Source organism: Rossellomorea sp. NRS-1567 (assembly GCF_050467885.1).
Lineage (GTDB): Bacteria > Bacillota > Bacilli > Bacillales > Bacillaceae_B > Rossellomorea > Rossellomorea aquimaris_C.
In genome coordinates, this window is record NZ_JBITPL010000017.1 from 1 (window position 1) to 112,472 (window position 112,472).

Sequence of the window (112,472 nt, forward strand, 5' to 3'; positions counted from 1 at the left end):
ACAATTATATGGACTTAATCTCATTTATTAATTTTCCGGTCTTTTGCGTACGATTGACAGGAAAAATAAGGATAGTATAGGGCTCTAAACTGATTTATGATCCGTTTTACGTTACTTATGATCCTCTTTGGGAATTTATGATCCACTTTTCCATAGTTATGATCCGTTTGTCGAAAACCGACAAATTGACAGCCTGCCACTAAATGATATCTCTGCCAATCTTTTTCTTCCCCTTAAAATTACCCGGAAACGAACAGAGTTCAATGCTCCAGAGGGATACCAGTTCTCAATCTTCCATTATGTAATGTATTGCTAAAAACTTCCCATCCTGTACATACATTGTTAATAGTTTCGTAATATTTATCCTCTAACATGAAATTAACAGCAAAGTTCAACCGAGTAAAATCAATAGAGGAGGATGCGAAATGCTAGAACATAATCAAAATGAAGAAATGAAGCATATAGAATCAGACAATACGGAAGCCGTGAAGAAAGAGGAGATGCAACGAAGCCCGAAGCCGAAGAAGCCTTTTAAAGGACGGGGGTTTCTAAACACTGTAGGTGCCGGGATCATCGGTTCGGTCTTGACTCTGACGGTATTGCCCCAAACCGACTACTATCAGAACCTGGCTCAGCCGGGCATCGAACAATCGGCAGGTGACAACGGGCAGGTAGAGTCTTCGGGTGATTCGGGAATCAATCCCACAACGGTTTCAACAGGTAGTGGCGATGTAGCAAACATTGTGGAAGATGCCTCTGAATCGATTGTCGGAATCGTCAATTATCAGCAGCAGAATGGCATGGGTACTTCACAAGCTGCTCAAGCAGGGACAGGTTCAGGTGTTCTCTTCAAAAAAGACGGGGACAGTGCTTATATCATCACCAACAACCATGTCATTGAAGGGGCTTCAAAGATTGAGGTTTCCCTCCATGACGGTGAAAAAACCAACGCGGAGCTGGTCGGGGCCGATCCACTGACAGACCTTGCCGTATTGAAGATCGATGAGAAATATGCGGACAATCTGTTGGAAGTAGGGGATTCAAGTGCATTGCGCGCCGGTGAGCAGGTCATTGCAATCGGGAACCCCCTTGGACTCGATCTATCAAGAACGGTGACACAAGGAATTGTCAGTGCCGTCGACCGGACCATTCCGGTGCAGACATCTAAAGGTGAATCTGAATTGAATGTCATCCAAACAGACGCGGCAATCAATCCGGGTAACAGCGGAGGGGCGCTTCTGAATTCAAAGGGTGAGCTGATTGGGATCAACAGCGCGAAGATCTCGAACTCCGGTGTAGAAGGACTTGGCTTTGCCATTCCAAGTAAGGATTTCCAGCCGATCGTCAAGGAAATCATCGAAACGGGTAAGGTGGAGCGTCCGTATATCGGAATCGGAATGACGAATCTAACGGATGTTCCCCACCAATACTTGAAAGATTTGCCGAGTGAAGTAGAAGCAGGTGTGATTGTCGCCAATATTGATAAAACATCCGCGGCAGCAGAAGCCGGAATCAAAGAGGGCGATGTCATCACGGAGCTTAATGGCCAATCAGTAGCGGATGTGGCCGACTTGAGAAGGCAGTTGTACGCTGACCTGAAAGTGGGGGATCAGATTGACTTGACCATTTTCCGGGGTGGAGAAGAAACGACGATCAGTTTGACTTTGACTAGTAATGCGATGGTTAACTAATTGATTTGGTCTTGGGTGCCTGGTACGGATTGGGTGTTTGGTACCAGGCACAGATCGAGTGATTTGTACCAGGCACAAACCAAGCAAATGGTTCCTGGTACCAAGAAGTAGAATCGGAAATGAAAGACAAAGGAGAGCGGGTAAGTGGATAATAAAAAGCGTTCGATCACGTTATGGAGTGTTATAGGAGGCATTGTCGTCGTCGGCACGTTGCTTGCGATGTTTGGTTTTTCGAAGGATGAAGTGGTGGCGAAGGTGGGAAGCAAGTCGATCAGTAAAGAGGACTTGTATACGACGCTTGTGGATCAGTATGGGGAAGCAGCCCTTGATACACTGATTGCCGAGAAGATTGTGGAGCTTGAGGGTGACAAAGAAGACATCAGTGTCAAGGACAGTGAGATTGATGAGGAACTGGAATCAATGAAAGATTCCTATGGAGGCGAAGAGGCATTCAATGAGGCATTGGCCTCGAGCGGAGCGAGTCTTGATAGTGTCAAAGAGAATATTCGATCCTTTTTGATGACGGAGAAATTATTGAAGGACAGAATCTCCATTTCGGATGATCAGATAAAAGAATACTTTGAAGCAAATAAAGATTCGTTTGCTCAGGAAGAACAGGTAGAGGCGAGTCATATTCTGGTGGACGATGAAAAATCGGCACAGGAAGTGAAGAAAAAGCTTGATGACGGAGGGAATTTTGCCGAGCTTGCGAAGGAATACTCCACTGATACGTCCAATGCCGAGTCAGGCGGGGAGCTGGGCTTTTTTGCAAAAGGTGAGATGGTGACCGAATTCGATGAGAAGGCGTTTGCCATGAAGAAGGGTGAAATCAGTGAGCCGGTTAAGACGGAATTTGGCTACCATATCATCAAGGTGACGGATAAGAAAGACGCGAAAGAAGCGGTTCTTGCCGATCATAAAGAAGAAATCAAGGACATCCTGTTTGATCAGGCCCTTCAAACAGAGTATGGAACGTGGCTCCAGGAAAAGAAAGAGGATTACAAAATCGAAAATCTTTTGAAAGATTCATAAACCGACCATGATTTGTTAAAGATTTGGTCATATCTTCTGGAAATAATGATAGTGCAGCTCAACCTATAAAAGGAGGAAAAGGAATGAACAATAAGAGAACACTCGCGTTGGCAGGTATATTAGCGATCGGGATCGCGGGAGCTCTTCCCGCCTTTGCGGCTGAGGAGGACGCTGCGAAGACGAACGACTCGGCGGTTGTTAAGCAGGCATTTGGCGGACATCGCGGCGGTGGACATGGGAAGTTCCGCATGGATGAGGAACAGTTGAAGAAAAAAGCAGAAGAGCTTGGAATCGACAGGACCGATAAGGATTCACGGGAACTGGCCAAAGAGATCATGGATGCCGAACTCGAAAAAAGAGCGAAAGAATTGGGTATTGAAACAGAAGGAAAAGATCACCGTGCCGTCATGGATGAAATCCGCCAGGCGGAAATGAATGAAAAAGCGAAAGATCTGGGGATAGCAACGGAAGGCAAAAACCAGAAGGAGCTAGCTCAAGAAATAAGGGAAGCACTGTTGAAACAGAAGGCGAAAGAACTTGGAGTGGAAACCGAGGGCAAGGAACTGGATGAACTTGCAGAGGAAGTCAGGGAAGCAGCCCTTGCGAAACAGGCAAAGGATCTTGGCATCGAGACAGAAGGAAAAGAGCATCATGAATTAAAAGAAGAGATATTCGAGGCTTCGATTCTTAAAGCTGCCAAAGAACTGGGCGTTGAAACAGAAGGCAAAACGTCTAAAGAACTGATGGAAGAAATCATGACCGATCATGCCGATGAAGCGAAGGAACTGGATTTCTTCCCATTCAATAAGGAAGAGGGATTCTTTTTCCACAAGGGCGGTAAGGGTCTTCACGGTGGTCCGGGCCATGGAAAAGGACCTCATGGAGGAGCACCTGAGGCAGGACAAAGTGAGTCACCAGCTGCCGAGTCCGAAAGTGACACATTATAAGGATTGAAATCCCCGCCAAATGTGCGGGGGTTTTTCATTAGGAGGTAACAATAGAATGAATCAGTCAAAACGACTATACTTTAGATAGGGAGCCATGGGGACAGTCGGGAAAGGAGCGATGTTGATGAATGTATTGGTAGTAGAAGACAATAAGAGTGTCACAAGCATGCTTGAGATGTTTTTTATAAAAGAAGGGATTCAAGGTGAGTTTGTCCACGACGGGGCTGAAGGGTACCGGCATTATAAAGACGGTGATTGGGATCTCGTCATCCTGGACTGGATGCTACCGGGGATGGACGGGGTCACCATTTGCCGGAAGATCAGGGAGGAAGGATCACAGATCCCGGTCATCATGCTGACGGCGAAGGATAGTGAATCCGATCAAGTGCTTGGCCTCGAGCTCGGTGCCGACGATTATGTGACCAAGCCCTTCTCACCCCTTGCCCTGATGGCTAGGATAAAGGCTGTCTCGCGGCGGTATCAAGGGGAGAAAAGCAGTGGGTCAGGAAGTCACGATGTCTCGACGGCAGACTTCCAGATCAGTAAGGAAACTCGTGAAGTCGTGCTGAAAGGTGTTCCCCTTACCAATCTGACACCGAAGGAATTTGAATTGCTTTATTATCTTTCACGTCATCCGCGGCAGGTGTTCTCGAGGGAGCAGCTTCTCGAACGGGTATGGGGATATGATTTCTACGGGGATGAACGGACGGTCGATGTCCATATCAAGCGGCTTCGCAACAAAATCGGCAGCAAGGAAAAGCCGTACCTGCATACGGTCTGGGGAGTAGGGTATAAATTCGATGAGGCGGCGGCCGGGGATGAAAATTAGATATCTTTATCAGCTGCTTCTCAGCCATACAAGCGTACTCATCATTGCCTTCTTGATCCTGGGCACCCTGTTTTCCCACTATGTCGAGAATCTTGTTTATGAAAATAAGGTCACGGAACTCAGGACGTACGGGGATAAAATTTTATCAGACCTGGAAAGGCCAGGTCCGAGACGACCTCTTTATCTGGAGGAATACAGCAACTTGCTTCATGCCCGGAACATCGATGTGATCACGTTCAACCGCCAAGGGGAGGTATCATTCTCCAGGGGAGGGGTGTACCCGAGGATCGAGCTCTCAAAGGAAGAGTGGCAAAAAATCGAGGGCGGTGAAACCGTCCCGCTGAAGAAAGATTTCGGACGTTTTGACCAGGCTGTATCCCTCGTCATCATGCCCCGGATTGTGAATGATCAGCTGACGGGCGGACTGATCCTGATTTCCCCGATCAGCGGCTCAAGGGAAATGCTGAGTGAAATCAATCGATATCTCCTGTATATCGTGCTCCTGTCCCTGGCGATTGCCCTCTTGATCAGCTTGTTCTTGTCAAAACTCCATGTAAAAAGAATTCAGCGGATCCGGGACGCCACTTCCCGTGTGTCATCCGGTCATTACGATGTTCAAGTCCCAAGCTCGAACTTCGATGAAATCGGCGATCTTGCCGAAGACTTTAATGAAATGGTCACGAAACTCCGGGCATCCAAAGAGGAAATCGATACCCTGGAGAACCGGAGAAGGCAGTTTATGGCTGATGTGTCACACGAACTGAGAACACCGCTGACCACGATTCGCGGTGTCATCGAAGGAATCAGGAACGACATGATTCCGGAAGAACAGAAAGAGAAGAGCTTCGGTCTCGTAAGCGAGGAAACGAAGCGCCTGATCAGACTGGTGAACGAAAACCTGGACTACGAAAAAATCCGCTCCAACCAGGTAGCCATCACGAAAGTAACCTTACCTTTACTGGATATCTTTGAAGTCATCAAGGAACAGCTCGACTTGCAGGCTGAAGAAAAAGGAAACGAGATCAGGGTGGTTGCAGATTCCGGTGCCACGGTATATGCGGACTATGATAGGCTCATACAAATTCTGATCAACATCACGAAAAACAGCATTCAATTCACCTCTGGAGGAACGATCACGTTAAGGGGCTCGTCTACCGGTACAGAATCCGCCATCGAAATCGAAGACACCGGAATCGGTATGGACCCCGAAGAAATCAAATCGATTTGGCGCAGGTTTTACAAAGCGGACCTGTCCCGGACGAATAATCCATACGGTGAATTCGGCATCGGACTCTCCATCGTGAAACAATTGGTGCTCATGCATGAGGGGACAATCGAGGTTTTCAGTGAGAAAGGAAAGGGTACGAAGTTTGTGATTCGGTTGCCGTTGTAGGAAGTGGTAGTTGTTTCAACTAACGCTTTAAATAAGCCTGCCCCCAGGTAATGGAGGGCAGGCTAAATTATTATAAAATATATTACAGATACATAATATCCATAATTGACTCAAAAAAATATCAATCTACGGTGTTTTGTGACCTTTCTACTGAAAACAGCCATAAAATACTCCTCCTTGAGTTTAGAAAGTCTCTTCAAATAAAGCTGCATTGACTCCTATTGCTGTTTTGCTGCCTGCAGCGGCTGCGATAATTAATTGAGAGGGGGCAATGATGGAGGTGTCGCCACATGCAAACAACCCTTCCACATTAGTGCGGCCGGTTGCATCCGTGATGATTGCGCCTTGGTCAGTGAATTCACACCCCAGTTCTTCCCCAATGGTAGATGCTTGCCCCATTTCCGGTACAACGAACCCTCCTTCTCGCCGGACTGTGTTTCCATCCTCAAACGAGATCTTTTTCAAATGACCATTCTCACCAATAAGGGAAGAAATCTTCTGTTCGTACACGCTTATCCCTTTGTTTTCAAGAATGGTCTTGTCATTTATGGATAGGACCTTGTTTCCATTTGTACACACAATCAGGTCGCTGGACCAGTTGTAAACAACCTTTGCCATATGAAAAGCCCTCGTATTTTCTGCAATGACAGCCAGCGGACGGTCCCTCAGCTCCCATCCATCACAAAAAGGACAGCTAAAAACTGAAGTTCCATAATACTGCTTGAGGCTGTATATTTCCGGGAACGTCTCCTTAAGTCCAGTAGCTAAGATTACTTTCTTGGCATGATAAACATCCCCGGCCTCTGTTTCAATTGTGAATCGTTGGTGTTCCTTCGTGACCTTTTCTACTCGCCGTTTTATGATTGTAACGTCCGGATAGTTTCCGAGTTCTACTCGGGCAATTCGTCTTAACTCTGATGGATTTATTCCATCCCTGGTGATAAAGCCATGTGACTCCTTAGTAACAGAGTTCCTTGGTTTGTCATCATCAAATAAAATTGTTTTTCGCCGGGATCTGCCAAGGACCAGGGAAGCGTTCAGCCCGGCTGGACCTCCCCCGATTACAGCACAATCTAACATGATCTCATCAGCTCCTTAAATTGAGTTTTCTTTCCTGGATTTTTCATCGATCTCATTGGCGATATCGATGAGAAACCTGTTCGCCAGATCGTCTTTCATGTTTTGCTCAGCCTCGATCATCACATTCTCGATCAGGCAGCCCTCACGATGATCCATGGAGCAATAAAATAAATTAGACTCTCCTTCAATAGTCTTTATGACATCGAGGAACGAAATCTCGTCATTCTTCTTTGACACCTTATATCCTCCATTAACCCCCGGTGTCGATTCAACCAAACCGCCTTTTGCAAGTTTGGTCAATATTTTCGAAAGGTAGGTCGGTGAAAGATCTTGCATCTCTGCCAAACTTTGAACCCCGATCGTACTTCCTTTCGGTACCGATAGTAAATGCACCATTGTGTGTAATGCGTAATTTGTGGCTTTTGAGTATTTCATGATTTCTTCCTTTCTGAGTTATTGGAGATATTAAAGACTCTTTTTATCTATAATTAAATAAAGGATATCTCACTGTTGTGGATATGTCAATGTGGGAGATTGTGAAGGTTGTATTGAGGCGGTTTATTAAGTGATGTGAAGAAGAACAGGTAGATGATCTGGAAGATTAGTGGAAATGGTTGTTTGAGAATTCCAGCGTGTTAAAAGGATAAGTGCAACAAGGGGGAATTAAAAACCCGCATGGACTCCAACAATCCATGCGGGTTTCATATATTGTAAGATCAGTTCAACTCTTCAAGAAAAGCTTTTTTAAACACATCCAGAAGATATTCCAGTGTAATTGGATCACTATAGGTGATCGCTTTTGTATCTAATTCTATGACTCTATTGTTCTTAACGGCAGGGATGTTCTTCCATGTCTGTGTTTCCAGGAATGAACCGTCACCGTCCTGGTTTTTACTGAGAACGATATAATCTCCCGCAAACTCTGGAAGAACTTCAGTGCTTAGGGCAAAGTAGCCTGGTTCTAATGCGTTTTCTTTCACTTTTTCAGGCATTTCCAGTTTCATTGTTTGATATAATAATTCGGTGCCCCGTGCCCAGTTGTTCCCAAATACATAGGCAGACTTCGTATCATATTCAAAGACCGATACAGTGGCATCCTCACCGATTTTACCTTTAATCTCTTCCCCTGCTTCTTCCGCACGGGTAGTGAAATCTTCAACCCAATCTTTTGCTTCCTGCTCTTTATTGAGGAGCTTACCGATTTCGACTTGCTGTTCCAAGTAATCCAATTTCCCCCACGTGTAGGCAACCGTAGGAGCGATTTCACTCATCTTATCAATGTTTTTCGAGTGGGATCCCACGATGATGAGGTCTGGCTCGAGCTCAACGATTTTCTCGATGTTGTCTTCGGATACGACTTCAATTCCCTCCAGCTTCTCTTTAAAGAGGGGATTCATATTCGTCCATTCATCGACCCCGACAATTTTACCCTTCAAGGCAAGTACGTTTGGAGCGTTCGAAAGCGCCACAATGCGGGTAGGATTCGCAGGGACTTCAACAGGACCGGTTTCTGATTGATATGTAATGGTTTCTGATGCGGTTTTCTGGTTCGCATTCTTTTCCTTTTGTTCAGTCTTTGCGGTCTCGGTGCTGCCACAAGCCTGAAGAATGAAGATGGCCAAGAGCAGGAAGGGGATGAGTATTTTTTTCAATTTGTTTTCCTTCTTTCTAATTAATAGTGATAATCATTCTCATTATAAATTTAAATATACAGAGAATGATTCTCATTGTCAATAAAATTTGGCATTGGTTCTAAAGTTTGGATAGGATATTTTTATTTTGGGTGCTTTAAAGAATTGGTTCTTTATTAGAGGCGGTTCTGATTTATAGTATCAAGCGTATATCATGAAAAGTTAGGGTATTGAAACTAGTAATATTGATCAAAGGTGAATTATTGGGAATTTCCCCCGTGTCCGGACATTACTCTAACAAACGGCGGGCGGGTGCTATACTAAGGGACGAGGGGGCCCTCGTGGCTCTTTTTTGGTCGCAAGATTATGAAACAAAATCCGTCCATTTCCGTTATAATGAAAAAAGAGTGATTTTTGTAAATTTTTTAAAAAATAACTGAAAGTAGGGAAGCAATGGCGATGAATCATTCTGATTTGCTGACTGGTTTACTGTTGAATCTCCTTGTCATTTTGATCATGATTTTACTTATAAGCTTTCATTATCTTTCCCGAAATAAAGTACATAAGCTCCACATTAAACCACTGTCGATCTATCTGGCCTGTTCGCTTCTCCTGTTGCTTAGTCTTGCTTTGTCTGTTCGCTTGGAAGATGGATTTGTGTATGATTTGCGGTTCATCCCTTTTCTACTCGGGGGGATATATGGTGGGAACAGGGTCTTACCTTGGCTTGCTGTCACAATGATTGCGGTCCGTGTGCCGATGCTTGGTCCGGGGTTAGTGGTGACGATAATCATGGCGATTCTGTTCACGTTTGTGATTATGTATATGCGTCCGAGATTGGGGAACAAAGATTGGAAAGCGAGGGTATATTGGTATACGTTGATGGCGTTCGGTTACTCGGTTCTTTCGTTGTTGATTCCGTCTCTGGTATTTGATTTCGATTATACGAGCTCGTTCCTGGTTTATTCTGCTGTCTTGAGCGGGTCTACGTTCTTTGTCTTTTACTTATGTGAAATCATCCGAACCATCTACACCCTTCAGTTGGAAGCGATTAAATATGAGAAAATGCAGGTGGTCAGTCACTTGGCTGCCAGCATGAGTCATGAGGTGAGGAATCCTTTGACAACGGTGAAGGGATTTCTTCAGCTGATTCAGGAAGACCCTTCCAACGTAAGCACCAATAGTGAGCTTTCAAAGGTGGCCGTCAGTGAAATCGACCGCGCCACAGAAGTGATCAACCAATACTTGAACTTTGCAAGGCCCCACCCGGAGCTTGAGGTGGAAATGGAGATCCGGGATGAAATCAACCAATCGACGGAGATCATCATGCCCCTGGCGGTCAAAAATGGAATCGTCCTGAAGGCAAACATCCTCCATCACCATTCCATTAAAGGGGATCCCAATAAGCTGCAGCAGGTTCTCATCAATGTGATGAAAAACGGGCTGGAAGCAATGGAAACAGGCGGTACGCTTCGAATCTTCAGCTACCAGGAAGGAGACAGGGTGTTCATCGTCATCAACGATACGGGAACCGGGATGACCAAGGAACAACTCATGCGCCTCGGGGAACCCTACTTCTCCATGAAAGGCAAGAATGGGACGGGACTCGGAATGATGACCGCCTTCCAACTAGTAGAAGGCATGAAAGGCACCATCAAAGTCCTAAGCAAACCGGGCAAAGGAACCTCCGTCTTCCTCTCCTTCCCCATCTATAAAGGAAAGGAAAACGTAAATAGCGTAAAACAAACAACAGAGGTCCGTCCCTCACTGCGTTAAAGGAGTGAGGGACGGACCTTGGTTTTAGTAGAGAAAGGGACGGACCTCTGGTTTTGGGAGTATAATTGACAGAATTTTCAATTCTGGTATATTGGTAATGGTTAGCAGTTGATACAAATGGGGGCACAAGATGAACAAACTCAAACAATCCGGCCTTGAAGCCGTTCTTATAATCATCGGCATTATCTTAGTGAGTGCGACATCGGGTATCTTCAAACATCAGGCGTTTTCCCTCGTTACATATGCTCAGGAATTAGTCACGTTATGCAAGGAGTTAACAGAACCCCATAAGCTGGTCTATTCAAACCCAATCTCGGATGTGGAACGTCCGTTATTCCCGATCATCATCAAGGCCTTCGTGAGCAGTGCAAGAATCTTTTTCTTAGCTCTGGCACTGGCGCTTACGAGTTCGATCCTCCTGATGGTCCTCTATTTTTCAGTAGGGAACGTGATCCGGAAGGTGATCCAAGGAGTCTCTTTTTATCTCGCGTCGCTGCCTGATATTTTTGTGATTGGGATCCTCCAGATGCTGGTCATCTGGTTTTTTAAACAAACCGGCATTTTAGTGATTGATATTGCTTCCTTGGGGGAAAATCAGGTCATCCTGTTCCCGGCGATCACGCTTTCCATTCTCCCGACGTTCTTTTTTCTGGGATCGATGGTGTCTTTTTTGCAGGAGGAAGAGGGGCTTCCTTATGTGGAGCTTGCGAAGGGGAAGGGGCTCGGCAAATTCCGGATCATGTTCATCCATATGATGAGGAATGTGCTCGTCAGTTTAACGTATCATGGCAAGCAGATCATCTGGATGATGCTATCGAATCTATTGATCTTGGAATATCTATTCAATGTGTTCGGAATCACATCCTTCTTATTTTCCTATAACACACCGGCCATCTTTGCCATCACCTCGATTATGTTATTTGTGCCGTTATACGTTCTATTAAAAGCTATGCAGCTTGTGATTTCGAGAAAAATAGGCAGGGGGATGAGTCTATGAGAATATGGAATCGCCATACTTTCACCATTGGCTTCTGTTTAGTGTTCCTCGTCGTGCTGGTCGGCTGGAGTATGATCTTCAATGTGACGGATGGGGAGATACCAAATACGTTCGTCCTTTATGACGATGAGGGCAGGATCATAGGGGATGCGCCGTTCCAGCCTTCAGGGGACTTTCCGTTCGGGACGGATCGTGAGGGGGATGACCTGTTTTACAAAGTGCTGGAGGGAGCGCAGTATACAATTGGCGCTGCCATCCTCATTTCCACCCTCAGCTTCATGCTTTCCTTTGTCATAGGGGTGGCAGGAGGATTTACGAAATCGAGGGGGAAGAAGTGGACGCAGTCCATCTTCACATCCTTCTATTTCATCCCGCAATCGATCATCGCCTACAATATGTTATACCCCCTCTTATGGGAGCCTCAACAGGGGTTTGAAACAAGTTTTACAGAACGGGTCGTTTGGCAGGCGGTCACCCTGGCTGTCATCACAGCCCCGACAACGGCGATTCTATTATCCAATGAAACCCGCCAGATTCTCGATAAAGAGTTCGTGACCAGCGCACGGGTACTCGGTGGAAGCCGGTTCTTCCTGTTCCGGAAGCATGTCCTTCCACACTTGAAGATGCGACTCTTCATCATTTTTCCAAAGATTACGATTCAGGTGCTCCTCATCATCGCCCATCTCGGGTTCTTCGACTTGTATTTCGGAGGCACCGATGTATGCTACGGGCCGGCCTGTGATCCGCCCCAACCGTTCGTCCAGGAGTGGGCGAGTATCATGTCCATGAGCTTTGTGGAATTAACCAATGCCTGGTGGATCTTTATCATCCCAATGGCCTTCTTTGCCTTGACAATCCTTGCACTGACGGGGATTGCGAGGGGACTTGAGGGATTGATGGAAGAGGATGAGGTAAAGGCAGGTTCGGTTGAAAGTGAGGGGGGAGAACGGAGAGAGAATGGTTCATTGGTAGAGAGTGATTTTTATTTGGTAGACCGGGAGTTTGACAGAGGAATCTGATGAACCGTGCTGGAATGGTCGTGTTTTTTAGAAAAGAGGGTCCTGCCCTTTCACTTCGTACGATTGATTGAAGGTCGATTGGATGGGCCAATCCTTCTCCTTGGTCACGCGGCCATTAGGGGTGAGGGACGGACCTTTCTTTTAGGTGGGACAGGCAACTTGTCCCTATAAACCGGCGCCGCTCTGATGTTAGTGAATAGATTAAGGTCCGTCCCTCCTCACTGTGACGATTACTTCTCGCCAATGACTGCCACAGTTTGAAATTGTCTTGAATCTGGTCCTTTCACTAGTTTTACGTTGTTAAAGCCGACCTTTTTCATTAAGGGAAGTAATTGGGTGTTCAACATGTGATGGACTCCACTCCAGGTCTCCCCATTCTTGCCGGTGCAGAGTGTGATCGTTACGGAACCATTGTTCTTCAGAACCCTGTGGATCTCAGAAATGGTTTCGAACGTCAGGTCCCAAAAATAGATTGAGTGGATACTATAGATCTTGGTAAACATGTCATTGTCTAAAGGGATCTTACATACATTGCCTTGTATGAACGCAGCCCGCCCCTCTTTAATGGCTCGTCTATTCCTGGACTTTGCTGACCGGAGGATGGAATCCGACAGGTCGAGTCCGGCTGCATACTCGACATCGGGTAATTTAAGCAGTTGTTTGATGGCGTATCCTGCTCCACATCCAATCTCCAATACTCTCTCTTCCTTCGTTACATTTAGTAAGTTCAGTGTCCAGCGTGTTTCTGTCCGATGTTGCAAGACCATCTTTTCCCCAAAATATCGCCCCAGTATTCCTTTTGGTAATTGATATTGCAGATCAGCATATTCCTTTAATTTGCTTCGTATCATCTGGTTCTGATCCTCCCCATATACGGAATCTTAAGAAAAGTATAGTATAATCAACATATTAAACAAGGTGATAATCCTTATAGTTAGTATTAACTTTTTTAATAGAAGAGGGGGATCTATTTGGATATGAATCAATTAGAAGCTTTCGATCATGTCGTACGGTTCGGCAGTTTTAGTAAAGCTGCCAGGCATCTGAATCTTTCTCAACCTACGATTAGTGTCAGGATACAGGGTTTAGAGAAAGAGGTTGGAAGGGGTCTATTTCACAGAGTCGGAAAGAGGGTAGAATTAACAGATGCAGGGAAGGGGTTCCTGCCGTATGCGAGACAAGCCATTGAAATAGTCACGAACGGGATGGAAAAAGCGCGTCTCATACAAGAAGGGAAAGCGGGCCATGTTACGATCGGGACGCTTCCCACATTTACTTCCGGGGTATTCAGTTCAGCGATGGCTCATCTCAATACGTGGTCTCCCGAGATTCACGTCGAAATACACACGGGGCATAATCAGGAAATCCTAGAAATGCTGTATGACGGATTTATTAAGATGGGGTTAGTGACAAATCCCTACTATAATACAGACGTGAAAACCATCCTTACTCTAAAGGAACCGCTCATTTTAGTGGCACACCCTTCTCATCCACTTGCTTCAGCATCTGATGAAAATCGAAAATCCGCTGAAATCATAGAGAACAGTGATCCCTATATCATGGTGGATTGGAGTACTGAAAGTAAACATTGGCAGAAATCAATGACAAATCCAAGCATGAACTTCATAGAATTACCCCCACCCACTGCTTTGGATTTGGTTCTTTCAAACAAGGGAGTGGCCATGGTCACAGAATCAATGGTAAAGAACGGCTTGGAAACCAATCAGTTAGTCAGAATACAACCAGCAGACTTCCCATTACTGTATCGGGAAATCGCTCTGGTAAGTCTGGATTCTGAAAAGAGTTTATCCCCTGCTGCCAAGACGGTTGTTGAGGTCTTTAGATCTCGGACCGCGGTGGGACAGGCACCTTGTCCCGGGATGTCGGCGCCGTTCGGGAATAAGTAAGGAGATGAAGAGATTCCAACTTTCATTCCCATTCCCATGATTTTCACCGGCTATGTATCTTATATAAACAACACGGCTATTCCAATTAAAAGGAAGATCATCAGGATCGATAATATGATTATTCTTCTATTCATGTTAGCAGCCTCCTAAGGTGATGAAGTTCCCCTCATCTTAACATAGATTCTATGGGTCTTGATTCGCGTTCCAAGACAACGTGACAAAAGGCGGGGCAGGGAAGGTGTCATTTGACGGGGCCGGTAAGTGTTGAAAATGGTAAAAGGAAGGTGCCATCTTGCAGGATATAAAAAGCTACAGCACATTTAGAAAAATTGAACCGATCAACAAGGGTTGGTCCAGCGACAAGAAATATTATATTGAAACCGATACGGGCGAGAAGCTCTTGCTCCGCACGGCTGATCGTTCAGCCTATGGGATGAAAAAAAGCGAGTTTGAAATGATGAAACAGCTGGCCGGAAGGGGACTCCCCATATCGCAGCCGATTGATTTTGGCATTTGTGACAATGGCGATTCTGTCTATTCGCTTTTTACTTGGTGCGAGGGAGAAGACGCCCAGATCGTGTTGCCCAAGTTGACCGATACAGAGCAATATGAACTCGGGCTTGAATCGGGGCGGACCCTTAGGGAGATCCACTCGATTCCAGCGCCGGGTGACCAAGAAGATTGGGAAACGAAATTCAATCGTAAAGCGGATGACAAGATCAAGCAGTACAACGACTGCCCCATCAAAATAGAAGGCGGCGACCGAATCATTACATATATCGAGTCGAACAGGCATCTCCTTCGGGGGAGGCCGCAATCGTTTCATCACGGAGATTATCACGTGGGGAATATGGTCATTTCGCCGGAAAGGGAACTCTCCGTCATAGATTTCAACCGTCATGACTTCGGCGATCCGTGGGAAGAGTTCAACCGCATTGTGTGGAGCGCTTCGGTCAGTCCGCATTTTGCCACCGGCCAGCTCAACGGTTTTTTTAACGGAAGGCCGCCGGAGGAGTTCTTCAAGCTCATGGCTTTTTACATAAGCAGCAATATGCTGTCGTCCATTCCCTGGGCCATCGCTTTCGGTGAGGAAGAGGTGAACGTCATGAAGGCTCAGGCCAAGGAAGTGATGGGCTGGTTTGACGGTATGAATAAGCCGGTGCCGACCTGGTATTTGGAGGACTTCTATATTCAGTACATCCATCAGATCCCATACAAATTAAAGTCTCCTTTCGACCTTTCGTTCATCGAGCAATATGGTGAGGTTTTCAAGGTGTATGATGATCAGGATTCGGGCAATATCTGCTTCGGGGTGAAGGACGGGAATGAGAGGTATTTCATCAAATTCGCCGGTGCACCGACTGAGAGATATGCCGGCAAACCTGAAGATGCCGTCGCTGGTCTTACAGCTGCCGTTCAGGTGTATCGAGATTTGGCGCATCCTCATTTGATCCGGTTGATCCGTACGGAGGAAGTGGGAGGAGGATTTGCCGCCATATTTGAATGGACAGATGGTGAGTGCATGGGAAAAATATATCCACTGTCCAGGGAGAAATTCTTGCAGATGCCGGACAGTACCAGGCTTGAGGTATTCAACGACATCCTGGACTTTCATATTCACGTGATCAAGCAGGGATATGTGGCCATCGACTTTTATGACGGCAGCATCATGTATGATTTTAACAAGGAAAAGACCCTCATCTGTGATATTGATCTCTATTCCAACATACCCTATATCAACACGATGGGCAGGATGTGGGGATCATCACGCTTTATGTCCCCTGAGGAATTCACACGTGGTGCAGTGATTGATGAAATCACGAATGTGTATGGCATGGGGGCTACTGCTTTTGCTTTATTTGGCAGGGAAAAAGACCGGTCAATGGAAAAGTGGCGGTTGAGTAAGGAGTTATATGAAGTGGCGTTGAAGGCGGTGAGTGATGAGAGGGAGAAGCGTCAGCAGTCGCTAGCGGAGTTTAAAGATGAGTGGGATAGGGCGAGGTTTGTTAGACGTAAGGATAGTTTGTAATATGGCTTTGTAAATAGTAAAGAAACCAACAAGAATGCGCTTCTGTTGGTTTTTTATGTTTTATTAGGGAACTCCCAGTTTATGCCTACTAAAAGTAATAAACTACAGATGTAAAGAGTATGTTTATTAGCATTCGAATCGATTTCCAACACTAGTTATCGCCCACTAATCGTCACATTTAACAAAAATCCCCTAAACAAGTAACCGGACCTTCCTGTTATAGTTATAGTACAATGAAAGTTGAAATAAAGTAGATAAAGAATGTCTATTAATCTAGCGATGGTAGGGGAAATCAATCATGACACTGAAAAAGATAAAGAGCATCCTGTTTATGCTGCTTGGCTCGATATCCCTGGTGTTCGGGATTGCCGGCACTGTGCTTCCGGTTCTGCCGGGCGGCCCGTTTTACTTATTTGCCGCGTTTTGCTTTGCGAAAAGCTCCAAGCGGATCGATCGTTGGTTTAAGAGCACAGTCATATATGATAAATATGTTCTCGCCCTCCTTCAAAAGAAGGGGATGACCCGGAAAGAGAAAATCAGGATCAACGTGACGGCTGATTTCTTTATTCTGCTCTCAGTAGTGTTCGTGGATATCCTGTTTGTTCGGATCATTTTAATCGGGCTCGCTTTATATAAGCATTATTATTTTATAAAAAAAATCGAAACGATATATCCGGAATCGTATCAGGTGGAAAAGAGCCAGTGATCTATGGGATTACGGGCTTGTATTGAACCAAGGAGTTATTGGAGACAATGCTGAAAAGATATCAATTAAAAAGCGATTTCAGAGGGTTCAAAAAGGGGTCCCACTTCTACTTGATTGCTGAATCTGAGTATATTGGCATCAAGGAGTATGTTTTACGGACGAGAGACTTATCCAGGAGAATGATGATCTCTGAAAGGGAAATGGAGAAATATTTTATTCGTATGAAATAGAAGACCCGTCGATGAGACGAGTCTTTTTTTAATGACAAGATAAAGAACATTCGAACCTGGCATGATTATGACCTGTCCCTTTGGCTCCTATCCATTCACCTGCCTATCCAAAAATGCTCTAATTTCCTTATAAGCCCGTATCTCATTCCGCTTCTTCGAAAAGCCATGACCCTCATCCTCAAAAAGAAGATAATTCACATCGATCCCCTTTTCCTTCAGGTGGCTCACGATACGCTCGGATTCCTCCGTTTTCACTCGGGGATCGTTCTGTCCATGAATGATGAACATGGGTGTATTCATTTGGTCTATATACGTAATCGGCGAATCTCTTACAAGTTTCTCGTAATCATTATCCGGATTTCCCACCAACTGATTCATGAGTGGCTTCCAGCTCGCCGGAACGTTCTGTAAGAAGGTGAGTAGATTGGATATGCCAAAGATGTCTACGATACCACAGAAATACTCCTGATGTCTCCCGGCAAGGAGGAGGCTCATGTATCCGCCGTAGCTTCCACCCATGGCAAAGATCCTGCCCTTTTCCGCGATTCCTTCCTTTAGCAACCAACCCATTCCTGCTACACAATCGAGCCTCGGGCCGTCTCCCCAATTCTGTTCCACCATCTTTTCGAAGGAGGCCCCGTATCCCTTGCTGCCCCTGAAGTTCGGGGCGAAGAGGGTGTATCCGCTTTGGACCAGGTACTGAAATAATGGGCGGTACTTCATTCGCTCTACCTTCTGGGGACCCCCGTGTGGGCATAAAATCGTATATCCGTTCGCATGTCGGGGTCTGAACAGCAACGCTTCGATACTGAGTCCGTCATAGCTTTCATAGTGGATGACGTCCGGCTTGATCAAACTTCCTTCCTGTACGCCAAGCACTTTGGTATTGGTCACCTGGGTCCATTCACCGTCTGTATCCTTTTTGAAAATCGTATCGGTCCTGTCAGCTGACATGCCCAAAACAAAAAGCGATCCTTGTCCCGTGATGATCATTTTCTTGATGACATCACAGGGGGTGTCGATGGGCTCAGGTCTACCATCAGTAACATCATATTCGTATAGCCGATCTCTCACACCCTTTTCCGTGGAAACCACTAAGCGGCCCGCACTGAACTGGATAGAAGTGACTTCTTCCTTTTCCAAAGTGAAGACGGGTTGAAATTCATAGGTTGAGAGATTAAAAGAAGCGAGATAAGAAAATTCCTTTTCATAGTTGGTCGTAAAATACACGGTACCGTCGGCGAACAGAACATCACGGATCGTATGGGGGATGCCAGGATCCGGGACAAGTGGGATTCTCCCGTCAGTAGACTGATAGAATGCTGCTACATGGGTGTTGGAGTAGGTCTCCGTGAACACATAGGTCCCATCGGAAGACATGGCTGCAACCACGATCGGAGCTTTTTCCCCTTTTTGGATCAGGGTGGTTTGATTGGTTTGCAAATCCGTTTTGTAGATATTCAATAATGGGTTTTCGTGATTGGTAGAGTAGGCCATTTCATGATTCGTTGTAAAGCAGGCATGATAACAGGTCGCACTGGATTCCCCTTCATTGAAAGGCAGGGGAGTTCCTCCTGATAGGGGCAAATAATGCAGCTGATAGTTTTCATCTCCATCCTTCTCAAAGGTAGCGACGATGTAATCAGAACCGATATGGATGAGGCTGCTTTTCTGGTTTATCGTCGTCAGCGGATAAGGAAATGAATGGGGCAAATCCATGGCCCACAGGTTATATTCCCCGTTCAGATTGGTGCTGAAGACCAGCTTCTCCCCGTTTTCATTTACACTAAATGTGTTGATATCAATGGTTTGAAAGTATTGTTCAACTTCAGGCGATGGCAGACGGATAGGACATTCCTCCAGATGGATAAGGTATAGGTATATTATTCCATTTGTTGGTGGGGGATTCAATCATTAAAAGGTATTGCCCAACACCAAAATATTTGAAATAATTGACATTAACCGAACATAAAGAGTAAGGAGGGGGAAACGAAATGATGTATTTTTTTATTTTCGCCGGAATCCTGGTCGTATACTTTGCTATTAGGATTTGGATCGGTTCCAGGAAGATGGAGTTTTATGGAGATAGCATAAAGAATACGTCCCGAAGCCCAAGGGATGAAGCCTATGAAAAGTCCGCCCGGCATTCCCAACAAGCCATGAATCAGAATCACCATTCAGGTGGCGGTCCCAATGGTTAAGGGGAAGTTTGATTTGAAAAGAATGATAATGCTCCTTGTAAGCTTGATCACAGTCCTTTCTTTGTTAGGTTGTGCCGATGATGGAACGGAAATCATTAAAAGTGAGAAAGCTGAAGCCATTGCCACGGAACAATTTGAAAAAGATGTACAGGAACATAATGATTCAAGCTTTAAAAAAATCAGTATGGATGACGTGGAACTCCTTTCAAAAGAAACCCATTTCAGTAGTGATTCAAAGGCTTGGGAAATCACGTTTAATTATAAGGATGGGCTTACCAGGGAAGGTTCAGTAACCAACTCGATTGCTCATTACAGTGTAGGTCCAGGGGGAGATATCATAAGGAAGTCAACTTCATTCAAATGAAAGACGCAAGGCCCACGCACCTTTTGAGTGGTTCTTGCGTTCATTTTTTTATGAGGAAGGCGGCGGCAACAAGAAAATTCGACAAGGGGGATTAAATAAGTGAAAAAAAGCTTAATGAATTAACTTCCGGCACGATTAATCTGAACCCGGCATGATTATTTCAAATCAGGGACGATTATATCCCAAACCGGCATGATTATAGGTCTTCCTGTAAAAGAGAAGCTGGTTCACATACTAGAATAAGATTCAACTCTGCCCAAAGAAGGAATCGCATCCCAAAAACAAGTATATATATGTCAAAGGACTAAAAAAATCGCAAATCTAGGATGTGAAGGATGTTGAATAAATCGATGCTCCCCACTCTGATCGGAATCATGGCCGTCCTCTACATATTCATCATTCCCCAAGAGCCATTAGCATTGAAAATCGTTTTCAAGCTGATCCCGATGCTACTCATCATTCTCTACGCCTTCCGTCAGCTGCCCGCCAGACCGGCACCGGCCATGCGGCTTGTCATCATCGGCTTATTCTTCTGCATGCTTGGCGACGGGTTTATCGCGGTGTCATTTGTAGCGGGTCTCGGAGCTTTCCTTGTCGGACATGTCTTCTATTTAACAGGGTTTATCAAAATGTCACGTACGAACATGACGCGCCTAGCCTCCATTTTCCCGATTGGATTGTATTCCTTCATCATCGGACGCCAGCTGATTACCTCGCTCCAAACCGAAGGAAATGATGGACTGGTGATTCCGGTTATTGCCTATATGCTGGTCATTTCCCTGATGGCCCTAACCGCCATCCTGACCGATAACCTATGGGCAACTGCCGGAAGCATCCTGTTTGTCATCTCGGACTCCATCCTGTCATGGAATATGTTCGTGTCAGCGATCCCTTATTCGGATGTCCTGATCATGACAACCTACTACTCGGCGCAGTTCCTGATTGCGGTAAGCCTCGCAAGCCTAGGAAACTCGGTCAGTCATGAAGAGGGAAAAAGGTTGAACATGTAATCAGCGTTTGCGCCTGTCGAGGGGTCTCGCCAGGCGTGTTTTTTGAAAAATATTAAAAAAATCCAAACTTTATCTATATAAGAAACGTCTTATTTAGTGAAGATACATACAAAGCAGGTGAGTGTTTGAAATCCGGAACTATTTCTAAATCCGAGAAAGATCGACTACTAGAGAAAGCCATGACGGAATACGGAAATGATGTGTATTACATCGTCTATTCCTATGTGAAGGAACATAGCCTGTCGGAAGATCTGACACAAGAAATCTTCATCAAGTTTTATCAAAAGATGGATACCTTTCGCGAGGATTCCTCCCTTAAAACATGGATCATCAGCGTGGCTGTCAATCACTGCAAGGATTATTTAAGACGATGGGATACGCGTATGGTCAGTATATCGAATAAAATCAATGACATGGTCAAAGGGAAAATGGGCGCGCCGGAACAAACCGTGATCGAGAAGGAAAAGAATTCTGAGCTCATCCAGAGCGTTTTGTCTCTGCCAATCAAGTATCGGGAGATCATTTTTCTATATTATTTTGAAGAAATGAAGCTATCTGAAATCGGAGCCTGTATGGATTTGAACACCAATACCGTGAAGACCAGACTAACAAGAGGAAAAGCGCTGCTCGGTTCAACGATTAAACGGAATGAGGTGTATAAAAATGGATGAGCTTAAACGTTTGCGTGGTCTGATGAAAGAAGAAACCTTCAAAGGGCATGGTTTTACCAATAAAATGAGGGAGGACATCCTGAATGAGATTCATTCGAAACCTTCATCCAACGCTTTTTCATTCAATAAAAAACCGATATTCGCTCCGTTGATGTCCTTTTTATTCGTTGCGGCATGCCTCTCTTTATTCGTTTATTTCGGTGGAACCCAACTGGGACTCTTTGACGGAAATAACGCCAGTGCCCCTTTCTATCAATACGAGGCCAAAGATCGTCCTGAATCCCTTGGCGCAGAATTCAAGTTTCTCACAAAGGCTCCATTTGAAGTAGAGAAGGTCACAGCGGAAACAAGTGAGGATCCTTCAGGGAAAATAGAATTGGTGACCTTGACAGGCAAGGAAAGACAAACAATCAAACTGACGTTTCAATCCATTGAACCAGAAACCAATCTGACACTATACCAGGACGAAGTGAAAGTCGGCCAGTCCAAAGGAAGCTATTACGAGTCAGAAGGTCCGGCAAAGGTCAGTCACCTGATATGGATTGAAGGGGATGACATTAAATATGAAATGGAATATATGCCAGGAGGATCTGACGTCACTTTGTCTAAAAAAGATATGATTAAAATGGCAGAGTCGTTTCGTTAATCAAAGGAAAGGATGATGGATACGGATCCATCATCCTTTCCCTTTAATATGTTCCATACAAAACCTTAACGATATATCCATATTGGTTATAGGTCACTTCTTTCCACTGATTCCCGCCGTTTGCACTTCGATACATGATGATGGAATAACTGCCTGAAGCTCTCCGATAACTCTCCATCCAAGTGACTCCCCCTTGGCCGCCGCCATCTTCTACGACCTTTGTGTCATCATTCTCCGCTGCTGATGTATGCGTTACCCCTAAGGCAGCACCAGCAGATAGGACCATTGAACACGCAACCACATACCTTACTGAACATTGAAGGAAACCTATCACGATTGCCATCCCCTTTTGTTAATAAATGTATCTATTTAGTCGATCATACTATAAAATATCTTTCTTAGGACTAGGAGGTATTCTCTATTATTCGGGGGTGAGGAGCTCTGAATAGGACGATATCTTTATAATTCTTGTTGGGGTATTAATATGTTAATAATTCAAATTCACAATTATAGGTATCGCCTTTACATTTTCAATCGCCTTAGATGCAGAAAAACACGATTAAATACATAAAATCCCTATTATAGGAGAACGTTACAATTATCTAAACGATTAATGGGGGACGTAGCGTGTCTAGCAAGAATTCAAACATATTATCAGTATGTACTTTGGTTATTCCATGGTTCACAGCACCATTTTTAGGAAAGAAAGTATTTATCCGTTATACATCCGTAGCATTATTTACGAATGTCATCTGGAGTATCCTCAGCGTATTCGCCAATAAAAAGCGGTGGTGGAAAGCAGATCCATTTATCTTGAAAAATGTTCCCATCGATCTTCCATTTGTGGCGGGAATGTTCTTCATTACGACACTATGGGTGTTTAAGCTGACCTTTGGAAACTTTAAAAAGTATTTCGCTTTAAATGCCGTGATCGATTTCCTGCTGGCCTTTCCTGTTGTGAAGTTTTACGATCGAGTGGGTGCCTTTAAACTAAGAAAGTTGAGCTCCACCCTCTTTTACATGATTGTTCTGTCATTGGCTGTCATCATTTATGTCTATCAATGCACCATGGAAAGAGTAATGAAACGTATGACGGGAAAGCTGGGAGATTCGTGAACAAGTGACGGATGATCCACTATTGCTTCTGAAGCAAGAAAGCCTAAATTATATAACTTTTTTTGCAGTGACCATCAAAAGTTGTTGCTAGTCGTATAAAAAAGAAGTTTTGTCATCAAAGGTGTCTGTCCCTCTCAAATCTACTAGAAATGCATATAAATAGTAGTAGAGGGGAGGGATAGTTATGTTAAAAAACAATGTCGTGTATTATGATTCAGATGGCAAAATGGTAGATAAACTGGATATCCAGCAGGAAAGCTGCGACCGCACCATAGAGTATTGTGCAACCGCTATTGTTCCGGATGGATTTACTTTCAGATTCACTACGTTCGATAGCTTCACGGCCTGTTCTGATTTGAGTGCGCTTGTATGTATGCTAGAAGAGCAGGAGGCGGAAGGGACTGTTGAGAACCCATGCGGTGGCACTTTGACATGTCCTGTGGCGATCGATGCCGTTCGTCTGGTAGGTACCGCCAGATTTAATATTAACGTGGGAGACTTGACACCGATTGAAGGGGGACTTCAAATTGGTGATATTCCATGTACCCTTGCAAGCGATGTTTCCGTGCCGGTCAATCAAGTGATCCAAACGATCTGCAAAACGGAAAATTGTCAGGGGACCTGTTTTGATACGGTCGGCGCATTTGCCTTTGCTCCACAAGTAATCACCGATGCTTGCGGGCGCCAGATTGTGACCGTACGTGGAGGATTGTTCCTGCGTTTTCTTGGATGCTAATCAGAAAAACGGATTCGGTATTTATTTGTTGAAATTTAATAAAGTTGAATAATTTATAAGAAAGTTTGAGAGAAACCCTGTATTGATATAGGGTTTTTCTTATGGTCTTGAACTTGTGTTGTATTGTACAGTTAGAGGATCTGTTTAATGGAAGATGGCATTGATTAAAGTCTGGCCATTTGAAATAATTGGTAGTGTCAAATTTAACTTTAAATCATTGCTAAAAAATAGAACAAAATTGATAGGAGAATTTATGAATAATATATCACTTGTAGAAATGACGGAAAACGAGTTTGAACAGTACTTTTTAGATAAAATCCAACGGTATGCAGTAGCTTTATCCCAAAATGCTCCAGAGGATAATCAAGAATTTGAAATTAAAGCAAAAATACAACTTGGAAATTTGTTACCGGATGGAATAGGGACACTAGGTCACTATCTTTTTAATATTTATTGTGAAAAAAATAATGTAGGTTATATATGGGTTAAAGAAGACGTAGAAAAGAAAAGTGCCTTTCTTTATGAAATATATATTTTTGATGAGTTTCGAAATAAAGGATATGGATCGAGGGCCATGAAAAAAATTGAAGAGTGGATGAAGAATCATAATCTTTTGTTCTTAAAACTTCACGTTTTTGGAAGTAATATAGAAGCACGAAAATTGTATGAGAGAATTGGATTTGAAATTGCAGGAGTTAATATGATGAAAAAGGTTGAGTGAAGTGGAGAAAAGCCTAGAATTAGCTAGATAAACTCTAGTTTGTCTTGAAGGGTGCGAAAAGCGCCTTTTGCGCTACCTGGGAAGCATCAGAACCATCACAACACTTCCATAGTTGAACAAAAAGACGACAAAACGATACGATTCAGATTATTTACCAAAGAAGCGAGGAGAATTTTTTTGTGATTGAATTAAAATTTTTCGAGACATCGGATTTTCAGCAACTTACTAAATGGATAGAAACTCCGGAGTTTTTACTTCAATGGGGAGGTCCTAATTTTAGTTTCCCTTTAAATGAAGAGCAATTAGAGAATTACATGAAAAATGCTAATAAGACTAACTCTGATGTTTTAGTTTATAGCGTTATAAATAAAGAAAATGGTAATGTAATTGGGCATATATCGTTAGGCAGTATTGATCGAATTAATAAATCAGCAAGAGTAGGAAAAGTCATGGTGGGTGATAAAACAGTAAGAGGTAAGGGAATTGGTCAACAAATGATGACCGAAATTCTTAAAGTTGCATTTGATGAACTTAAATTACATCGGGTTAGTCTTGGGGTGTTTGACTTTAACTCTTCAGCAATTTCTTGTTATGAAAAAGTAGGATTTATAAAAGAAGGCATACTTAGAGATGCGAGGAAAATTGGTGACGAGTACTGGAGTTTGTGGGAAATGAGCATTTTAGAAAATGAATGGATGGAAAGAAATAAAGGTTAGTCTTATTGTGCTAACGGTTAAGATAGCTGAAAATCAGGCAAAGGGACTCCCGAAAACTTTTTCAGTATTCCATAGTGTAGTATGAAAATTATTTATTGAGGTGAAAAATGTCGATAAAAGGGCTTAATCATTTCCTGTTTTCAGTTACAGATTTAGAAACGTCCATTGAGTTTTATCACAAAATATTCGATGCAAAATTATTAGTAAAGGGTAGAAAAACGGCTTACTTGGATGTACAGGGAATGTGGTTTGCTCTTAATGTAGAGAATGACATCCTCCGCAATGAAATACACCAATCCTACACCCATATTGCCTTTTCCATTGAAGAAAAGGATTTTGATAGTATGTACGACAAACTAAAGAAATTCAATGTAAATATCTTGTCAGGTCGCCCGAGAGATGAAAGAGATAAAAAGTCCATCTATTTTACAGACCCGGATGGCCATAAATTTGAATTTCATACAGGTACATTACAAGACAGATTGGATTACTATAGAGAAGAGAAGACACATATGAAGTTCTTTGATTAAAACGGTGACCACGATAGGAGGACGATTAATACATAACCGAACAAAATGAATATTGAAGGGAAGTATATGATCTTGATTCTTAATAACAAAAACAATCCATCTTTCTTACCCGTATTAGACCACGTAAACAGTACGTTTCATAAAGTAATCTGTTCAGGGGCATCCACTCTTATCATTCATAAGGATTCAATTGTGTTGGAACAGTACATCGGGAAACAGTCGACTGCTAATGAGGCTAGAATCGTTCAGGCGGATACTCAGTTTCATGTAGCTTCAGTGAGGAAGAGTTATATCGGCTTTGCGGTTTCTTATGCGTTGTTTTATGGTTACATAAACAGCATAGATGATCTGGTTTTATCCTATTTGCCTGAACTTGAAGAGACTATCTGGAAAGATACAACAATAAGACATGTACTTAACCATACTCATGGATTAAAACAAGAGGGGAATAGAACCGTACGAGAATTTGCTCCTGGCACAAACTGGTCTTATAAACAAATTGGCATCGAGGCACTAACTCAGATTGTAAAACGCACAACAAATAAATCAGTTGCAGATATAATTCATGAAAACGTCTTTATCCCATTGGGTTTTAACGAATCCAATTGGTATTCAAAGAAACACGAGCAGCTAGTTGATGTGATGTTACGCTATGAAGGCGATGAAGACTGGAAGACAAGTGAAAGCACTGAAGGCGACAAAATGAATATGTATGTATCCACCAGGGAGTTAGCTTACTGGGGGTATCTCCATCTTAAAAAAGGGAAAATAAATGGAAAGCAAATGGTTCCCGCAGAAATCATAGAAATGGCCACTTCTCTTCAAAGTCCATCCACCCTTCCTAAAGAATTGCCTCAAAATGGTTTCTTATGGTTTGTAAAAGATTTACCTGCCCAAAAAACAGAGATAGGTCACCATGTCCCTAAAGGTTCCTATCAAATACTTGGATTCACAAATTGTACCTTATTAGTTATTCCTGAAGAAGAGATTGTTGCTGTTCGCATGTTTAATAGTTTTGGCTCCCCTGAAGGCTATGATTACTTATCTGATGTAAGATCGTTTGGCGACACGATTATGAAGTGTGTAACTAATGAATCTAAAGTAAGTTTATAGTGGATATCTGGAATCCGAGTCTTCCATTATTGGAGGTTAATGGAGGAAGACCCAGAGTTATTATTATTTATAACCCTTTGCTTATTTGTCCGGTTATTGACCTTCTTCAACTATTCGACATGTGAAATAAGATGTTGTTCTTGTTAAATTGAACCTGAAATGATTAGGGAGGCTAGAAAAAAATGAAAAAAACAGCCGTTCTATTATATCCTCAGTATAGTGAATATGAATTAAGTGTTGCATTATCCATTTTAATGCAGGGAGGAAAACCAGTAGTTACTGTAGGGGGAAATATGCAGCCGATCAGAGGGGAATCAGGATTAACTTGCTTGCCCGATACCACAGTTGATGAGATAAACATTGATGAGATTGATAGTCTTTTATTAACAGGTTGTATGGATGTTTTTGCATTGGAAAATGAAAAAACTTTAATAGAATTTATAGGTGACATCGAAAGTAAGGTAACTATAATTGGAAGTATTTCAAGTTCGCCTTACCTACTTGCAAAAGCTGGGGTTTTAAAAGGGAAAAGATATACTATTGGGATGACGGAAGAAGATAGGGGGAAATCTGTCATTTTAGAAAAAGAAAATTACTCGGAAGAACTAGTTGTTCAAGATGGGAAATTGATTACTGCACGGGGAAGAGGATTTATAAGATTTGGAGTGTGCTTCGGAAAAGCATTAAATCTTGAATTTGATGAGAGTTGGTATAGAGAATAATATTTTGGTTGTTCAGTGATTGCTCGAATGCTCACCATTTTTTCATAGATAAACGTGCGGTTAAACGAAATAAGTTAGTGAAGGAGTTCATAAATTGAATAATTTCGCACTGATGTGTATCTTGCTTCTACTAGGTGTAATCGTTGAATTTATCGGAACGACATTCACTACATATGCTAAGAAAAGAAGAACTTTTTCATTTATAGTGTGGGGTGTTCTATTAATCACCTTCATTGTACTATGGTTTCTGGAAAATTCTTAATTCTACCCTGGATTAATAAGTAAACAGTTCTTATTAGAGAAGATGAAAATAAATGTTAGGTAAAATTAAAGCACTACCTGAAAAAGTGGCATTTACAATAGGTTTATCTCTAATATTATTTAGTCCATTTTGTATATTTTTGATGTCATTTCTATTCCCATTAGGTAATGGGAAAAAGATGATTATAGGAAGTGTTGCTTATTTTTTTGCTATTTTATTGATACTAAGTGCGGCTGATAAAAGACATTCTAGAATTGGTAAGTAAATGCGAGAAAGGCCGTGAAGTTATTTGACAGGTTATAAAGCAATCCTATTCGATCTGGATGATACCTTACTCAACAGGGATCAGGCAGTGGATCAAGATTGATACCATATGTCGAGATCGATTCTTTTGCTAGATTAATAAGTTATATTACAAGATGCCAACACGCCAGAGGTGAAAAAAGATGATTTTTGTATTCGATTTAGATGGGACGATTTGTTTTAAAGGAAAACCCTTGAGCCAGGAGATATGTGATGCATTAAATGTTTGTAAGCAACAGGGACACGAAGTTGTTTTTGCTTCAGCCAGGCCGATTCGTGATTTATTACCCGTTCTTCCTCAAGAATTCCGGCATTTTCGGATGGTTGGTGGGAATGGTGCCTTTACGTATGCAGATCAGGAGATTAAGACCCGTACTTTCGCAGCAGAAACAATAAATCATATAAAACAGATCATAGAAACCAACCAGCTGACTTATCTGATAGACAGTGATTGGGATTACAGCTACACAGGAGATCGTCTTCATCCAATATTCCGTAATCTTGATCCTGAAGAGCGTGCTGTAAATCAGCCATTGGCTCAACTATCAAAGATCACGAAAATCGTATTATTTACAAGAGATCAAGCTATCAAACAACAACTGCAGAAGCTATCTGTACAAGTATACGAACACGGGGATGAAGAGCTCATGGATATATGCCCGTCAGGAATTCATAAGGTGGATGGCCTGAGACAACTAGGCATACTTCCAGGTGAGTTTATTGCATTCGGAAATGACCAAAATGACTTAGAACTGTTTCAACACGCAAAGTACAGTGTTTGTGTGGGGCAGCATCCTATAAAAGAATTTGCATCCACTTCCATAGGGATTGAGGATGTTCCAATCAAATAAAAGAAATCAGTGAATTATATCAGCAAAGAGGACTGATGCTGGAAAGTTGATGTGTATTCTGCTAGAGCATCGTAATCTAACTTTAGTGGAGGTAAATACATGATGAGTACGTTTGTTTATATGGTGAGACACGGTGAGTCACCAAAGGGTGGAAATGAAAGAACAAGAGGGCTAACTCCAAAAGGTCATTTGGTTGCTAAGCGGGTAACGGACATTTTAAAAGATGAAAAGATTGACGCAGTTGTTTCAAGCCCCTATATACGTTCCATCTTAACGGTCGAAAAGTTAGCTGCACAACTAGGGCAAGAGGTTTTAGTATATGAAGATTTAAAAGAGAGAATCTTTTCTTCTGAAGATAAACGAGTTTCTGATAAGGAATTGGTTCCACTGTTGGAGAAGTCGTTCGGGGAACCAAATTTCGCTTTAGAAGGAGCAGAATCAAATGCTGACTGTCAAAAAAGGGCTATTAACGTTTTTAAAGAACTACTAGAAACTTTTAGAGATAAACATATCGTAATAGGATCTCACGGGGCTGTAATGACCTTGATGATGGGATATTTTGATAGTAAGTATGACTTGGATTTTTTACATAGCACGTCCAAACCTGATATTTATAGGATGGAATTTAAAGAAAAGGAATTGGTGGATGTTCGAAGGATGTGGGGGATGAAATAAGGCGTAAATTATTATTAATTATTCTTGTTATTGAACAAGGGAATAGCTGAAAATCGGGAAGTGAATCTCCTGCTATATTGTCTGTTCCGTTAAAGGGAGGTTAGTGGAATAAGAAACAACTAAATCAGTATGACAAAATGGGATTATTAGGTAATTAATTTCAAGGGGGAGCGGGATGCTAAAAAGGAAATTCGGGGACCGTTCAGAATGGAAACGAGTAATAAAAAAGAAATATTCGCAATCATATCTAGATACAAAAAAATTTAAAGGTTATATAACTTTATTAAATACAATAAAAGTAACTGAACCTCTATCAGTTAGGTATGGTGAGGAAAATGTTTGTATTGTGAATGATGGTTATATGTGGTTGCAACAATTTCCATTGGAGAAAAATCATTCGGTAACAACGATGTTTAATGCCAATGGTGATATAGTCCAATGGTATATCGACATATGTCTTCGTAACGGATTTGAGAATGAGATTCCTTGGATGGATGACTTATTTTTAGACATAGTTTTACTACCATCTGGAGAAGTTATTGAAAAGGATGTAGATGAAATTGACGATGCTTTAACAAAAGGGATTATTGATAGAACTCTTTATGACTTTGCATGGAATGAAATGAAAAACATTAAGAGTTTAATAAGCACAAACAGTTTCGATTTAATAAAGCTTTCAAACAACCACAAGGAAATCTTATCTAAAATATTACAATAACTACTTTTCAAGTAACAGGAGCTTATCCGCCATAAGGTAAGCTTCTTTTTTATGGAATTTAGTTATTGAGTTTCTATCTGCTATTTGAAATAATTGGTAGTAACGAATAGATTGGCAACCATTAAAGTCCCTATACTGAAGGTGAGAAAATGAAAGAAACGATCAATGATACTGATTTTTTCAGGTTGTATGCCTTATGTGACGGAGTCTATGCAGCGATTGCGAAGCCTGGCCAAGGTGCCTGGAGTAATTCTGGCATCGTTGACTTGGGTGAGGAATTGCTGGTTTTCGACTCATTTGCCACTCCTTCCGCCGGTTATGAATTAAGGAAGCAAGCTGAAGAGATGACTGGGAAAAAAGTGAAGTACCTGATCAACAGTCATTATCACGGAGATCATGTATTTGGAAATCAAGCATTTGCTGATACAACGATTATTTCCACTTCCCTCACAAGTAAATGGTTTGATGAAAAAAATAAGATAGTAGATTTAGAGACAGAAATAGAAGAAACGGAAGACTATCTGAAGAAGCTAAAAGATCAAATCGAGTTTACTGCAGATAGAGTCATGAAAGCCAGTCTCACCAATCAATATAAGGAAATGGCAGCCATTTTAAAAGACTTACCTATTATGAAAATGGTTATCCCAAACGTCCTTTTTGAAGAAAGAATGGTGATTGAAGGCACTAAAAGAAAGGTTGAATTGCACTGCTTTGGAGGAGGGCATACTCCCAGTGACACATTTCTGTACTTACCAGAAGAGAAGATTGGATTTATGGGTGATCTGGTAACCGTTGATTTACATGTACCCATTTATGATCCTGAACAATTCAGTGCCATTCTAGAAAACGTGAAGCTACTGGATATTGAGACTGTCGTACCTGGTCACGGATATCCAGGGGGGAAAGAATTGGTGTTTACTCTGGAAAAGTATTTAGCCTTTTTGATTGAAAATACGAAAGAAGCAGTGAAAAATGGTGTGCCATTCAAAGTCTTGGTTTCTAACTTAGAAATACCTGACGAATATGTCGAATGGATAGGTGTTAATGGGATTAGAGGCAATCTATCTAAAGTGTATGCGTTTTATGCTGGGTAATTATCCTGGTTACTGGTTATCCAGGAAGTGGCGGTGCGGATGTCTCCCAAGCAACTTTTTTCATCACCTTGGAAGCCTCAGAACCTTCACTGGACATACAGTAAATAGAAAGGAAGTATTTAAATGAATGACATTAAACTACTTATTACTTTCAAAGGTCACCTTAACAATTATTCATTAGAACAGCTAAGGCATATATCAGAAGAAGGGGTATGGTCAATTGGACAGATGTATGACCATTTAATTGTTGTTGCCCATGAGTATCTTGATAGTATGGAAGAATGTGCTGCATTGAATGAGGAACAACCCCTTGGGAAAACAAAATTTGGTGAGCAATTATTTGAGAACGGAGGGTTTCCACCTATTAAAATAAGGTTACCAGATGAACTAAATGCTCCACCAAATAATTCAGACAGCAAGGAAGAACTCATTAGCAGGATGGAACAATTAATTCAACGAGTGATTCATTGGGAAACAAAAGTGGATAATATTAACCCACATAATAAAGTTGAACATGGAGGATTCGGCTGGCTGAATGCAAAGGAATGGTATGATTTGGTCGGAATGCATTTTCGTCATCATGTTCGTCAAAAAGATGAGCTGGAAAGTTACTTAGTATAGGTGGAAATTACATAGCGCTGCTGAAGATCGGACAGCTTATTTACCTTTTCGTCATTCTACAAACGGGGCAGGTTAGAGGGAGAAGGTTAGAAGGAATATCCTTTGAATTTATAGAATATTTAAAAGGATAGATCTTAAAGGTACCGGTTCGTTCTATTGATAAATAGTCGCCTCTATAAAAGAAGGAGGAAATATTCATGCTGTTTATGATGATTGTCAAAGGCTCGAAGAATTCGGAAGCCGGAAATCTTCCGAGCCCTGAGCTCATGGAAGCCATGACAAAGTACAATGAGGAATTAGTGAAGGCAGGCGTGCGGGTTATGGCTAAAGGACTTCATCCAAGTTCAAATGGGATTCGCCTTTCGTATCCGGAACCAGGGGGAAAGCCGGTTGTTACGGAAGGCCCATTTACGGAATCAAACGATCTAGTTGCAGGTTTTTTTCTCGTTGATGTGAAGTCGAGGGAAGAAGCCATCGAGTGGGCCATGCGGATGCCGGATCCACAAGGACATGGCGAAGGTCAGATTGAATTGCGTCAAGTATTTGAGGCGTAGGAGCAAACGAACAAACAGTAGTGAATGTATTTTAATCAAATGAGCAATGTCATTTTTTAACTAACAGAGGCTTATCCGCAATAAGGTAAGCTTCTTTTTTATGGAAATTAGCTATTGAGTTTCTATCATTGATTTGAAATAATTGGAATTAAGTGGTTGGACTGGTTAATTCAATAATCGGAAGGAAAAAGGTAGATAGAAGAAACTATTTGATCTACCAAATGAAATAAAGGAGAAAAGAGTATGAATAAATCATTTATTGAACAAGTACATTATATTAGAATTCCAGTAAAAGATTTAGATCTGTCTGCCCAATGGTATAGAGATGTATTAGGGCTCCAGTTATTAAACATTACTGAGGAATTTGCGGTTATAAAAGTAAATGAAGGACCTTTTTTACTCATCTTAGTTCCTACTGAAGATGAAACATTTGCACATTTTACAATTAATAATGAACAAGAATTTAGCATTGGCTTTACAAGTCCGGAATTATCTAAATTTCATCAACACTTAATGGATAATCAGGTTAAGGTCGAGGCTATAAAAGAAGATAATGGTCATGCCTTTTTCCACTTTTATGACCCAAATGGTAATAAGCTTCAAGCACACTGGTGATATTAGACCAGCTTCATTAGTTGGGCCAATTGTGGAGAATACTCATGAGCAACAACTGCAAAGTGGAGTGACGTTTGAATCGATTGATGAAAAAATAAAGGGAGAATAAATTCTATCGAATCAGATGAGTCACTCTATTCTTTTATTATCTCTATGGTTAATAGAGTCCTTCATAGACAACAAGATACCAATATCTGTAGGGGACCCTATTTTCGGAAGCAGATTATGGGCAAAAGGAAGCGTGAGACACATCCATTTCCTTTTTTAATAAAATCAAGTAAAAGGAGTAAAAAAAATGAATTTAGGACCTCCTATTGCCATCGGAAATACAGCAAAAGTGTATCACTATGAAAACAAGGTATTCAAAGTTTTTAATGACTCATTACCTGATAAGGAATCCACTAATGAAGCTTATAAGCAGAAGTATGCTTATTCGTGTGGACTCTCTGTCCCGGAAATAGTTGATGTAACCAAAATCGATGGTAAACAGGTAATCGTCATGGAACACATAAAGGGGAGGACTATAGGAGATCTTCTAACCGATAACATGGAAAAAGCGGAATATTATATGAACATTTCTGTTGATATACAAATGAAAATACATAAAATCAAAGCTGATTCTATTGAACCGATGTCTGAAAAATTAAGTAGACAAATAGAAAATGCACCAGGGTTGGATATTAAACTTAGATCTACCTTAATTAAAAAACTAGATTCGATGACCTTCCACGAAAAACTCTGTCATGGGGATTTTCATTTATTCAACTTAATTATGTCAGATCATAACGTCACCATTATCGACTGGGTTGATTCCAGTGCAGGGGATATACGTGCTGACGTATATCGAACGTATCTCTTGTATTCCCAGTTTTCAGTAGAATTGGCTGAAATGTATATGCTTCTTTATTGTGAGAAAAGCGGTTTGTCTAAAGATGAGATTTTTCAATGGGCTCCAATTATAGCTGCGGCAAGATTGTCTGAGTGTGTTTCATCAGAAAAACCAGAGCGTCTTTTGGAGATTGTTAATCAGTATTGTCCTATTTGACAAACTTTGTATTATCTTTGAGAGCAAATTTGAATATGTTAGGACTGCTAATGGAATCAATCAAAATATATATTCCTGTGCAAGTAGATCGCTGTATTTTGAACAAATGGGTATTAGGATCATTCTTATTTGGGGGATTGTTTTATGTTCGTTGTAAATGTAGAAGGTGCTATTCACCGCGATGGTAAGTGGCTTCTAATCCTGAGAAGCGAGAAGGAGGCGCATGCGGGTGGCTCTCTTTCACTCGTCGGCGGCAAGTGTGAAATAGAAGGAGTATCATCCGATATATTAGAAAGGACTTTACAAAGAGAAATATTTGAAGAGGTGGGAAGCGAGGTCACAGGTATTCAATATGTGAACAGCTCTTCCTTTGTTACTGATTCGGGTATCAATGTAGTTGATATCGTTTTTCTGTGTCATCATAAATTGGGCGAACCTTTCGCAAAAAGTACTGAAGAAGTTGATGATGTATTTTGGATGACTACTTCAGAGATTCTTGCCCATCCGGAACTACCTGATTATTTAAAGAAAAACATAAAATTGGCAGAGGAAAAGATATAAGATAGTTATGCATATTCTTCAGAAGTAAGAAACCCACGACGAATCGCTTGCTTCTTTTTCGTTACAGAACCGTACAGACGTTTCTGAAAAAATAAATACATAAGGATTGAATACTATGATTCAACAATCACTAATTTTATCTGGAAAGCAAAAATTAGAGTGGAGACGAAATGAAATAAGGGAATTGGAATCCGATGAAGTATTAATCCGGACCATTGCTGGAGCAATCAGTATCGGGGCTGAATTGCCACAATATAACGAATCAGATGTTACTGATCCCCATCCTAAATACCCAAGAGAAACTGGCTATGAAAGCTATGGGCAAGTTATAAAAGCAGGGGATGATGTTACGAATATTAACATAGGAGATCATGTACTCGCATTCTATGGTCATAAGGATGTAGGCATAGTAAAAACAAATAAAGTAGTCAAGGTACCGGATTCTGTTGAATATAGGTATGCTCTGCTTAATACGTTATCTTGTGATGCCGGAAAAGGAGTATTGAAGCTCAAACCTGAATTGAAAGATAAGGTTCTTATCACGGGTGCAGGAACAATGGGGCTATTGACCATTCACTTCTTGAAAAACTATATGAAAATAAAACATATTGATGTGTTAGAACCAGATGAATCGAGAAGAGAACTTGCACATACTTTGGGTGCATCTAATACCTATTCTTCTAAAGAACAAGTGCCTTCAGACTTTTATGATTTCGGCCTGGAATGTTCTGCGAGTAAAGATGCGTTTCATACCCAGTTGAAATCATTGAAGCACCAGAAAGAACTTTGTATATTATCAGATGGTAATAAAGATCTATTTTACCTAAATGAAGACTTTTACGAAAAAGAATTGAAAATTGTTGGTTCAAGTGATGGATGGGATTATCAGCAACACTCGATTTGGTTCTTTAATGAGAGTGTAAAAACCCCGCATTTATCAAAGATATTTAACTATGAGATTCATTCAGACCAGTTGATAGATTGTTTTGAGGAGCTCAGTAACCAAAAGAAAAGACCAATAAAGGTATTAGTGAAATATCTTTAAGCACGAAGCTATTAGCTTTAACATTATCGGACGGGATAGTGGGTAAAAGGGGTGTAACTTACCTTATAGTAAATCTTAAGTTCCAAGGAGTAATACATTGAAAAACAGGGTGAATGTATTCATTACAATAAGTTTAATAGTACTATCTTTACTCTTACTCTTTTTAAAAAAGCCGACTAACACTGCTTTTGATGGATGGTTGGCCAGCGAATTCGATATTGAATGTAAAGTTCAAACGTGTGTACTAAACTCTCAAGAGTTTACGATAGTGAACAGGGAACATACAGACTACATATTTTTCAATCAGAAAAGCATTCAATTAGAAAGAAATGACGGTACATTTATGTTTGTTGAAAGTGTGGGTATATTAGATAATTTTATTCTCCATACATTTAAACCTCTTTATTAAGTTCATGGGGCTTATCCGCAATAAGATAAGCTTCTTTTTTATGGAATATAGTTATTGTGTTTATATCACCAATTTGAAATAATTGGTATAAAGGTAAATGCAGGGATTGTAATTAAGTATGTTTTTACAAGGAGAAGGGTCATGAAACATAAACCATCAAATGGATTATTCAGAATCGATTGCTCAGATATCTATCTACAAGAGTTCTCCATAGAAAATGCAGAAGATATATACAGAATATCAAATCAGCCAGAAATAGCTCAATATCTGCCAGACTGGAAATCTACAAAACAACAAAGGATGGACTGGGTTACAAATTACGAAATACCAGGAAATAAAGCATTTCTAGAGGCCGCTGCCAAAACAACCAACATTGAAGGTCATACGTTAAAACTAGGGGTATTTAGTAAAGAGACGGATGAATTGATTGGTTGGTGCTGTACGGGTATTAAGAATGAGCTTCCTGCGCCGAATAGAGAGGTTATGTATGCCATATCAACTGAATATGAAGGGAAGGGCTACGCGACTTTAGCATCTATAGGGTTGATTAACTACTTATTTACGAATACCAATGTAGAAATCTTGAACGCAGTCGCTTTGATTGACAACGTTCCATCCAATAAAGTGATTGAGAAGTGTGGTTTAACCTACCAGGGACAACAGAGAATTGGAAATGAACTTTATCATCATTATAAATTGAGTAAGTCAGAGTGGAAGAGAAACATGAAGTAAAGTGCGACGATTGTCCGTCAACGTACATATGTGTATGAAAGTTTAAGGTGGTGCAAGAACGATGAGTGATAAATGGTTAGAATGGGCAAAAAGGATCCAAGCATTATCTCAATCGGGGCTAAGCTTTTCAAAGGATGTTTACGATATTGAGAGATATGAAGAATTACGAACGATCAGTGCGGAGATAATGGAGGAATACACGGACCTAGAAATGATGAAAATAAGGGACTTATTTACGAACGAAACAGGTTATCAGACACCGAAAGTAGATGTGCGTGGTGTCGTTTTCAAGGATAACAAAATTCTAATGGTAAGAGAGAAAGTTGAGGATAAATGGTCCCTTCCAGGTGGATTTTGTGATGTAGGTCTGTCTCCAAGTGAAAACATTGTCAAAGAAATAAGGGAAGAATCCGGATATGATGTAACCCCTGTAAAATTACTAGCACTGCTCGATATGAACAAGCATCCACATCCCTCGCAACCGTACCATTACTATAAAATATTTATTCAGTGCGCGGTGACTGGTGGAAAGGAAAGAAGTGGAATCGAAACAAAAGGAGTTCATTTTTTTGAAGAAGAGAAACTACCGGAGCTATCGGTTGGAAGAAATACGGAATCTCAGATCAACCTGCTGTTTGAATTCTTAAGGGATCCTTATAAGGAAACCGTATATGACTAATGGTCATCGAGGGACAGTTAATTATGGTGGCAATAGGCAAACAAAATACTTACTTATAATATTGATGATATTTCTATTAATTGTAGGGTGTGGGAGTGATTCTGACTTTAAAGGAGCAATTCTTGAAGTGAAGGAAAGTAGTATTATTGTAGGGGAAGACGATACTGACCCTGAAGCACAATATCAGTCATATGAAATTATTATTGATGATAAGACGAAATTTAGTGGTGAAGTTGAAAGTTTTAAGGATTTAGAGAAATGGGTAAGCCGAACAGAACGTCCGATTGTGCATTTATGGTTAATGAATGAAGGAGAAAATACCAAAATTGACAAAGGAGTAGCGAGTGAAGTTATTGTAAAAAAGAATTGACCAGACTGAAAGATTCTTCAGCTAACGGGGGTCTGTCCGCAACCCAATCCTCATGTTCCATATAAGAGGGCATTAGCTGAGGAGTCCTTTTAGGGAAAGGGTGATGAATATGACTGTTATTTTAACTGTACTTGGAGATATATTCGCTGCTATTGCAGGTTCACTTCTGAAGAAAAAGGAAGAGAAAATTAAGAAATGAATTATAGGGTTGTTCCTTAAAGGTGTTAATAACTAACATCAATCTAAAACATCCCCAGCTGTTTCATTTTTCAGCATGGGTACAGGAGAACAGATTCAACTGGCTATTACCAAGGACTCATTCACATATCATCTTATATAAAAGGAGAAGAGAAAAGTATGAACGAAGCATTAAAAGAACACTTATGTCAGCTGGAAGAGAGTTTATTGAAGCCAGAAATTCGGACGTCCAAAATAGAGCTTACTCAAATTCTTTCTGATGAATTTTTTGAAATAGGCAGTTCTGGTAAAATCCTTTATAGAAATGAAGAAATAAGTGAAGAAGGTATTAACTTAGTAAAGATGAAGCTTTATAACTTCGAAATACATCCTTTGTCTGATGAAATAGTATGGACTACATATCAAGTTACTAATGTAGAGACTGGGCAGCAGTCCTTAAGAAGTTCAATTTGGAAATGTACCGAGGGAAGATGGCAAATGTATTTCCATCAAGGTACAAAAGTTAGTAATTAATAATTTATTTCTCGTAATGGAAGTTTATCGCTGAGGATAAGCTTCTTTTTTATGCAATTAATCATTGAGTTTGTGGGTTTATTTTGAAATAATTGGTAGTATGTAGGAGGTTCTTTGAAAGCATATAGAAATTGATGGGAGGACCACAAAAGTGAACAAGTACGGGCAAGACCTATTTAAAGGCACTGCAGGATATTATTCGAAATACAGACCGATGTATCCTTCTTCTTTGATAAGATTTCTGGTTGAAACGTTCTCTTTAAATGGGGAGCAGAACCTCCTTGATTTAGGCTGCGGTACAGGGCAACTTACCATAAGGTTTTCAGATTGGTGTCATAAAATAGTCGGTATAGATGTTGAAGCGGAAATGATTGAAGAAGCTACGCGTATCCATCAGGAAGTTAGGATGGGGCAGATTCAGTGGTTCAATGGAACCTTGGAACAGTACAGACTTGAGAATCATGAGCATTTTTCTCTCGTGACGATAGCCAAGGCTTTTCATTGGTTGGACAGACCAAAGGTATTAGAGGAATTATTTGATATGATTTCTCCTGGTGGCGGGGTGGCGATCATTGATAATTATGATCCCGATCAAACGTTGAATCCTTGGCAAATAAGGTTCAATGAAGTGATTGAAAAATGGTATGGAAAAGATCGAAAGGCTGGAAATTCAACCTATACTCATCCCGTTACCAGTCATGAAGAAGTCATATCCCATTCTCAATTTGACCTTGAAGTTCATACCTTACCAACATACGAAATCACTTGGACCATTGAGTCGTTACTAGGGAATCTGTATTCTACATCCTATGGATCTAAGCGTTTTCTTGGAAGTGACATCTCGCTATTTGAACGTGATGTGAGGGAGGCCATGCTCGATATTTGTGAATCTGGAGAATATAAAGAAGAATCAACGCTATCAGTGAAGATCGGGAGAAAAGGGTTATGAAAAATATGGTAAATCCAGCAGGCTAAACCCATGTAAAAAGAGAATGTTTACTATATCTGATTGTGGGAGGGAATTATAAATGAGCGAAAAATTATTAAGGGTTGGTACAACCTATATTCCAGTATCGAATGTGGATCTTTCATCTGAATGGTACATACATAAATTAGATGCAGATTTAAGCTATAAAGATGAAGATAAAGCCATCTTGAATCTTGCAAACCAAAGTATTTTTCTTGTTAAATCCAAAGAAAACCAAAGTGCTAATTTCATAGATGTTTATGGTGAGGAACGCTTTTCTTTAACATTTGAAGTGAATGGTTTAGAAGCGTTGGAAACACTGCATAAGGATTTTATAGATAATGGGATTCGGGTTGGCACTATTGAAAACAGAGGACACTCTGGAAGGAATTTTGTTTTTTATGATTTAGATGGAAATAAGTTTGATGTGTGGAGTGAGCTTAGTCCGGTTTTTCGGGAGAAATATTTCATTTCGCAGTGATCAAATGGTGAAGGAAAAGCTGAGGGTCAGGCCGTTGATCTTTCGCTTTTTCTTTATGCTGTTAAATCTTCATTACGATAGGGATTTGAGGAGGGTTTTTTTGAAGCCAAGGCTAGTCTTAAAAGTGAATAATCTAGGTAAATCTCAACATTTCTACAGTCAATTCTTTAAATGGAGCGAAGAATGGAAAGATGACATAAATGAAATGGTCCAAATGAGGCTTCCAAGTGGGGGTGCCGTGTTACTCATTAGAGGAGATGGGGAGAAGTTCAAGGATTTTACTGATGTGGCGTTTGTGAAACCTGACCCTGGCCAGCGTTTTTATATCATGGGGAAAAAGGTTGAAATGCTGAAACAGGAGTTTATTGAAAATCAAATGGATTATGAGTTGGAGGTAGATCCGGGATTTGGTCAGTTAATCTTGGTGGAAGATCCAGATGGCTATATTGTTTCACACTGGGAAGAGTTATATATGTCAGATGGAGACATACTATCACTCTATAAGAATGGGATTGACCGAATAGACACCGTTCTGGAAGGTTTATCTGAGGATGATTTAGATTTGGTAAGAGCCGAAGGTAAATGGTCCATTCGACAAACAGCGCTTCATTTAATTGATTCAGATATGACGATGTTTCACAGAATAAAGTTTGCTCTTGCTGAAGATGGCAGAGTTTATAAGAATAACCCATATGACCCGAATCAATGGGAAGCAGGCACAAACTATAAAGAGAGATCCATAGATACAGAGGTAGCCCTTTTCAAGTTGATAAGGAAACATGTTCTCACTCTTTGTGATCGTCTACCAAACGCACTGGATAGAAAAATTCAAACGGAAGACCAAGGTGAGCTTACTGTAAGAAACATGGTGAAGATGGTGGCTGGTCACGCCAAAGGACACTTTGAACAGATGGAAGAAACGAGGTCTATCCATCAGGGTTATTCTGTCTGTCTAATTTAGGAATGACACTTCTGTGACAATTAAGCTAATTTACAGGTGATTTCCAATTTGGAATCGAAAGAATAGGTACAGACTGTAAGTATTAGAGGTGTTTGTATTAATCATCCAAGTTTATCTTTAAGAAGGAATTCATATTTATTACTCATTGGATTGGGGATATCAACCTTAGGAGATTTTATTTATCTCGTCGCTATTAACGTATTCGTATTAAAGCTGACTGGTTCAGCTGCAGCGGTAGCTGGATTATGGATTATTGGTCCTGTTGCTTCTATGATCACGAAATTTTGGTCTGGTAGTATTATAGACCGATTAAACATTCGAAGGATCATGATCGGAACCGACATCATTCGTGCAGCATTAGTAGCCCTCATTCCTTTCTTAAATTCTCTTTGGCTTATCTATGTTTGCCTGTTCTTTCTTTCGATTTCAAAAGCCTTTTTCGAACCAGCCGCCATTACCTATATAACCAATATTGTTCCTGTGAAAGGAAGGAAGAAGTTCAATGCTTTTAGAAGTTTAATCACTTCAAGTGCTTTTTTGATAGGTCCTGCTATTTCTGGAGTGCTTCTTTTCATTAGTTCTGTTCACATTTCTATATGGATCAATGCTTCTTCGTTCCTGGTTTCGGCTATAATGTTGTATTTATTGCCTGACATCAATCATGATCATAGCGATAGAACTATCCGTAAATTGAACATGGGAGTATTGAGAAACGATTGGAAAGAAGTATTCACTTTCAGTCGCGACAATCACTATATAGTCAAGGTGTACTTCTTGGCTCAATTCTTTATGATTGTTGCACTGGGGATGGACGCTCAGGAGGTTGTCTTCACTCAAAAGGTCTTGAATTTATCCGAGACAGAATATGGCTTATTGATCAGTTTAACAGGAGTCGGCTCTATAGTAGGAGCCACTACCGTTTCGTTGGCGGCCAAACGCTTGTCTGTAAAAACCCTAATGTGCCTTGGGTACTTCATGGTATCAGTGGGTTATGTTGTGTATGCTTTCTCCTTTTCTTTTTGGACGGTAGCTATAGGGTTTATAATCTTAGGATTTTTCAACTCATTTTCAGGCACTGGGTTTATGACTTTTTATCAGAACAATGTTCCGATCAACATGATGGGGAGGATTTCCAGTATATATGGGATTTTTCAAAGTTTTCTTCAGATTATCTTCATTTTATTGATCGGTTTTACAGGTGACATGATTCCCATTAGATACAGTATCATTGCTGCCTCTACTTTCATGGCAGTGATAAGTATTTTGCAAATAAGATTGGTTCTCATGCCAAGCAAATCTGAGTATTTTGAAGAAGAAGTAGAACTTAAAAGCACCTCTTAAGATTAGAAATAATGTGTATGGTTTCAGTGTGAACACTATCAAACGCATACAAAGAAAACCCACCTCTAAACGGAGGCGGGTTCCCTATTAAAACTTGAGGTCAATTTCAAGATGTTTTATATAGTATCATACACAAGACGATAACACAAAGGATAACCAAGGGAATCATGAAACTTGGGGGTTACTACCGTAAACCAGGGTTCAAAGAAGATTTGATCATAGGAGGGTTTAAATGTCTTACGATGAAAATTGTCCATTATGTAATCCACATAAAGATAAGGAACAGAATATTGTACTGGAGAATGAAACTTGTTATTTTTTGCAACACAACAAACATCAAGGTGTCTTAGAGGGTAGCGGGTTGATTGTCCACAAAAAACATCATACCGATGCTTTTGAATTAACACAAGAAGAGTGGAACGATACATATGAACTGCTACAGGAGGCAAAAAAAGGACTAGATAAGGAGTACTCACCAGATGGCTACACTCTTGGCTGGAATGTAGGAAAAGTCTCCAACCAGGAAATTCCCCACAGTCACCTCCACGTCATACCACGATACAATGATGAACCATTGGCTGGGAAAGGGATTCGGTATTGGTTGAAACAAGAGGGGAATAGAAGGTTGAAAAGTTAAGGGGTGCCAATGATGGAGTACACGATACGCAAAATGGAGAAAAAGGATATAAACCAAGTTCAGGAAGTCGCAAGAACAAGCTGGAATACTACTTATGAGGGCATCATTCCTCTTAAAATCCAGGAAAGTTTCTTGGCTTCTGCTTATAGCGACGAAATGATGCTTAAGCGTTTAGAGGTTTCTTCACTGTATGTGGCTGAAAAGAACGGAAAGGTTGTGGGATTCGCTAATTTCTCTCCTGTAAAAGAAGAAGGGGAAGTGGAATTAGGGGCCATATATTTATATAAGGAATATCAGGGCGAAGGGATTGGGACTGCCTTGCTTCAAGAAGGGATAAAGGAATTAAATGGTGCTAGATCGGTCTATATTAGTGTTGAGAAAGAGAATGAGACAGGAACAAACTTTTATCGTGCAAAAGGCTTCACCGTCGTTTCAGAATTTGATGATGATCTTGAGGGTCATATCACTAAGATGTATAGAATGGTATTGAGTTTATAAGTTTGATTGATTAATAATAGGGCCATAACTGTCGATTAACCATCTCGATTGATACAATCACAGCGTCCCTAAATCGGGGGGGGTTTTAATGAAGAGTCAGCACGAAAACGAAGAAATGCTAACAGGAGGGAATATCTCAAGCGTATATCGTTCCGGAGATACCGTTCGGCGGGAACAGAAGCCTGATAGTGGAAAAATTCATACGTTATTGCAGCATTTGGAAAAGAAAGGTTTTGATCATGCACCGAAGTTTCTAGGAATTGATGATAAAGATAGAGAGATCTTGTCGTTTATAAAGGGGGAAGCCGGCAATTATCCCTTAAAAGAGTACATGTGGTCCAATGAGGCTTTAAAAGGAATAGCGAAGATGCTCCGTCAGTACCATGATGCTGTGAGCGACTTTCCATTTATGGATGAATGGCAACCAATGGACCACACGCCACCGAACACAGAGGTTATATGTCACAATGATTTTGCCATTTATAATATTATTTTTAACCAGGAGAAACCAGTAGGCATCATTGATTTCGATGTTGCCGGTCCCGGTCCGAGACTTTGGGACATTGCCTATACTCTGTACACCTGCGTTCCTTTAAGCAGGCATTATCATACCGAAGCAGGTGAAGCCGTGCATTACCATCCAACCCATGATGCCGACCGTATAAAACAAAGAGTGGCACTGTTCTTTGAATCCTATGGTATGGACGGAATGGAAGAAGAGTATCTGGAGATGGTATTGCTGCGCTTGGAAGGCTTATGCAACTACATGAAAAGAAAAGCCGGTGAAGGGGACCCTGCTTTCCAGAAAATGATCGATGAAGGGCACTATGAACATTATCAAAAAGATATTACATTCATTCGTGAACATGGGAGAGAGTGGGTTTAATAGGGAGGTCAGCAATCGGGCGCGATACTTTGATATCGTGCTTTTTTGCTGGATAAATTTATTGTGGGATGAATCACCCTTTAAGTAGATGAAAGTAATATGAACTGCCATCTAGCTAAAGCAGGACTTTACCGAAGTTATGCCGAATGTGTAGGTAAAAAGTGGAATATAGGTGAAAAATATGAGTAAGATCATTCAGTATTACAATCAATTTGATGAGTGGGGAAGACTTGAACGTGAACCAATTGAATTCCAGGTGAATTGGCATTATATAAAAACATATATGCCCGAGACAGGCTATGTGCTTGATAATGGAGCAGGGCCGGGAAAATATTCAATGGAACTGGCCAAAGCTGGTTATAGGGTAACACTGACCGATTTGACCCCAAGATTAGTGGATATAGCAAAAGATAAAGCAGAAGAACTTGATTTAGACGGACAGTTTGAAGGGTTTCATGCAGCAGATGCCAGAGACCTTAATATGCTTGAAAATGAACAGTTTGATTCCTCGTTGATGCTTGGCCCTATGTATCATCTGCAGGAAGAAAATGACCGTATGAGGGCAGTGGAAGAATTAAAAAGAGTGACGAAAAAGGATGGACTGGTCTTTGTTGCCTTTATGCCTAGAATTAGACACATCCTTACATCGCTCTTATCTCCGGATAATTGGAAGCCCAATAATGATATGGATGGGATTGTGCAATTTTCCCAATCAGGTTGCTTTAATCACGCAGATGAAGGACGTTTTACAGGTGCGTATTATTTTAATATAGAAGACATCAATCCATTTATGGAAGCAAATGGATTCGAAACCATCAAGTTAATAGGTTCCAATGCAGGAACGGTTTTGAATCAAGGCCATTGGGATTACTGGAGAGAAAAAGGTGAAGGCGAAGTAAGGAAGTTAATCGATTTAATTATAGAGAAGGCAACAGACCCTTATATACTTGGAATTTCCTCTCACTTGCTTTATATTGGCAGGAAAAAGTAATGAGTTACATCCGGGTAGAGCTTTAGCATTACATATTAATTCAAGGTCGAACGTTATCGGTTTCATGACACTTTAGAGATTTTGGGGTGAGTAAATGAGCGAAGGGATTAATTATAAGTTCTGGACAATTTGTATGATCCAGGATAATGAGAAAGTATTGCTATTAGAAAGGCTGCATGACGACTTTAAGGGCTTTATTCCACCCGGGGGAAAAGTAGAGTTTCCTGAGAGTTTTGTAGAAGGAGCAATAAGAGAAGTTAAAGAGGAAACGGGGCTTGAAGTGAGTAACCTTATTTATAAGGGCCTTTATGAGTATGTCAATCCGGAAAAAAATGATAGGTATATTATTTTCAATTATCTTACTCGAAGTTTTAAAGGAGACTTGGTACAAGAATGCCCAGAAGGTAAGCCGGTCTGGGTTAATATGAAAGATGTAGAAAACCTTCCAATGCAACAATCCATTAAAAGAAGATTTCCCTTGTTCTTTGAAGAAGGGACCTTCGAGTTTCAGGTGTATTGGGATAATGAGAATGATACTGAAGGGGACGTTAGATTGAGGATGACGTAGTTTAATGGTAGGAAAGGGTAAGAAGAGAGTCAAGCCAAGGGCGTAAGAACAGGTTTCTTGGCATGATTTAGAAAAAGCCACGGTACCTGTCCCCGTGGCTCCTTGGGATTATTGTATAATATTTTTTTCAATGACAAGTGATAGGCTATCAGCTATTTGCTGATAAGTAGCATCATTTGGATGGAAGTTGTCACTTGAAAGATCGCGTTTGGCATCCGTTACCAAATTGAAGGTATCCACAACTTGAACGTCGTATGTTAAGCCTAATGTGCGGGCAGATTCATTCCATTTTTGGATGACAGAATCGAATGAATCCCCGTCCGGCAATTCCTTAAAGGGATTATATAGTCCCATGTAGAGGATGACTGCATCCTTATTTATTTCACGAATGGTTTCAAACGTTTTTTCCAAGTTAGGAATTTCGGTTTCCAGAATGCCAAGGGCGGTAGCTTCTGAATAATTGTTTAAAATCTCACCAGAATTAAAGAGGTTGTTTCCCCCAATCGTGATGGAAATGATTTTGGCGTCCTTAAGAGATCTCTTGACATCCTTTTGTTCTAACTGTTCCAGTAAATCTTCAATCCTGGCACCCCGTATGCCTAAGTTTTGGTACCGCTCCACAGTATTAGTTTCTTTAAGTGGATTTCCAACCAGCGGGACAAAACCTTCTCCCTTTGATGATCCTACCCCCCTTGTCAATGAATCGCCAAGTGCTATATACGTTTCTCCAGGAGTGAGAGGAGCTTCTTCTGATTCTGCTAATATCTTCTCTTGGGGAGGGTTGGCGACATCCAAATAGGCTCTTACAAATCCATATCCAAATAGGACTGTCAGTGCAAGGGAAAGGGTGATAAATAGTTGCCACATCCATTTTTTCATCTCTTAATCTCTCCTTCTATTATGATTGTACCAACTTTTACTCATGCTGAGTATTTAAAAGAGCAATTGAGAAAAAAGTTCGTTAGAATAGATGTAGGGTGATGATATGAGCATAAAGCCAACAGTACAATTGAAAAATGTAACGAAAGTAATAGGGAAAAAGACGATTATTGATAATATATCATTTGAAATATATCCAGGAGAAGTATTTGGATTCCTTGGTCCCAATGGTGCTGGAAAAACGACTACTATTCGGATGCTCGTCGGTCTGATCAAGCCAACATCAGGAGTCATAAAAATCTGTGATTTTGATGTGAGAAAGCAATTTGTACAGGCGATGCAGCGCCTTGGTTCTATCGTTGAAAATCCAGAATTATATAAGTATTTGAGCGGTCGGGAAAATCTGCAAATATTTGCACGGATGCTGCCTGAGGTGGATAGTGAACGAATACAAGAGGTAATTGATCTGGTTGATCTGACTGCACGAATCGATGACCAAGTACAGACCTATTCACTGGGAATGCGTCAGAGGCTCGGGATTGCACAAGCATTGTTAGGCCGGCCGGATGTGCTTATATTGGATGAACCTACGAATGGATTGGATCCAATGGGAATAAAGGATCTTCGTACATTCATCAGGAAACTGGTCGACGAAACGGGTCTTTCAGTTCTTGTATCCAGTCATATATTAAGTGAAATCGAGTTGCTGGCCAATCGAGTGGCTATCATGAGCCATGGGAGAATCGTGAAAGTAGGCACGGTAAGTGATTTAGTGGATGCATTGTCATCAGGTGTGGACTGGAGAGTCAATGATGCTTTTCGTGCACTTGATATCTTTAAAGCATCTCCCTATGTCCAAGCTGCAGAACTGTACGATGATCATACTGTCCATACTCTTATGGATGAAAGCAAAACTTCGATCCTGAATGAATCTTTACTAAAGGCGGGAATCGAGGTATGGACAATTGAGAGAAAGGTCCAGACATTGGAGGACTTATTTATTCGTTTGACTGGGGGCGATCATATTGTCTAACCCAAATATGATTGGTCTGATTCATAATGAAGTAATGAAAATCGTTTCAAAAAAACGCTTTGCGGTTGTCATCGCCATATTAATCATTCTAGTCTCCATGTTTACATATGCACAATACCGGGAGATACAAGAGAAGATTGAAAAGCAGGGCACTCTGGACTGGAGGGTGGAGCTGCAGCAGGAGATAGTCGATCGGCAAAACCGACTTGCATCCAGTGGGATCCAGGATGAGGTCAGACAATTCCTTGAATTTGATTTGAAGCAAAAGCAATATTACTTGGACAACGACATCAACCCGAACTATCCTGGAGCACCTACATTTATCCGCATCTTCTTTTCACAAGGACTCACACTAGTACTGCCTTTACTCATCATAATTATTATGGCTGATGTTGTGAGTGGGGAATACAATGATGGGACCATCAAGACATTATTGTCCCGACCGGTAAAACGATGGAAGATCCTGATGGCCAAATGGCTGACGGTTTTGCTGTATACATCGATGCTGATGGCAGCTACGGTGATTGTCTGCTATGGGATTTCAGGGATTGTACTTGGATATGATGGCTGGACGGCACCTATTCTGACGGGCTTTCAAGCTTCTCCATCTGGTGAGTTTTCGACGACATATATCCATACCCTTCCGATGTGGGAATACTTGCTGATGTCAGCGGGTCTTGCCTGGGTAGTTACAGCGACTGTTGGAACCATAAGCCTGATGATTTCAGTACTTGTGAAAAATACAGCAACTGGTATCGGGGCGATGATGGCTGTGTTGATTGCAGGCACCCTCTTATCTTCTATCGGTTCAAGCTGGACGAGCTCAAAGTATTTGGTGAACTTGAATTTTGATCTCATCAACTACATAGAAGGTCAAGCTCCTCCAATCGAAGGGATGTCACTGCCGTTTTCATTAACAGTGCTTGGAGTATGGACTGTCGCTTGCCTAGCTATTGCGTTTTGGAATTTCACTCAGAAGGATATGTATTAAGTGCATCATTTAGCAAGGCTACTATTAATATTTATTCGGATTCCTGTCCGCACCTGCATCGTAATGGAAGATTAAACAAAATAAATAGCCACCCTCTACAAACATAGAGGGTGGCTACATTCATTTTATGCTACTTCTGTTTCTTCCTTCTCTCCAGTCCCCTTTGATTTAAAGCCTATGAAGAACAGGACGGCAAGAAGGACGATGATCGAGACGAAAACAATCATATTGGATTCAATCAGGGTGACAAGATTTCCAAGCACGATGCCGACCAATCCAAAGTCTGCATCTCCAAACGTTGTTCCCTGGAATCCTAAGTTGCCTAAAACCGGTAACAAGAGTGCTGGCAGGAAGCTGATCATGACGCCGTTCGCCATGGAGCCAATGACTGCGCCTCTTCGACCACCGGTTGCGTTGCCGAAGACTCCGGCAGCTGCACCTGTGAAGAAGTGAGGGACAAGACCAGGCACGATTACTTTCAATCCTAGTAAAGGTAGAAAGAGCATGCTGACGAGACCGGCAATAAAGCTGAATAAGAAACCGATGATAACGGCGTTTCCTGCGAATGGGAAGATGGCCGGGCAATCAAGAGCCGGTTTCGCATTCGGGACGATTTTGTCCGCGATCCCTTTGAAGGCCGGAACGATTTCACCAAGGAGCATACGTACCCCGGCTAAAATGATATACACACCAACCGCAAATGTGATCCCCTGCATAAAGGCAAAGACCAGGAAGTTCTGTCCGCCGCTTAATTCTCCTTCGACGAAGGCCGGGCCTGCTGCACCTGCAACGACAAAGAACAGGATGACCATCGTCAGCGATACTGATACGGATGTGTCACGGAGAAATCCGAGTGACTTTGGAACTTTGATTTCTTCTGTTGATTTAGAACCTTTACCGACAACTTTACCAACTGTGGCAGATACCAGATACCCGATCGATCCGAAGTGGCCGACGGCAAAGTCGTCCGACCCGGTAACTTTGCGTGTGAATGGCTGAAGCATTGCTGGTGACAGAACCATCAGTGCCCCAAGGATGATTGAACCGAGAATGATCAATGGTACTCCGGTGAATCCTCCGGTGGTTAAGATGACAGCGATCAAGCAGGCCATGAACATGGTATGATGTCCGGTTAAAAAGATATATTTAAAAGGACTGAACCTTGCAATGATAATATTGACAATCATACCGAACAGCATGATCATCGCTGTCTCCGTACCAAAGCTTTCTTGTGCAAGGGCCACGACGGCTTCATTGTTCGGGATCACACCGTCGACTTCGAAGGCATGATTGAACATGCTGCTGAATTGCCCCAGGGACTGGACGAGTACATTCGCACCCGCCCCGAGGATGACGAAGCCCATGACCGTTTTCAGGGTTCCGGACACGACATCCCCTGAATTCTTGCGTTGAATCAGGAGCCCGATTAAGGCGAATAGACCGACAAGGATCGCGGGTGTACCGAGTATATCCTTCATTATGATATCAACCATTTGTATCGCTCCTTCCTATTAAAAGTGGACTAGATATTTTGTTCCAGTGCTGCGCGGAGTTCGTTCTTATCCATTAGGTTCTTTAACTTCACGACATTCTTGCGGCCATCTTCAAGGCTTTCCACGATATCCTCAGAACCGAGGAAAAGATCCGCCTGTTCCGTCTTCGCTGTCGTTAGATCCGTATGGGATACTTCCGCTTCTTTTCCCATATCCTTCAGCGCCGCTTTCACATTCATTTCCACGATCATGCTGCTTCCTAATCCATTACCACATACGACTAATACTTTTTTCATTTTTATTTCCTCCTCTGATTTATACTTCTACTGTTTGATTGATTAATTCAATAATGGTTTGACGATCACTTGCTGAGATTAACTTTTCCACGTTGTCTTCATTGGACAGCAGTTCTGTGAGCTGGGCCAAAGCTTTTAAGTGGGTTTGATTATCAATCGCCGCCAGCACGATGATGAGCTGAGCGCGATGTTTTTCTTTTTCGGTAAAATAAACCGGTTCCTCGAGTCTCAGGAAGCTCATCCCCAGCTGTTCGACGCCTGTCTCTGGACGGGCATGGGGGATGGCGATGTTCGGTGCGATGACGATGTAAGGACCCAATTCCTTCACGTTTGTGATCATCGCGTCCACATAGTCCGGACGGATCGATTGTTGATCGACGAGCGGCTCGCTCGCGACCCGGATGGCTTCCTCCCAGCTTGTGACACGGTCTTTCAGCTGTATCGTCTGTTCTGTCAGTAATTCATTAAGCATAGGCTTTCTGAGCTCCTTTATCGTGGGAGTAGTTTGTTCTAAAAGCTGGACCAGGTCTCTCTTCAGTGCGTCTTCTTCATGGACGGTCGCGTGACGCTTGATCACGTCCATCAGAAGGTCGGTCCTGTTTTTTTCGTTCGGCTTTGAGTCGAAAAACTCGTTCATTCTCTGCATGACCCGTTCCTTTTCAAGATTCGTCAAGATCGCGGGAACGTGGATGACGGGAATGTCTTTTTCTTTTATATAATTGGTGGAAAAAATAATATCCGCCTCGTACGTGTTCGTTCGATACTCCCTCATGGAAAGCGTCGTGATGACATTGAGCCCGGCAATCAGATTCTCAAGCTGGGTCCGGAGCATATTGGATGTCCCGATTCCATTTTCACACACGATGAGGGCTCTGAACTTTGTCTCTACCTTTTTCTTCTCTTTCGTCAACCATCCTCCGAAGTGCAGGGTGATATAGGCCGCTTCTTCATCGGGTACCGTTTTTCCGACATACAGTTCCAGATGCCTCATCACCCGCTTTGTCAGGTGAAAGATGTCCGGGTACGTCGTTTGAATGCTGTCGGACAGATCATTCGCGATCGAGAGCCCGTATTTGAGCCGGTAAAATGTCGGTTTAATATGGGAGATCAGGTTTTCCTCGAGTCCCTTTTTGTCATCGAACACGACGCAGGAGTAAAGCTGGAAATCATGGATCATCCGTTGAACGACTTCCTTCAGCCCTGATAATTCCTGTTCCGTATAGCGATTGAAATTATCCTGCTGGACTTTGGATCCAAGCAGGTTCATCGTGATGAAGCAAACCTCATCATCGGGAAATGTGACGTCAAGCTTATTGGTTATATGAAGAGCTGCCCGGTAGGCTTCAGTCTGCTTCAAGACTTCTTTTTCCTCGTCAGGCACAGAGGTATACTTTTGCAGTTCGATCCGCTTAATGATCATCAGGAGCTGAAGAGACAGGATCTCGACCATCTCATCGGTCAGCGTCAATCCCAATTCCTTTTCGGCTTCATAAAGAATTTCCCTCACAAGACGCCTCTGCTCGGTTTCCTGTGACCACGTGTCTGCTTCCGGCTGAATCATCCTGTGAACCTCATTCCGGACATTCTGCCAATCTTGATGGGAGAAGATGGTCGCAAGGATCGTGGAAAGCATCGTACGCTTTGCTTCCTCAGGTCCCATCAACCGGTAGCCTGAACCTTTCTTGTAATAAAGGTCCAGACCCGCTTCACGAAATTCCTTCTTGATGTCTTTAATCACCTTTGCGATTGTTCCCCGGCTCATGCTGGTCAGGTCCATGAACCGCTGCATCGACGCATCTTGTTCTTCCAACAGGATGGAGGCTTTAATCAGAACTTCGCGCTCTTCTTTCGATAACTGATACTGCCAGTCTTCAAAACTCTGATCCTTCGAAACCATCAACTGCGATTTCGATTCAGGGGGTAAGAATAATCCTTTCCCATGCTGACTTTCAATCGGTTCCACCCCTTCCGTCCTCAGCCAGCTGTTGATCTGATCGAGGTCGTAATAAATGGTCCGTTGGGACAAGTTCATCCTGGCGACCAGTTCCTTTGTGGGAACCGGGTCGGGTGAATGCTGAATGATGGATAATAAGTGTGCACGCCTTTTATCCAGTACCATGAGGATCCTCCTCTAGTTAATTTTGCATATTTATATTCTTGTTTAGTAGATGATCATCTTATAAATCTATTATATGGGCTATTCTTCAGGTATGAAAGGGGTTTCACTGTGTAGAGTTCGTAAGGGTTGTTTTTGCAAGATTGAACAGTTGGGTAAGGTGGGCATCAGTATAGGGATTTTGGATTGTCAAAGTGATAGAATTTTGAAATAATTGGTAAGATAAAAGGTATAGGGGAGGTCAAACCATGACGAATGATTTTTATTGCGATGAAGTATTAAGTGGAAAAACAGAAATACAAAAGGTGCTAGAAACAGACAATGTCCTCGCCTACCATCACACCAGGCCCTTCTATCCCGTCCATATCGTGGCGATCCCGAAAACGCATGTTCCATCCCTTCTTACGCTGGAAGAAGGTGATGACGAATTATTGCTTGAACTAATGGGGGTCATCAAAAAGGTGGCGCACATGGTCACCGATGAATCTGGGGCGTGTAAGGTCATTACGAATATAGGAGACTATCAAGATTCAAAGCATCTGCATTGGCATATTGTTTCTGGTAAGGCACTTCGGTAAAAGATAAAAGATGAAAGGAGAAAGCACATGACTAATGAAGAAACCTGTCCATTCTGCAATCCCGATGAGGACAAAGACCAAAACATCGTATTTGAAAATGATTCGTGCTATTTCCTGCAGCACAACAAGCACCAGGATGTATTAGAAGGGTCCGGCGTCATTGTTCCAAAAAACCATCATGCTGACGCATTTGAATTAACGGAAAAAGAGTGGAACGATACATACGAACTATTACAAAAAGCAAAGAAATACTTAAACAAAGCGTTTTCACCAGATGGCTATACACTGGGCTGGAATGTTGGGGAAGTGTCGAATCAGTTTATCTTCCATTGTCATTTACATGTGATACCGAGATACAATGATGAGCCCTTGGCTGGAAAAGGAGTCCGTTATTGGTTGAAGCAACCTGAGAATAAAAGAAGAAGACTGAAATCAAGTAAATAGATAAGGAAAAATGCGTATGTAAGTAAGTCTGCCAGGTTGATGATAGTAATGAAGAGGACGATCCTTCTGCTTTCCCTAGTAAGCAGAGGGATCGTCCTCTTATGATTAATATTCAGTTACCAACTTTTTTTAATAGATTCCTTCACTTCGCCAACCTTTTCCTGGATCTTCCCTTTATCCTTATCTCGTTCCCCTTCCGCTATTATACGATCGTCGTTTGTAAGTTTACCCAAACCTTTCTTCAAATCTCCCTTTGTCTGCTTTCGCTTTCCTTTTATTTGATCATGATTTTCTCGCATTTTAACTACCTCATTTCTATAGTTTATTGTTTTATTATTCATTATCCAAATTGGATTAAGAATAAACTAAGAAGGTGATAGCAATATATGTTAACTCAGTAACAAGAAAGAAATTAATCATTGAGGTATAAGGTGTAATTTGAAATAATTGGTAGGTAAGAAAGTATTCTTATTAGGGGGCAGGGATTCATGGTGAACTTATTCCTTTCCGGCGGCGGAGATAAGGAACAGACAGAAATATTGGATAAGGAATTTGTTAATGCAATAGATCTTAATAAACCACTGCTATACATTCCAATCGCGATGCAAGGCGAAATTCCTTATGAAGACTGTTCCAAATGGATACATAGTGTGTTTAATCCTCTAGGCATTAATGAAATAGAAATGTGGACTGATTTAGAAGCTAAGTCTCCCGAGGATCTAAGGAAATTCTCCTCCATTTATATCGGCGGAGGGAATACTTTTTATTTGTTAAACACCTTACGTGAGACAGGGTTTGATACCATTTTAAAAGAATTTGTAGACAATCAGGGGATTGTATATGGAGGGAGTGCCGGGGCTATTATTTTAGGCAGAGATAGTTTAACAGCCTCACATATGGACCCAAACCCTACAAATTTGAAGACCTTTGAAGGATTTAACTACATAGACAACTATTCATTATGGTGTCATTACGAAACTAGTAATGATGACTTAATCAAAGAATACGTAAACAAATATGGATATTCTGTCATTGCGTTACCAGAGGAAACTGGCATGGTTATGAGTGAGGGGGGAATGAAAGTAATCGGTTCGTCTCCTGCTTATATTTTTAGGAATAACGACAAATATGTGTTTGAACCAAATGGGGAGAAATGACGAGGTGAAGTAAGATGTCCATCGAAAAAGTAACAGAAACATTGTTATCCCGATATCAAAAAAAGTTCTCCGAAAATCGTCCCTTCATTGTAGGGATCGATGGGTTAGGAGGAGCAGGTAAGACTACGGTTGCCAAAGAACTTCGACATGCATTGGAACTTTCCAATCATGAGGCTTCCACCTTTCATCTTGATGATCACATTGTTGAAACACATAAACGATATGGAACCGGCAATGAAGAATGGTTTGAATATTACTTTCTCCAATGGGATATCGGATTAATCGAAACAGAACTGTTCAGAAAGCTGCGTGCTAGCGGCTCTATTAGCCTGCCTTTCTATCATTCTCCAACCGATACGGTCATCACCAAACCAATCCATCTGGCCCCGTCTTCTATCATCCTTATTGAGGGTGTCTTCTTACAAAGGAAAGAATGGCGACGATATGTTGACTTTATGATCTATATTGATTGTTCACATGAATTAAGAGCTGAAAGAGTATTGGACCGTGACCTCTATCTCGGTGACGATGGAGCAAGGTTGGATAAATATAAAAGAAGATACTGGTTGGCTGAGGATTACTACGTCGATCATGTAAATCCGATAGGGAGTGCGGATTACATTTACAGAGATAAATAATCGTTTATATAAAAGGGGGACCATCATGTTCTACAGAAGAAAGTTCTATCTAGTCAAAAAAGAGTTCGTCGAAACGTTTAATGATCACTTCAATCATACCAATTTGCCGAACCAGCTTAAACACGGCTCACGACTGGTTGGCCGCTGGATGAAGGACCATGATGAAGAGACCGTTGAGATCTTTGCTATTTGGGAATATGACAGTCATGACGATTATGTGAAGATTGAAACCAGCATCAGAAATGATGAAGATCATCTGACACGTATCCGGGATTGGTACGAAGAGCATGGCGGGAGGGACCATGTCGCAAAGGAATATATTATAGAAATGAAGAATGAAGAGTTGGAGTCGACGGTTCGGTGAATTAGGTGAGAGGTGATATAGAATTTTCACGACTAAAGACAGTCCTGGCGCCAAGGGGATCTGGTCGTTCGCACGTTACATGAGCGTGAGGAGTTTTGGTTCCACAATAAAGAAAATTCGACACGAAGGATCAATTATTCCAAAACAGGATTAATTAATTGAAATTAGGATCAATAATTCTTAAACAGGATTAATTAATTGAAATCAGGATCAATAATTCTTAAACAGGATTAATTATTCCCATTCAGGATTAAAAGTGGTTCAAACAGGATTAAATCTTAATAATGCTCAAATTATTCTCATCATTCTATCCCTGAATTCCGATCAAACGACCATTGTATAAGTAAAATGGCTCAATAACTCATCCCTGTTCAATAGAATTGTAAATAAACCTAAGAAAAAAGGTCGAATTTTGTTAACACAATCTATATTAAGCTGTATTGTTATCTACACATCAACTCAACATCCCTTTCCTAAAATAAAGTAGAAATACATATTCAGGATTGGAGATGAAGAAATTGAACAAAAAATTACTAATCGGTACAGGGGTTGCATTTTCATTATTATTCAGCCCGTTCAGTCAGGCGTTTGCAGAAGAACCAACAACAGGGGAAAGAAAGCAAGTGGATAATGTAGCACACCGGGGGGCAGCAGGTTATGCACCTGAAAACACGATAGCCGGTTTTGATGTGGCGGTTGATATGAAGGCGGATTACATTGAAATCGATGTTCAAAGAAGTAAAGATGGTGAATTGGTCGTCATCCATGATACAACAGTGAATCGTACAACAGATGGAACGGGAAAAGTAGGGGATTTAACACTTGAACAGCTTCAAAGCCTTGATGCGGGTAGCTGGAAGGGAGAATCATTTGCAGGAGAGGCGATTCCGACTTTTGAAGAAGTTCTGGATCGCTACCATGGAAAAGTTGGTATTTTAATAGAATTAAAGGCTCCAGAGCTTTACCCTGGTATTGAAGGACAAGTGGCAGAAGCATTACAAGAACGGAATCTCGATAAACCACAAAATGAAAAAATTATTCTACAATCGTTTAACTTTGAATCGATGAAAAAAATGGATCAATTGCTTCCTCATGTTCCAGTCGGTGTGTTAACTTCTAACCGTGCACTTACCACACCAGAAGCGTTAAAAGAAATCTCAACCTATGCGGAATGGTTCAACCCAAGCTATGGAATCGTGACAGAAGAAGTAGTGAATGAAGTCCACGCCCAAGGGATGCAAATCGGATCATGGACGGTACGCAGCCAGGAAGCAGCCGACTTTCTATTCGACATGAAGGTTGACGCGATCATTACGGATTATCCGGATTATATAGATCCTAGAAACTAATATTCTTTTAAAAGGGGAGTGGCTTATGCTGCTCCTTTTTTGTAAGGTTCCAGTCTGACCATTCGTCGTTGAAAGAGGCTGTCCCAAAAGTAAGCATTGGGACAGCCCCTTTTTCATCTGAGGAATCGGTTGCAACATGATGCCTCATTAACTCAGCTACCTTCTATTGCCCGAGGTAAGCCTTGATATAAAAATCGGTTCACTTTATGATGAATGGAGACTTTATAAATAGAGTCTCCATTATATGCATGCAATTTAAATAAAATACTAGAAAGAAATTTATGTTGGAGTTGGACAGGATGAATTGGATCTATATCACATTATTGGTCCTGCTGATGTTTTCCACCTATTCCATCATCAGCACGGTATATATTAGGAAAAGGAATGACCGTATAACAAGAAGGGTGAATGTTCCGGGTGCGATTGCATTGACGTTTGACGATGGACCAGACCCAATGTATACCGGTCAGCTACTCGATGTCCTCAGTAAGCACGGTGTGAAGGCTACTTTTTTCGTGGTCGGAAGCAAGGTGGAGAAATATCCTGAGTTGGTGGAACGGATGAAGAGGGAAGGCCATACAATTGGGATTCATCATTATACTCATGTGTCCAGCTGGTTTTTAACTCCTTTTCAATTGAAAAAGCAGTTGGAGCAATCACATATGGTAATCGAGCAGGTCACGCTTGAGAGGCCGATTTATTATCGTCCACCGTGGGGACATTTTAATGTGTTCACCCTGTGGTTATCCAGGGAGTATGAGGTTGTATTGTGGTCCCACATCTTTCAGGATTGGAAGGTGAAGAACAGTGGGGACTTACTTGAACGGATGAAAGAGGCAGATCATGACGGTTCCATTTTCGTCCTTCATGACAGTGGGACGACGTTCGGGGCCGATGAGAAAGCCCCTCATTATATGATAGAGTCATTGGATGCATTCCTTGAAGATGCGTTAAAGAAACAGATCCGATTCACTCACCTACCAAACACAGGATTGAAGGAGCAGGCAGTAAATGGGCAGTGAAGAACTTATCCAGTACATTCATAGCTACGGTTATTTCATCATTTTCCTGTTTCTATTCTTCGGGATCGTAGGAATACCGGCACCGGAAGAGTCCCTTTTATTCTTAGTAGGGCTATTGGCAGCCAAAAGCCAGTTACTGCTTCCTTTGGCATTGGTCTCTTCATTCCTTGGTGTTTATACAGGAATGATTACGGGGTACTATGGTGGAAGGCTCATCGGACAGCCTCTTATCGATCGATACGGAAGATGGATCGGGTTATCCGAGGAAAAGGTGCGGAAGTATGAACAGCTCTTTACCATGCACTCAACCAAGGCTTTACTATTTGGTCTGTTTATGCCGGGACTTCGGCAATTGAGTCCGTATCTCTCAGGGATATTCGGTACACCGTACATGCCCTTTTTCTTCCTTACCATGGCGGGCTCGGCGATTTGGACGGTTTCGTATATTTGCCTTGGATATTGGCTCGGCAACACACTTTCCATTAATCCAATCTATGTGCCTTATGCAGGGGTTGGATTACTAGTGATTTTTATCCTGACCACTGTGTGGCGATCCGTTAAAAAGAAAAAAGAGAGGTATTTGGAATGAAGATTGTGATTCTATCGATGTTCAGTGTTCCAACCGGGCATACGAAAGTAGCCGAGGTTCTACACGACAGCATAAGACATGACTATCCGGAAGCTGAAATCAAGATCATTGATTTCTTGTCTTTCTCGAATCCTCTTCTGGAAAAAATGATATCCGGTATTTATTTTAAATGGATCAGAACGTCGCCGGAAAGCTATAAAGGCTTTTACCAAAAGGTGATGATGAAAGATAAAGAACAAAGCTTCTTTTTGAGAAGCATTTCCCGATTTGCCACCTACTTTGAAAAGAAGGTTTTGAAGATAGTGGAGGAGGAAAAACCTTCACTGGTGATTTGCACCCACTCCTTTCCGTCGAGAATGATCGGAAGGCTGAAGTCAAGGGAGGGGAGCATTTCCTGTAAAACGATGAATGCTTATACAGATTTCTTTGTGAACGGGGTTTGGGAAACCGGGCAGATCGATTATCACCTTGTCCCGACTGAAGAGGTGAAGGACACATTGGTCAGCCGTCACCACGTTTCTTCGGATCGAATCTATCAAACCGGCGTCCCCGTTTCCGACGTGTTTAAGGATAAGGGCACACATCAGAGTCCCCGGGGCAAGAAGGGAAAGCATATCCTTGTAGCCGGGGGGAATAGCGGGTTATGTGTAAGAAAAAATGGAGTTAAGGTCTTTTCGCGATACCCGGATATCCATTTCTCTGTACTATGCGGTCATAACCACAGGCTGTACCGGTCTCTGCTCAACCAACCGAATATTACGCCCTACATGTATATTCAGGACCAGGAAGAAGTGAATGATCTATATGATGCAGTGGATGGTATCATTACCAAACCGGGTGGAGTCACGATCAGTGAAGTCCTTCATAAAAAAATCCCTGTGTTCATCCTTGCTTATCTTCCCGGACAGGAAGAGTTTAATTTACATTACCTTGTAGAGCGAGATCTCGTCTTCCACATTGGGGAGACAGGGGACTTCTCTTCCCTGGAAGAAATCCTTTATGATCAAAAGGAAATTCAACGAAAAGTAAACAATGTAGAAACCTATTTATCCTCCCTTACCGTGGGCTTCACCGATATATTGAGGGAAATTCAGGAGGAATCGCGCCAGACGATCAAAGTGAAATCTGTCGGGGGAAAAGCGGGAATCGGGGTCTTTCTTTCGAGCTGAATAGAGGTCAAGGTTCTGCTGCCACGGACGAAGAGAACCATCTTTTCTGAATCATCGTTTGTATAGAATAGATAATGGGGTCTGACCCTCCACACATTCATCATCGTGTTGGAGGCAGATCCCTTTTCTTGTGGTATAATTATCCAAAAATAAGGTGGAGTCATTATGAATCTCGGAGATTTACTCTTTCAGTTTGTTTTCTTTTCATTATTACTATTGGGAATCGTGTCATTCACCCTTTTCATCAGGAGGCTCATCATCAATAGGAAGAAAGAAGTTCATACTTCTGATGATATCAATAAGAAATTAGATAGAATCATTGAATTGCTGGAACATCAAAATAATAGCTGAAAATCCAAGAGTTGATCTTCAGCTTTTACTTTACTCAGTAAAGGCAGGCTCATTTATTTTATCATCCTCCGAAACTTTAAATTGAAATGAACGTCTTACTACTTAAAGGGGGAAGAAAATGAAGAAAATCGTTTTGATTTTTGCCTCCATATTCTTTTGTATAGTGAGTGGCTGTCAGGGCATCGAGTCAGTGGTTACAGAGGAACAAGCTAAATCCATCGTGATGGAACACCACACGAAACACATAGGTGAAGTTGAAATTCTCTCTGTGAAGATTGAATTCAATAAGTACATCATCACATGGGAAAACAAAGACAATTGTGAGAGCGGGACAGACAGCGTGAACAAAAAAGGTGAAATCAAAAACCTTGGAACATCCATATGTTAAGGAAATATACAGCTTCTTTATGTTTACTGATTTCATTCTTATTATGTATCGTTACAGGTTGTTCACCAGCAATAGCAAATGATGAGCAAAAAATTATCGTTCAAAAGTGGGTTGGCAATGAAAATAAATATGAAGAGTATAAAGAAATCTCAGACAACCAACAAGTTCTTTACGTAAAAAGGATAATGGATGAAGCGAATTGGAGAGATGCGCATGTAGAGTTCGTTCGTCCAGCAGATTATCAATTTATCTTTCAGTTTAAAAATCCAACTATAGAATCAAAAGCAGTGTTATACAGTGTTTGGGTTAGTCCGAAAGAAGATTTATTTGAGATGACCCAAGGAGAACAGGAGTTTACGCAGCTCTCTAAAAAAGAATCCGCACGTTTGCTTGAGATCATTGGTGAATAGAGGTGTATTCTCATTAAGAAAAAAGGATTGGCTACTGTCATCATCAGTATCGTATTGTTGTTCTTTTTTTATATGTATATTGGAATTCCTGTCAGCTATGAAGATGTAGCCATTAAAGAAGCCCCTAAAATGATCCGGGAAGCGATATATGAAGATCATGAAATGTTGGGTTATCGTATCTTTCAAGAGGACATTCACACATACATTTATTATAAAAGCGACGACGCTCAAAATGATTACATCACGACCGAATTGGATTTGAAGCGGAAGGGTGGGAAGATCGTAGCTACTGCGAGGGTGGTCAATGCTGCAAATGATGGATATGTAAGTTACTATAAGCTTCTAAAAATGGAGCGGATTTCAGAGGAAGAACTTATTCTGAATGGAAGAATAGCTGTTCATTAAGATTTTTTTCATAAGAAGAATGGTAGAAGTGTCTATAGCGAAGCGGATTTATCTTAATGACATCTAGACTCAACATAATTGTTAGAGCTTGAAGAATTTTGTTGTACTTCAAAAAAAGAGGTTGTCCCGTTGCTTCACAAGGGACAACCTCTTTTTTACCTTATTCTGAAAAAGCATCCGAGTAATGAACGAAACCCTGTACATTTCTAAGAGAATGCTCCGTCAATTCCATAGCCATAAATACTTCATCAGGCACTTCAAACGGAGGTTTGATATTCCAAAGTGCCGCTTTCTTAAATCCAAACCTTGGATAATAGTCTTTATGCCCTAATACAATCACCGAATGATAACCGATCTCTTTAGCCTTTTGCAGTGCTGCACGTATCAATTGGCTTCCGATTCCCTTTTTTTGAAAGGAGGGTGCTACAGACACGGGAGCAAGTGCCAGAGAATCAGCCACTTTATCATGGTCAACAATGGTGATTTTAGATAGTAGAATGTGACCGGCCACTTCATCGCTTTGGTTGATAGCGACCAATGAAAGCTCAGGTATAAATGCATCTGATTTTCGAATGTTCCTTACAAGCAGATGTTCTTTCTTATCGCTATACTCCTCATGTAAAAATGCTTGTTTAGTCATTTCTTCTGTCGTGCTATATTCTTCAGGGCGTTCTTGTCTAATGAAGATATCCATTTATAGTCTCCTATTCTTTAATAAAAGTTGTTGGGTTCAAATATAAATGGTACTTTCTTAATGAATGGAGTCATTAAGAAAGTTTTCACCCCAGTAATAAACAGTTGTTATGCAAACAAAAACCTCCAAATTAGTATGTATTTATTTTATTCAGTAATAAACCCGGGGTCAACCTCGGTACAAGGATTGCTTGTCCAGAACCGGAAAGAACTATATAATAAAGAAGAATCTTAAACAATAAGGAGGGAAATTTCATGCATTCGTTCACTGTAGACATCAAAGCTGAGAAAAAGTATCTTGTCTTCATGATGTCTATTTTTGGAATTTCAGCTGTCCTCGGGACAAGTCTGTCCTTTTTTAGCTGAATTTCAATAATGTGAAAGTATGTATGATTTCCTGAAAATAGCGAAAGCCACGGGGAATGATTCCCTGTGGCTTTTTTTGATCAAGCTACGGCGGTTAGAGCCGCCTCCGCTTTTCTTGATCTAGCTGCGGCGGCTAGAGGCTCGAGGTCATAAGGTAAACATGCCAAAAAGGCAAAAAGCGCCTTTCCGGCATGTTCAACTTATGCTTATCGCCTCTTAACGAGCCACCTCCGCTTTCTATTAACCTTATGTTTATGAGAGGACGAAAACTAATGATTAAGACAAGAAACAATATATATCTGCTTTATTTTTATCTCTTTTTTGCCCAGTTGTTTTTTGACCGGGCGTTGTGGGTCATCTACCTTGGCGATAAGGGGATGACATTCGGTGAAATCGGCATATTGGAGGCGTTTCTCCATTTGGCCATCGTCCTGTTTGAGGTTCCGACCGGGATGATCGCAGACTTGTATGGGAGGAAGGTCAGCCTGGTGATCGGGAATGTGTTCAGTCTCCTTTATGCCTTGTTCATGCTGATGAGCGGGACATTTTCGATGTTTACCCTGGCCTTTCTATCCATGGGTCTCATGGTGACCTTTCATTCCGGTGCCGAGCAGGCGTTTGCTTATGACACGTTGAAGAATGAAAAGCGTGAGAAGGATTATACGAGGGTAATCGGTAGCATGACAGCCATTTCCCTCTTATCATTGAGCCTTGCCAAATTCCTCGGGGGATTCATGGCAGAGATCAGCTGGGAATGGGTATATGGTGCAACCATCGTCACCCATGTCCTTGCTGTGATTCCACTGTTTTTCATGAAGGAACCGGAGCGTGAAAAGACGGAGGATATCGGCGGACGATGGTATAACCAATGGGTTCATCAATTTAAATTGGGGGTTGCCGTTTGGAGAAATAACACGGTCATTCACCAGCCTGTTGTGCTATTTATCTTAGCGAGTGCAGTCATGGTGATCATGGTGTTCTACGGACAGGAATACTTCATTCAATTAGGCTACTCCCCAGTTGTCGTGGGAGCTGTGTTTACAATTGAAGGGCTCCTTGGCGTCGTGATGGCGAAGATCGCATACAGGGTGGAGGCACGATTTAAGTTCTTCAATATTTTATATTATGGCTTAGGTCTTTTCCTCTTCTTTTTCATCCTGTTCATCTTCGCCACGGACTGGGCGATCCTATTATCGTTTCTGATCCTTGCGCAGTTGTTGAGTCTGTTCGAACCGATCTTCAGCTCATTCGTGCAAAATTTTCTGCAGAGCAATATCAGATCTACTTTCCTTTCGCTGATCGGATTAATGGAGAGCTTCGTCATCATGATCAGCTTTCCGTTATTCGGATTTGCCATCGAACGTACAGGGTTTACCGATGGGTTTGCGGGCCTGCTGCTGATTTTTTTCGTGCTGGCAGGCGGGTATTTGGTTGGTCAGCGATTTATTCAACGGGTAAGGTAAAGAAGGAGCTTCTCACTTTTAGGTGGGGGGCTTTTTTTTATCATCGTAACAGGTAAATTATGTTAAAATATGGGGAGATAAAACTCTACAAGGGGGCAAAATGAAATATCTTTTTGATTTTTTTCTGGCAGTATCATTAAATGGTCTTTCTTATTACATCGCAAGTTTCGCTCTTAGAAATGGATTGCCTATTTGGCAGGCGCTGATCATCGGCTTTTCTGTCGTTTCACTTGGCGCATTGACCGAAGCAATGGGAAGCCCGATGTGGTTGATTGTATTGGTTCCATTTCCAGTTGGGATGTTCTTGCTTTACTTATTCCTTCAAGTATCGGTTCCTCAATGGTTTTTGACGTATTTGCTCACTCTTGCCATATACACTGTCATCCATATACCGATGAGTTATTTCTTTCAGTTCCATTCGTTAATTCCGGCATGGAAACTACCTTAATCAAAAGGAGAGATTGTTGTGAATGCTGAAAAAATGAAAAAGACATTCCGAATAGTTGGGTTAAAAGGAGAAGGAGCCTTCAATGAATTTAACACAGAGGTACCAAAACGGGCCAAGCATTTTCTAGAGAGATTACATGAAATCGAAGCCGATCATGGTCCTGAAATCGCCCTCTACGAACCTAAGAGGGATACCTACCATTTGGAAGGGATCTATTATGTAGGGATCATGGTGGACGAAACCCTTACAAATGTTCCGGTCGGTATGGGATATATCGAACTGGACGAAGAGTATGTTACGACGAAAGGGAACGTTCGACATATTGGCAAGCTTCATAACGATCTTTTAAAGTGGATGGATGACCAGGGATATAAAAGGAAACCGGATTCTTATATTGTGGAGACCTATCATCCATTGGAAACTGGTGAGGAAGAAGTAGGGATTTACTTACCTATTTATGTATAGGACCCTTCCCATGATACAACTTTCGACAAACGGATTATAAAATGAAAAAAGTGGATCATATATCAAAATTCCGGTTCATAAATGGCTAGCTGAAACCGGATCATATATCTGAAAAGTGGATCATAAGTCGTGAAAACCGGTTCATATATTGGAGGGAAGGATCCTCATGAAAGGTTTCAATCTCATAGAAGCCCAATGATTGTCATAAAACGGGATATTTCCATAGATTTTGATCAAAAACAAGCCTGAACTGAGGGGCAGAACCTATTTTTGAAAAAGAGAATGTGATGATAGGTGGAGAAGTGTATCTATCATTCAACATTTGATCATCTGCTAGTTTAGTATTGGAGGCTGTCTTGAATGAGGATTTCGCGACTATAATCAAACATGGTAGTAATGAAAAGGGGGGTATTCAGCATGAAAATTCTCTGGGCGGGTGCCAACATTCTGATGCCGGTTCTGTTATTATTTCTGGCTTTTGCTACCTGGATCGGGTACATTGCTGAAGATATTCGGGAGTAGTATCACTTTAAGTGGGCGGCCCTACTTCTTCTATACCTCGATAATACCCCTTCCATAAAGCTTGCTGAAAGCGTCGGGATGGAATTTGAATGCATCAGGAAAGGATTTATCTATGAGTTCGGTGAATGGACGGATAATATGATTTATTATTTGAATGGAGGGTAAGGAAACGATCGTGGGGAAGGGAGTATGCTGTCGGGTGGATGAATGAATACAGGGAGGAGACATGAGATGCAATTATTTCATTATCACTGGTGGACGGAAAAAGTGGAGGAAATGGAAAGGTTTTATCAGAAGTCAGGATTTGAAACCAAGTTAAGAGTCGGTCGATACAATGGGGAAATGCACACATTCAATCCTCCTTTGAACTGGGAAGATTTCCGGGATAAAGACATTCGATTTAGAATCATCGAGATGGCTAAAGGTCAAACCAATCTGACATTTGGACACGGAAAAAGGGATATGTTCGACCATATCGGCTTCTTGGTTACGGATGCTGAGTATTCAAAGGTCATAGAAAGAGCGGAAGAACTTAAGTGGAAGGTAAATGTAGGAGAACGAAGAACGTTCCTATCAACTCCCTGGAAGTTTCGGATCGAACTTCAAAAAAGGCGGGAAGTAGTGACTGAAGAAAAACACCCCTCTATACAAGCGATGGAGATTCACATTCCCTTCCGTGATGACCCTGCCTTAGTAAGCAGTCTATTAAACTTTGAACTGATTGAGCAAACTAGTGGAAAAGTGACAATAGGGAACGATGAGTGCACCCTTATTTTTTGCAACAGTGAGGAAAAGGAAGCGAGTCTGCATTCCGTTGTGTACCTTGCTGATCATGATTTCAGCAAGGTAGATCCTGTTCATACGAAATTAATAGGCAAAACATAATAGTGGGAGTGGGAATCAGTGAAACGACACCTTTTCATAATGGGGATTTTGTTCCTGTTCGTGGCAGCTTGCGGCAACCAGGACGAAATCACCGACCCTCACTTTATGTGGAGAGGTAACAAATATATCACTACCTATGAACCAATAGAAGAAAAGCAAGTATCAGAACAGATGGGTGTAATAAGAGCTGAGGTGGAAGCCCCAATAGATGAGAACGGAGAAGCCACGGGGACAGTGAACTTGGCTCTTTTTGAAGGAGAACCAAGGGGATGTTCTCAGTGGACTTTTTTAGAATAGGCTAAAGATAAATGACCTATTTAGAAAGGGGGAATTTCGTGTTTTTATTTATCGCATTGGCGCTGCTCTCTCTAAATGTGGCCTTCTTTATATTAAAGCTGGTGGCTCCTTACTCGGAAATGATGAACTCTTTTAAGACAGTGAATGGATTTTGGAAAGCTCAAGCGACTTGTTTGGCTTGTGTCTTGCTCTTCGTATTTCTGCATTATTCAGGGGAAGAGAGGGCCAAATGGCATACTAGCCCTGACTATGTTTCAGAAGGGAATTTGTATTTGGGTGATGAGAAGGGGAGCATCGAGTACAATTCATTTGTCGTGGAGGAAAAAAACTTTGAGACGAATCTGATTCTACCTGATAAGGCCATAGGTGCAGATAAAGTGCGCCTTCTATTCACTCACGATGGAGATGGAAAAAAAGAACCGATAGCGTTACCCCATTCCCGGGAGAAGAAACAGCCAGTGACGCTGTGGTTTCCTGATAGTGGGCAATGGAGAATAGATATTGAAATAAACGGTTCCGCATATTCTTCAGTTGTGTTGCCTGTCAAAGAGAAATAACCAATCCACGGAATTACGCTAGGTGAAGAAAATGATTTGTGTATTTGATTTGGAAGGAGAGTCCACAGGTACAGGTACCCTGGAGCCAGGGTACCTGTACCTGTGGTCTTAATTGGTACGAAGCGAAAGGGCAGGATTGCTGAAAGAAAGTTGAATAAAGGGGCGATGAGTACTATGAAACGAATGCCGTTTGAACCACCAACAGAACATTATGAAGATCGAATTAAAGACATTGATGAACAGATCTGTAACTTCATCAAACAACGTAAGGACCTTTCTGATAATGATCCTGGATTTCCAACTAAACAACTGATCTCCACTTGGGCAGAGAAGTATGATTTTCATGAGGAATTTTTAAATAGCGTGTTTTCTCATTTCTTACAAGAAGAAATGTTCAGACCGGTTGTTGAGCCGAAAGGGTTTATTAAGAACATACCAATCTTAAAATCATTTGAAAAAGATGATATGTTTTTCTCGGTAACATTCGTACGTCAATTTGAAAATGCCAGTGTCATTCACTTTACCATTGATACGGATGCATCCGATGAGTATCCCAGGGAATTTCGGGAGCATACATTTTTTGACCTATCAATAGAAGGAGAAGAGGATTACGAGTGTCGTAACGAAGGAGGAGGAGGCTCCAGGGGGCATACATCTTATACATACATTGTATCACCAGCATTACCCGACGATTTTTCAAACATTCATTTCATTTTTAGAGAATGTAAAATGCCATTTCAGAAGCCAACGGGTTTCGAAATTATTATATAAATTGAGAATTAGGGTCTGAGCTTCGCACTTTAAGAGGGACATATAGAAGATGGGGGGTCTGTCAAAACAAAGCACAAAATGACAGGTGTAAAGTTTTCACAACGACTATGATGAAAACGTAGTCCTGTGAGAACGGAACTACACACTAAAAAGGGGGAATGTATGTGTCTAGTTTCAAGGTAAGTATATTTCAAATCAGGGGCAACTCTTTTCAGATTGGCTTGAAAACAGCTGAAAAGGTCCGGAATACTCCCATTCTAAAAACCTTTGAATCCATCATCAAGCAGGAGATTGATCTTCATAACATGAAGTCTATCTATACTACGTTCGCCCCGCATTTGCTTGAAGAGTTAGAGGGTCTGGCACAAGGGTTGGGAATTTCTCCGGGCAGGGCAGCTGCTTTGTTTAGTGGGTATGATGTTCCGAAGACAGAAGCGATGGGATGCTCGGCACTTCTGACAAGCGAATACTACGTGAGGAATTACGATTTTTCTCCTGCTCTCTATGATGGGATATTCAGTTTGGTTCAAGCGGATAAAGTTTTTGCTACAGCTGGGTACAATCTTCAAATTCTGGGAAGGCACGATGGTGTGAACGAAAAAGGGCTTGTTGTAGGATTGCACTTCGTCAGTCATGATGGCTACGCAAAAGGAGTTTCTCCCTGGGCTGCCATCCGGATGGTGTTGGATCAATGCTCTACCGTTGATGAGGCCGTCGCCATGCTGAAGAAAATCCCTCACTCCGCCTGTTATAACTTTTCCCTGGGAGACCGAAAAGGAAATATGGCAGAAGTCGAAGCAAACTCAGAGAACGTACTTGTCAGGTACGGGGAATCCACTTTAGCATGTGTGAATCATTTTCAGGATGATCGGCTTACTAGTAAAAATCGGGAATCCATTGCAGGTTCGATTCAGCGTAATAAGCATCTCTGGGGAATAATGGATAAGAGACTTTCCCATCATGACATGTTCCACCATTTTAAAAACGTAGATTCACCTATCTTTTTCACAGATTACGGGAATTTATTCGGAACCCTTCACACTTTTTCATATTCCTATCAACATTCAAGGATCCTCACAACCATTGCACGGAGCAGTCAGGTGCTGGATATAAACTTCCGGGATTGGGTGGGTGGAGAAGACATTCGTGATGGAGCTTTAAGTGGCTCTATTCAAGAAGGTTAGCCTCTCAGAAAAATCTGTGAAGGTGTGGTTTTCCCCATTTCTCTGCAGAATTAATCATGAAAAAAACAATGCCCCTGCCATCATCAGCAAGAGCATTGTCCTTCATATCAAAAGAAACCAATGGCTTATTTATATCCAATCAATCGTTTAGACCGTTACATCCTTTTCCTCGTGATCTTTACGGATCTGATTTAACTCCTCCGTCAACCGCAGGAATTCTCCTTTATTTCGATCACGTAATGATTGGTCGATTTTCTGTTCGAGTTGTTCTTTCCGGAATGTTAGCAGGGCCTTGTCCAAAATCATTTCTGCAAAAAGAGAGTCTATGCCGGGTACTTCGGACTGTGGTGAATTTAGCAAATACTTCTTCATGAAAAATCAACTCCTTGACCTTTTTTCTATTATACTAACCATTGTCTCAATATTCAAACATTTTAAACAAAAAAATAAAATTTATTTAAAAAATGTAAAAACACTGACATTCTTTTTCCGTTTCTTTTACCATGATAGATAGAACGTGAAAGGGGGATTTTATTTGAACAAGCCAGAAGTCATATTGAATGTTTTTTCATCTATTGATGGGAAAATCACTACGGCTCCGAATCGAAATGTAATGGAATGGACAGTGGCAGGGATAGACGGAGAAGCAAATGAAGTCACGCATCAGCTGTATGATGAATTGGATTGCGACGGGTTGGTATCAGGAAGTGAAAGTCTCATCGTATGGGGAAACGATTGGGTGGAACTGGAGAAACCGATTTATGAGCCCCGGAAATCAAAGGCGTATATTGTGTTTGACGGGAAGGGACGCATTGACTGGTTCCAGACGGAAGGGTTATTGGTCGTCACCCGGGAGGATGTTCCGTGTGACTATATTGAACAATTGGAACGTAAGGGAATTACCTATCTGCAAGCTGGCAGAGGTGATTACATCGATTTGCCCCTCGCGTTACATAAACTCTATGAATCAGGCTACAGGCGATTGGGTCTTAGCGGCGGCGGGGGAATCAATGGAGCGTTATTAAGACAGGGTTTGATTGATGAAGTGAGCCTCGTGATCGCCCCTTTAGCTATAGGTGGAACGGCTACACCATCCCTTTTCGATTCACCGGATTTAACTGATTTGGGAGGTGCCACCCGGTTGGAATTGAAAACGATGAAGCCTGTCGGTGAGGGTTCGGTGTGGCTTCATTATAAGGTGAAAAAGTAGCGGAAATAGTCAGGAGCCTGCCCTTCCCCGTGGAACGAGGTGTGGGGCAGGCTCCAATTTTTATTTAAAGTACCTCATCAATAATCTCTTCAAACGTATCACTCACACGGCTTCTCTTAAGCAGGATTTCCTGATTGTCGAGTGTCACGCTTCCTCTGTGTTCATCCAGGTTGAACTTTTCTTTCAAGACCGCCATCGATCCTTTGCTGCGTTTATCGATTTCGAAGTAGATGGTGGTTAAATGGTCGCCCTGAAGGATATAGACTTCGAGTTCATCGAGCTTCCGGCTGTATTTGCCGAAGGATGGAGTGAATTCATATTGCTGCACGAAAGGACGACTCGTTTTCACCCATGCCGGGGTGTTCTGACTCTCCATTTGCTTGAATTTAAACCCGATGACCTTGATGGCATCCACGATGTTTTCATGAACGGTTGATGGGTCGACGGATACATAATCCCTGTCCTTCGGGTCAACAGCATTCTTGATATCGACGCCCGTCTCGATCCAGACCGGTGGAACATTCTTCTGCGTTTCAGGGTGAATCATCGTGATCGGCGTATGCAGGGGAACCTTGAATGAGAACGGGATATGCTTCTTTTCTCCCTTAGAAATGGTAAAGGGCTCATTGAGCTGATGGACTTCCACAACGGCAGGAGATAATCGATCGCCGCCTTCATGGCCGTACATTGTCATCAGCTTCAGATCGATCGACTCGATTTGCTGATCCGAATTTCCACCTTTCACCTCTACGACTCCCTCGAGCATCTCACCCTGCTGAATATAGGCCCGCTTCACCTTCGTATCAACGGTCGCGGAACCAATCCCGATACTCGCAATCACTTTATTGAACATGGACATGTGCATTCAACCCCCTTCTTGATATCTCTATCGTAGCATAGATTGTCAGGTTAAGAGGAAGGGGAAGTGTTCAAAATAGATGAACACTTCGGATAAGAATCTATGATTGTCACGCCGCCGGGATGGCGTTACGCCAATCATATTCTTCTTTTTAGCTTAAAGTATGAAACGCGTTTCATAGCAAGGGGAAAATAAAAAAAGAATCAAGCAGTTGGGCTTGTCATGTAAACTCCTATCCTCTCATATTCATAAGAAAGGCAACATAAGGAGGTGTGACCATTTTGAATAACATGATGATACCGGCATTTATTGTGCTTCTAATCCTTATTATTATCATCTGTTTCTACTTTGTGACCAAGTACAAGCAACAGGCTGTTCAAGTCTTTACATTAGAAAGTTTCCTTCAATCGTCTAAACTGGGTGAAGACGAGGGGAAGGATAATAGCTTAATAGAAAAGGTGAATGATTTTTTTGATGATGGGGATGACGGGGACTGAAGATCCCCGTCTGTTCCTCATTCACGGTTATAGGTGAAAGGTGCCGCATGAATCCCTAGATAGGGCAAAAAGAAAGAACTCTTCTTCTAATTAATAGAGATAACAAATAGCAGGGAGTTTCACATAAATGTAGAGGCATAAACAAAGGCTACTTTTAGGTATAAAGAGACAGAAATAATTCTTAAGGCAATGAATGATAAAAAGCATTCCTTTCTCATAAGGAACGCTTTTTTTGGTCTAATACAATAATGTTATAACTAAATTCAATACTTTTTTATTGTGAAACAATAAAAATTAGATTAAAATAAAATGGAATTTAACTAAGCGAGGTGCTTTTGATGAAACGAGAAACACTCTTTTTAAAAATAGCTGTATTTCTTATAGGAACCCCGGTTCTTGCTTTGTGTGTATTCGGGTTACCCTGGTTAGCGAAGGATGTGGCTGGTTCGGAGCTGGCATATTTGATATATGGTATCTTAGTTGTGATGTATGTATCGGCCATTCCGTTTTTCGGTGCCTTGTATCAAGCGATTAGACTACTGAGCTATATTGACAAGAACAATGCGTTCTCGGAATTATCGGTCAAGACTTTAAAGAATATAAAATATTGTGCAACCACCATCACGGTCTTGTATGTGGCCGGGATGCCGCTCTTCTATCTCGTGGGAGAGAGAGACGACGCCCCAGGGGTCATCGTGATCGGCATGATGTTTGTTTTTGCTCCGCTGGTGATTGCGGTATTTGCGGCAGTTCTTCAAAAGCTATTAAAAAATGCCATCGATATAAAATCAGAAAATGACTTAACGGTCTGAGGTGAAAATATGGCGATTATAATCAATATTGATGTGATGCTGGCAAAAAGGAAAATGAGCGTGACAGAGCTATCGGAGAGAGTTGGAATCACGATGGCGAACCTTTCTATCTTGAAAAATGGAAAGGCGAAGGCGGTTCGATTATCCACTTTAGAGGCGATCTGTAAGGCATTGGAGTGTCAGCCCGGAGATCTTTTAGAATACCAAAGTGAGGAAGACATTCAATAATCAAAGTCTGGAGGCAAAATCATGAGAGCATTAAAACAACTCGTTCGTTTTGGTTGGGAGCAGGCCCTGTCCTGTTTGTTCCCTGTCGTTATTTTTGCCTCCTTGGCTTTGACACAAATCATCCCGCTGCCCTTTCTGCCGCGGTATGACTGGCTGCTCATCATCTGCCTCCTGATGCAGTGGGGAATGCTGCGCTCCGGGCTTGAAACACGGGATGAACTGAAAGTGATTACCTTATTTCACCTGATCGGGCTCGCCCTTGAACTATTCAAGGTCCATATGGGTTCGTGGTCTTATCCCGGAGAAGGATATTCCAAAGTGTTCGGGGTACCTTTGTACAGCGGATTCATGTACGCGAGTGTAGCAAGTTATCTTTGTCAGGCTTGGAGGAGGCTTAGGGTGGAACTTGTGAAGTGGCCACCGTTTTTGGTCGTTTTTCCATTGGCAGCTGCGATTTATTTGAATTTTTTCACCCACCATTACTGGATCGACGTTCGTTGGTGGTTATCGGGACTCGTTCTGATCGTCTTTTGGCAGACATGGGTCCTGTACGAGGTGGGTGGAATCCGTTACCGCATGCCACTCTCCTTCTCATTTGTGCTCATCGGATTTTTCATATGGATTGCCGAAAACATCGCCACGTTCTTTGGCGCCTGGGAATATCCAAACCAGACCGATGCCTGGAGTCTCGTTCATCTGGGGAAGGTAAGTTCATGGCTTTTATTAGTGATCGTCAGCTTTCTGATTGTGGCGATGTTGAAGCAGGTGAAGGGAAAGGGTTCGGTTCAGATTGAGACAGGTCAACTTCCAACCGGACATTAACCTGAGGTCAGGAGGGATCAGTTTGAAAAAACTGGCTATCGGTTTCATTTTGTTACATGTCATGATCTTTCTATTGTGGATCATGAACTCGGGGTATTTATTTTCCCCCCTGGGCATCACCTGTTGGATGTTGGCCATTGTCTCGGGATTTATCGTTCAGATCAAGCTAGATGAAGTCTTGATGATCAGAAAGATAATGGCCATATCGAATGGCTGGATGGTGTTTTTGATCATTATGACCGTGGGGATCCATTTCACTGTGACCTCCATGCCTTGAACTCCATGGGGGCAGGTGCCTTGGTTCGGCTTTATCAGTAGGGAAAAGAGATTAGGGACCTGTCCTTTCTAAAGGCGAGGGGTTATTTTTTTTAAAAAAAGGGTTGACACACCTAACTGTAAATATTATTATTACAGTGTACCTTGAAACAATGGGTAATCTTTTTTTTATATAAACTGTTACTTTTTTTATTACATTTATAAAGGAGTGTATGAACAAATGGTCAATCTATATCTGACATCAAGCTGCACATCCTGCCGTAAAGCAAGAGCATGGCTGGATGAACATTCAATTGAGTATGTGGAACGTAATATGTTGCTTGAACCGTTGACACCTGACGAGATCAAATCGATCCTTCGCCTGACAGAAAACGGAACAGAAGACATTATTTCCACTCAGTCAAAAGCATATCAGGAATTAGACGTAGACATTGATTCTTTGCCGCTCCAGGATTTATATACATTAATCAGGGAGAATCCGCAAATGCTGAAAAGACCGATCATCCTGGATGAAAAGAGGTTGCAGGTCGGCTATAACGATGAAGAAATCCGCAGCTTCCTGCCGAGAAAAGTTCGTACCTTCTCATACAAAGAACTGCAAAAACTGGCCAATTAACAATTAGATCAGGATGGTTGACAGTATAAACTGTAAAAGATACCATTACAGTAACATCCGTAAAGGAGGCAGGCCATGAATAGTGACTTTACATTAGCCATTCACAGTTTAACGTATCTTGCCCTGAAGACCGATCGCATGTCCACAAGCGATGCGATCTCAGAAAGTGCCGGCGTTCATCCCGTCCGCATCCGAAAAGTTCTGAGTTTGTTGAAAAAGCAGGGATTCATCGCCTCAAAAGAAGGCACGGGCGGCGGATTCATTTTTGCAAGGGACTTGAGTGAGATCAATCTGTGGGACATCTATAAAATCACGTCAGAAGGCGCCCTGCAGCCCAAATGCACGGCCTCTAACGAACAGTGTGTCGTAGGGGCGAATATGAAAAAGGTTCTCTTTCACATTTTTCTGGGAGCAGAAGAACAGCTGGGGGATTACTTAAAAGACTACACCATTAGAGATATCGTCGACTTAATCAATAAAGAGGAAGCATAGAAGCTTTTCCTATAAATGTAACAAATAATATTACAGTTGGGAAGGTGAAAAGGTATGTCAAACCAGCATTCCATTTTAAAAACCGGGGATTGGATCAAAGGGAAATTACTTTCAGGTGAATTGGTCATCGGTTATATTGAAAACCTTGATATCCAAAGTCAAACACTAAAAGCAAAAGTCGTGACAAGTGATAATAAAACCATTGAAGGCAAAAGCTTTCCCTTATTAAACAGACAGGTGACAAAAATACCATCCACCCCTGTGAAAAACAAGGAACAAATCCAGTTCCTGATTGACCTTGCGCTTGCAACGGGTGACCAAGAGTGGTTCTTGGAACTGACTGCGAAGTTGAATTCCATGCGGGAGCTTGCAGAGGGGATAAAGTGAACATCATGAAAGGAGCTGAAGAGCGTGATTCTTCAGCTTTTTTTATTGTTGATTTACCATTCAGGAGATTAACCCTCTCCTCCTAAAGTCGTAGAATACATTTGACCATTTGGTGGAAGAGAACTACTAGAAAATGGAATATAATGAAATCAGAAAAAGAGACGACAAGAGGAGGAGATTTACGATGAACAAATATGTGTGTACAACATGTGGAACCCAATACCCTAAGAGTCATGAAGAACCTGAAAGATGTCCCATTTGTGAAGAGGAACGTCAGTATGTCAATCCGGATGGTCAAAGCTTTACGACACTGGATGAAATGATCCGGAGCGGAGTCTATCAAAATACCATTCTACAAGAAGAACCGGGACTGTACAGTATCACCACTACGCCGAAATTCGGCATCGGACAGACGGCTTATCTGATAACAAATGGCGGATACAATGTGTTATGGGACTGCGTCACGTATCTGGATGAGAAGACGATCCAGACCATTGAGGAGTTGTGCGGCATCGATGCGATCGCGGTTTCCCATCCACATTATTACTCTGCTCAGCTGGAGTGGGCCGAACGGTTTGATGCGCCCATTTACCTCCATGGGGATGATCAGAAATGGGTCATGGAACCCGGGGAGCGGATCCGGTTCTGGGACGGGGAAGAGTTGACCTTGAACGAAGGGATTTCACTTCACCGTCTCGGAGGGCATTTCAAAGGGGGAGCGGTCCTTCACTGGGGGCAGGGAGGGATCCTGTTGACGGGTGATATCATTCAGGTCGTGGCGGATACGGATTGGGTCAGCTTCATGTACAGCTATCCGAATCTCATTCCCCTTCCGGCAGGTAAAGTGAAGGAAATGGCAGAGAAAGTAAAGCCTTTATCTTTCCATAAGCTTTATAATGCCTTTCATCGGGTGATAGTAAAAGATGCCGATCAAGCAGTGCAACGATCTGCAGAACGATATATTAATGCTTTGGAAGGGAAACTGTTCTCTACATAATCCAAGAACACGCGCCAAATAGGAAAATGAGGGACGGACCTCTAAAAGGTCCGTCCCTCATTTTCCTTCCTTCAGATACTCTTCATTGCTCCAGTCCGTTACGAACATATGACCAGGGGCATGGGTCATCATGAAGGGAATCTTTGCGTGCAGGGCCACTGCTTGTGGCGTCACGCCGCAAGCCCAGAACATCGGTGTTTCTCCCTCCTTGATGCCGACAAAGTCACCATAATCGGGGCGGGTGATGTCCCCGATGCCGATTTCAGTAGGGTCACCGATATGGACAGGGGCCCCGTGCATTTTAGGAAATAATGAGGTGATGTCGGCTGCTTTTTGTACCAGATGATTCGGGACCGGTCTCATGGAAACGACCATTGGACCTTGAAACACACCTGCTTTTTCCGTCTGGATATTCGTCTTATACATGGCCACATTCTTATTCTCTTCAATATGCCGCAAAGGGATCTCTCCCTTGATCAGCTGGCTTTCAAATGTGAAGCTGCACCCGATGAGAAAAGTGACGAAATCATCTCGCCAAACATCATCGATCCGCGTTTTCTTTTCCACCAATTGACCATGTTCATACACGTGATAGAGAGGGATATCCGTTCTGATGTCGGAGCCCTTCCCATACGTAGATTCGAATTCACCGGCTTCGAGCACTTCTACAATCGGGCAGGATTTGGGATTCCGGGTGGTAAATAGTAAAAAGTCAAAGGCGTACTCCTTAGGGAGGACGACTAAATTGGTCTGTACATAATCCTGGCAAACTCCGGAAGTGTGGGATCGGTGCTCCCCGTTTCGGATGCGGTTTCTTAGTTCTGAAGGTAACATGGGTTCAGCTTCCTTTCTTTGTTGATCGAATTTTCTCTATTTTAACACAGGAAGTTTCTCCAGATTGAAGCCGCTTCCTAAAAGGGCTAGTTCTCCCGTTTTCTCTTAATCAAATAAATCACAAAAAAACCAAGGAATATCCCTGCACTATAGGTAAGGATAAACGATAAATCCTGCTTTCCAATCAGGAACAGTCCGAGAAAGACGACGATTCCGACCAGTAAAGAAAAATACCAGCGGTGCATGATGATCACCTCATTCACTAAAGGGTTTTCCAAATACATCCATAAACGTACTATACCCGGATGATCGATTCCTAATCATTTGTACGTCCTTCCCTGAGCTCAATTGGGTAAGAGCACAATTCCCCGACACTTGCATAGGATATCTTGGTAAAAATCTGAAGGGAATGAGCAGCATGTACAATGTTCCGATGACGTATTCAAATCAGCCTTATGGGAATCCAAACCCCATGACAAGAACCGGGGAGGAAGGGAATCATCCGATTGCTGAAATCCTTTTCGACGGAATCAGGGGAAAGGCGGCAACAGCCGATCTGTACAGCCGATTAGCCCATGTAGCCCCGAATCAATACCACCAGCATGAACTTCTTCAACTGTTGGAAGACGAACAGCGTCACTGGTGGCAACTGACCAATCTATATACTTCGCTTACGGGAAGTCAGCCCCTTTATCACGTGGAGAGTGTTCCATTCCATTCTTACCGGGATGGACTGCAGAGAGGATATGAAGCGGAGTTGGCAGATTACGAACAGTTCCGGATCGGATGCCTACAGGCCCAGCATCAACCCCTGTATGAGGTCCTCGCGAATGCGTGTAAGGATGAATGGGAGCATGCGAGGAGATTGAGTGTATTGGGAGCGGATGAGGACAGTCGGATGCCATCGATGGATTATGGTCCAGCACCTTTTGTGGTGAATATCGACGAGGCAACGGTACAAAATGACACGTTCCGCACCGCCATTTGGACGGGGGAGCATCTGCAGGTAACCTTGATGAGTATTAATCCGGGAGAGGATATCGGGTTGGAAATCCATCCGAATCTGGATCAATTCCTGCGACTGGAGCAAGGTCAGGGAATCGTCCGGATGGGGGACCGACAGGATAACTTAACCTTTGAGAGAGAAGTGAAGGAAGACTTTGCAATCGTGATCCCGGCCGGGACGTGGCATAATTTGATCAATACAGGTGATACGCCGATTAAGCTTTATTCGATTTATGCTCCGCCTCAGCATCCCCGGGGGACGGTTCATGTGACGAAGGCGGATGCGGAGGCTGCTGAGGCTGCAGAAACAGGTCGTGGGTATTATTTTAGGGAATAGGGATTCATGTTGAGCTAAAATGGCTGTGCATGATTTGGCAACCAACAGATCGAAGACGGGAATTTTACGAAAGAGTGGTCGTTGAGGGCACAAAAAACGCATTGAACTCAAGATGAGTCCAATGCGTTTTTGTTTGGCTAGATTTTTTCCCCATCCGGATAATCACAGTACTCAATGATCGTACCTTCCGTATCAGCGGGATTCAAATAAATTAATCTTCTTCCGTGCTTGTTGATACGGAGACTGTCCTCCAATATGCGGATCCCCTTTTGCTTCAGCTCCTCGAGTGCGGCATCGAGGTTATCCACACGATAGGCGATGTGATGGACGCCCTTGCCTTTTTGCTTGATGAACCGTGCGATGGGCGACGTATCATTATTCGTCGGCGCAAGTAATTCTGTTCTGGCACCGTCCACCTCCATGATCGCAATTTCGCTTTCGACACCCCTGGCATCACTTCTGTAGCGGTCGATCAGCTTCGCCCCGAGGACATTCTCGTAAAAGCGGATGGTATCTTCTATGTTTCTGACAGCCACTCCGATATGGTCAATTGTCTTTTTCATCATCATTCTCCTAAAGTCTCATCAGTGTAGGTGCTATCTTACCATATCTATTTGATGACGTGAAAGAATCGGTTCGCCTCTGCTTTTTTGTAGAAGTTTCGAACCTGAAAAAATCTTTTAACGTTCAATCCTGTCACTTGACTCGCTTCTCCGCTTCACCAAATAGTAAGCCGTGATCCAGGAAGTTACCGGTATCGCGAGGGCTACTCCGATTCCAGCTGAACCGATGAAGATCATTTCGGAACTGAATACTTTGGAATTCACGATTTCCCCGATCGAGTAGGATAGGTCCTTGAACCAGATCAGCAGTCCCATATAGCCTCCGAAGAAAGCAAAGAACAGCGTATTTGTGCTGGTTCCGAGGATATCCCTTCCAATGCTCAGCCCGGAGGAGAATAAATCCTTTCGGCTGATGCCGGGGTTGTGATAAGCGATTTCGCGCATGGGCGAGGAAATCGAGATGGATAAATCAATGATGGCGCCGATCGTACTCATGATGATCATGGAAGCACCGATTTTTACAAAATCCACTCCGACAAAAAGGGAAAACGCTCCGATTTCCTCGGTTTCCTCTTCACTGAATCCCTGGATCATCGCCTGATCGGTCAACATCAGGATGAAGAAGAGCAGTAAGCCGGTGGTGATGATCGTCGAAAGAAAGGCTGTCACTGTCTTGATGTTTATTTCACTGATGAAAAACAGGGAAACGCAGCTGATCAGAGTACAGGCAACCAGTGTGAGGATAATTGGATTCAGATTCGGATCGTTCATCAAAATGATGGTGAAAAGAAGCACGCCGAAGTTCAGGAATAAGGCGACAAAGGACCGGGCACCTTTTTTTCCACCAATCGTGATCATTAAGATGAAGAGGATGGCTGCGAGATACAGTTGTACAGTCATGGTCTAGCCTTCTTTCGATTGATAATAAAGATGGAGGTATAGATGGCAATCGGGATCGCCAGTACAATACCGATTCCCCCGGTCAGTGCTCTCGCCATTTCCAGTGAAAGATTCATAGAAAGGGTGAATCCCAGTGGGGAAGCATTTTTGAAAAAGAGAATGAGCATGGGAATCGCCCCGCTGATATAGACGAAGAACAAAATATTCGTCATCGTTCCCATGATGTCCTGGCCGATATCGAATCCCGACTTCCTCAGCGCTTTGATGGAGATGTCTGGATTCTTCTCGTACAGTCCGAAGATGGACGACGATAGGGTGATGGCCACATCCATCACCGCTCCCAAGCACCCCACGAGTATCCCTGCCATGAACACCATTTCGTATGGACGGGTGAGGAATTGCATCTCCTCGTATCGGAGACCGTTTCCAGCGGTGAATCCTACCACAATATAAGCAATCAAGAGTGTCATGAACGTTCCGATCAAGGTCGCAATAACCGCTGCATACGTTTTTTCATTAAAGCCATTGACGAATAAAAGGGATATCCCGGTAAATAAAATCACCCCGATGCTGCATACAACCAACAGGCTTATATCAGCTGAGTTCAGGTAGATGTCCAAGGCATACGAAAGGATGACGGCATTGACTCCGAGGGTGATCAGGGAGAATAGCCCCTGCTTCTTCCCGACCACCAATAAGAGCAGGATAAAAACCCAGCCGATGATCATCATGTATGTATCCCGTTTGACGTCTTCTATGTTCCCTGTCAGCTCCGTGGAACCGGACGAAGGGGAGTCGATGCTTACAAATAATGCGTTCCCGGGGTGATATTCCTGATCTGTGGCCCCGGAAGATGAATACTCATTGGTTAAAATGATCGTCTCTCCCTTTTGATCACCGTTCTTCAGCTTGGCTACGATCTCCTGGGAGTAAAGCGTATCCTTATTACCGTTCATATCCTCCATCTCCGTCGTTTCCACAATCTTCGTACTGATCACTTCGGCAATCGGTCGATCATACCATTCATGATTGTGGTAGACGAAATAGAGGGAAGCGGCCACGCATAGTGCGAGGGTGATATAGATAAAAAGATGTTTGGGACTCAAGTTTTTGCGTTCAGTGATTTGTGCAAACAACAATTCCTACCTCCATGCTTTGAATCAAAACTTGTATATGTATGAGATGAACTAAAAAAGGCCCATCAATCCGGTCTTCCATTGGTTATTTGCGCTAATGGAACGAGCATTTATCCATTATTCCATAAAAATGGCGGTTAATCAAAAGGAGGGACGGACCTTGTGCTTCCATAAGAAAGCATGAGGTCCGTCCCTGTTTACTCCTGCCTAATACAAGGAGTGCTCTTCCAAGATGACCCTGTTTACCCTCTATTTTTGCAGAAGATATGCAAATAAAAATAAACCTCTTTGTTTATAAAAAAATGTACCTTATCCGTTTATTGCAAAATGAACGGGATATAGTAAACGTGTAGGGAATACTCAATCTTAAAGGAGGAGTTCACATTGTCACACGAAAAATATCAATCGGCCATCAACGCATTACATGAATGTATGGTAGCTTGTAATCATTGTTACGATTCTTGTTTAAAAGAGGAAGACCTCAACATGATGAAGGAATGTATCCGGTACGATCGGGAATGTTCGGATATGTGTGCATACTTAGAACAATCCTTAGTAAGAGGGACTCCATTTGCGTCTGAACTTGCCAGAGTGTGTGCTGCGATTTGTGAAGCATGTGGGGAAGAATGCAAGAAGCATGATCATGATCATTGTCAGGCATGTGCCGATGCTTGCTTCAAATGTGCAGAAGAATGTAAGAAAATCGCCTAAAGGAAATGAACATAAGAAAAGATCAAAGGACAGGAAGCCTTTGATCTTTTTTTATGTTTTCCACTGGTAGCCGATGCCCCATATTGTCTTCAAATGATGTTCAATGGGGAAGCCTGCTTTCTTCAGCTTTTCCCTTAAATTCCTGATATGGGAATCGACGGTTCGGATATCGGTCATGGAATGGATATCCCATACCATGAGAAGGAGCTGTTCCCGGGTGTATACCCGTTCAGTGTTCTTCATCAAGGAGTGCAGGATTTTATATTCTTTTAACGTCAGAGGGCTGATTTCATTTTCATATTTTAACGTGTAGGAGTCTCCATCCAACGTAAAAGCCCCTCTGGTCAAGTGATGATCATCTACTTGGTCATACTGTTTGATCCTTCTGAATTGAGCATTCACACGTGCGACAAGTTCCCCTTCGTCAAAGGGTTTTGTGATATAGTCATCAGCCCCGGCGTTTAAGCCTTTAATGACGTCATCCTTATCACCCCTGGCCGTTAACATGATGATGGGGACGTTTGAAAACTCCCTGATTTTTTCACAGGTCTGAAAGCCACTGAGCTCAGGCATCATGATATCTAATATGACCAAGTCTACGGAATGTTTTTTAACAGACTGAATTGCGTCATAGCCGTTATTTTTCTTTGTGCATACATACCCGTGAGGCTTCAGATAAAGCTCCAACAAGTTCAGCATCCTTCTTTCATCATCAATTAATAAAATGGTATTCACCAGACTGACCTCCAAGCATCACAGAATAATGTTGATCGATGTGCCTTTATTTCGTTCACTTTGTATTGTAATTTGACCGCCATGTGCTTCCACAAGTTCTTTCACAATGGATAGCCCGAGACCGGATCCGCCAAATTCCCTGGAACGTGATTTCTCCACCCGGTACATTCTATTGAATACTTGTGGAAGTTCATCGGGTGGGATACCCATTCCCTGATCGTTAATCAAGAGGCTCATATTCCCTGATTCGTTTCGCTCAACCGTCACCTCAGTCGTTGAATGAGGGGGCGAATGTTTTAGGGCGTTATCCAATAGGTTCATGACGATTTGTTCAAGACGTATGGGATCGGCAAGGAACGGGAAATCCTCCTTCACAGTCAAAATGAGATCGATTCCCTTTCTTTTAAAAACAGGAGCTACCTTGTTGATGACTTTATGATAAAAAGAGCTCGAATCGATGGTTTCAGTTTGTATGGAGAAATTGTTTTCATCAATCTTTGCCAGCTCAAATAAATTTTCGATCAACGTCAGGATGGTTTTGGATTCTTCCTGGATGATGTTCAGATATTCTTTTCGTTCAGATTCCGGGATGTCCTCTCGAAGAGCAACATTGGCATACCCTTGAACATAGGTCAGAGGGGTTCTGAGTTCATGAGAAATATTCGCTAAGAATTCAGTGCGCTCCTGTTGAATGGTTTCTAAATCTGTCGCCAGCCTCTGAATGGAATCCGATAGGTCCCCAAGTTCATCCTGACCCAGTTCCGGAAGTTTCACCTCAAAATTCCCTTTGCTCAATTTTTCCGTCGCCTGCTTCATTTTTAACAAGGGACGCGTCAAGAGTTTCGACAGGAGAAAATGGATACCTGTTAAGATGATGAGACTCAGTATTCCTGCGAGAAGGAAATGGCTGTTCAATTGGTTGATCAGGTTCCGCAACGGTGCGGCGCTTTTGAACATATAGACATATCCTTCGTTCTGTTCACTTTCGAAGGATGTGACGGTGGCTAAATAATTCATATCCTTCCAATTTGATTCGATGACCATTCCTTCACGAGTCAGTGTTTCAGGGGTGACTTGGATTAATTCACGCATTCCATCCGTTACTTCCCTTGAACCTATGATGACGTTATGGTTCTTATCCGTGATCACGACTTCCGTTTCCGTTTTGGATTCCATGAGCGCTATGTGATGCAGTGTCGTTTCCGAATAACGGTCCTCTAACACATCACGATGACTATTCCCCCGGGATAAAATCGATTGAAACTCCTCCTCGATCCGTGTATCGATGATATTGTCATGTAGATAGAGCATCAATAACCCTTCCATCACGAGAACAGCGATTGTAAAGTAGAGGGCTAACTTGGTTGAAATTTTATTCATGGTATAACCTCATTTTGTCATTTCCTTTATTTTACCGAAAAAATATGAAAAAACTATGCACAATGCCTGAAAGCCGGATGCACGTGTTATAAATTCTTCCTGGTTCTTTTCCCTTTCTCCATATAAATTGCAATTTTGCGGGGTAAACTTTAGTGGGAAGATGAAAAGGAGGATGACCATGACTACAAATAGTAAAAATATGAGCTTGTTAATCGTTACAGCACTGGTTCTTCTATTGGGAGCCTGCTCCAACAATGGAGAGAATAAGGGACATGATGGTGGAAATGACCAGGAGATGAAGCAAGACATGGACGGGATGGATCATGGTGACATGAATCACTCCAGTTCAGGAGAAGTACCGGAAGGCTTGAAAGAAGCAGCCGATCCGACATATACAGTAGGAAGTAAAGCCATCATCCAAGATGACCATATGGAAGGAATGAAGGGAGCGGAAGCCAAGATCACTGGTGCTTACGATACCTTCGTCTATACCGTTACCTACACACCGACCACCGGCGGAGAAAAAGTGGAAGATCATAAATGGGTCATCCATGAAGAGATTGAAGATCATGGTGAGGAACCTTATGCATCGGGGGATGAGATTGTCCTGAACGCCAATCATATGAAAGGGATGGAAGGCGCGACCGCGACCATTGATTCCGTTGAAGAGACGACGGTGTATATGGTGGATTTCACACCAGTGACAGGTGGAGAAGAGGTGAAGAATCATAAATGGGTGACAGAGAGCGAGTTGTCACCGGCAGAATAAAGGGTTGCTTAGTAAACCATAAAGCAAGAGCTTATTCTAAAATAGGATAGGCTCTTGCTTTATGAAACAAAGAATTGAAGGAATCCTGGATATTTGAAATAATTAGGAGGGAAGGGTTCTTTCAGTAAAAGTTTATTGAAGAATTATTGAGTCCGTCTTAATAGATTCATTGAAAAGGGGGATAACGAATATGCCAAAAACGTCGGGCTGCTTTACCATAGTACGAAACAAAGAAGGTCATATATTACTTGCGAAGCGCAAGGATTATCCAATAATTGGGTATGTAACCGTAGCATGTTGAAAAGGAGGAAGAAAGAATGGAACCTTACGAATTGAATAAACCTCTAAAGATTTCCATCAATGTCTTCCTGCTTTCCTTCATTATAGCAGCATGGATTATGATGTTTGATGACCAGTCTCAAAATGACTCCATCGGCTGGATGTGTCTAATGGCTTTTTGGGTGTTTAAGAGCCTGTATGACGCAGTGATAAGTCTGAAGAATGGAAGGAAGAAGACGGCTTTTCTAGACTTCCTTTTAACCATTGTTGCGCTGGGTGTTTTAATATGGGGAGGTATGAGGTATTTCACTTGAAGCTGTTGGAAGAGGGCTCCATCGTTCTTTGTTACTGGAAAGCCGGACGATGGAACCCTATATTTAATGCACTCAGATTTCAAAATAACCCTCAATCGATTTTGTCACTTCAAACGGGCCCGATTCTCTATTGGATGGAATCGACAGCTTCAAGTCTAGTCCAGGATAATAAGAGGAACGAAAACTCACTCCGGGATCATACCCCATCACATGATACTTGTAGATCTCCTCATTCCTTTGATTCATCCAGATTCCATACCCGTAGTGCACCTCTCCATTCACATGGATATGAGGGGTCAGCAGCTTCCCTGTCGTTTCTTCATTTACTAGTTTATAAGAAAATAAAGCTTCCCAAAGGTTGATCATATCTGAAGCGGTGATAAACGCCCCGCCGTCAGCCCCGCCTTTTACAGGGATGGAGTAGAGGTTGGTTCTCCACGAATTCTCTTCCTCTATATACCCCACTGCTGTATTGAAGGGGAGGCAGTCTAATGAAAAATATCCTGAACTTTCCATACCTGCTTTCTGGAAAATCTCAGATTCTATGTAATTTGTGAAAGACTGCCGGGTTTGTTGCTCGATGATCAATCCCAATAGGATGAACCCCGCATTATTGTAATGAAAGCGATCGCCGGGAGTGAATTTCATCTGACTGGATTGAAAGAATGGGAGAAAGTCCTTGAGGGATCTCATATGATAAACTGGTCTTTCCTTCCACAGCTCTTCAAAATCAGACATTACTTCTTCATCGAAATAATCCGGGATTCCTGACGTATGGGTCAAAAGATGATGGATGGTCACTCGTTCATCAAAATGAGGAAAGTCGATATCCAAACAATCCTTTAAACGGGTGTCAAAAGACAGTACCCCCTTTTCAACCAATTGACCTATCCCTATGCTTGTAAATAACTTACTCCCTGATGCGATCCCAAATCGTGTACCGGGGGTGTTCGGAAGTCGATCCGATCGATTCGCATAGTCATGGGAGCTTTCTGATAAAATTTCTGTCCCTTGTTTGACAAGGACGACCCCAGAGAAGTCGAGTTCTTTGCAGCTTTCATGTATTAGATTATGCAACTCAATATGTTTGCTCATTGAATTTCCCTCCGTTATAGGCTATGACTCTATTTATTATTTTAACATATATTTCCTGTTATAGGTGTGATCTATGGAGCAGCATAGATCACTTAGGAAATAACCTTCCCCATGAATTTCTGCTATACTACATACAATGACATTTTTTTCCTGTCGAAAAAACACCGAACGAATTGGAGGAATCAATCATGGACAGCATCATCTTCGATCTGGACGGAACACTTTGGGATCCCATTGAATCCGTTCTGGAAGCATGGAACAACGTTATCAACGAACATAACCAGTTAAAAGCAGGTATAACAAGGAAGCATCTTGAGGGAACCATGGGGCTTCAAATGAAAGAAATCGGGAAGAGATTGTTCCCTGAATTGAACGAAGAGGAGAGGGAGCGACTTCTGAAAGATCTTTCCCGCCATGAAATCCCCCACTTAAGTAAGCATGGAGGGAGTCTCTATAACCATGTGGAAGAGGTGCTTGTAGAGCTGTCGAAGAAGTACAAACTGTTTATCGTCAGCAACTGCCAGGACGGATACATCGAGGCATTCTATGAATATCACGGACTGGATATGCATTTCATCGATTATGAGAACCCTGGCAGGACAGGACTTTCAAAAGGCGAAAATATTAAACTGATCATTGAACGCAACCATCTAACTGCCCCTGTATATGTTGGAGATACAGAAGGGGACCAAAAGGCGGCAAAGGAAGCAGGGATTCCATTTATCTATGCCCGCTATGGATTTGGGGAAGTAGACGAATATACGCAAGCCATTGATTCATTTGATGAGTTACTGAATATTTTCTAATCATATCGAGGAGGGACGGACCTTGTGAAGGTCCGTCCCTCCCATTTAACTTATTTCCAATATTGACTATTCCCGATTTTTGTAAGATAGTTACTATGTCCTGTCATAGAATGACAGAAATAGAGTTTATTAGTGGGAGCATTTTTAATGAAGGAATTTCATGGTCGATTACATAAAAAATACTATTATATGATAGTTTCGTTCATCATCGTCCTGATGATGGCGGGTTTGCTGGTGGATAATCCGGTGAATTCCCGATTCGTGGTGCATGGAGTGATGATTTTCATCATCTCTATCTGTCTTTTGATTTATCCATGGTTTGAGAATACGTGGGTAAGATATATGACGATCATCTCGTCCACCGGTTATTTTTACACCCTGTTTTACTTATATCCGGAAACGTGGTCGGGGTTTGTTTTGCTTTGTTTTATTCCTGCCCTATCCATTCTCTTTTTTGATAAGTGGCTGTTTTATTTTTCGCTTGTGATCAATCTTGCGTTCATTGCGGTTACATTCGGTTATATCGGGTTTGTCGATAAAGGGCAAGACTATCCTTACATATACACAGATTTAGCAGGGAATGTGGTGAACTTCTTGGCCAGTCAGGTCCTACTCTATTTTATCTTTCATTTAACGAATCTGCGAATTCAGAAGCAGCGGGTTTATTATGAGCAGGTGCAGCAGGCGGAGCGGATGAGGACAACGGGGCAGTTGGCGGCGGCTGTCGCTCATGAAATCCGGAATCCCCTGACCGTCGTAAATGGATTTCTTCAATTTTATGTAGAAGACCCGGCATTCAATCAAAGCCAGAAGCAGAATTTTGCCCTGATGATGAATGAACTCGATACGGCGGAGCATGTCATTTCCCAGTTCCTGTCCGTTTCAAAGCCGGACAATGTGGAAAAGGTGGACAATGTCGACATTGAGATGGTTCTCAAGGATGTAACGGAACTCCTCAACATGTACGGTCTGCTGAACGACAATGGCATTGATCTTTACGTGGAAAAAGATTGTCATGTGGCGGCCAATTCCATTGAATTGAAGCAACTCCTTATCAATCTAATCAAAAATGCCATCGAAGCCTCCCCCCATAGCGGGTCTGTTGAGGTAAAGGCTGCCAAAGTAAAAGGCCATGTCTGCATTCAGATCATAGACAACGGCCGTGGAATGAGTCAGGAGGAAGTGAAGAACCTCGGGACTCCTTTTTACTCCTTAAAAAGCAAAGGAACTGGCCTGGGCCTCATGATTTGCTACAACATCGTGGAGAAATACAACGGGGGCATACAGTTTGACAGCGAGCAGGGACATGGCACAACAGTCACACTGAAATTTCCCCTTGTTCCTAATTAAAAGAAGGTCCGTCCCTCAACGCACTAAAGCATTGAGGGACGGACCTTTCTTGATAAGCATGAAGAAACAGCAAATAATCATTTGCTGTTTTTCTGTCTTGTATTTAAAAATGGCTTTGAACTAACTTTTCGATAGCTGTTACCAATTCGTCTGTATCCCCTTGAAACATATGGAAATTAAGTGAGGATTGAAGTTTTGTACTTTGAATTTTGATGTCATCCTTTTGGTTGAATTCTGCAGACCAATGGATTGCAGGTATCGATACGATAAATCGTTTGTCGGGAGTTTTATGTAGATATACTTCAGCCAGTTTGTTTCCGGACAAATTTATTTTCTCATATGAGGTTATCATTACATCACTCATTTCAGTTTTAATGCAGATAATGTAAGTATAACAGGATTAAACGGTGAAGGCGAAGTATTGCATAATGGGGTAATAGTAAAGAAATATTTGAAATGAGGTTGGCTTATAAAAAAAGAATAGGAAAGAGAAGAAGCTGATCTGTCATCAGGTAAGCTTCTTTTTCATTGAGGCCATACTATAAAACAAGTCCTTATAGTGGTAAGCTATTGTTTTAGTGATAGGAAAATCTCAGGAGGTAAACACATGAACTTAACTAATAACGATATATTAATTCGATTACGATATGCACTCGATATCAAAAATACAGAAATGGTAGAGATCTTCAAGCTTGGAGGCATTGAGCTCTCAAAGGAAGAAGTGCTGAAGGTGCTCACAAAAACACAGTACAGTGAGGATTTCGAGGAAGAGATCATTGAGGATGATGACCATATCCCATGTGATGATGAAATGTACGAGTCCTTCTTAAACGGCTTCATTACGTTTAAAAGAGGACCAAAACCGGGACAACAGGAACGACCGGAATTGACGTATGAGCATGTGAATAATCTTCTTTTAAAGAAGGTAAAGATTGCCCTCTCATTAACAAGTGAGGATGTGATTGAAATATTGGATCTGGCTGGAGTGGTGATCACAAAAGGCGAACTGGGAGCCATTCTACGAAGAGAAGGCCACAACAATTACCGAGTGTGCGGTGACCGGTATGCACGGAATTTCTTAAAAGGGTTGGCCATCCAATACAGGGGATAAAAGATGATCCATAATTATTCTGGTGAGACGATACAGTTTGAGATTAAATTTAAGAACCGTAGTACGATCGGCATCTATCTGGATGGCTACGGACATATTGAGGTCCACGCCCCTAAAGGGACCCCTGATGAATCGGTGATCCGTCTGCTGGAGGATAAATGGGATGTGATCCTGGAGAAGTCGAAGGAAATGGAGGATCGTCTGAATGGACCACAGGAGAAGGTCTATGATCATGGGGAACCTTTCTTGTATTTAGGGGATTCTTTTCCCATACAGGTGCTACAAAATCAGGAGATTACACAGGACCATGTCACTTTTGACGGAAAGACATTGCATATCAAAGTAAAAGAGCTTGAGGATGAACGAATCCAGCAGGCGTTAAAAAGGTTTTACTACAAGGAGTGCAAATCATTGGTGGAGAAAAGCATTGCGGTCCATCAACGTCACTTTAAAACCAAGCCCCGTTCCATCCGCATCACAGACAGTCAAACGACCTGGGGAACTTGTGATGGGAGAAGGCAGCTGACCTTCAACTGGAAGCTTGCCATGGCGCCGCAGAATGTTATCGACTACGTCGTCGTCCATGAAATGAGCCACATGGTCCACCTCAATCACGACCGTTCCTTCTGGCGGCTTGTCGGAAAAATCGTGCCGGATTATAAGGAGAAAGAGCAGTGGCTCGCGTTGTCCAGTTGGAAGATGACGGTATAAGTCAGCAATCCATGTGGGACGAGGGGACAGGCACCTTGTCTCATCAATCAAATAGTTGAAAAGAAAGAAGTGAAGGTCTTGATAAAGTATAAATGTCTCCATCACGTAAGTCTTACGGTGACAAATTTGGAAAAGGCGAAAGATTTCTATGGGAAAACATTATGTTTAAACGAGATCACGCGTCCCGATTTTGATTTTCCAGGGGCCTGGTATGAAATAGAGGGGCAGCAGCTCCACTTGATCGTCGACCCCTCGTCCCAGACCATCCGTCAGGATAAACGCCTATCCAGCAGGGAAGGTCATTTTGCCCTCCGAGTAGAGAGCTACAATGATACTCTCCAATGGTTAAAAGAAAATGAAGTGGAAATCCTCGAAAAACCCCAATCAAAAAGTGGATTCGCCCAAATTTTCTGCGCCGATCCAGACGGTAATCTGATTGAACTAAATGTTGAACAAAAAGATTTATAAAACCAACAGGAGCGATGGACTCTAGTATAGAGTAAAGCTCCTGTTGGTTTTATTTTTAGAGAAAAATTCATTTATCAGGATTAAAACATCCCTGGAACGGCATATTTGGATGTTGAATGCATTTAATAAGCGATAATCCAAAAAAGCATTGACCTGCCTGGGCCAATGCTTTTTTACATCAAGGACATTCATTCGCAAATTCCATCCTTTTCCTTTAAAATGAAAGTATCACGGTTGAAATGAAAGGATGATTGAAATGAATGGTTCACTCACTATTAAAGAAAGAGCAGTCTCATTTCTGGAACTTGTGGCATCAGGAAACGTTCACGAAGCATACGAGAGTCACGCAGGTCCTGACTTTCGCCACCACAATCCGTATTTCCCCGGGGATGCAGATTCGCTTATGTCTGCCATGGAAGAGAATGCAGCCGGGAACCCGGACAAGATACTCGAAGTCAAACGTGCCATCCAGGAAGGTGACACGGTTGCGGTTCATTCACATGTGAGACAGAATCCAGAGGACCTGGGAGGGGCTGTCGTTCATATCTTCCGTTTCCAGGATGAGCGGATCGTTGAATTGTGGGATGTTGGACAAGCCATTCCGGAGGATTCACTCAATGAAAATGGGGTTTTTTAATTTCTTTCATTCACTATTATAAGTCGATTCCTATGGGAGTCGACTTTTTTATGTTCAACACATAGGCCAGTGGAAATTTCGAATGGCTTCATATTTATTGCCATGCTTGTGCACTATATAAATAAAACAATAGGGTGGTGAAAGAATGTCTAAACAGAAGAATAAGGACCTAAAGAATAATAAAGCAATGCCGAAGTCAGATGTGGAATTTGCACAAAATGGACTTGAAAAGGTGGCCATTAAAGCGCAGGAAAGAAAGAATAAGTAAATAGAAATAAAAAATGAGAAGTTAGGTAACTTCTCATTTTTGGTCTTCCTGAATCGTTTAGTTAAAAAAGATTATTGAATGCTAATCTCATTGATTTCCAAATAACCGGCAGGACTGATAGAAAAATCTTTTACGTTGTTTCGAATCGCCGCCATGTTTTCAATCACTCGAACCGGGATATAGACCGCGTCTTCCATTTCCAGCTCCTGAGATTTTGCATAAAGCTCCAAACGTTTCTCTTGATCCATTTCAGAACGTGCCTGTTCAATCAATTGATCTACCTCTTCATTACTATAGAAAAATGTATTTCCGGCAGGTCCATGGGAATTGCTGTGGAAGAGATTGTATTGATTATAGTCTGCATCACCTGTAGCATTTCTCCAACTGATGATGAACATTTCTGAATTTCCACTTGTAGCTTGCTCTACAAAAGTGCCATACTCCTGGATCTGGATTTCTAAGTCGATTCCAATTCCTTTGAGTTGGGATTGCATGACTTCAGCCAGGCTGATCCTTTCCTTACTGTCCATTGTAAGCAATGTGGTTTTGAATCCATCAGGGTACCCAGCCTCTGCCAGTAACCGCTTGGCTTCGTTTACATTATACTCATATGCCTCCATATCCTGATGATAGCCAAACACTTTAGATCCTAATAAGGAGTTGGCTTTTTTCCCTATATTATTAAATACACCTTTCATGATGGAATCCATTTCAACAGCATGGGATATGGCTTTCCGGACACGGACATCATTGAAAGGTTCCTTTTGTACATTGAATCCTACATACTCGGTACCAAAGCCTTCACTTCGGTATACTTCAACATTATCGGAGGCCTTAACCGAATCCATCATCGTGACAGAAAGAGGTTCTGCAATATGGGCTTCACCGGTTTCAAGCATGGAAATTCTCGTTGTCTCTTCTGGTACGACTTTGAATACGACTTCGCTTATAGTTGGTTGATCTCCCCAGTACTCGTCGTTTCTATTAAACACAATCTCTTTTCCTGTTTCCCAGGACTTGAACTCAAATGGACCTGTGCCGACCGGCTCTTGGATAATGTCCTTTCCATATTTATCGATCGTCTTGGGACTGATGATTCCGCCTTCATGACTCGCCAGGATGGATAATAAGGGTGAAAAAGGTTCAGATAAAAGAAATTGAACGGTATGATCATCGACTACTTTTACTTCCTTGACCATTTTGAATACAACTGCTCGAGGCGAAGCCACCTTTGGGTCTGTTAAACGATTAAACGTTTTCTTCACAGCCTCGGCATTGAATGGTGTCCCATCATGAAACGAGATATCATCTCTTAGCTTGAATTCCCACGTTATATCATCCAACTGCTCCCATTCCTCAGCGAGTAATGGCTTGATTTTGGCATTTTTATCTCTGCCGACAAGCCCCTCGTAAATTTTACCGTGTGTCACACTTGCTGCATTGATGGTGGACATAAAATGATGATCAAGATTCTCCACATCGGATAGACGGGCAATGACCAACTTATTTTCTTTGTTGGAAGCCTGTCCTTCAGCCTGGTCACCCGAATTTGCCCCCATATTGGTGGAGCAACCGCTAATCGCTAACATCAGTACCATTATTCCAATCATGATAACCCTGCTCCTGAAACTATTTACCTTCGTCTTCATCTATTCATCCTCCCCTCGGTATTTATTTAATTATAAGAATTTTCAGACATATAAAATTAAGATATCTTTACTGTTTTTTTTGTTTTGTTGACCTTTTTATTAGGCAGGATGAGTTTGTTCTAAGGTTCATAGCAAATCAAATGTAGTCCCAAGTATCCGGCCCACTTTTCTTACAGGTGTCGATAGGTGATTAAAAGTGAATGGGTAAATTGATTAATGATTTTCTTCCCAACAAACCTGACGATTAAATTGGTGTGAAATGTTAAATGGATATTTGAAATACTTGTTTTAGAAGGATTTTTATTCATAGCAACGAATAGGGAATATATCAGGATAAAAAGGAGCGTGTTATTATGAATGGATTATTCCATAATAAGGAAGAGATAACGGATTTTCTTACCGCTAACAGAGAGAAATTCCAGCAAATGCTCTTATCTGAAGCTGTAAATGTTGGGAGCAAAATCAATGATATTCTAGAAAAAGGAAACATCGATCTATTAAAGAATGCAGAAATGTTAGCTCACTATATCGTTGAAAACAGAGAAGAAGAGCTGGTGGAATTTGCAAAAGTAGAGGGTATTGCATGGGCACAACATTCTCTCACGCTTTCATTCAAACTGGAATGGGTACATGCAATTAGAAGAACTTTATGGTATTTCCTTTTTCAATTTGATGATCAGAATGAAGCTAATGAAGCTCCACGAAAGAAATTCTTTGATTTGGAAAAAAGAATCAATGACAGTGTTGATCAGTTCCTGAATAATTTCTTTATCAGTTATTCTGATTACAAAGATGAACAGCTGTTGTCACAGAAAAAGCTGGTGGAGAATCTATCGGTACCTATCATCCCGATAGACAGCTCTATTGCGGTACTGCCTTTAATTGGAATGATAGATACCTATCGTATCCATACACTTGAAGAGAAAGTGTTGATGGGAATCAGTTCTATGAAAATTCAAACCCTGATTATAGATTTATCGGGTGTAGCGGAAATGGAATTGGATGTCATCTTTCAATTTGAGAAGATCTTAAATGGAATTAATGTGATGGGATGCAAAGCAATCCTTACAGGGCTGCGGGTAGAACTTGTCAGAAATATAGTTGATTCAGGAGTGTCATTTGACAGTCAAGTAGAGACAAAGGGAACATTACAGCAAACACTCAAAGAACATCTGGTGTTAGAAGCAGGGATGCAATATTAATTTAATTATTTTATTTATAGTGGCAAAAAAGCTGAAGATCAATCATCTGATCTCCAGCTTATTTTATCAATAATAATTCCGGTCACTTTCAAACGTGACTATCCGACATCGTATCCAGCTCCAAAGGCAAAAAAGCATACTCCCCGTCTTTCATAATCTCACGTTTTAAAACGGGAACGGCTTGTTTGAAAATCGGTCCATCCACTACTGTGGTGTGGAACTCTCCACCTTCTCCGCAAGGATCGATCCCTCGGGCTTCAAGTTCATTTATGTATTCATGAGTTAACGTTCGTCCTAAATCTTCAGGTCGCATGCCCAGGGATAAATTAACCGTTACAACGATGGATACAAATCCCAGATTGATGAACTCTTCGACAGCTTCACGGTGGTTCATTCCCCATAAAGGCATCCCGAGCTTCAGCCTTGCGTTCTTCGCCACTTTTTCATGCCAACAGCCGTGTTCAGGCATATCCAGGTCCCCCGTTACTAACACTTCTGCGCCTTGATCCTTTGCTTTTTCTAAAAGGGTCATGAAGACTTCTTCATAATCTGTCCAACTGGCGGCTGCAGTGAATACGGGCAAGCCGATCGCTTCTGCTTGTGCACGGATAAGCTCCGGAGGCATTCCGTGGGATCTGGACCGCTTTCCTTCTTCCTCCAGCATTACAATCAGCCCGAGCGCATCTCCATCCTTCGATGCTTTGTATAGAGCTAAAACACTATCTTTTCCTCCGCTAAACGAAGTAATGAATGAATGCCCGCGAGCACCATGTTTCCATTCCTTTGATTCTGTCATTCTTATCTTTCCTCCTTAATGGTTTTTCATATTTTCTAACTGGTTTCATCGTTTCTCTCATTCTATCACGATGAGGCTTTATAGATAACATCATACAAACCTGTGATTAGTAGATGTCTTAGTCCATTAAGACAAAAGAGTCGCCTATTTGACGACTCTCTTACTCGGACCATTACGAGTGTGGTCTCATTTTCTATGAATCCGAATCTCATTAACCACCAGCGATATCACCACTAACCCACTCGACACGAAAAAGCTGATCCAGGTCGATTGAATTGAATTATAGCTTAGTAGAGACAGCAACCCGGTCCCTAAACCTATCAATGAGCAATAAGGAAGGAGCATCGGGATCATTCTTTTATAAAAGATGACCACTAGCATGGTCGGGATGATGGATGCATACACCTGAGCAAAAAAGAAGATGAGCTCCATCAGACTCGGTGAGAGGATCGAGCTGATGAGAAAGAGTGAAAGGGAAAGCACACCGGAGACCAAATAGGTCTTTTTCAATTGCTGGTCTTCACTCCAATCGAACTTGTGGTTCAGCATATTCCGGATGACCATGATCGATGTGGCATGGAGCTCTGCCCCCACGGTGGAGGCGATGGCACTGAAGCAGCAGCCGATAAATAATAGAAGCAGAAACAATGAGTCGATTTTCTCCACCAGCTGACTCAATATGGAGTAAATGTTTTCAAAGCCCTGCCCATAAACCGCAATCAGTACAATCGCGGTGAAGGCAAGCGGAATGGTCGCCCATATGATCCCGGCCATCATAAAGGATGTTCGTACCTTGGATTTTTCAATGATATAAATCCGCTGCCAGCTCGCCCGGTCGATCAATACTTGTCCGAATCCAATCAGAAATGCGGTAAGAATGAACAAGGTGATTTCATTATGTTTCAGAAATAATAAGTAGGGATGATAAAGAAGCAATCCATCGTAAACGGGAAAAATACCTTTTTGGATAAAAAAATAAACGGGAATCAGGATGATGGCTGCGAAAATAAACGAGATATGAATCCCTTCAAATCGATGGATTTGCTTCATGCCTCCTATGGACAACAAGAAGCAATATAAAAAAAATACGAGTAATCCTACATAAATCGGTGTTTTCAATAGAAAGTGGAATAGCACACCTGCTCCCAGTGCTTGTATGAGCAGGGAGTCCAGGCTTGTCAGGAGTAATACCCACATGACGAACCAGTATGACCGGCCCCGGAGTCTTTCTTTCAATACATCCCCTAGAGTCATGGAGTTTGGGAATCGTTCCCTGATATAGGGGGTGATCCACCCGAATAGAAAGAGAGCGGTGGCTCCCATCATGGCGTAGCCAATTCCACCAAGCAGTCCATATTTCACGAGTGTTTCAGGAGAAGACAAAATCGTATTGCCGGTCACCCATCTTGCCAGGAGCGAAACGACTCCATACGCCACACCAAACGTGATGGTTCCTTGTATATATTCACGGTACGTTCGTGGCTTCATTGATTTATACCTTCTCTCTTATCCGATATTCCCTTGGAGTGTATCCTGTTTGCTTCTTGAATAATGAACTGAAATAGTGCTGGCTGCTGAATCCGCATTCTTCAGAAATAGAAGAGATGGACTTTTCGGTGTCCTGCCGAAGTAATCTCTGTGCGGCCTGGACTCTGAAATCATTCAGGTATTCAGAGAAGCTGATCCCCATTTCTGCATGAAACTTCCTGCTAAGATACGTACCGTTGATATGGATCTGGCTCGCCAATGATGAAAGGGAGAGCTTATCGCTGTATTGTTCATGGATGATCGTTAATGCTTCCTGGACGATATGGGATTGGATGGATGCGTATTTATATTGGTTGAGAACTTGAAATAATTCTTCTTGAATAATCGGTTTCGTTAAATAATCCTTTGCGCCGAGTCGCAGGGAGGCCTGTGCATAATCGAATGATTGGTAGGCCGTGACCATAATGATGTCGATATGATCATATTTCTTCATTTCAATCCCGAGTTCGATCCCTGATTTACCAGGCAGTTGAATGTCGAGCAGCGTAAGGCGAATCGGATGTTCCGTCAGAATCTTTAAAGCCTGTGACGCATCCGCGGCAGTATGAATCGTCCAATAAGGATATTTTTCGTGAATCATGTAGTTGAGCTGCTCCAGTTCAAGGGGCTCATCGTCAACGAGTAAAATATGCATTTGCTTCCTCCTTCATCAAGTAATGTTGTCTTCTCTGGTCATACGAGGCCAAAAGATTTGGACGCTCGTTCCTTTGGCTTCTTCATTCAGCTGAATGAGGATTTCTTCCTTTGGAAAGATCATCTGTAATCGCTTCTGGATATTATGTAATCCAATTCCACGGTCTTCCTTTTGAGAATCAAGCGTGTCCAAAGAAGATGATGAGCTGTTCCATACTTCTAAGTACACTTTTTTCCTTTGTTCATTCAGGATGATGATCAGCTTGCCTTGCCCGGGATGCTTTTCAAGACCATGCTTAAATGCGTTTTCAACAAGGGTCTGCAGGAGGTAAGGAGGGACTAGTGAAGACTTGCAGCTCTCTTCCACGTTCCATACTACTTGGAGCCGATCTCTGAATCTCAGCCTTTGAATGTCGAGATAATATTGGGTGTATTGAATCTCCTCCTCCATGGTGATCAAAGGGTCAGTCTGTTTGTATTTGAACTTGAAGTATTTGGAAAGGACCTCGATGGCAGAAACCAGTTCTTCCTTGCGATTCAAACGTGCCAGGCTCAGGATGACATTAAGCGTATTGAAAAAAAAGTGGGGCTGGATCTGCTGATTCAGTTGGTTGTATTTAGCTTCCTGAAGTTCCTGTTTCAGAAGCAGTTGGTTCTTTTCTTTCTCCAGTTGATCCAGACGTTTTTCAAATAGGAAGAGAAATAATAAGCTAAAAGCCCCAATGATTGGGGCTAATACGGACAGCATGATATAAAATGAAAAGGATTCTTGTGTAATCATGTGAAGAACTCCTAAAGTGGTGAGTCATACTTTCTATTTTATAAGAAAACTAAGATTCTGAAAATATGTTTAGACATAATGGCACCTTGTGAAATGCTCCCCATGTCCGGTCATAGGAGGCAGTTCTGCTTTACACAAATCCGTTGCCAGAGGGCAGCGGGTGTGAAACTTACATCCTGATGGCGGATTCAATGGGGAAGGTACATCCCCTTTTAAAAGGATTCTTTCTCTTTTCTGAGAAAAATCAGGTACGGGGATGGCTGAAAGCAAGGCTTTGGTATAAGGGTGGGTAGGATTGTCAAACAGCTCATGCTTTGTCCCGATCTCGACCACCTTCCCCAGATACATCACGATCACCCGATCTGATATATGACGTACAACGCTTAAATCATGGGAAATGAAGAGGTACGTTAATTTCAATTCCTTCTGAAGTTTCTTTAACAGGTTCAAGATTTGCGCCTGAATGGATACATCGAGTGCCGATACGGCTTCATCACAAATGATTACTTTGGGATTGACAGCCAACGCCCGTGCGATTCCGATCCTTTGTCGCTGACCACCGCTGAACTCGTGTGGAAGACGGTCCAGTGACGTAATCGGAAGGCCCACATAGTCCAATAATTCCTTCATACGATCTTCGTGTTTGGAAGGAGGCAGTACTTTTTGTATGGTCATGGCTTCTTTCAGGATCTTGCGGACGGTTTGTCTCGGATTCAACGAGGCAAACGGATCCTGGAAGATGACCTGGATATCGCCCCTCATATTTCTTAATCCCTTTTTGGATAGACTGTTCAATTCGATTCCATTGTATTGGATACTGCCTTCCGTCGGCTTATCCAGCTGAAGGATGGCACGGCCGGTTGTCGATTTACCGCAGCCGGACTCACCTACAATACTGAGGGTTTCCCCTTCGTACAGCGTGAAGGTGATATCATCCACGGCTTTCACCACTTGTTTCGGCTGGAACAAGGACTCCCTTTTGATAGGGAAGTACTGTTTCAGGCCCTTCACTTCCAAAATAGGTTTTTTTTCAGTCATCACAGCGGTCATGTCATCTGCACCTCTTTCTCGGCATTATATAGAAAACATCTTATTTGACTGCCATCCTTCGAAGAATTGAGCTGTGGCTCTTCCTGGTGACATCGTGCGGTTGCCAATGCGCAACGGGGAGAAAAACGGCAGCCTTTTGGCATGTCATAGGGGGAAGGGACGCTTCCCGGCATCGTTTCCAGCTCTGCCTGGTCTTCATGCAATTTTGGTAATGAAGACAGCAGCCCATTTGTGTATGGATGCTTCGGATTGGAGAATAATTGTTCCGTCGAACTATATTCCACCACCTGTCCCGCATACATAACCGCAACTTTGTCACATAGCTCGGCTACCACTCCTAAATCGTGTGTGATGAAGATGATTCCCATATTCAGCTTTTTCTGAAGGTCCTTCATCAGCTCAAGGATTTGTGCCTGGATCGTTACATCAAGTGCCGTAGTCGGTTCATCGGCAATCAGGACTTCGGGATTGCAGGCAAGAGCCATCGCAATCATGACACGTTGCCTCATTCCGCCGCTCAGCTGAAAAGGCTCTTGTTTCGCCCTTTGTTCAGGAGAAGGAATGCCTACTAATTCGAGCATTTCTACCGCTTTTTTCCATGCATCCTTTTTCCCGAGTTTTTGGTGGATGCGAACAGCTTCTGCAATTTGCTCCCCTACCGGTATGACAGGATTCAATGACGTCATAGGCTCTTGGAATATCATAGATATTTGATTTCCGCGCACTTTTCTAAGCTCGGATTCGGACATTTTAAGGATGTCCTTCCCTTTCAATTCAATGGTTCCGTCCACTATCTTTCCGGGAGGGGAGGGGACAAGACGAAGAATCGAAAGGGAGGTCATGCTTTTTCCACAGCCCGATTCTCCTACGATCCCAAGCGTCTCTCCTTCGTGAAGGACAAAATCGATTCCATCCACGGCTTTCGTCACTCCTTTTTTCGAAGTGAAATGGGTTTTTAAGTTTTTTACTTCCAAGACCACATTTTTACTCATTACAACCACTCCTAGTTAAGTTCAATTCGTTTGTTAAAGAATCGGTATAAAACATCTACGAATAGATTGACGATTACGAAGACCAAGGATGCGACCAGTACTCCGCCCTGAACCATCGGTAAGTCACGTGTACGGATCGAGTCAACGATCATACGGCCGAGTCCATTGATGGCAAAGACGGATTCGATTAATACCGTCCCTCCGAGAAGTGCCCCAAACTGAAGGCCGACTACTGTGATGACTGGAATCAATGCATTGCGCAGGGCATGCTTATATATAATGGCAAAGCTTTTCAAACCCTTTGCCTGAGCAGTGCGGATATAGTCCTGCCTCACGACCTCAAGCATGCTGGAACGGGTCATTCGGGCTACGATGGCAGCTCCTCCGACCCCGAGCGTAAAGGCCGGTAAAATGATGTGAAGCATGCTGTCCCACCCTGCTACAGGTAAAAGCTGAAGTTTTACAGAAAATAAATAAATGGATAGCAGACCTAGAAAGAAGCTTGGAAGGGAAATCCCTAATAAAGCGACGATCATCACGGAAATATCGGTAGCTGAGTATGGTCTGACTGCGGAAATGATCCCTGCTGTCATTCCAAGGACAATCGTAATGAGAATACTGTAAAAGGCAAGTTCAATCGTGATCGGTAAGCGGGTCATGATTTCCTGGATGACAGGTTGTTGACTCTTCAAAGATTGTCCAAGGTCACCCTGGAAGACATTCATGATGTATTCTCCATATTGAACATACAAGGGGCGGTTCAAGCCGAGCTCTGTCCGTAATTGGTTGATCGCTTCTTTCGAGGCCCCTTCCCCTGCAAGAATGATAGCCGGGTCTCCGGGAACCATCTGCATGATGAGAAAGACAACCAGGGTCACACCGAATATGACGGGGATGATTTCTATTAATCTTCTGAAAATGTACAATATCATTTCATATTCCTCCTTATTATGATTTCAGTCTCGGATCAAGCGCGTCCCGAAGGCCGTCCCCGAACAAATTAAAGCCGAGTACGAGAATGGAAATCGCCAACCCCGGGAAGAGGGCGATGTAGGGAGCCGTGAATAAAAAGTCCCTTCCACTTGACAGCATCGTACCCCATTCAGGTGAAGGAGGCTGTGCGCCTAAACCAAGGAAAGATAATCCCGCTGCTGAAAGGATGGCGGTGGCAAGTCGCAAGGAACCTTGAATGATGATGGGAGATAAAATGTTCGGCAGGATATGCCTAAAGATGATGATGAAATCATTGGCTCCAAGCGACCGAATGGCATCGATATATTCAAGCTTCTTCGTTTCGAGCGTCGATCCCCGGACAACCCTTGCAAATAATGGGATGGAGAACACCCCGACTGCGATCATGACATTCACAAGGCTCGGTCCCAGGGCAGAGATGATAGCAAGAGCCAATAGGATCCCAGGGAAAGCAAGCATGACATCAAGGATTCTGCTGATGGCGGTATCGATCCAACCTCCGTAAAACCCGGAAATCAACCCCATGATGATACCAAAGAAAGCCCCGAAGCCGACTGCGGCAAAGCCGACCCCCATTGATAGACGGGAGCCGTAAAGAATCCTTGCAAGGATATCCCTCCCTTTATCATCCGTTCCCATCCAATGTTCTGGGCTCGGGGGCTGGAGTTTATTGTCCAGTTGAATGTCATAAGGATCATAAACAGCGAGTAAAGGAGCAAATAGGGCAATGAGAATATAGAAGAGAATGATCCCTCCACCAACCACTGCTGCCTTGTTTTTCGAAAAGGTGTCCCAGAAGGGTTTGATCCTTTTTTCAAAAACGCTCGGTTTTGAATTGAGTATGGGTGATTGAATTTCTTGAACTTTAAGTTCTGTCGACATGACGTTTCCTCCTCATTGAAATGGTTTGTGTAATTCAAAGATAGAGGAAGAGGGGTGGAAAGGGAAGGTGATAAGTTTGAATTGTCAAAATAATTAAAAAGTTGGTAAAGATATTGAAAATCATTCACTGTTTTCTTTTTTATAATGCAGATAGGCACCAACAATACGGAAAAGGGAGAGTGGAGGAATTGAAAGAAAAGAAGAAGTATTTCAGGGGGATCGCAGGATTATTGATCGTGATGGTCATGCTCATCACCCAGGCGTGTTCGACAAGTAATGTAGAAAGTGAAACCGCAAGTAAACAAGGCGGTGAATCAGAAGGCGGAGTACTGAAGGTCGTCCGATTATCCGATGCAACCAATTTGGACCCACACTTCATTACAGATATTCCGTCTGCTAATGTCCTTTATCAAAAAGTGTACGAGAGCCTTGTGACGTTTGATAAAGAAATGAACATAGTTCCGTCACTGGCGAAGAGCTGGGAGCAGCCGGACGATACAATATGGGAATTCACATTAAATGAGGGAATCACGTTCCATGACGGTTCTGAATTTAACGCTGAGGCTGTCAAAGTGACGTTCGACCGTTTACTGGACCCTAACACCGGGTCTCCTCAAAAGGATAAGCTCGGGATGATCAAAGAAATAAACGTACTGGATGAATATAAAGTGCAAATCAAGCTGGATGCTCCTTATGCACCTCTCTTATCGATTCTTGCAAGTAACGAAGGAAGTATCATGAGCCCAAAAGCTTTGAAAGAAAATCCTGATAGTCTTGCTAAGCACCCGATCGGAACCGGACCATTTGCCTTCGAATCCTGGAAGTCAGGTCAGTCTATCACCCTTGAAAAAAATGAAGAGTATTGGGGAGAACTTCCGAATATTGATGGAATCGAGTTTCAGGTTGTACCGGAGGACGCGACACGATTAGCGATGATTGAAACGGGTGAAGCCCATATCAGTGATCAAGTGCCCGTTACTGAAATCGAGCGTATCGAAAGCTCTGACACATTGAATCTGTATCGAACAGAAGGATTAGCCGTCGAGTATGTCGGATTCAATACACAAAAAGAGCCCTTCGATAATGTAAAGGTAAGACAGGCCATTTCCATGGCCATTGAAAGAGAAGCAATCATTAAAGGTGTGTATAACGGAGTGGGAACGTTAGCAAATGCTGCCATGAGTCCACAAGTATTCGGTCATAGTGAAAATGTGAAGCCGTATGAGTATAATCCGAATTCTGCCAAGGAGCTTTTGAAAGAAGCAGGGTTTGAAAAAGGTCTCGAATTAACATTGATTACGAGTGACCGTAAAGAACGGATCAATATGGCAGAAGTCATTCAGTCCCAGTTGAAGGGAATCGGGATCAAAGTGAATATTCAGGTGCTTGAATATGGTGCGTATATTGAAGCTGTAGACACAGGAGAACAAGATATGTTCATCGGCGGATGGGGAAATGCAACCGGTGACGGTGACTACAACCAATACAACTTGTTCCACTCTGCTTCACACGGTTCACCAGGAAACCATTTCTATTATACAAATGAAAAAGTTGATGATCTCATCGAGCAGGCAAGAAAAGAAGTGGACCCTGAAGTAAGAAAGACATTATATGAAGAAGCGATGACCATTGAAATGGAAGAAGCGGTATACATTCCAATTCGAAACTACGAGCATTTAGCAGTGTACAACAATGAAGTGAAGGATTTCTGGTTGAGTGCTGCCAACTACTTAATGGTGAATGACGCAACGATCGAATAGGGGATGGCACCATCCGAAATCCCTGTAAATAAAAAGTGGAGGTTGATTTGATGAAAACAGTATGGATGAAAAATGTGAGAATGGAAACGGGATTTGAGAAAGAGAATGAAGTTGTGACAGGAACCCTTACGGAATATGCCCATGTAAAAATAGAAGGGGGAAAGATTACGGCCATCTCAAATGACGAGTCAGAGATTGAAACGGGAGCGGCCGTGTTGGATGCAAAAGGGAAGCTGATCCTGCCTTCCTTACGTGAAATGCACATCCATATCGATAAAACCTACTATAGCGGTCCTTGGAAGGCATGCCGTCCGATCACAAAAGGTATTTTTACAAGAATAGAAGAAGAACAGGAGTTGTTGCCTAAGCAATTGCCATACGCCCAGGAGAGAGCTGAAAAGATGATCGAGCTGCTGCTTCAAAATGGCCACACTCACATCCGGACGCATTGCAACATAGAACCCACTTCCGGTTTAAAGCACCTGGAAGTAACCGTTAAAGCATTAGAGAAATATAAACACCACCTCACTTATGACATTGTAGCGTTTCCTCAGCATGGGCTCCTGCGCAGCAATTCAGTGGAACTGATGCGGGAAGCCATGAAAAGTGGTGCCACCCTTGTTGGGGGAGTCGATCCGGCGACAGTGGACCGACATATCGATCAATCGCTCTATACGACGTTTGACATTGCCACTGAGCATAATGCCGGTGTCGACATTCACCTTCATGACCCGGATACACTTGGGGCTTTCACCTTTGAACGTCTTGCTGATTTTACAAGAGAGGCGAACTTGAAGGGGCGTGTCACGATCAGTCATGCAATTGCACTTGGAGATCTTGAGGGGCAATCTCTTACAGACATGATGGCCATTCTGAAAGATCAAGAGATTGATATTACCACGACGATCCCGATTAACCGCCCAACCATTCCGGTTCCGACTCTGGATCAATACGGTTTACAGGTATCCGTCGGTCATGACAGCTTAACCGATCACTGGTCACCTTTTGGAACCGGGGATACGATCGAGAAGCTTAATATCCTTGCTGAACGATTCCGACTGATCGATGAGTACTCCATCAACCGTACATGGAAATATGCTTCTGGCGGAATTACACCGTTGGATGATGCAGGGAAACAGGTTTGGCCTCAAGTAGGGGACGCAGCAGACTTTGTCCTGGTCGAAGCAAGCTGTTCAGCGGAAGCAGTGGCAAGGAGAGCAAAAATTGATTCTGTTTATAAAAACGGGGAAAAAGTGGTGCTGCCACAATCTGAATCCGTACTGATCAATAAATAATAGATGGGAGACGTTTCGATGATCTGGCTGAAAAATGTGAAGCTTGAAGTAGGAAACATGGAAAATGGAGGAATGACCGAAACGAAAACAGAGCTTTTTCATCTCGGGGTCAAGGAAGGGAAAATTGTTCAACAGCGGTCTCATACACAGTCCATACCCGAGACTGCTGATGTGATCTATGATGTAAAAGGTCACTTGGCCATTCCGACCTTTAAAGAAATGCATAACCATTTGGACAAAACGTATCTAACGCTTGGATGGAAAGCAACGAAGCCCGTTAAAAACCTGAAAGAAAGACTGCAGTTTGAAGCAGAGGAGCTGACAGAACTCGCACCAACCACCAAACAAAGAGCGAAACGGATGATCGGCGAAATCCTTTCAAACGGATCAACGCATATCCGCACTCACGTAAACATTGATCCATACATTGGGTTGAAGAACCTTGAAGGTGTCATCGAGGCATTGGACGACTATAAACATGCTGTCACCGCAGATATCATTGCCTTCCCTCAGCATGGATTATTAAGAGATTCCGTGCCGAGATTGATGAGAGAAGCGATGAGAAATGGTGCCACCATGGTAGGTGGCCTTGACCCTGCAGGAATCGATCGCTCTATTGAAAAATCACTCTATGAAACGATGAATATCGCAACGGAGTTTAATGTGGATGTAGACATCCATCTACACGATAGCGGGCATGTAGGAACCTACACCATCGATAAGTGGATGGATATGGTGGAAGAGTCCAACTGGCAGAACCGGGCAGCTATCAGCCATGCCTTCTGTATCGGGGAAGTGCCGGAAGTGAGACAGGTTGAACTGGCAGAGAGGTTAAGAGGAAACGGAGTGGCAATCATGTCGACCATTCCTTTGACGAAGTCCCTTCCGCCTATACAGCTTCTGGATGATCATGGCGTGAAGGTCCATCTTGGGTGTGATGGATTCTATGACTCCTGGAGTCCACTGGGTCACGGGGACGTGTTAGAGAAAGTGTATAAATACGGTCAGTTGACTAGAAAAAGCGATGAAGTATCCTTACGGGACAGTCTGAAGTGGATAACCGGGGGAACAACGGCATTGACAAAAACCGGTGAATACAAGTGGCCGAAGGTGGAAGATGAAGCAAGCTTTATCTTCGTTGACGCCGCTTCGTCAGCAGAGGTCGTTGCCAGAAGACCGAAACGACTGGCCGTGATGAACAAAGGGAAAGTAGTATATGGGTCTCTCTGGAGTACCCATGAGCTGGTGATATGACAGAAAAGCTAAATGGAAAGCCCGTGTATCTCTACATGGGCCTCCTTTTTTGTGTGATTTGCTGGGGAAGCAATTTTATTTTTGGTGCGATTTTAGTGCAATATTTCAAGCCGATGGAAATCGCTTTTTTACGGCTCATTTTTATTACTTTGTTCCTGCTTATGGTGTTCTTCAAGCCAATTAAACAATTTCGTTCGTTAAAATCCATGATCGTCCCACTGCTCTTCATCGGTTTCATTGGCGTGACCTTGAATCACTGGAGCTTCTATGCCAGCTTGACTACGGCCTCACCTGTAACGGCTGCCTTGATCCTGGCTACGGCTCCCATTTGTACATCCCTCATCAATTCGGTTGTATTTAAGGAGCGCAAAAGCCCGTTTTTCTGGATGTGGAGCCTGCTCAGCTTTTTCGGTGTGCTTATGGTCATCATGAAGAAAGGCTCCATCGTGATCGGTATGGGAGAAGGATATATCTTTCTCACGATGCTTACATTTTCCGTCTTCATGGTCCTTGTGGAACGATATGCAAGGCATCTATCTTCTATTCTATTGACCTTTTATTCTACCATGGTGGGGTTGATCTTGATGGCCGTTTTTTTGCCATTCTCAGATGTCTCCGTTATGAACGCCGTCCCGTTCAGCATTTGGATGCTTCTTTTTTTTACAGCAATCATCATGCATGGGATATGCCCGCTTATTTGGAATCATTGTATATCAAGTGTCGGATCGACCAATACGTCACTCCTATTGAACATTGAACCATTTGTGGCAATGGTGGTGGGATATATTGTGTTGAAGGAATCGGTAAACGGGATGCAAATGATCGGGGCAATGATAATTTTATTGAGCGTCACAATGGCTCTTCGTTCAAATCGAAGAACACAATTGGGACCGGGAGAGAGGCAGCTTCTCCCGACAAACACAAATACAATAGGATGATTCTTTTCGGACGAGGGGGCAGTCGCCTCGTCCTCCAAATTTCTACAACTATTTCCCCGGAAATTGATAAAAAATCATAGAATTCTACAAAGATTGTCATGCTGATCACTTCAAGAAATAGTCGACATTAAACTTCTAAAGGCACCAAAACTTCTGTAGAATGATACATAAATTGAGGGGGAATGAGAGATGGAACCTACATACGGCTTGAAACCTGCTTTACTTTCCGATCTAAAAGCAATGAAAGAGACCTTTTGGTCAAACTCATCACTGAAATCCTGCGTCAATTCTGATTCAAACCCTGTAGAGGGGAGTGATATCTATGAAGCTGAAAAGAGGCTCCGTAGATTTGCCCCATACATTAGACACGTATTCCCCGAAACAGAAGAGAAGAATGGAATCATTGAGTCACCTGTCCAAAGGCTCGCGGATATGCAGAGAGAACTGGAAAAGTATTATCAAACCCCCATATCGGGAAAGCTACTGTTGAAATGTGACAATGAGCTCCCTATTGCAGGTTCCATTAAAGCAAGGGGAGGCATCTACGAAGTTCTGAAACTTGCAGAAACACTCCTGATTCAACACGATATGATTCAATTGACGGATGACTATTCCGTGTTAGCCAATCCCTCGTTTAAGGAGTTTTTTTCACAATACTCCATTGCGGTAGGCTCGACGGGGAACTTAGCCTTAAGTATTGGAACCATCGGTGCAGCTCTTGGTTTCAATGTGACGGTTCATATGTCACGTGAAGCGAAAGAGTGGAAAAAGGAACTTCTTAGAGAAAAAGGAGTAACGGTGATCGAGCATCAGAACGATTTCTCCTATGCCGTTGAAGAAGGGCGAAAACAATGCATGAAGGACTCGAATGGTTTTTTCATAGATGATGAAAATTCCAAGGATCTTTTCATGGGCTATGCAGTAGCAGCACTGCGGTTGAGAAAGCAACTTGAAGAAGAAGGGATTGTTGTCGACGGGGATCGTCCATTGATCGTGTATTTGCCATGCGGTGTTGGGGGTGGACCTGGAGGGGTGACATACGGATTGAAGCATGTATTTGGCGATAATGTTCATTGTTACTTTGCCGAACCAACCAATTCTCCATGTATGCTTCTTGGGCTATCCACTGGAAAGCACGAAAACATTACTGTCCAGGATATAGGATTAAGCAATCGGACAGAAGCCGATGGACTGGCCGTCGGGCGCCCCTCAGCATTAGCAGGAAGGATGGTGCAGGAACTGGTGAACGGCGTGTATACAGTCAATGACGAGAACTTATTTAAAATGCTGGCTCTTTTACACAAATCAGAATCCATTTCCTTAGAGCCTTCCGCGCTTGCGGGGATGTTGGGTCCAACTTTCCCGCAGATACGAAAGCATCTTCAAACACTTTCGTTAGCTAGTAATCAATTAAATCAAGCGACTCATCTAGTGTGGGCGACAGGTGGGAACTTAGTGCCTGCACAGATTATGGAAAGTTATGTTGCTAAGGGGAAAGGATTTTTATAGTGCCTAGGGACGGACCTTGGGATTGTAATGAAAACATGAGGTCCGTCCCTCTATTTTCACACAAAAAGACTGCCAAACGATCATTAATCGTTTGGCAGTCTTCATATTTATATTGATTAGAATGGATATTTGTGATAAATTAGAACAGAAACACTTAAACTGAGTAAATTAAAACATATTACCTCAATAATAATTATATAACATAATTTACTCTTTCGTCAACCCTCAATTTTTTTAGAAAAAGGAGTGCTTGGATGAATCTTGAAATTCGGCAGGAGCAGGAACGTGTGGACCGTGTCATTGAGACAATTGTGGAGCAAATCGGACGCTTGGAGGATGAAACCGGACGACGACAAGACGAAGTGGTGGAGATCCGAAAACACTTCTGGGATGAGGTCAAGGTGAATACGGATACCTTCGATGATTTTCTGGAAACCGTCCTCAGTTTGAGGCAGCAGGCACAAGTGTTGACCGTTAGTCAAAGCACTCACAGACAGGCAGTAAAAAAGCTATCTGCTCTACAACGCATGAAGGGAAAGCCTTATTTCGGACGCATTGATTTTACAGAAGAAGGAGAATCGGAGTCGGAAAAGGTCTATATCGGCATCGCCACCCTCACGGATCAAAGTGGGGATGATTTCCTGGTCTATGATTGGCGCGCTCCGATTTCGAGCGTTTATTATGATTATCCGCCAGGTCCCGCAGAATACACCACACCCGGTGGCATAGTCAGAGGGACGCTTGAGAAAAAATGGCAGTATCTCATCCGGGAAGGCGTCATCGACTCCATGTTCGATACCAGCCTGACGATTGGGGATGAAGTTTTGCAGGAGGTGCTTGGGAAGCGGACGGATACCCATATGAACAGCATCGTGGCGACCATCCAGCAGAAGCAGAATCAGATCATCAGGCACGATCACGGCCGGCTCCTCATCGTTCAAGGTTCAGCGGGCAGCGGGAAAACATCGGCCGCCCTTCAGCGGATTGCGTATTTATTATATAAATATCGAGGCACTCTCAAGGCGGATCAAATCATTCTGTTCTCCCCGAACGCCATGTTCAACAGCTATGTATCGAACGTACTGCCTGAGCTTGGTGAAGAGAATATGGAGCAGGTGACCTTTCAGGAATATTTGGATCATCGATTGAGTAAGGAGTTCGAATTGGAGGGACCATACAGTCAATTGGAATACGTCCTGACTGAAATGGATGACGCCTCGTACCGGACCCGGACGGCGAGTATTTCCTTCAAGGCATCGACGGAATTCTTTGACATCATTAAATTATATAGAACGTCACTGGAACAATCCGGGATGCGATTCAAAGGAATTAAGTTTCGGGGAAAACCGATCGTCACCGCAAGGCAAATCGAGGAACGATTTTATACCAGCGATACGTCCCTGCGTTTTCATAACAGGCTGGAGAAATTGACTGAGTGGATCAATAAACAGATCGATGAAGCAGAGAAGATTGAACGGAGCAAGCCTTGGGTCGAGGAAGAAATCGAGCTGATGAGCAATGAGGACTATCACAAAGCGCATCAGCACCTGCAGAAGAAAAATCCTTCGAATGATTATGAAATCGAGTATGAGGCGTTGGCCCGATTGACCGTTCGCAGGAGATTCAAGGGACTGAGAAAAGCGATCGAGAGATTTCAATATGTGGACGTGAAGGGAATGTATCTTCAGCTTTTTGCTGATCCGGCGAACATCTCCACCTTATGGAGTGGGGTGATCCCTGAAGAGTGGGAGGATATTTGCCGTTCGACTGTGAACATGCTCGAGGAAGGGGAATTGTCCTACGAGGATGCGACGCCTTTTTTATTGTTAAAAGAGCTGATTCTCGGCTTTCAGTCCAATACGTCGATTAAGCATGTGCTCATCGACGAAGCTCAGGACTACTCACCTTTTCAATTCGAGTTCATCAAGCGTCTGTTTCCTTCAGCCAAAATGACCGTCCTCGGAGACTTTAATCAGGCGATCTTTGCCCATGCCCGTAAGCACGTGGATTTCAGCACACTGACAGGACTCTACGGACAAGATGAAACCAACGTGATCAACTTGAATCAGAGCTACCGGTCAACCAAGCCGATCATCGAGTTCACACGCCGGCTTGTGCCTGGCGGCGACCAGATATCCCCATTTGACCGAAACGGGGAAAAACCGGTTCTCACCCAGGTCGTTGATCACGATGAACTTCACGGGCGAATTGCAGCGAAAATAGAAGAATGGCAGGACCGGGACTACCATTCCATAGCCGTCATTTGTAAATCTGCGAGAGAAAGTGAAGCCGCATACGCCTCCTTAAGCGGTGTAGAAGACATCAAGCTCATGAAAAGCGCTTCCCTTGAATACGAACAGGGCGTGATCGTCATCCCAGCCTACCTGGCAAAAGGAATAGAATTTGACGCCGTCATCCTTTATGACGCATCCGCCCAATCATATGGTGACGAAAGCCTCAGCCGCTTGTTCTACACAGCCTGCACAAGGGCCATGCACGAGCTGCAGCTATTCAGCGTAGGCGAACCGAGTCCATTCTTTGAACATATAGAAGCGGACCTCTATAATAGCGAACCGTTTTGAATTGATAATACAAAGGGACGGACCTTGTACTTCAAATCAGAAGTACAAGGTCCGTCCCTCTTTTTTATTTTATAAAAGTGATTGAGTTAGGGGAAGTGTTTTGAAATAATTGGAAGAGAAGGATCGTATAGTTTAATTTTAAATGAAAAGGAGGAGTCTGAGTGAAGGAAAATATGAAACTGGCATGGATTGCTTCTTGGTTTGCACTAGTTGGTCAACTGGCATTTTTCATCGGTGTGGCGCTGTTCACAGGGGATTGGCGCTATGTCATGTGGAGTTTTATGGTCAGTATGGCAGTGGGCGTTCCAAGCAT

At 42.5% G+C, this 112,472-nt stretch carries 132 protein-coding genes and 2 pseudogenes (1 of these 134 running past the window's edge); 102 read left to right on the top strand and 32 right to left on the bottom strand.

The genetic code is table 11. The features are described from left to right. Nucleotides 1–425 precede the first annotated feature (425 nt). From ACIFOD_RS12545 to ACIFOD_RS12565, 5 genes are all read left to right on the top strand, one after another. Complete coding sequence (locus tag ACIFOD_RS12545) at nt 426–1,691, top strand: S1C family serine protease (protein WP_430314945.1); 1,266 nt, start codon at nt 426–428, stop codon at nt 1,689–1,691. A 144-nt stretch (nt 1,692–1,835) separates the two neighbouring features. Then, nucleotides 1,836–2,723, top strand: a complete 888-nt coding sequence (locus tag ACIFOD_RS12550) for a foldase protein PrsA (protein WP_430314946.1) — start codon at nt 1,836–1,838, stop codon at nt 2,721–2,723. 83 nt (nt 2,724–2,806) lie between these two features. Beyond that, nucleotides 2,807–3,670, top strand: a complete 864-nt coding sequence (locus ACIFOD_RS12555) for a hypothetical protein (protein ID WP_430314947.1) — start codon at nt 2,807–2,809, stop codon at nt 3,668–3,670. Nucleotides 3,671–3,794: 124 nt separating this feature from the next. Then, a complete protein-coding gene (locus tag ACIFOD_RS12560; protein WP_430314948.1) occupies nt 3,795–4,499 on the top strand; it encodes a winged helix-turn-helix domain-containing protein in 705 nt (234 codons plus the stop codon). Next, entirely contained in the window at nt 4,489–5,892 is a 1,404-nt protein-coding gene (locus ACIFOD_RS12565) for a sensor histidine kinase (RefSeq protein ID WP_430314949.1), read from the top strand. The genes ACIFOD_RS12560 and ACIFOD_RS12565 overlap by 11 nt, the downstream gene beginning before the upstream one ends. Before the next feature lie 183 nt (nt 5,893–6,075). Here ACIFOD_RS12565 and ACIFOD_RS12570 read toward each other — a convergent pair whose 3' ends face one another. The 3 genes from ACIFOD_RS12570 to ACIFOD_RS12580 all read right to left on the bottom strand — a co-directional run bounded on the left by ACIFOD_RS12570 (nt 6,076) and on the right by ACIFOD_RS12580 (nt 8,624). Further along, nucleotides 6,076–6,975 (bottom strand): NAD(P)/FAD-dependent oxidoreductase, encoded by a 900-nt coding sequence (locus ACIFOD_RS12570; protein WP_430315077.1) that lies wholly within the window; start codon nt 6,973–6,975, stop codon nt 6,076–6,078. A 12-nt stretch (nt 6,976–6,987) separates the two neighbouring features. Then, nucleotides 6,988–7,407 (bottom strand): Rrf2 family transcriptional regulator, encoded by a 420-nt coding sequence (locus tag ACIFOD_RS12575; RefSeq protein WP_397552264.1) that lies wholly within the window; start codon nt 7,405–7,407, stop codon nt 6,988–6,990. 281 nt (nt 7,408–7,688) lie between these two features. After that, nucleotides 7,689–8,624, bottom strand: a complete 936-nt coding sequence (locus ACIFOD_RS12580; RefSeq protein WP_430314950.1) for an iron-hydroxamate ABC transporter substrate-binding protein — start codon at nt 8,622–8,624, stop codon at nt 7,689–7,691. Between the two features lie 438 nt (nt 8,625–9,062). Between ACIFOD_RS12580 and ACIFOD_RS12585 the strand changes: the two genes are divergently transcribed. From ACIFOD_RS12585 to ACIFOD_RS12595, 3 genes are all read left to right on the top strand, one after another. Continuing rightward, nucleotides 9,063–10,379 carry an ATP-binding protein gene (locus ACIFOD_RS12585; protein ID WP_430314951.1) on the top strand — a complete coding sequence of 439 codons (1,317 nt, stop codon included), beginning with the start codon at nt 9,063–9,065 and terminating at the stop codon, nt 10,377–10,379. Nucleotides 10,380–10,509: 130 nt separating this feature from the next. Next, nucleotides 10,510–11,376 (top strand): ABC transporter permease subunit, encoded by an 867-nt coding sequence (locus ACIFOD_RS12590; protein WP_430314952.1) that lies wholly within the window; start codon nt 10,510–10,512, stop codon nt 11,374–11,376. Next, nucleotides 11,373–12,395 carry an ABC transporter permease gene (locus tag ACIFOD_RS12595; RefSeq protein ID WP_430314953.1) on the top strand — a complete coding sequence of 341 codons (1,023 nt, stop codon included), beginning with the start codon at nt 11,373–11,375 and terminating at the stop codon, nt 12,393–12,395. Before ACIFOD_RS12590 ends, ACIFOD_RS12595 begins: the two co-directional genes overlap by 4 nt. A 230-nt stretch (nt 12,396–12,625) precedes the next feature. Here the strand turns inward: ACIFOD_RS12595 and ACIFOD_RS12600 are convergent, their stop codons facing one another. Beyond that, nucleotides 12,626–13,246, bottom strand: a complete 621-nt coding sequence (locus tag ACIFOD_RS12600) for a class I SAM-dependent methyltransferase (RefSeq protein WP_430314954.1) — start codon at nt 13,244–13,246, stop codon at nt 12,626–12,628. 126 nt (nt 13,247–13,372) lie between these two features. Here ACIFOD_RS12600 and ACIFOD_RS12605 point away from each other — a divergent pair, with 126 nt between their 5' ends. From ACIFOD_RS12605 to ACIFOD_RS12620, 4 genes are all read left to right on the top strand, one after another. Beyond that, a complete protein-coding gene (locus ACIFOD_RS12605) occupies nt 13,373–14,302 on the top strand; it encodes a LysR family transcriptional regulator (protein WP_430315078.1) in 930 nt (309 codons plus the stop codon). 292 nt (nt 14,303–14,594) lie between these two features. Continuing rightward, complete coding sequence (locus ACIFOD_RS12610; protein WP_430314955.1) at nt 14,595–16,331, top strand: phosphotransferase; 1,737 nt, start codon at nt 14,595–14,597, stop codon at nt 16,329–16,331. A 298-nt stretch (nt 16,332–16,629) separates the two neighbouring features. After that, the gene (locus ACIFOD_RS12615; RefSeq protein WP_262371814.1) at nt 16,630–17,037 is read left to right on the top strand and encodes a YbaN family protein; all 408 of its coding nucleotides are present in this window, start codon (nt 16,630–16,632) and stop codon (nt 17,035–17,037) included. A 47-nt stretch (nt 17,038–17,084) separates the two neighbouring features. After that, nucleotides 17,085–17,267, top strand: coding sequence for a hypothetical protein (locus ACIFOD_RS12620; RefSeq protein ID WP_430314956.1), 183 nt, complete (start codon nt 17,085–17,087; stop codon nt 17,265–17,267). Nucleotides 17,268–17,354: 87 nt separating this feature from the next. On the opposite strand, the gene ACIFOD_RS12625 is transcribed toward ACIFOD_RS12620, so the two are convergent. Further along, the gene (locus ACIFOD_RS12625) at nt 17,355–19,178 is read right to left on the bottom strand and encodes a prolyl oligopeptidase family serine peptidase (RefSeq protein WP_430314957.1); all 1,824 of its coding nucleotides are present in this window, start codon (nt 19,176–19,178) and stop codon (nt 17,355–17,357) included. A gap of 83 nt (nt 19,179–19,261) precedes the next feature. Here ACIFOD_RS12625 and ACIFOD_RS12630 point away from each other — a divergent pair, with 83 nt between their 5' ends. The 5 genes from ACIFOD_RS12630 (at nt 19,262) to ACIFOD_RS12650 (ending at nt 22,159) form a co-directional block, all read left to right on the top strand. Further along, a complete protein-coding gene (locus ACIFOD_RS12630) occupies nt 19,262–19,468 on the top strand; it encodes a hypothetical protein (RefSeq protein WP_430314958.1) in 207 nt (68 codons plus the stop codon). A 22-nt stretch (nt 19,469–19,490) separates the two neighbouring features. After that, nucleotides 19,491–19,832, top strand: coding sequence for a hypothetical protein (locus ACIFOD_RS12635; protein WP_430315079.1), 342 nt, complete (start codon nt 19,491–19,493; stop codon nt 19,830–19,832). Between the two features lie 335 nt (nt 19,833–20,167). Continuing rightward, nucleotides 20,168–20,842, top strand: a complete 675-nt coding sequence (locus ACIFOD_RS12640; RefSeq protein WP_430314959.1) for a lysoplasmalogenase — start codon at nt 20,168–20,170, stop codon at nt 20,840–20,842. A 125-nt stretch (nt 20,843–20,967) separates the two neighbouring features. Next, nucleotides 20,968–21,513, top strand: coding sequence for a sigma-70 family RNA polymerase sigma factor (locus tag ACIFOD_RS12645; protein ID WP_397552271.1), 546 nt, complete (start codon nt 20,968–20,970; stop codon nt 21,511–21,513). Continuing rightward, nucleotides 21,506–22,159: a hypothetical protein gene (locus ACIFOD_RS12650; RefSeq protein ID WP_430314960.1), complete on the top strand. Its 654-nt coding sequence runs from the start codon at nt 21,506–21,508 to the stop codon at nt 22,157–22,159. The genes ACIFOD_RS12645 and ACIFOD_RS12650 overlap by 8 nt, the downstream gene beginning before the upstream one ends. A 43-nt stretch (nt 22,160–22,202) precedes the next feature. On the opposite strand, the gene ACIFOD_RS12655 is transcribed toward ACIFOD_RS12650, so the two are convergent. After that, nucleotides 22,203–22,502, bottom strand: coding sequence for a hypothetical protein (locus tag ACIFOD_RS12655; protein ID WP_430314961.1), 300 nt, complete (start codon nt 22,500–22,502; stop codon nt 22,203–22,205). Nucleotides 22,503–22,786: 284 nt separating this feature from the next. On the opposite strand from ACIFOD_RS12655, the gene ACIFOD_RS12660 reads away from it, so the two are divergent. The 32 genes from ACIFOD_RS12660 to ACIFOD_RS12815 all read left to right on the top strand — a co-directional run bounded on the left by ACIFOD_RS12660 (nt 22,787) and on the right by ACIFOD_RS12815 (nt 46,388). Then, entirely contained in the window at nt 22,787–23,275 is a 489-nt protein-coding gene (locus tag ACIFOD_RS12660; RefSeq protein ID WP_397552274.1) for a hypothetical protein, read from the top strand. A gap of 184 nt (nt 23,276–23,459) precedes the next feature. Then, nucleotides 23,460–24,011, top strand: coding sequence for a hypothetical protein (locus ACIFOD_RS12665; protein ID WP_430314962.1), 552 nt, complete (start codon nt 23,460–23,462; stop codon nt 24,009–24,011). 154 nt (nt 24,012–24,165) lie between these two features. Continuing rightward, nucleotides 24,166–24,732, top strand: a complete 567-nt coding sequence (locus tag ACIFOD_RS12670) for a GNAT family N-acetyltransferase (RefSeq protein WP_430314963.1) — start codon at nt 24,166–24,168, stop codon at nt 24,730–24,732. A 179-nt stretch (nt 24,733–24,911) separates the two neighbouring features. Further along, nucleotides 24,912–25,448 carry a GNAT family N-acetyltransferase gene (locus tag ACIFOD_RS12675; protein WP_430314964.1) on the top strand — a complete coding sequence of 179 codons (537 nt, stop codon included), beginning with the start codon at nt 24,912–24,914 and terminating at the stop codon, nt 25,446–25,448. Between the two features lie 107 nt (nt 25,449–25,555). After that, the gene (fosM, locus tag ACIFOD_RS12680) at nt 25,556–25,978 is read left to right on the top strand and encodes a FosM family fosfomycin resistance protein (protein WP_430314965.1); all 423 of its coding nucleotides are present in this window, start codon (nt 25,556–25,558) and stop codon (nt 25,976–25,978) included. 66 nt (nt 25,979–26,044) lie between these two features. Further along, nucleotides 26,045–27,091, top strand: a complete 1,047-nt coding sequence (locus tag ACIFOD_RS12685; RefSeq protein ID WP_430314966.1) for a serine hydrolase domain-containing protein — start codon at nt 26,045–26,047, stop codon at nt 27,089–27,091. Between the two features lie 182 nt (nt 27,092–27,273). After that, the gene (locus ACIFOD_RS12690; protein ID WP_430314967.1) at nt 27,274–27,813 is read left to right on the top strand and encodes a DJ-1/PfpI family protein; all 540 of its coding nucleotides are present in this window, start codon (nt 27,274–27,276) and stop codon (nt 27,811–27,813) included. A 314-nt stretch (nt 27,814–28,127) separates the two neighbouring features. Further along, a complete protein-coding gene (locus ACIFOD_RS12695) occupies nt 28,128–28,340 on the top strand; it encodes a hypothetical protein (RefSeq protein ID WP_430314968.1) in 213 nt (70 codons plus the stop codon). Nucleotides 28,341–28,521: 181 nt separating this feature from the next. Further along, complete coding sequence (locus ACIFOD_RS12700; protein WP_430314969.1) at nt 28,522–29,229, top strand: HAD-IIB family hydrolase; 708 nt, start codon at nt 28,522–28,524, stop codon at nt 29,227–29,229. Nucleotides 29,230–29,331: 102 nt separating this feature from the next. Continuing rightward, the gene (locus tag ACIFOD_RS12705) at nt 29,332–29,904 is read left to right on the top strand and encodes a histidine phosphatase family protein (RefSeq protein ID WP_430315080.1); all 573 of its coding nucleotides are present in this window, start codon (nt 29,332–29,334) and stop codon (nt 29,902–29,904) included. A gap of 175 nt (nt 29,905–30,079) precedes the next feature. Beyond that, entirely contained in the window at nt 30,080–30,622 is a 543-nt protein-coding gene (locus ACIFOD_RS12710; RefSeq protein WP_430314970.1) for a DUF402 domain-containing protein, read from the top strand. A gap of 149 nt (nt 30,623–30,771) precedes the next feature. Next, the gene (locus ACIFOD_RS12715) at nt 30,772–31,716 is read left to right on the top strand and encodes an MBL fold metallo-hydrolase (protein WP_430314971.1); all 945 of its coding nucleotides are present in this window, start codon (nt 30,772–30,774) and stop codon (nt 31,714–31,716) included. Nucleotides 31,717–31,839: 123 nt separating this feature from the next. Further along, on the top strand, nt 31,840–32,337 hold the full coding sequence (locus ACIFOD_RS12720) for a DinB family protein (protein ID WP_430314972.1): 498 nt from the start codon (nt 31,840–31,842) through the stop codon (nt 32,335–32,337). A 197-nt stretch (nt 32,338–32,534) separates the two neighbouring features. Further along, a complete protein-coding gene (locus ACIFOD_RS12725; protein WP_430314973.1) occupies nt 32,535–32,891 on the top strand; it encodes a YciI family protein in 357 nt (118 codons plus the stop codon). A gap of 243 nt (nt 32,892–33,134) precedes the next feature. Beyond that, a complete protein-coding gene (locus ACIFOD_RS12730) occupies nt 33,135–33,506 on the top strand; it encodes a VOC family protein (protein ID WP_397552288.1) in 372 nt (123 codons plus the stop codon). Then, entirely contained in the window at nt 33,478–33,615 is a 138-nt protein-coding gene (locus ACIFOD_RS12735; protein ID WP_430314974.1) for a hypothetical protein, read from the top strand. The genes ACIFOD_RS12730 and ACIFOD_RS12735 overlap by 29 nt, the downstream gene beginning before the upstream one ends. A gap of 186 nt (nt 33,616–33,801) precedes the next feature. Then, nucleotides 33,802–34,551, top strand: a complete 750-nt coding sequence (locus tag ACIFOD_RS12740) for a phosphotransferase family protein (protein ID WP_397552289.1) — start codon at nt 33,802–33,804, stop codon at nt 34,549–34,551. A gap of 144 nt (nt 34,552–34,695) precedes the next feature. Beyond that, nucleotides 34,696–35,112 (top strand): NUDIX domain-containing protein, encoded by a 417-nt coding sequence (locus tag ACIFOD_RS12745; RefSeq protein WP_397552290.1) that lies wholly within the window; start codon nt 34,696–34,698, stop codon nt 35,110–35,112. A gap of 115 nt (nt 35,113–35,227) precedes the next feature. After that, nucleotides 35,228–36,157, top strand: coding sequence for an alcohol dehydrogenase catalytic domain-containing protein (locus ACIFOD_RS12750; RefSeq protein ID WP_430314975.1), 930 nt, complete (start codon nt 35,228–35,230; stop codon nt 36,155–36,157). Nucleotides 36,158–36,707: 550 nt separating this feature from the next. Further along, the gene (locus tag ACIFOD_RS12755) at nt 36,708–37,298 is read left to right on the top strand and encodes a GNAT family N-acetyltransferase (protein ID WP_430314976.1); all 591 of its coding nucleotides are present in this window, start codon (nt 36,708–36,710) and stop codon (nt 37,296–37,298) included. A 61-nt stretch (nt 37,299–37,359) separates the two neighbouring features. Next, a complete protein-coding gene (locus ACIFOD_RS12760; RefSeq protein ID WP_430314977.1) occupies nt 37,360–37,977 on the top strand; it encodes an NUDIX hydrolase in 618 nt (205 codons plus the stop codon). Continuing rightward, nucleotides 37,970–38,347, top strand: coding sequence for a hypothetical protein (locus ACIFOD_RS12765; protein ID WP_430314978.1), 378 nt, complete (start codon nt 37,970–37,972; stop codon nt 38,345–38,347). The genes ACIFOD_RS12760 and ACIFOD_RS12765 overlap by 8 nt, the downstream gene beginning before the upstream one ends. A 357-nt stretch (nt 38,348–38,704) precedes the next feature. After that, on the top strand, nt 38,705–39,058 hold the full coding sequence (locus ACIFOD_RS12770) for a DUF4440 domain-containing protein (protein WP_430314979.1): 354 nt from the start codon (nt 38,705–38,707) through the stop codon (nt 39,056–39,058). A 151-nt stretch (nt 39,059–39,209) separates the two neighbouring features. Then, a complete protein-coding gene (locus tag ACIFOD_RS12775; protein WP_430314980.1) occupies nt 39,210–40,007 on the top strand; it encodes a class I SAM-dependent methyltransferase in 798 nt (265 codons plus the stop codon). Between the two features lie 79 nt (nt 40,008–40,086). Further along, the gene (locus ACIFOD_RS12780) at nt 40,087–40,506 is read left to right on the top strand and encodes a VOC family protein (RefSeq protein WP_397552296.1); all 420 of its coding nucleotides are present in this window, start codon (nt 40,087–40,089) and stop codon (nt 40,504–40,506) included. A gap of 100 nt (nt 40,507–40,606) precedes the next feature. After that, complete coding sequence (locus ACIFOD_RS12785; RefSeq protein ID WP_430314981.1) at nt 40,607–41,467, top strand: DinB family protein; 861 nt, start codon at nt 40,607–40,609, stop codon at nt 41,465–41,467. A 150-nt stretch (nt 41,468–41,617) separates the two neighbouring features. Beyond that, nucleotides 41,618–42,808, top strand: a complete 1,191-nt coding sequence (locus ACIFOD_RS12790) for an MFS transporter (RefSeq protein WP_430314982.1) — start codon at nt 41,618–41,620, stop codon at nt 42,806–42,808. A gap of 232 nt (nt 42,809–43,040) precedes the next feature. Further along, nucleotides 43,041–43,445 carry an HIT family protein gene (locus tag ACIFOD_RS12795; protein WP_430314983.1) on the top strand — a complete coding sequence of 135 codons (405 nt, stop codon included), beginning with the start codon at nt 43,041–43,043 and terminating at the stop codon, nt 43,443–43,445. Between the two features lie 12 nt (nt 43,446–43,457). Continuing rightward, the gene (locus tag ACIFOD_RS12800; protein WP_430314984.1) at nt 43,458–43,943 is read left to right on the top strand and encodes a GNAT family N-acetyltransferase; all 486 of its coding nucleotides are present in this window, start codon (nt 43,458–43,460) and stop codon (nt 43,941–43,943) included. Between the two features lie 88 nt (nt 43,944–44,031). Further along, on the top strand, nt 44,032–44,829 hold the full coding sequence (locus ACIFOD_RS12805; RefSeq protein ID WP_430314985.1) for a phosphotransferase: 798 nt from the start codon (nt 44,032–44,034) through the stop codon (nt 44,827–44,829). Nucleotides 44,830–45,010: 181 nt separating this feature from the next. Continuing rightward, nucleotides 45,011–45,820, top strand: a complete 810-nt coding sequence (locus ACIFOD_RS12810; protein ID WP_430314986.1) for a class I SAM-dependent methyltransferase — start codon at nt 45,011–45,013, stop codon at nt 45,818–45,820. A 94-nt stretch (nt 45,821–45,914) separates the two neighbouring features. Beyond that, nucleotides 45,915–46,388 (top strand): 8-oxo-dGTP diphosphatase, encoded by a 474-nt coding sequence (locus ACIFOD_RS12815; RefSeq protein WP_430314987.1) that lies wholly within the window; start codon nt 45,915–45,917, stop codon nt 46,386–46,388. 108 nt (nt 46,389–46,496) lie between these two features. On the opposite strand, the gene ACIFOD_RS12820 is transcribed toward ACIFOD_RS12815, so the two are convergent. Next, nucleotides 46,497–47,267: an SGNH/GDSL hydrolase family protein gene (locus ACIFOD_RS12820; protein WP_430314988.1), complete on the bottom strand. Its 771-nt coding sequence runs from the start codon at nt 47,265–47,267 to the stop codon at nt 46,497–46,499. Nucleotides 47,268–47,373: 106 nt separating this feature from the next. Here ACIFOD_RS12820 and ACIFOD_RS12825 point away from each other — a divergent pair, with 106 nt between their 5' ends. Both ACIFOD_RS12825 and ACIFOD_RS12830 read left to right on the top strand, forming a co-directional pair. Then, nucleotides 47,374–48,300: an ABC transporter ATP-binding protein gene (locus tag ACIFOD_RS12825; RefSeq protein WP_430314989.1), complete on the top strand. Its 927-nt coding sequence runs from the start codon at nt 47,374–47,376 to the stop codon at nt 48,298–48,300. 7 nt (nt 48,301–48,307) lie between these two features. Beyond that, the gene (locus ACIFOD_RS12830) at nt 48,308–49,291 is read left to right on the top strand and encodes an ABC transporter permease (RefSeq protein ID WP_430315081.1); all 984 of its coding nucleotides are present in this window, start codon (nt 48,308–48,310) and stop codon (nt 49,289–49,291) included. 125 nt (nt 49,292–49,416) lie between these two features. Here the strand turns inward: ACIFOD_RS12830 and ACIFOD_RS12835 are convergent, their stop codons facing one another. The 3 genes from ACIFOD_RS12835 to ACIFOD_RS12845 are packed head-to-tail and all read right to left on the bottom strand — an operon-like array spanning nt 49,417 to nt 53,199. Beyond that, nucleotides 49,417–50,784: a PTS ascorbate transporter subunit IIC gene (locus ACIFOD_RS12835; protein WP_430314990.1), complete on the bottom strand. Its 1,368-nt coding sequence runs from the start codon at nt 50,782–50,784 to the stop codon at nt 49,417–49,419. Between the two features lie 29 nt (nt 50,785–50,813). Further along, a complete protein-coding gene (locus ACIFOD_RS12840; RefSeq protein WP_044338820.1) occupies nt 50,814–51,080 on the bottom strand; it encodes a PTS sugar transporter subunit IIB in 267 nt (88 codons plus the stop codon). Nucleotides 51,081–51,099: 19 nt separating this feature from the next. Then, on the bottom strand, nt 51,100–53,199 hold the full coding sequence (locus tag ACIFOD_RS12845; protein ID WP_430314991.1) for a BglG family transcription antiterminator: 2,100 nt from the start codon (nt 53,197–53,199) through the stop codon (nt 51,100–51,102). 245 nt (nt 53,200–53,444) lie between these two features. On the opposite strand from ACIFOD_RS12845, the gene ACIFOD_RS12850 reads away from it, so the two are divergent. Together ACIFOD_RS12850 and ACIFOD_RS12855 are read left to right on the top strand one after the other, a co-directional pair. Further along, nucleotides 53,445–53,774 (top strand): HIT domain-containing protein, encoded by a 330-nt coding sequence (locus tag ACIFOD_RS12850; RefSeq protein ID WP_430314992.1) that lies wholly within the window; start codon nt 53,445–53,447, stop codon nt 53,772–53,774. A 3-nt stretch (nt 53,775–53,777) separates the two neighbouring features. Further along, a complete protein-coding gene (locus ACIFOD_RS12855; protein ID WP_430315082.1) occupies nt 53,778–54,218 on the top strand; it encodes an HIT family protein in 441 nt (146 codons plus the stop codon). A 116-nt stretch (nt 54,219–54,334) separates the two neighbouring features. Here the strand turns inward: ACIFOD_RS12855 and ACIFOD_RS12860 are convergent, their stop codons facing one another. Beyond that, complete coding sequence (locus ACIFOD_RS12860; protein WP_430314993.1) at nt 54,335–54,517, bottom strand: CsbD family protein; 183 nt, start codon at nt 54,515–54,517, stop codon at nt 54,335–54,337. A 189-nt stretch (nt 54,518–54,706) separates the two neighbouring features. Here ACIFOD_RS12860 and ACIFOD_RS12865 point away from each other — a divergent pair, with 189 nt between their 5' ends. The 11 genes from ACIFOD_RS12865 (at nt 54,707) to ACIFOD_RS12915 (ending at nt 62,060) form a co-directional block, all read left to right on the top strand. Then, nucleotides 54,707–55,375 carry a Type 1 glutamine amidotransferase-like domain-containing protein gene (locus ACIFOD_RS12865; protein ID WP_430314994.1) on the top strand — a complete coding sequence of 223 codons (669 nt, stop codon included), beginning with the start codon at nt 54,707–54,709 and terminating at the stop codon, nt 55,373–55,375. Nucleotides 55,376–55,389: 14 nt separating this feature from the next. Beyond that, nucleotides 55,390–56,013, top strand: coding sequence for a kinase (locus tag ACIFOD_RS12870; RefSeq protein ID WP_430314995.1), 624 nt, complete (start codon nt 55,390–55,392; stop codon nt 56,011–56,013). A gap of 25 nt (nt 56,014–56,038) precedes the next feature. Further along, a complete protein-coding gene (locus ACIFOD_RS12875; RefSeq protein ID WP_430314996.1) occupies nt 56,039–56,377 on the top strand; it encodes an NIPSNAP family protein in 339 nt (112 codons plus the stop codon). Nucleotides 56,378–56,895: 518 nt separating this feature from the next. After that, nucleotides 56,896–57,726, top strand: a complete 831-nt coding sequence (locus ACIFOD_RS12880; RefSeq protein WP_430314997.1) for a glycerophosphodiester phosphodiesterase — start codon at nt 56,896–56,898, stop codon at nt 57,724–57,726. Between the two features lie 299 nt (nt 57,727–58,025). Beyond that, complete coding sequence (locus ACIFOD_RS12885; RefSeq protein WP_430314998.1) at nt 58,026–58,748, top strand: polysaccharide deacetylase family protein; 723 nt, start codon at nt 58,026–58,028, stop codon at nt 58,746–58,748. Beyond that, the gene (locus ACIFOD_RS12890) at nt 58,738–59,337 is read left to right on the top strand and encodes a DedA family protein (RefSeq protein ID WP_397552324.1); all 600 of its coding nucleotides are present in this window, start codon (nt 58,738–58,740) and stop codon (nt 59,335–59,337) included. The genes ACIFOD_RS12885 and ACIFOD_RS12890 overlap by 11 nt, the downstream gene beginning before the upstream one ends. After that, entirely contained in the window at nt 59,334–60,506 is a 1,173-nt protein-coding gene (locus ACIFOD_RS12895; RefSeq protein ID WP_430314999.1) for an MGDG synthase family glycosyltransferase, read from the top strand. The genes ACIFOD_RS12890 and ACIFOD_RS12895 overlap by 4 nt, the downstream gene beginning before the upstream one ends. 165 nt (nt 60,507–60,671) lie before the next feature. Then, nucleotides 60,672–60,857, top strand: coding sequence for a DUF4083 domain-containing protein (locus ACIFOD_RS12900; RefSeq protein WP_430315000.1), 186 nt, complete (start codon nt 60,672–60,674; stop codon nt 60,855–60,857). A 118-nt stretch (nt 60,858–60,975) separates the two neighbouring features. Continuing rightward, nucleotides 60,976–61,245 carry a hypothetical protein gene (locus ACIFOD_RS12905; RefSeq protein WP_430315001.1) on the top strand — a complete coding sequence of 90 codons (270 nt, stop codon included), beginning with the start codon at nt 60,976–60,978 and terminating at the stop codon, nt 61,243–61,245. Then, nucleotides 61,239–61,655, top strand: a complete 417-nt coding sequence (locus ACIFOD_RS12910; protein WP_430315002.1) for a hypothetical protein — start codon at nt 61,239–61,241, stop codon at nt 61,653–61,655. The genes ACIFOD_RS12905 and ACIFOD_RS12910 overlap by 7 nt, the downstream gene beginning before the upstream one ends. A gap of 27 nt (nt 61,656–61,682) precedes the next feature. Continuing rightward, complete coding sequence (locus ACIFOD_RS12915) at nt 61,683–62,060, top strand: hypothetical protein (protein ID WP_430315003.1); 378 nt, start codon at nt 61,683–61,685, stop codon at nt 62,058–62,060. A 160-nt stretch (nt 62,061–62,220) separates the two neighbouring features. Here ACIFOD_RS12915 and ACIFOD_RS12920 read toward each other — a convergent pair whose 3' ends face one another. Then, the gene (locus tag ACIFOD_RS12920) at nt 62,221–62,754 is read right to left on the bottom strand and encodes a GNAT family N-acetyltransferase (protein WP_430315004.1); all 534 of its coding nucleotides are present in this window, start codon (nt 62,752–62,754) and stop codon (nt 62,221–62,223) included. Between the two features lie 637 nt (nt 62,755–63,391). Between ACIFOD_RS12920 and ACIFOD_RS12925 the strand changes: the two genes are divergently transcribed. From ACIFOD_RS12925 to ACIFOD_RS12965, 9 genes and pseudogenes are all read left to right on the top strand, one after another. Continuing rightward, nucleotides 63,392–64,582 carry an MFS transporter gene (locus ACIFOD_RS12925; RefSeq protein ID WP_430315005.1) on the top strand — a complete coding sequence of 397 codons (1,191 nt, stop codon included), beginning with the start codon at nt 63,392–63,394 and terminating at the stop codon, nt 64,580–64,582. Between the two features lie 100 nt (nt 64,583–64,682). Continuing rightward, nucleotides 64,683–65,030 carry a hypothetical protein gene (locus ACIFOD_RS12930; protein ID WP_430315006.1) on the top strand — a complete coding sequence of 116 codons (348 nt, stop codon included), beginning with the start codon at nt 64,683–64,685 and terminating at the stop codon, nt 65,028–65,030. Between the two features lie 33 nt (nt 65,031–65,063). After that, nucleotides 65,064–65,495, top strand: a complete 432-nt coding sequence (locus ACIFOD_RS12935; protein WP_430315007.1) for an effector binding domain-containing protein — start codon at nt 65,064–65,066, stop codon at nt 65,493–65,495. A gap of 558 nt (nt 65,496–66,053) precedes the next feature. Then, nucleotides 66,054–66,182, top strand: a pseudogene (locus tag ACIFOD_RS12940) (GNAT family N-acetyltransferase); the annotation flags it as partial. A 66-nt stretch (nt 66,183–66,248) separates the two neighbouring features. Continuing rightward, complete coding sequence (locus tag ACIFOD_RS12945; RefSeq protein ID WP_430315008.1) at nt 66,249–66,902, top strand: hypothetical protein; 654 nt, start codon at nt 66,249–66,251, stop codon at nt 66,900–66,902. Nucleotides 66,903–66,920: 18 nt separating this feature from the next. After that, nucleotides 66,921–67,199 (top strand): hypothetical protein, encoded by a 279-nt coding sequence (locus ACIFOD_RS12950; RefSeq protein ID WP_430315009.1) that lies wholly within the window; start codon nt 66,921–66,923, stop codon nt 67,197–67,199. Nucleotides 67,200–67,237: 38 nt separating this feature from the next. Continuing rightward, on the top strand, nt 67,238–67,756 hold the full coding sequence (locus tag ACIFOD_RS12955; protein ID WP_430315010.1) for a hypothetical protein: 519 nt from the start codon (nt 67,238–67,240) through the stop codon (nt 67,754–67,756). A gap of 165 nt (nt 67,757–67,921) precedes the next feature. Further along, nucleotides 67,922–68,527, top strand: coding sequence for a hypothetical protein (locus tag ACIFOD_RS12960; protein ID WP_430315011.1), 606 nt, complete (start codon nt 67,922–67,924; stop codon nt 68,525–68,527). A gap of 164 nt (nt 68,528–68,691) precedes the next feature. Further along, nucleotides 68,692–69,711: a C45 family autoproteolytic acyltransferase/hydolase gene (locus ACIFOD_RS12965; RefSeq protein WP_430315012.1), complete on the top strand. Its 1,020-nt coding sequence runs from the start codon at nt 68,692–68,694 to the stop codon at nt 69,709–69,711. A 147-nt stretch (nt 69,712–69,858) separates the two neighbouring features. Here the strand turns inward: ACIFOD_RS12965 and ACIFOD_RS12970 are convergent, their stop codons facing one another. Continuing rightward, entirely contained in the window at nt 69,859–70,083 is a 225-nt protein-coding gene (locus ACIFOD_RS12970) for an IDEAL domain-containing protein (protein WP_430315013.1), read from the bottom strand. 163 nt (nt 70,084–70,246) lie between these two features. Here ACIFOD_RS12970 and ACIFOD_RS12975 point away from each other — a divergent pair, with 163 nt between their 5' ends. Beyond that, a complete protein-coding gene (locus ACIFOD_RS12975; protein ID WP_397552340.1) occupies nt 70,247–70,921 on the top strand; it encodes a RibD family protein in 675 nt (224 codons plus the stop codon). 64 nt (nt 70,922–70,985) lie between these two features. On the opposite strand, the gene ACIFOD_RS12980 is transcribed toward ACIFOD_RS12975, so the two are convergent. Further along, nucleotides 70,986–71,780: a sporulation protein gene (locus ACIFOD_RS12980; RefSeq protein WP_430315014.1), complete on the bottom strand. Its 795-nt coding sequence runs from the start codon at nt 71,778–71,780 to the stop codon at nt 70,986–70,988. A gap of 281 nt (nt 71,781–72,061) precedes the next feature. On the opposite strand from ACIFOD_RS12980, the gene ACIFOD_RS12985 reads away from it, so the two are divergent. The 9 genes from ACIFOD_RS12985 (at nt 72,062) to ACIFOD_RS13025 (ending at nt 76,907) form a co-directional block, all read left to right on the top strand. After that, the gene (locus ACIFOD_RS12985; RefSeq protein WP_430315015.1) at nt 72,062–72,277 is read left to right on the top strand and encodes a hypothetical protein; all 216 of its coding nucleotides are present in this window, start codon (nt 72,062–72,064) and stop codon (nt 72,275–72,277) included. Nucleotides 72,278–72,612: 335 nt separating this feature from the next. Next, complete coding sequence (locus ACIFOD_RS12990) at nt 72,613–73,089, top strand: DUF2975 domain-containing protein (RefSeq protein ID WP_397552344.1); 477 nt, start codon at nt 72,613–72,615, stop codon at nt 73,087–73,089. A 9-nt stretch (nt 73,090–73,098) separates the two neighbouring features. After that, a complete protein-coding gene (locus ACIFOD_RS12995; RefSeq protein ID WP_149157284.1) occupies nt 73,099–73,317 on the top strand; it encodes a helix-turn-helix domain-containing protein in 219 nt (72 codons plus the stop codon). Between the two features lie 21 nt (nt 73,318–73,338). Continuing rightward, the gene (locus ACIFOD_RS13000; protein ID WP_397552345.1) at nt 73,339–74,139 is read left to right on the top strand and encodes a DUF817 domain-containing protein; all 801 of its coding nucleotides are present in this window, start codon (nt 73,339–73,341) and stop codon (nt 74,137–74,139) included. 22 nt (nt 74,140–74,161) lie between these two features. After that, entirely contained in the window at nt 74,162–74,416 is a 255-nt protein-coding gene (locus ACIFOD_RS13005) for a hypothetical protein (RefSeq protein ID WP_430315016.1), read from the top strand. Between the two features lie 219 nt (nt 74,417–74,635). Next, nucleotides 74,636–75,031: a transcriptional regulator SpxA gene (gene spxA, locus ACIFOD_RS13010; protein WP_427598556.1), complete on the top strand. Its 396-nt coding sequence runs from the start codon at nt 74,636–74,638 to the stop codon at nt 75,029–75,031. Nucleotides 75,032–75,106: 75 nt separating this feature from the next. Further along, nucleotides 75,107–75,523 carry an RrF2 family transcriptional regulator gene (locus ACIFOD_RS13015; RefSeq protein WP_113970281.1) on the top strand — a complete coding sequence of 139 codons (417 nt, stop codon included), beginning with the start codon at nt 75,107–75,109 and terminating at the stop codon, nt 75,521–75,523. A gap of 54 nt (nt 75,524–75,577) precedes the next feature. Next, a complete protein-coding gene (locus tag ACIFOD_RS13020) occupies nt 75,578–75,910 on the top strand; it encodes an IDEAL domain-containing protein (RefSeq protein ID WP_428975629.1) in 333 nt (110 codons plus the stop codon). A gap of 184 nt (nt 75,911–76,094) precedes the next feature. Continuing rightward, nucleotides 76,095–76,907, top strand: a complete 813-nt coding sequence (locus tag ACIFOD_RS13025) for an MBL fold metallo-hydrolase (RefSeq protein ID WP_430315017.1) — start codon at nt 76,095–76,097, stop codon at nt 76,905–76,907. Nucleotides 76,908–76,964: 57 nt separating this feature from the next. Here the strand turns inward: ACIFOD_RS13025 and ACIFOD_RS13030 are convergent. Both ACIFOD_RS13030 and ACIFOD_RS13035 read right to left on the bottom strand, forming a co-directional pair. Further along, a pseudogene (locus ACIFOD_RS13030) lies at nt 76,965–77,750 on the bottom strand (putative hydro-lyase); the annotation flags it as partial. A gap of 77 nt (nt 77,751–77,827) precedes the next feature. Then, entirely contained in the window at nt 77,828–78,019 is a 192-nt protein-coding gene (locus ACIFOD_RS13035; RefSeq protein ID WP_430315018.1) for a hypothetical protein, read from the bottom strand. Between the two features lie 155 nt (nt 78,020–78,174). Here ACIFOD_RS13035 and ACIFOD_RS13040 point away from each other — a divergent pair, with 155 nt between their 5' ends. Further along, nucleotides 78,175–79,083 (top strand): cupin domain-containing protein, encoded by a 909-nt coding sequence (locus tag ACIFOD_RS13040; RefSeq protein WP_430315019.1) that lies wholly within the window; start codon nt 78,175–78,177, stop codon nt 79,081–79,083. A 137-nt stretch (nt 79,084–79,220) separates the two neighbouring features. Here ACIFOD_RS13040 and mce read toward each other — a convergent pair whose 3' ends face one another. The 3 genes from mce to ACIFOD_RS13055 form a co-directional block, all read right to left on the bottom strand. Next, the gene (gene mce / locus ACIFOD_RS13045; RefSeq protein WP_430315020.1) at nt 79,221–79,646 is read right to left on the bottom strand and encodes a methylmalonyl-CoA epimerase; all 426 of its coding nucleotides are present in this window, start codon (nt 79,644–79,646) and stop codon (nt 79,221–79,223) included. A gap of 117 nt (nt 79,647–79,763) precedes the next feature. Continuing rightward, complete coding sequence (locus tag ACIFOD_RS13050) at nt 79,764–80,546, bottom strand: YibE/F family protein (RefSeq protein ID WP_397552357.1); 783 nt, start codon at nt 80,544–80,546, stop codon at nt 79,764–79,766. After that, nucleotides 80,543–81,682 carry a YibE/F family protein gene (locus ACIFOD_RS13055; protein WP_430315021.1) on the bottom strand — a complete coding sequence of 380 codons (1,140 nt, stop codon included), beginning with the start codon at nt 81,680–81,682 and terminating at the stop codon, nt 80,543–80,545. The genes ACIFOD_RS13050 and ACIFOD_RS13055 overlap by 4 nt, the downstream gene beginning before the upstream one ends. Nucleotides 81,683–82,066: 384 nt before the next feature. Here ACIFOD_RS13055 and ACIFOD_RS13060 point away from each other — a divergent pair, with 384 nt between their 5' ends. After that, nucleotides 82,067–82,393, top strand: a complete 327-nt coding sequence (locus tag ACIFOD_RS13060; protein ID WP_397552359.1) for a four-helix bundle copper-binding protein — start codon at nt 82,067–82,069, stop codon at nt 82,391–82,393. A 51-nt stretch (nt 82,394–82,444) separates the two neighbouring features. Here the strand turns inward: ACIFOD_RS13060 and ACIFOD_RS13065 are convergent, their stop codons facing one another. Both ACIFOD_RS13065 and ACIFOD_RS13070 read right to left on the bottom strand, forming a co-directional pair. After that, nucleotides 82,445–83,128 (bottom strand): response regulator transcription factor, encoded by a 684-nt coding sequence (locus tag ACIFOD_RS13065; protein ID WP_397552360.1) that lies wholly within the window; start codon nt 83,126–83,128, stop codon nt 82,445–82,447. Nucleotides 83,129–83,146: 18 nt separating this feature from the next. Then, nucleotides 83,147–84,508: a sensor histidine kinase gene (locus ACIFOD_RS13070; RefSeq protein ID WP_430315022.1), complete on the bottom strand. Its 1,362-nt coding sequence runs from the start codon at nt 84,506–84,508 to the stop codon at nt 83,147–83,149. Between the two features lie 172 nt (nt 84,509–84,680). On the opposite strand from ACIFOD_RS13070, the gene ACIFOD_RS13075 reads away from it, so the two are divergent. Continuing rightward, a complete protein-coding gene (locus tag ACIFOD_RS13075) occupies nt 84,681–85,277 on the top strand; it encodes a YdhK family protein (RefSeq protein ID WP_430315023.1) in 597 nt (198 codons plus the stop codon). A gap of 317 nt (nt 85,278–85,594) precedes the next feature. Beyond that, on the top strand, nt 85,595–85,870 hold the full coding sequence (locus ACIFOD_RS13080) for a hypothetical protein (RefSeq protein ID WP_430315024.1): 276 nt from the start codon (nt 85,595–85,597) through the stop codon (nt 85,868–85,870). Between the two features lie 72 nt (nt 85,871–85,942). On the opposite strand, the gene ACIFOD_RS13085 is transcribed toward ACIFOD_RS13080, so the two are convergent. Further along, nucleotides 85,943–86,965: a serine hydrolase domain-containing protein gene (locus ACIFOD_RS13085; RefSeq protein WP_430315025.1), complete on the bottom strand. Its 1,023-nt coding sequence runs from the start codon at nt 86,963–86,965 to the stop codon at nt 85,943–85,945. 188 nt (nt 86,966–87,153) lie between these two features. On the opposite strand from ACIFOD_RS13085, the gene ACIFOD_RS13090 reads away from it, so the two are divergent. Beyond that, nucleotides 87,154–87,771, top strand: coding sequence for an HAD family hydrolase (locus ACIFOD_RS13090; RefSeq protein WP_430315026.1), 618 nt, complete (start codon nt 87,154–87,156; stop codon nt 87,769–87,771). Nucleotides 87,772–87,918: 147 nt separating this feature from the next. Beyond that, entirely contained in the window at nt 87,919–89,121 is a 1,203-nt protein-coding gene (locus ACIFOD_RS13095) for an ATP-binding protein (RefSeq protein ID WP_430315027.1), read from the top strand. Nucleotides 89,122–89,224: 103 nt separating this feature from the next. Here the strand turns inward: ACIFOD_RS13095 and ACIFOD_RS13100 are convergent, their stop codons facing one another. Then, a complete protein-coding gene (locus ACIFOD_RS13100) occupies nt 89,225–89,485 on the bottom strand; it encodes a YueH family protein (RefSeq protein ID WP_430315028.1) in 261 nt (86 codons plus the stop codon). A gap of 243 nt (nt 89,486–89,728) precedes the next feature. Here ACIFOD_RS13100 and ACIFOD_RS13105 point away from each other — a divergent pair, with 243 nt between their 5' ends. The 5 genes from ACIFOD_RS13105 (at nt 89,729) to ACIFOD_RS13125 (ending at nt 92,316) form a co-directional block, all read left to right on the top strand. Next, a complete protein-coding gene (locus ACIFOD_RS13105) occupies nt 89,729–90,232 on the top strand; it encodes a DUF1456 family protein (protein ID WP_430315029.1) in 504 nt (167 codons plus the stop codon). 3 nt (nt 90,233–90,235) lie between these two features. Next, the gene (locus ACIFOD_RS13110) at nt 90,236–90,943 is read left to right on the top strand and encodes a M48 family metallopeptidase (RefSeq protein ID WP_430315030.1); all 708 of its coding nucleotides are present in this window, start codon (nt 90,236–90,238) and stop codon (nt 90,941–90,943) included. Nucleotides 90,944–91,021: 78 nt separating this feature from the next. Next, nucleotides 91,022–91,411 (top strand): VOC family protein, encoded by a 390-nt coding sequence (locus tag ACIFOD_RS13115; protein WP_430315031.1) that lies wholly within the window; start codon nt 91,022–91,024, stop codon nt 91,409–91,411. A 256-nt stretch (nt 91,412–91,667) separates the two neighbouring features. Beyond that, nucleotides 91,668–92,048, top strand: coding sequence for a nuclear transport factor 2 family protein (locus ACIFOD_RS13120; RefSeq protein ID WP_430315032.1), 381 nt, complete (start codon nt 91,668–91,670; stop codon nt 92,046–92,048). A gap of 145 nt (nt 92,049–92,193) precedes the next feature. Further along, complete coding sequence (locus ACIFOD_RS13125) at nt 92,194–92,316, top strand: hypothetical protein (RefSeq protein WP_262371810.1); 123 nt, start codon at nt 92,194–92,196, stop codon at nt 92,314–92,316. A gap of 71 nt (nt 92,317–92,387) precedes the next feature. Here the strand turns inward: ACIFOD_RS13125 and ACIFOD_RS13130 are convergent, their stop codons facing one another. Beyond that, nucleotides 92,388–93,926 (bottom strand): glutathione ABC transporter substrate-binding protein, encoded by a 1,539-nt coding sequence (locus ACIFOD_RS13130; protein ID WP_430315083.1) that lies wholly within the window; start codon nt 93,924–93,926, stop codon nt 92,388–92,390. A 392-nt stretch (nt 93,927–94,318) separates the two neighbouring features. On the opposite strand from ACIFOD_RS13130, the gene ACIFOD_RS13135 reads away from it, so the two are divergent. Then, entirely contained in the window at nt 94,319–95,167 is an 849-nt protein-coding gene (locus tag ACIFOD_RS13135) for an STAS domain-containing protein (RefSeq protein WP_430315033.1), read from the top strand. An 88-nt stretch (nt 95,168–95,255) separates the two neighbouring features. Here the strand turns inward: ACIFOD_RS13135 and ACIFOD_RS13140 are convergent, their stop codons facing one another. The 8 genes from ACIFOD_RS13140 to ACIFOD_RS13175 all read right to left on the bottom strand — a co-directional run bounded on the left by ACIFOD_RS13140 (nt 95,256) and on the right by ACIFOD_RS13175 (nt 102,821). Next, nucleotides 95,256–95,963 (bottom strand): diphthine--ammonia ligase, encoded by a 708-nt coding sequence (locus ACIFOD_RS13140; RefSeq protein WP_430315034.1) that lies wholly within the window; start codon nt 95,961–95,963, stop codon nt 95,256–95,258. Nucleotides 95,964–96,149: 186 nt separating this feature from the next. Next, nucleotides 96,150–97,451 (bottom strand): hypothetical protein, encoded by a 1,302-nt coding sequence (locus tag ACIFOD_RS13145; RefSeq protein WP_430315035.1) that lies wholly within the window; start codon nt 97,449–97,451, stop codon nt 96,150–96,152. Nucleotides 97,452–97,455: 4 nt separating this feature from the next. Continuing rightward, the gene (locus ACIFOD_RS13150; protein WP_430315036.1) at nt 97,456–98,145 is read right to left on the bottom strand and encodes a response regulator transcription factor; all 690 of its coding nucleotides are present in this window, start codon (nt 98,143–98,145) and stop codon (nt 97,456–97,458) included. A 15-nt stretch (nt 98,146–98,160) separates the two neighbouring features. Beyond that, entirely contained in the window at nt 98,161–98,925 is a 765-nt protein-coding gene (locus ACIFOD_RS13155) for a sensor histidine kinase (RefSeq protein WP_430315037.1), read from the bottom strand. 69 nt (nt 98,926–98,994) lie between these two features. After that, entirely contained in the window at nt 98,995–99,963 is a 969-nt protein-coding gene (locus tag ACIFOD_RS13160; RefSeq protein ID WP_430315038.1) for an ABC transporter ATP-binding protein, read from the bottom strand. An 8-nt stretch (nt 99,964–99,971) separates the two neighbouring features. After that, on the bottom strand, nt 99,972–100,967 hold the full coding sequence (locus ACIFOD_RS13165) for an ABC transporter ATP-binding protein (RefSeq protein ID WP_430315039.1): 996 nt from the start codon (nt 100,965–100,967) through the stop codon (nt 99,972–99,974). Between the two features lie 11 nt (nt 100,968–100,978). After that, nucleotides 100,979–101,899 carry an ABC transporter permease gene (locus ACIFOD_RS13170; RefSeq protein WP_113970311.1) on the bottom strand — a complete coding sequence of 307 codons (921 nt, stop codon included), beginning with the start codon at nt 101,897–101,899 and terminating at the stop codon, nt 100,979–100,981. 16 nt (nt 101,900–101,915) lie between these two features. Further along, the gene (locus tag ACIFOD_RS13175; protein ID WP_430315040.1) at nt 101,916–102,821 is read right to left on the bottom strand and encodes an ABC transporter permease; all 906 of its coding nucleotides are present in this window, start codon (nt 102,819–102,821) and stop codon (nt 101,916–101,918) included. A 239-nt stretch (nt 102,822–103,060) separates the two neighbouring features. Here ACIFOD_RS13175 and ACIFOD_RS13180 point away from each other — a divergent pair, with 239 nt between their 5' ends. The 7 genes from ACIFOD_RS13180 to ACIFOD_RS13210 form a co-directional block, all read left to right on the top strand. Then, entirely contained in the window at nt 103,061–104,581 is a 1,521-nt protein-coding gene (locus ACIFOD_RS13180; RefSeq protein ID WP_430315084.1) for a glutathione ABC transporter substrate-binding protein, read from the top strand. A gap of 50 nt (nt 104,582–104,631) precedes the next feature. Next, complete coding sequence (locus ACIFOD_RS13185; protein WP_148994519.1) at nt 104,632–105,876, top strand: amidohydrolase family protein; 1,245 nt, start codon at nt 104,632–104,634, stop codon at nt 105,874–105,876. Between the two features lie 18 nt (nt 105,877–105,894). Further along, nucleotides 105,895–107,130: an amidohydrolase gene (locus ACIFOD_RS13190; RefSeq protein ID WP_430315041.1), complete on the top strand. Its 1,236-nt coding sequence runs from the start codon at nt 105,895–105,897 to the stop codon at nt 107,128–107,130. After that, nucleotides 107,127–108,068, top strand: coding sequence for a DMT family transporter (locus ACIFOD_RS13195; protein ID WP_430315042.1), 942 nt, complete (start codon nt 107,127–107,129; stop codon nt 108,066–108,068). Before ACIFOD_RS13190 ends, ACIFOD_RS13195 begins: the two co-directional genes overlap by 4 nt. Nucleotides 108,069–108,257: 189 nt before the next feature. Then, entirely contained in the window at nt 108,258–109,577 is a 1,320-nt protein-coding gene (locus ACIFOD_RS13200; protein WP_430315043.1) for a D-serine ammonia-lyase, read from the top strand. A gap of 254 nt (nt 109,578–109,831) precedes the next feature. Next, nucleotides 109,832–112,159 (top strand): RNA polymerase recycling motor HelD, encoded by a 2,328-nt coding sequence (gene helD, locus ACIFOD_RS13205; protein WP_430315044.1) that lies wholly within the window; start codon nt 109,832–109,834, stop codon nt 112,157–112,159. A gap of 161 nt (nt 112,160–112,320) precedes the next feature. Then, nucleotides 112,321–112,472, top strand: partial view of a hypothetical protein gene (locus ACIFOD_RS13210; protein WP_430315045.1) — the 5' portion only. It continues 61 nt past the right edge of the window; the window shows 152 of its 213 coding nt (coding positions 1–152); the start codon lies at nt 112,321–112,323; the stop codon falls past the right edge of the window.

What these genes read in the sequence shown, in the direction of transcription:
- ACIFOD_RS12575 (WP_397552264.1), bottom strand. Translation starts at nt 7,407, where the DNA reads ATGAAATACTCAAAAGCCACAAATTACGCATTACACACAATGGTGCAT.
- ACIFOD_RS12750 (WP_430314975.1), top strand. Translation starts at nt 35,228, where the DNA reads ATGATTCAACAATCACTAATTTTATCTGGAAAGCAAAAATTAGAGTGG.
- ACIFOD_RS13190 (WP_430315041.1), top strand. Translation starts at nt 105,895, where the DNA reads ATGATCTGGCTGAAAAATGTGAAGCTTGAAGTAGGAAACATGGAAAAT.
- ACIFOD_RS13175 (WP_430315040.1), bottom strand. Translation starts at nt 102,821, where the DNA reads ATGTCGACAGAACTTAAAGTTCAAGAAATTCAATCACCCATACTCAAT.
- ACIFOD_RS12630 (WP_430314958.1), top strand. Translation starts at nt 19,262, where the DNA reads ATGATGTATTTTTTTATTTTCGCCGGAATCCTGGTCGTATACTTTGCT.
- ACIFOD_RS12835 (WP_430314990.1), bottom strand. Translation starts at nt 50,784, where the DNA reads ATGGTTGATATCATAATGAAGGATATACTCGGTACACCCGCGATCCTT.
- ACIFOD_RS12815 (WP_430314987.1), top strand. Translation starts at nt 45,915, where the DNA reads ATGAGCGAAGGGATTAATTATAAGTTCTGGACAATTTGTATGATCCAG.
- ACIFOD_RS12935 (WP_430315007.1), top strand. Translation starts at nt 65,064, where the DNA reads ATGAAAAAGACATTCCGAATAGTTGGGTTAAAAGGAGAAGGAGCCTTC.
- ACIFOD_RS12555 (WP_430314947.1), top strand. Translation starts at nt 2,807, where the DNA reads ATGAACAATAAGAGAACACTCGCGTTGGCAGGTATATTAGCGATCGGG.
- ACIFOD_RS13200 (WP_430315043.1), top strand. Translation starts at nt 108,258, where the DNA reads ATGGAACCTACATACGGCTTGAAACCTGCTTTACTTTCCGATCTAAAA.
- ACIFOD_RS13155 (WP_430315037.1), bottom strand. Translation starts at nt 98,925, where the DNA reads ATGATTACACAAGAATCCTTTTCATTTTATATCATGCTGTCCGTATTA.
- ACIFOD_RS12980 (WP_430315014.1), bottom strand. Translation starts at nt 71,780, where the DNA reads ATGTCCATGTTCAATAAAGTGATTGCGAGTATCGGGATTGGTTCCGCG.
- helD (WP_430315044.1), top strand. Translation starts at nt 109,832, where the DNA reads ATGAATCTTGAAATTCGGCAGGAGCAGGAACGTGTGGACCGTGTCATT.
- ACIFOD_RS12865 (WP_430314994.1), top strand. Translation starts at nt 54,707, where the DNA reads ATGGTGAACTTATTCCTTTCCGGCGGCGGAGATAAGGAACAGACAGAA.
- ACIFOD_RS12615 (WP_262371814.1), top strand. Translation starts at nt 16,630, where the DNA reads ATGACACTGAAAAAGATAAAGAGCATCCTGTTTATGCTGCTTGGCTCG.
- ACIFOD_RS12720 (WP_430314972.1), top strand. Translation starts at nt 31,840, where the DNA reads ATGAATGACATTAAACTACTTATTACTTTCAAAGGTCACCTTAACAAT.
- ACIFOD_RS12995 (WP_149157284.1), top strand. Translation starts at nt 73,099, where the DNA reads ATGGCGATTATAATCAATATTGATGTGATGCTGGCAAAAAGGAAAATG.
- ACIFOD_RS12850 (WP_430314992.1), top strand. Translation starts at nt 53,445, where the DNA reads ATGACGAATGATTTTTATTGCGATGAAGTATTAAGTGGAAAAACAGAA.
- ACIFOD_RS12760 (WP_430314977.1), top strand. Translation starts at nt 37,360, where the DNA reads ATGAGTGATAAATGGTTAGAATGGGCAAAAAGGATCCAAGCATTATCT.
- ACIFOD_RS12595 (WP_430314953.1), top strand. Translation starts at nt 11,373, where the DNA reads ATGAGAATATGGAATCGCCATACTTTCACCATTGGCTTCTGTTTAGTG.
- ACIFOD_RS13120 (WP_430315032.1), top strand. Translation starts at nt 91,668, where the DNA reads ATGAATGGTTCACTCACTATTAAAGAAAGAGCAGTCTCATTTCTGGAA.
- ACIFOD_RS12900 (WP_430315000.1), top strand. Translation starts at nt 60,672, where the DNA reads ATGAATCTCGGAGATTTACTCTTTCAGTTTGTTTTCTTTTCATTATTA.
- ACIFOD_RS12895 (WP_430314999.1), top strand. Translation starts at nt 59,334, where the DNA reads ATGAAGATTGTGATTCTATCGATGTTCAGTGTTCCAACCGGGCATACG.
- ACIFOD_RS12795 (WP_430314983.1), top strand. Translation starts at nt 43,041, where the DNA reads ATGTCTTACGATGAAAATTGTCCATTATGTAATCCACATAAAGATAAG.
- ACIFOD_RS12920 (WP_430315004.1), bottom strand. Translation starts at nt 62,754, where the DNA reads ATGGATATCTTCATTAGACAAGAACGCCCTGAAGAATATAGCACGACA.
- ACIFOD_RS13170 (WP_113970311.1), bottom strand. Translation starts at nt 101,899, where the DNA reads ATGATATTGTACATTTTCAGAAGATTAATAGAAATCATCCCCGTCATA.
- ACIFOD_RS13135 (WP_430315033.1), top strand. Translation starts at nt 94,319, where the DNA reads ATGAATGGATTATTCCATAATAAGGAAGAGATAACGGATTTTCTTACC.
- ACIFOD_RS12780 (WP_397552296.1), top strand. Translation starts at nt 40,087, where the DNA reads ATGAGCGAAAAATTATTAAGGGTTGGTACAACCTATATTCCAGTATCG.
- ACIFOD_RS13185 (WP_148994519.1), top strand. Translation starts at nt 104,632, where the DNA reads ATGAAAACAGTATGGATGAAAAATGTGAGAATGGAAACGGGATTTGAG.
- ACIFOD_RS13160 (WP_430315038.1), bottom strand. Translation starts at nt 99,963, where the DNA reads ATGACTGAAAAAAAACCTATTTTGGAAGTGAAGGGCCTGAAACAGTAC.
- ACIFOD_RS12890 (WP_397552324.1), top strand. Translation starts at nt 58,738, where the DNA reads ATGGGCAGTGAAGAACTTATCCAGTACATTCATAGCTACGGTTATTTC.
- ACIFOD_RS12725 (WP_430314973.1), top strand. Translation starts at nt 32,535, where the DNA reads ATGCTGTTTATGATGATTGTCAAAGGCTCGAAGAATTCGGAAGCCGGA.
- ACIFOD_RS13105 (WP_430315029.1), top strand. Translation starts at nt 89,729, where the DNA reads ATGAACTTAACTAATAACGATATATTAATTCGATTACGATATGCACTC.
- ACIFOD_RS13085 (WP_430315025.1), bottom strand. Translation starts at nt 86,965, where the DNA reads ATGAGCAAACATATTGAGTTGCATAATCTAATACATGAAAGCTGCAAA.
- ACIFOD_RS12670 (WP_430314963.1), top strand. Translation starts at nt 24,166, where the DNA reads ATGGCATTGATTAAAGTCTGGCCATTTGAAATAATTGGTAGTGTCAAA.
- ACIFOD_RS12705 (WP_430315080.1), top strand. Translation starts at nt 29,332, where the DNA reads ATGAGTACGTTTGTTTATATGGTGAGACACGGTGAGTCACCAAAGGGT.
- ACIFOD_RS13000 (WP_397552345.1), top strand. Translation starts at nt 73,339, where the DNA reads ATGAGAGCATTAAAACAACTCGTTCGTTTTGGTTGGGAGCAGGCCCTG.
- ACIFOD_RS13050 (WP_397552357.1), bottom strand. Translation starts at nt 80,546, where the DNA reads ATGACTGTACAACTGTATCTCGCAGCCATCCTCTTCATCTTAATGATC.
- ACIFOD_RS12700 (WP_430314969.1), top strand. Translation starts at nt 28,522, where the DNA reads ATGATTTTTGTATTCGATTTAGATGGGACGATTTGTTTTAAAGGAAAA.
- ACIFOD_RS12805 (WP_430314985.1), top strand. Translation starts at nt 44,032, where the DNA reads ATGAAGAGTCAGCACGAAAACGAAGAAATGCTAACAGGAGGGAATATC.
- ACIFOD_RS12560 (WP_430314948.1), top strand. Translation starts at nt 3,795, where the DNA reads ATGAATGTATTGGTAGTAGAAGACAATAAGAGTGTCACAAGCATGCTT.
- ACIFOD_RS12800 (WP_430314984.1), top strand. Translation starts at nt 43,458, where the DNA reads ATGGAGTACACGATACGCAAAATGGAGAAAAAGGATATAAACCAAGTT.
- ACIFOD_RS12930 (WP_430315006.1), top strand. Translation starts at nt 64,683, where the DNA reads ATGAAATATCTTTTTGATTTTTTTCTGGCAGTATCATTAAATGGTCTT.
- spxA (WP_427598556.1), top strand. Translation starts at nt 74,636, where the DNA reads ATGGTCAATCTATATCTGACATCAAGCTGCACATCCTGCCGTAAAGCA.
- ACIFOD_RS12585 (WP_430314951.1), top strand. Translation starts at nt 9,063, where the DNA reads ATGAATCATTCTGATTTGCTGACTGGTTTACTGTTGAATCTCCTTGTC.
- ACIFOD_RS12620 (WP_430314956.1), top strand. Translation starts at nt 17,085, where the DNA reads ATGCTGAAAAGATATCAATTAAAAAGCGATTTCAGAGGGTTCAAAAAG.
- ACIFOD_RS12690 (WP_430314967.1), top strand. Translation starts at nt 27,274, where the DNA reads ATGAAAAAAACAGCCGTTCTATTATATCCTCAGTATAGTGAATATGAA.
- ACIFOD_RS12545 (WP_430314945.1), top strand. Translation starts at nt 426, where the DNA reads ATGCTAGAACATAATCAAAATGAAGAAATGAAGCATATAGAATCAGAC.
- ACIFOD_RS12830 (WP_430315081.1), top strand. Translation starts at nt 48,308, where the DNA reads ATGATTGGTCTGATTCATAATGAAGTAATGAAAATCGTTTCAAAAAAA.
- ACIFOD_RS12970 (WP_430315013.1), bottom strand. Translation starts at nt 70,083, where the DNA reads ATGAAGAAGTATTTGCTAAATTCACCACAGTCCGAAGTACCCGGCATA.
- ACIFOD_RS12770 (WP_430314979.1), top strand. Translation starts at nt 38,705, where the DNA reads ATGAACGAAGCATTAAAAGAACACTTATGTCAGCTGGAAGAGAGTTTA.
- ACIFOD_RS13180 (WP_430315084.1), top strand. Translation starts at nt 103,061, where the DNA reads ATGGTCATGCTCATCACCCAGGCGTGTTCGACAAGTAATGTAGAAAGT.
- ACIFOD_RS12665 (WP_430314962.1), top strand. Translation starts at nt 23,460, where the DNA reads ATGTTAAAAAACAATGTCGTGTATTATGATTCAGATGGCAAAATGGTA.
- ACIFOD_RS12715 (WP_430314971.1), top strand. Translation starts at nt 30,772, where the DNA reads ATGAAAGAAACGATCAATGATACTGATTTTTTCAGGTTGTATGCCTTA.
- ACIFOD_RS13015 (WP_113970281.1), top strand. Translation starts at nt 75,107, where the DNA reads ATGAATAGTGACTTTACATTAGCCATTCACAGTTTAACGTATCTTGCC.
- ACIFOD_RS13040 (WP_430315019.1), top strand. Translation starts at nt 78,175, where the DNA reads ATGACGTATTCAAATCAGCCTTATGGGAATCCAAACCCCATGACAAGA.
- ACIFOD_RS12565 (WP_430314949.1), top strand. Translation starts at nt 4,489, where the DNA reads ATGAAAATTAGATATCTTTATCAGCTGCTTCTCAGCCATACAAGCGTA.
- ACIFOD_RS13025 (WP_430315017.1), top strand. Translation starts at nt 76,095, where the DNA reads ATGAACAAATATGTGTGTACAACATGTGGAACCCAATACCCTAAGAGT.
- ACIFOD_RS12710 (WP_430314970.1), top strand. Translation starts at nt 30,080, where the DNA reads ATGCTAAAAAGGAAATTCGGGGACCGTTCAGAATGGAAACGAGTAATA.
- ACIFOD_RS12905 (WP_430315001.1), top strand. Translation starts at nt 60,976, where the DNA reads ATGAAGAAAATCGTTTTGATTTTTGCCTCCATATTCTTTTGTATAGTG.
- ACIFOD_RS12960 (WP_430315011.1), top strand. Translation starts at nt 67,922, where the DNA reads ATGAGTACTATGAAACGAATGCCGTTTGAACCACCAACAGAACATTAT.
- ACIFOD_RS13075 (WP_430315023.1), top strand. Translation starts at nt 84,681, where the DNA reads ATGACCATGACTACAAATAGTAAAAATATGAGCTTGTTAATCGTTACA.
- ACIFOD_RS13095 (WP_430315027.1), top strand. Translation starts at nt 87,919, where the DNA reads ATGAAGGAATTTCATGGTCGATTACATAAAAAATACTATTATATGATA.
- ACIFOD_RS12910 (WP_430315002.1), top strand. Translation starts at nt 61,239, where the DNA reads ATGTTAAGGAAATATACAGCTTCTTTATGTTTACTGATTTCATTCTTA.
- ACIFOD_RS13110 (WP_430315030.1), top strand. Translation starts at nt 90,236, where the DNA reads ATGATCCATAATTATTCTGGTGAGACGATACAGTTTGAGATTAAATTT.
- ACIFOD_RS13130 (WP_430315083.1), bottom strand. Translation starts at nt 93,926, where the DNA reads ATGATTGGAATAATGGTACTGATGTTAGCGATTAGCGGTTGCTCCACC.
- ACIFOD_RS12745 (WP_397552290.1), top strand. Translation starts at nt 34,696, where the DNA reads ATGTTCGTTGTAAATGTAGAAGGTGCTATTCACCGCGATGGTAAGTGG.
- ACIFOD_RS13140 (WP_430315034.1), bottom strand. Translation starts at nt 95,963, where the DNA reads ATGACAGAATCAAAGGAATGGAAACATGGTGCTCGCGGGCATTCATTC.
- ACIFOD_RS12695 (WP_430314968.1), top strand. Translation starts at nt 28,128, where the DNA reads ATGTTAGGTAAAATTAAAGCACTACCTGAAAAAGTGGCATTTACAATA.
- ACIFOD_RS12925 (WP_430315005.1), top strand. Translation starts at nt 63,392, where the DNA reads ATGATTAAGACAAGAAACAATATATATCTGCTTTATTTTTATCTCTTT.
- ACIFOD_RS12945 (WP_430315008.1), top strand. Translation starts at nt 66,249, where the DNA reads ATGCAATTATTTCATTATCACTGGTGGACGGAAAAAGTGGAGGAAATG.
- ACIFOD_RS13145 (WP_430315035.1), bottom strand. Translation starts at nt 97,451, where the DNA reads ATGAAGCCACGAACGTACCGTGAATATATACAAGGAACCATCACGTTT.
- ACIFOD_RS12590 (WP_430314952.1), top strand. Translation starts at nt 10,510, where the DNA reads ATGAACAAACTCAAACAATCCGGCCTTGAAGCCGTTCTTATAATCATC.
- ACIFOD_RS12605 (WP_430315078.1), top strand. Translation starts at nt 13,373, where the DNA reads ATGAATCAATTAGAAGCTTTCGATCATGTCGTACGGTTCGGCAGTTTT.
- ACIFOD_RS12845 (WP_430314991.1), bottom strand. Translation starts at nt 53,199, where the DNA reads ATGGTACTGGATAAAAGGCGTGCACACTTATTATCCATCATTCAGCAT.
- ACIFOD_RS12875 (WP_430314996.1), top strand. Translation starts at nt 56,039, where the DNA reads ATGTTCTACAGAAGAAAGTTCTATCTAGTCAAAAAAGAGTTCGTCGAA.
- ACIFOD_RS13150 (WP_430315036.1), bottom strand. Translation starts at nt 98,145, where the DNA reads ATGCATATTTTACTCGTTGACGATGAGCCCCTTGAACTGGAGCAGCTC.
- ACIFOD_RS12655 (WP_430314961.1), bottom strand. Translation starts at nt 22,502, where the DNA reads ATGGCAATCGTGATAGGTTTCCTTCAATGTTCAGTAAGGTATGTGGTT.
- ACIFOD_RS13090 (WP_430315026.1), top strand. Translation starts at nt 87,154, where the DNA reads ATGGACAGCATCATCTTCGATCTGGACGGAACACTTTGGGATCCCATT.
- ACIFOD_RS12650 (WP_430314960.1), top strand. Translation starts at nt 21,506, where the DNA reads ATGGATGAGCTTAAACGTTTGCGTGGTCTGATGAAAGAAGAAACCTTC.
- fosM (WP_430314965.1), top strand. Translation starts at nt 25,556, where the DNA reads ATGTCGATAAAAGGGCTTAATCATTTCCTGTTTTCAGTTACAGATTTA.
- ACIFOD_RS12825 (WP_430314989.1), top strand. Translation starts at nt 47,374, where the DNA reads ATGAGCATAAAGCCAACAGTACAATTGAAAAATGTAACGAAAGTAATA.
- ACIFOD_RS12765 (WP_430314978.1), top strand. Translation starts at nt 37,970, where the DNA reads ATGACTAATGGTCATCGAGGGACAGTTAATTATGGTGGCAATAGGCAA.
- ACIFOD_RS13165 (WP_430315039.1), bottom strand. Translation starts at nt 100,967, where the DNA reads ATGAGTAAAAATGTGGTCTTGGAAGTAAAAAACTTAAAAACCCATTTC.
- mce (WP_430315020.1), bottom strand. Translation starts at nt 79,646, where the DNA reads ATGAAAAAGACAATTGACCATATCGGAGTGGCTGTCAGAAACATAGAA.
- ACIFOD_RS13070 (WP_430315022.1), bottom strand. Translation starts at nt 84,508, where the DNA reads ATGAATAAAATTTCAACCAAGTTAGCCCTCTACTTTACAATCGCTGTT.
- ACIFOD_RS12860 (WP_430314993.1), bottom strand. Translation starts at nt 54,517, where the DNA reads ATGCGAGAAAATCATGATCAAATAAAAGGAAAGCGAAAGCAGACAAAG.
- ACIFOD_RS13020 (WP_428975629.1), top strand. Translation starts at nt 75,578, where the DNA reads ATGTCAAACCAGCATTCCATTTTAAAAACCGGGGATTGGATCAAAGGG.
- ACIFOD_RS12840 (WP_044338820.1), bottom strand. Translation starts at nt 51,080, where the DNA reads ATGAAAAAAGTATTAGTCGTATGTGGTAATGGATTAGGAAGCAGCATG.
- ACIFOD_RS12740 (WP_397552289.1), top strand. Translation starts at nt 33,802, where the DNA reads ATGAATTTAGGACCTCCTATTGCCATCGGAAATACAGCAAAAGTGTAT.
- ACIFOD_RS12685 (WP_430314966.1), top strand. Translation starts at nt 26,045, where the DNA reads ATGATCTTGATTCTTAATAACAAAAACAATCCATCTTTCTTACCCGTA.
- ACIFOD_RS12640 (WP_430314959.1), top strand. Translation starts at nt 20,168, where the DNA reads ATGTTGAATAAATCGATGCTCCCCACTCTGATCGGAATCATGGCCGTC.
- ACIFOD_RS12600 (WP_430314954.1), bottom strand. Translation starts at nt 13,246, where the DNA reads ATGATACGAAGCAAATTAAAGGAATATGCTGATCTGCAATATCAATTA.
- ACIFOD_RS12730 (WP_397552288.1), top strand. Translation starts at nt 33,135, where the DNA reads ATGAATAAATCATTTATTGAACAAGTACATTATATTAGAATTCCAGTA.
- ACIFOD_RS13100 (WP_430315028.1), bottom strand. Translation starts at nt 89,485, where the DNA reads ATGAGTGATGTAATGATAACCTCATATGAGAAAATAAATTTGTCCGGA.
- ACIFOD_RS13125 (WP_262371810.1), top strand. Translation starts at nt 92,194, where the DNA reads ATGTCTAAACAGAAGAATAAGGACCTAAAGAATAATAAAGCAATGCCG.
- ACIFOD_RS12810 (WP_430314986.1), top strand. Translation starts at nt 45,011, where the DNA reads ATGAGTAAGATCATTCAGTATTACAATCAATTTGATGAGTGGGGAAGA.
- ACIFOD_RS12755 (WP_430314976.1), top strand. Translation starts at nt 36,708, where the DNA reads ATGAAACATAAACCATCAAATGGATTATTCAGAATCGATTGCTCAGAT.
- ACIFOD_RS12870 (WP_430314995.1), top strand. Translation starts at nt 55,390, where the DNA reads ATGTCCATCGAAAAAGTAACAGAAACATTGTTATCCCGATATCAAAAA.
- ACIFOD_RS12735 (WP_430314974.1), top strand. Translation starts at nt 33,478, where the DNA reads ATGGTAATAAGCTTCAAGCACACTGGTGATATTAGACCAGCTTCATTA.
- ACIFOD_RS13195 (WP_430315042.1), top strand. Translation starts at nt 107,127, where the DNA reads ATGACAGAAAAGCTAAATGGAAAGCCCGTGTATCTCTACATGGGCCTC.
- ACIFOD_RS12885 (WP_430314998.1), top strand. Translation starts at nt 58,026, where the DNA reads ATGAATTGGATCTATATCACATTATTGGTCCTGCTGATGTTTTCCACC.
- ACIFOD_RS12820 (WP_430314988.1), bottom strand. Translation starts at nt 47,267, where the DNA reads ATGAAAAAATGGATGTGGCAACTATTTATCACCCTTTCCCTTGCACTG.
- ACIFOD_RS13080 (WP_430315024.1), top strand. Translation starts at nt 85,595, where the DNA reads ATGGAACCTTACGAATTGAATAAACCTCTAAAGATTTCCATCAATGTC.
- ACIFOD_RS12635 (WP_430315079.1), top strand. Translation starts at nt 19,491, where the DNA reads ATGATAATGCTCCTTGTAAGCTTGATCACAGTCCTTTCTTTGTTAGGT.